The following is a 112,364-nucleotide window of genomic DNA, read 5'->3' on the forward strand; positions in this document are numbered from 1 at the left end:
GCGGCGATCGCGTCGGCCTCGGTGAGGGCGCGCAGCAGCTCGAAGGTCTCCAGGTCCTCGCCCACGGCGGTGAGCAGCTCGCGCAGCGTCGCCGGGTCCGCGAGGTCGCGGCCGGTGGCCAGGCCGATGAGGGTCAGGTGCTCGCGCACCAGGGTCCCGATCACGCGGACATCGGCCTCGGTGAAGCCGAGGTGACGCGCGGCGGCCTCGGCGAGCGGCGCCCCCTCCGAGGAGTGGTCGCGGGCATCGGCCCGCTTGCCGAGGTCATGCAGGAGCGCCGTGACCAGCAGCAGGTCTGGTCGGCTCACGCGGGACAGCATCCGCTGCGCCTCGAGCACGGTCTCGATCTGGTGGCGGTCCACGGTGTAGCGGTGCACGGGCGAGTGCTGGGGACGGTTGCGGACGGCGGACCATCCGGGCACCCAGCGCTCGACGATGCCCTTGACGTCCAGGGCCTCGTAGACATCGGCGAGGTGCTCCCCCGCCAGGGCGTCCACGAGCACGTCGCGCTGCGGGGCGGTGAGCGGAGCGCCGGGCGCCTGGGCCATGCGGGCCAGGGTGGCGTCAGCCAGCGGGAGGCCGGTGGTGGCCGCGTGCCGCACCGCGGCCAGGTCGCGCAGCGGGTCCTGGACGGTGGTGTCCACGGACACCTCGCCCGACTGCACGAGCACCCCGTGGGGGTGACGTTCGAGCGCGGGCCGACGGTCGGTGCCCGCACCGCGGGTGCCCTGGCCGCCGGGGGCCGTGGCGGCCTGGGCCGCGCGGACCGTGCGGTGCAGCTCCCAGGTCACGGCGCGGGCGGCCTCCGCGAGCACCATGTGGTGCTCGTCGGCGGTGGCGTGTCCGGTCAGCGCCGCGACGGCGTCCTGGTCCGCGAGGCGGAGCCGGGTGCCGGAGCCGCCGGTGACGGCCTGGAGCGCGTCCCGCGCGTCGCGCAGGGTGTGGGCGGCGGCGTCGACCACCGCGTGGTCGTGATCCGCCAGCCAGCTCTCCGCGATCGCGCGGATCACGGTGATGTCGCGCAGGCCGCCGCGGTCGGACTTGAGGTTCGGCTCGGAGGAGTGGGCGAGGGAGCCGTAGCGGCGGGTGCGATCCTCGGCGAGCTCCGCGAGCTCGCCGGCCCGACGGCGCGCCTCGCGACGCCACTGGCCGCGCACCCGGGTGGCGGCGTCATGGACGAGACGCTCGTCCCCGGCGATGGTGCGCAGGTCCAGCAGGGAGATCGCGGCGCGCAGGTCGGTCCCGGCGACCTCCTCGCACTCCGCGGGGCTGCGCACGGAGTGGTCCAGCGACGTCCCGGAGTCCCAGATCGGGTACCACAGGGCGGTGGCGAGGGTGGACGCGTGCTCCTCGTCGACCTGCTCCGGGTCCAGCAGGAGCACCAGGTCGAGGTCGCTCGCGGGGCCGAGCGAGCGGCGGCCGAGGGAACCGATCGCGGCGAGCGCCGCACCGCTCGCCGGCGCGCCGGCGCCCTCCCACAGCTCGCGCAGCCAGACCTCGACGAGATCGGACTGGGTGCGACGGCGGGAGGGGCCGGCGGTGGGATCCGCGAAGCCCTCGTGGAGCACCTGGGTGATCCGACGGGAGGAGAGCTCCTCAGAGGGCATCCGCCCCCCGTTCCCCGGTGCGCACGCGCACGACGGTGCCGACCTCGGTGGTCCAGACCTTGCCATCTCCGATGCGGCCGCTCCGGGCGGCGGCGAGGATGAGGTCGATGAGCGCGTCGACATCCTCCTCCTGGGCGAGCACCTCGAGCTTGAGCTTGGGGATGGTGTCGATCGTGTACTCGGCGCCGCGGTAGACCTCGGTGTGTCCGCCCTGGCGACCGTAGCCTGCGACCTCGGTGACGGTGAGCCCGCTGACCCCGTACTCGCGCAGGGAGTCGATGACCGGCTGGAGGGCGTGCGGCTGGATGATCGCGGTGATGAGCTTCATCGGGTCTCTCCTGTGGCAACGGGCTGGATCTGCTCCTCAGCAGGGGCGGGGACAGGCTCCTGGGCGGGGGCAGGGTTGCGCGGCTCGGTCCCGGAGTGGTCCAGGGGGAAGGAGCCGTGCTGGGCGGGGACGCGCTCCCGTCGGGTGGCGAGGGTGCCTCCCAGATCGTATCCGGCCTCGGCGTGGTGGGTGATGTCGATCCCCGCCCGCTCGTCCGCCTCGGGGATCCGCCAGCCCATGGTGTAGGCCAGCACCATCGCGATCGCGGCGGTGAGGACACCCGAGATGAGCATCGCGGCCACGGCGATGAGGGTCTGGACGATCAGCAGGTTCACGCCGCCGCCCAGCAGCAGGCCGCCGTCGGCGGCGAGGAAGCCGATGCCGATGGTGCCGACCAGACCGCCCACGAGGTGCACGCCGACCACGTCGAGCGAGTCGTCCACGCCGAAGCGGTACTTCAGGCCCACGGCGAGGGCGCAGGCGAGACCGGCGGCCAGGCCCAGGACGATGGAGGTGATCGGGGTCAGCGCCGCCGCGGCCGGAGTGATCGCGACCAGACCGGCCACGACGCCGGAGGCCATGCCCAGCGAGGTGATGTGCTTGTCGCGGATCCGCTCCACGAGCGCCCATCCCAGCATCGCACCGGCGGTGGCGACGGTGGTGTTGACCCAGGCGAGGCCCGCGGTGCCGTCGGCCGTGCCGGCGGAGCCGCCGTTGAAGCCGAACCAGCCGAACCACAGCAGCGCCGCGCCGAGCATCACGAGCGGCAGGTTGTGCGGCTTCATCGGCTCCTTGCCGAAGCCCTTGCGGGCGCCGACCACGAGGGCCAGCACGAGTCCGGCGACGCCGGCGTTGATGTGGACCACGGTGCCGCCGGCGAAGTCGACCGGCTCGGCGATGGCGGCGAACGGCCCGTCACCGCTGAGGAGGCCGCCGCCCCAGACCATGTGCGCGATGGGTGCGTAGACCACGAGGACCCACACCGCGGTGAAGACCATCCAGGTGCCGAGCTTGACGCGATCGGCGATCGCGCCGGAGATCAGGGCCGCGGAGATGATCGCGAAGGTCATCTGGAAGCCGGCGGCGACCATGAAGGGCACGCCGCTCTCGGCCAGCAGCGACTGGTCGTCCGAGCCGGCGAGGCCCAGGAACTCCAGGGGGTTGCCGAACAGGCCGCCGACGTCGGAGCCGAAGGCGATCGAGTATCCCGCCACCGTCCAGACGATCGCCACGACGGCGATGGCGCTGAAGGACATCAGCATCATGTTCAGGACGGTGCGGGCGCGCACCATCCCTCCGTAGAAGAGGGACAGCCCGGGTGTCATCAGCAGCACGAGAGCGGCGCTGGTGAGGATCCAGGCGGTCGCCCCCGTGTCGAGGGAGAAGTTCTCCATGTCGGCTCCTGGTGGCGGAGGACCGGTCCGGGCGGCGGGGCCGTCTCTCGGACCGGGCGACCTGGCAGGTCGTCCCGGACATCGTGTGGCCGAGGGGCTCCTTCACCTAGGCCGAGGGGCCCCCGTGACCGTTCCGTGACCCGAAGTGCCGCTCCGTGGGACGTGGAGGGAACGCGTTCTCGGCACTCCTAGCGTCGGTCTCCCGGCGTCACGGCGCCGTCTGGCCACCCCACACTCCCCGCAGAAGGACAACCATGCCCCGCGCTCCGTTCGGATCCCAGGCCGCCGCTCTCCTCGAGGGAGGTCTCGGCCGGCGCCGCCTGCTGTAGGTCAGCGCCGCGTTGGGCGCCTCGGCGGGACTGCTGGGGGCGTGCGCACCGTCCCGGCCCTCCGCCGCCCCTGCCGGTCCGAGCGCCTCGGCCGCGCCGCAGATCCTGCAGCCCGGCAGCGGCAGCCCGAGCGGGGACCACTACCTCGCCTCGGAGCCGGACTCGGTGCTGTGGGGCTACGTCCCGACCGTCCACACGGCGCCCAGCCTGCAGATGGCCTCAGGTCAGACGGTGACCATCGATGCGCTCTCCCACGAGGGGATCCTCGAGGACCAGGGGCGCGATCCACGCGCCTTCTTCGGTGAACACGGGGTGGACGACGCCGAGGTGCTCGAGGACGCCGTCTCGATCGCCGCCGACTACGACCGCACCCCGAGGGACTTCGCGCTGGACGGACCGCACGTGGTGACCGGCCCAGTATTCGTCGAGGGCGCGATGCCGGGGGACGTGCTGAAGATCGAGACGCTCGAGGCGGTCCCCCGGGTCCCCTACGGCGTGGTCTCCAGCCGGCACGGCAAGGGCGCGCTCGCCGTGACCGCCAGCGACGGAGCGCCTGCGGGAATCACCGAGGCACAGGTCATGCCGCCGCCGTCGACCCGGACGGCGCAGGAGAGCGACCCGACGCAGTGGGGGAACGTCTCGACCTTCACCCGCATCGAGGACGGGCACGGGGTGATGGACCATGGCGCCGCGAAGGTGCGGTTCCCGCTGCGTCCCTTCATGGGGATGATGGGCGTGGCCCGCTCCACGGCGAGCGACCCCACCGACCCGACGGCGAACTCGATCCCGCCCACGCTCGGCGGCGGCAACATCGACATCCGCCTGCTGGGCGAGGGGTCGACCTTCTACCTGCCGGTGTCCGCGGAGGGCGCCCTGTTCTACGTGGGCGACCCGCACCACGCCATGGGTGACGGCGAGGTCGCGCTCACCGCGATGGAGGGATCGCTGCGCGGGACCTTCCGGCTGACCGTGTGCAAGAAGGGCGAGGGCGACGCCCCGGCGCTCGCACACCGGTACCCGTTCGCGGAGACGCCCGAGGCGTGGATCCCCATCGGCCTCTCGGATCCCGACGGCAGCGCGAACGGGCAGGGAGGGGACCTGGACGTCGCCATGCGCGTCGCCGTGGTCAACGCGCTGGACTTCCTCGAGCAGGAGCGCGGTATGGACCGGGCGACCGCTTACGCCTATCTCTCGGCCGCCGCGGACTTCACGATCTCCCAGGTGGTGGATCGGACCGTCGGCGTGCACGGGATCATCCCGAAGGCCCACTTCGACTGAGCGCTCCCCCCCCCAACGATGCAGGGAGGCGGCGCACCCTGCAGGGTGCGCCGCCTCCGTGCGTCCGGTCCGGGTGGACCCGGATGCCGCGTTCAGCCCTCGAGCAGGGCGTCGACGAAGCCGTGGGGGTCGAAGGGGGTGAGATCGTCCATCCCCTCGCCCAGGCCCACCATCTTCACCGGGACCCCGAGCTCGCGCTGCACGTTCACGACGATGCCGCCCTTGGCGGTGCCGTCGAGCTTCGTGAGCACCAGGCCGGTGATGCTGACGGCCTCGGAGAAGACCCTCGCCTGCTGCATGCCGTTCTGCCCGGTGGTCGCGTCGATGACCAGGAGGACCTCGGCGACCTGGTCGCCGTGGAGGCCCTTCTCGGCGACACGGCGCACCTTGCCGAGCTCGTCCATCAGGCCCTTCTTGTTCTGCAGGCGCCCGGCGGTGTCGATGATGACCACGTCGACCTCCTGCGCGATGCCCTCCTTGACCGCGTCGAAGGCCACGGCGGCGGGATCGGCGCCGTCGCGGTCCGAGCGCACGGTGTCGACGCCGACGCGCGAACCCCAGGTGGCGAGCTGGTCGGCGGCGGCGGCGCGGAAGGTGTCGGCGGCGCCGAGCACGACGGTGCGGCCGGCGGCGACGAGGACGCGGGCCAGCTTGCCCACCGTGGTGGTCTTGCCGGTGCCGTTGACGCCCACCATGAGGAGCACCGAGGGCACCTCGGTGCCATCGGGCGCCTCCCGCCGCGTCGCGGCGAGCCGGCGGTCGAGGGTCGGGTCGACCAGGGCGACGAGCTCCTCGCGCAGCGCCTCGCGCACGGCGTCGGCGTCGTCGGTGCCGAGCACCTGCAGGCGACGGCGGAGGTTCTCGAGCATCTCGTCGGTGGCGTCGGGGCCGAGGTCCGCCATGAGCAGCGTCTCCTCGATCTCGTCCCAGGTGCTCTCGTCCACGGTGGTGCCGCGGGTGAGCAGGGTGAGGATGCCGCGTCCGAGGGCGCCGGAACGGGAGAGCCTCTCGCGCAGGCGCACCATGCGGTCGGCCGGGGCCTCGGGCGTCTCGATGACGGGGCCGGCGGCCGCGGGAGTCGGGGAGACCTCCGGCTGCGCGTCGGCGGGCTGCGCCTCGGTGGTCTGCGCCTCGACGTCCGGCGATGCGGCGGCCTCGACCTCTCCGGCCGGAGCCTCCGCGTGCTCGACGTCGGCGGGCTGCTCCGTCGGGACGGCCGGCGCGGTGGTGTCAGGAGCATCGGTCGAGGAGTCCTCGACGGTGCCGGTCTCCGGAGCGGCCTCCTGATCGAAGGGGACGTCCTGGGTGGAGGGCGCCTCCTCGGTCCCGGCGGGCGCGCCCGTCGGGGCCGTCTCCGAGGGGGCCTTCGAGGCGGCCGACGCCTTCGGGGCCGGCGCCGAGAGGGTGTCGTCCCAGGTCGGAGCGGCGGGCCGCTCCTTGACCGCGGTCGTGCTGCGGGAGGCTCCGGCGTCACGGTCGCCCGACGTTCCGTCGCGGCCGGCGGAATCGTCCGTCGGGGGCTTGCGCCCTCGGCTGCGGAGGTAGGCCCAGGCGCCGGCGCCGAGCACGAGCACACCACCACCGCTGCCGGCGATCAGTGCGAGGAGGGCATCAGGATCCACGGGTCACCTCCGAGGTCGGGAAAGCCGACGATGCGGCGAGGACGGCCCCAGTCTAGGCAGATGTCCTGAGCGCCCTCCCCCGTGGGTGCGCGGGGGGCGCTCTCAGCGACCGGTGCGGGAGGTGTGCCGTCGGTTCGCGGTCTCCTCGCCGTCCTCCTCGGGCGGCGTCCTCAGCTGAGGGAGCGCGACCACGAGCAGGATCCCCACCGCGAGCAGCACGGCGAAGGCCAGGAAGGCGATGACGACGAGGACTGCGTTCATGGGTCTTATTCTGCACGCCGGGGCGGGCGTGCGGTGAGGCGCGCCGTGCGGCGCGCCTCACCGTTCATGATCGGTCTCAGCCGAGCTCGGGGAACCAGATCGCGATCTCGCGGGCGGAGGACTCCTCCGAGTCGGAGCCGTGGACGAGGTTCTGGATGACGGGGAGGTCCTGCTCGCAGGCCAGATCTCCGCGGATCGTGCCGGGCGCTGCCTCGGTGGGGTTGGTGGCGCCGGCCAGCGAGCGGAAGCCCGGGATGACGTTCACGCCCTCGGCGACGATCGCGACCAGGGGGGCGGCGCCCATGTACTCGACCAGGCCGGGGTAGAACGGCTTGCCCTCGTGCTCGGCGTAGTGCGCGGCGAGCTCCTCGGAGGTCGCGGTGCGCTGGGCGAGGGCGAGGATGTCATAGCCCTTGGCCTCGATGCGGCGGAGGATCTCTCCTCGCAGGCCGCGCTGGACGGCGTCGGGCTTGAGCAGGACGAGTGTGCGCTGTGCGGTCATGGTTCCAGGGTACCCACGGATCCGGGGACGCGAGGCGCAGGGGCGGTTCGGAGCGTCGGGCACGCGCCGCGAGTCCGACGACCGGCCCCGCTCAGTCCGTCGTGGACCCGTCCGCGCTGTCCTCGCGGGCACGGGACGCGAGCACCGACGCGTCCACCGCGTCCTTCTCCTGATCCAGCCGATGCCCCTTGAACGCGCCGTAGGCGTAGAGGGCGGCGAAGCCGAGACCCACCACCCACATCGGCGTGACCTGGAGGCCCAGGAGGATCACCGGCAGCTGCAGGAGCAGACCGAGCCAGTACGGCCAGGCCCCGCGACGCAGCATCCCGGAGCACAGGAGCAGGGCGAGCACGGTGAGCAGTCCCCAGACCCAGGTGAGGACCCGGTCCTCGGGGACGAGCTGGTGCGCGGCCAGCACGGCGAAGAACACCACGAACGCCTCGATGACGAGGATCGTGGCGGAGAACATCCGCTGCGCGCCGTGCGGGCGCGGGGACGGGGTGAGGTCCAGATCCATGCTCAGTCCTCCTCGGGGACGCCGAGCAGGTCGCGCACCTCGGCAGCAAGGGTGACCGAACCGGCGACCACGACGCCGCCGAACTGGTCCCCGCCCTCCTCGGCGAGGTCCACGGCCGCCTGGATCGCGTCGGGCAGGTTCGCCTGCTCGAGCACCCGGTCCTCGTCCTCGAAGATGTCCCGTGCGAGGTCCGCCAGGCGATCGGCGGGGATCGCCCGCGGCGAGCTCGACTGGGAGATGACCACGCTGTCCAGGAGCGGCTCGAGGACCTCGAGGATCTCCTCGGCGTCCTTCTCCTCCAGGATGCCGACCAGGCCGATGGTGCGGGTGAAGCGGAAGTTCTCCCGGACCGTCTCGACCAGGGTCAGGGCACCGGCGGGGTTGTGGGCTGCGTCCAGCAGGACCGTGGGGGCCTGGCGCACCACCTCGGCGCGGCCCGGCGAGGTGACGCTCGACAGCGCGGCGCTCAGCATCTCGCCGTCCAGGGCGGTGCGGCCGTCCCCGAGCAGGGCCTCAGCCGCGGCGACGGCGAGCAGGGCGTTGCGCGCCTGGTGCTCGCCGAGCAGGGAGAGGAAGACCTCCTCGTAACGGCCGGCGATGCCCTGGAACGAGAGCATCTGCCCGCCGACCCCTGGGGTGTGCGAGAGCAGCCCGATCTGCTGGTCCTCGACCGCGGCCTCGGCGCCGAGCTCCGTGATCCGCTCGCGCAGTACGTCGGCGGCGTCCTGGTAGGGCTGGGAGGCGATGATCGCGGTGGCGTCGGCGGTGAGGATGCCGGCCTTCTCCGCCGCGATCTCCGCGATCGTGTCGCCGAGATAGTCCTGGTGATCCAGGGAGATCGGGGTGACCACGGCGACGTCCGGGGAGACCGCGCCGGTCGCGTCCCAGGTGCCGCCCAGACCGGTCTCGACGACGGCCACGTCCACGGGCGCGGAGGCGAAGGCCTGGAAGGCCATCGCGGTGAGGTACTCGAAGTAGGTCAGGCGCACTCCCCCGGCGGCCGACTGCTCGGCGTCGACGATGGCGGCGAACGGCTCGACGTCCGCGTAGGCCTGGAGGAAGCCCTCCTCGTCGATCGGGACGCCGTCGATCGCGATCCGCTCCACCGGCGAGTGCAGGTGCGGGCTCGTGGTGCGACCGGTGCGCAGCCCGGCCTCGCGCAGGATCCGCTCGAGGATGCGGGCGGTGGTGGTCTTGCCGTTGGTCCCGGCGATGCGGATCGACCGATAGGAGTTCTGCGGGTCCCCCATCAGCTCCATGACGCGGGTGATCCGCGAGAGATCCGGCTCGATCCGGTTCTCCGGCGCCCGCTCGAGCAGCGCCGCGTAGACCTCGCGCAGCTCGGATGACATGGCCGGGCGGGATGCGCCCGGGCGGGAAGGACTCGGCACTGCGGCTCCTGGGGATCTGGCGTCGAAGGGGGTTCGCTCCAGTGTACGAGGGCCGGCTGGACCGTTCCTCCCCACTGCGGGCCGGTCCACATGGGGCGGAGTGCCCATCCCGGGGCGACGGCGATCTCCCTAGTCTCCGGGCAGGATCGACGGCGGATCGGGCTGTCGGAGGACGAGGGGGCTGCGATGGTCGAGGTGATCGCGACCGTGCCGCAGGCGGCGCGGTGGGCGCTGTCGCCGGGCGACGGAGGTGCGGCCGGGGGCCGTGCCCGTCGTACGGCGTGGAATCCCGTCTATCGGGTGCTGGTCGGTGACGGTCCCGACGAGGCGGCACTCTCCTCGCGCGCCCGGTCGGCGCAGCCCTCACCCGCGGAGCTGGACCTGCTCCGGCGGCATCTGGCCTCGCCGGCGCTCCTGGTCGCCGCCGTGACGGCCGCAGAGCACACGCACCGGGTGCGGTTCGGCCTGGATCCGGCGGGCGCGAGCACGGAGCGGTCCGATGACACGTCGGAGTCCCGCTGGGGAGAGGTGCCTCTCCACGCGGTGCCGCAGCAGATCCTCGATCTGCTCGAGGAGTCGGGACCGGATCTCCGGCGACCCGGAGTCGAAGGGCATGCCCGGGGCGGCGCGCTGCGGCTGTCCGAGGAGCTGGCCCGCGTCGCCCAGGCGGCGCTGGCTGGCGGACCGTCCATCGAGGCGGCGTTCACACAGATCCCCGACATGGATGAGGCGCTGCGCGACGCGGTGACGACGACCGGTCCGCGTCTCTCGCTCTCCCTCACCCTCCATGACCGGGGCGGCGTCGCCGCCGAGTCGCCCGTGACCTGGTCCCGGCTGTGGGTGCAGGGGCAGCGCGGCCTGTACCGGCTGGACAGCCGGTCAGGATCCGTCCTGACGGTGCGACCGGTGGCGAGCTCGGACGTCCTGGACACGCTGCTGCCGATCCTCGAGCAGGGCGTGCGCTTCTCCGCAGCCTGCTCCGAGGCGGGCGGAGCGCGATGAGCGCCTTCTGGGGCATGGACCCCGAGCAGATGCGCAGCCACGCCCAGCGGCTCCGCACCGCCTCCGGCGAGGTCGAGGCCCTGTCCGCCCGGCTGGGCACGACGGTGGAGGCGGCGACCTGGACGGGCTCCGACGCCGACGCGTTCCGAGAGCGCTGGGCGGTGCTGGCCTCGAGCCGGCTGACCGCATTGTGCGAGGAGCTGCTCGCTCTGAGCGAGGCCAGCGCGCAGGAGGCCGATCAGCAGGATGCCGTCTCCACCCAGAGCGATCCCGTCGGCCCGACCGGCGGCTCCTCGTCGCCTGCCGAACCCTCGCCGACCCGCCGTGGGTATCGCCACGAGAATGATCCCCTGATCCCGGGCCGGCTGGGGAGTCCCGCGGAATCTCTCCTCTCCGGCGTCGCCCAGCGCGTCTCCGACGGCATCGGCTGGGGCGTCGACGCCGGGATCGACCTGCTCGAGGGCGGGCTGGGCCTGTTCGGGGTGAACACCGACGGCATCGCGCAGCTCCACCGGGATGCGGACCACTTCGGCGGCATCCTCGAGGACTGGGCGACCGGCGATCGGGTCCCGACCGTCGCAGAGGTGGGTGCCGCGGGCCTGCTCACCCTCGGCTCCGCCGGCGTCGGCATCCAGGAGGCGATCACCGGAGAGGACACGCCTTTCCTGGACGACCGTCCCGGCGGCATCGTCGAGTCGGTCCGCATGGAGGCGACGAGCGCCCCGCAGGACCTCCAGGATCTGATCGCCCGGAACGATGCGCTGCGGCTTCCCGACGGCGGGGCGCAGGACAGCGGCCAGATCGGGATCCAGGAGATCCGACGCGCCGACGGCGGCGCCCCGGGCTACATCGTGCAGATACCGCCCACCGAGGGGGCCTCCATCACGCACGTCCCGGAGGCATGGGGCGGGCAGGGCAGCTCGCGCGACTGGGCGTCGAACCTCCGCCTGGTCGCCGGTCAGCAGCCTGCCGCGATGGACGATGTGCGCGCCGCGATGCAGGCGGCCGGGATCCCGGCGGGCTCCGACGTGATGATCGTGGGCCACTCGCAGGGCGGGATCGTCGCGAATCACCTCGCCGCGGACCCGGCCTTCAACTCGCCCACGGGCGAGGCGGGCAGCTACAACATCACCCACACGTTCACCGTCGGCTCGCCCGTGCAGACGGTGGTGCCGGCGCAGGGCTCCACCCAGTCCGTGAACGTCCATCATCAGATGGACGCGAGCGCGCAGGGATTCAGCGGAGACCTGATCGCAGGGAGCGATCTGGACGGTCTCCAGATGGACGGCGGGATCCTGGGCGCTCCGAACCGGCACGAAGTCTCGTTGCCGGGGTATCCGGTGCCGTCCCCGAACCCGGTGGAGATCCTCGAGCACAACCACGATTCGACAGGGCGGGACGGCGAGCTCGACCTCGGCTACTCGGGAAGCGTCGATCGTGCCACGGGCACCGATCCGACGCTCTCCGCGCTCCAGCGCGAGCTCAGCGGGACCTATCTCGGCGAGGGCACTCACGTCGCCGAGTCACAGGTCGTGACGGTGGGCCGTGGCGAACCGTGAGCCGGCGGGGACGGCGCCGCAACCGGGCGGCATCCCTCAGCCGATCCCGTACTTCTCGAAGAACGCCCCGGCCGAGACTCTGTCGGCCCTCGGATTCTCCGTGGGCATGTCCGGATCGAGCTCGAGCACGTCGAGCTGCTGCCCGTCACCCAGCCGCGCGACGATGCCGCCGACCTTCAGTCCCGATGCGGCGTCGCCGTCGAGCTCGTCGGCGATCACCGAGATGATCGCCCTCATCGCGTCGTCGAACACGTGGACTCCGACCTCCCGCTCAGTGGTCCCCAGCTCGACGGTGCCCCGAAGTGCTGTCGAGAAGCTGTTGTTCACGAACCGCTCGAGCTCGGCGGATTCGACTCCCTCCACCGCGGCGGCGGCCTCCGCCGCCTCGTCCGAGACGTCCTTGCCGCCGACCAGGCATCCGCTCAGCACCAGCGTCACCGCCCCGGTCAGGCTCCCGAGAGCTCCCCGTCTGCTCACCATCACCGCTCCTCCACCGCTGCTCGGGCGAGCTCCTCCGCCCTGCGATTCCGCCCTGCGATTCCGCTCTCCGACTCCGCCTGAGCATGCCACAGCCTGAGCCCGCGGGGCGGTCGGTCGCTCGGAGCTGTGGACGGACCGCGGGCCGTCCGCTGGACGCCTGCAGACAGCACCGTGGCAGGCAGGGGCGGCGCAGGACCGTAGGCCCGACCACCTGCCCCCGAACGACGACGGCCCCGGACCGTGCAGGTCCGGGGCCGTCGAGGTCAGGAGATCAGGCGCGGGCCACGGACACCGTCACGCTGCCGCCCGAGACCTTCTCCGTCGAGGAGTGCGCGCCCTCGGCCGGAGCCGCGGGCACCGTGAGCTCGACCGCGAGCACCTCGGCGGCGACGAGTTCGCGGTGCGTGCTGACCGCCGAGACCACGGTCTCGTCACCATCGACGGTCAGACGGATGCGGTCCGAGACCTCGAAGCCCGCCTCGCGGCGCGCGGCCTGGATCGCACGGACCACGTCGCGCGCAGTGCCCTCGGCCTCGAGCTCGGGGCTCACCCGGGTGTCCAGCGCGATGAAGTCGCCGCCGCGCAGCACGCCCACGGCATGGCCCTCCATGGCCGAGGAGTCGCCGGCCACGAGGTCGAGCGAGTACTCGCCCTCCTCGAGCGCGATCCCGCCGGAGACGACCTGACCGGCCTCGTCCACGGACCAGTCGCCCGACTTGGAGCCCTTGATGACGACCTGGACCTGCTTGCCCAGCCGCGGGCCGGCGGCGCGGGCGTTGACGCTGAGCCGCTGCTCGACGCCCATGCCCTGGGCCTCCTCGCTCGCGACGTCCAGCAGCCGCACCGCCTTGACGTTGAGCTCGTCGGCGATGATCCCCGAGAACCCCTCCAGGGAGGTCGGGTCGTGGTGGACGACCGCCAGCTCGGCGAGCGGGAGACGGGCGCGCAGCTGCTCCTTCTTGCGCAGGGAGTTGCCGACGCTCGCGATCCCGCGGACGTCGTCCATGCGGGCCACCAGCTCCGGGTCGCGGGGGAACAGGTTCGCGTCGGGCCAGTCGGTGAGGTGCACGGACCGCCCGCCGGTGAGCTGCTTCCAGATCTCCTCGGCGACCATCGGCAGCAGCGGCGCCGCCACCTGGCAGAGGGTCTCCAGGCAGGTGGAGAGCACGTCGATCGCCTGCTCGTCGCCCTCCCAGAAGCGGTCGCGGGAGCGACGCACGTACCAGTTGGTGAGCATGTCCAGGTAGTCCTGGATCAGCTCGGCGGCGTCGGCGATCGCGAGCGCGGTCATCGACTCCTCCACCTCGCGCACGAGGTCGCCGGTGCGGGCCAGCAGGTACCGGTCCATGACGTCGGTGGAGTCGAAGCGGGTCCGGCCGCGGTATCCCGTCGGCTTCCCGCTCGCGTCCTTCTCCCCCGCCGCGTTGGCGTACAGCCCCAGGAAGTACCAGACGTTCCACAGCGGCAGCACCATCTGACGGGTGGCATCGCGGATCTTCGGCTCGTCGACCACGAGATTGCCGCCGCGCAGGATCGGCGAGCTCATGAGGAACCAGCGCATCGCGTCGGCCCCGTACTTGTCGAACATCTCGCGCACATCGGGATAGTTGCCCAGCGACTTGGACATCTTCTGCCCGTCCTCGCCGAGCACGATGCCGTGGCAGATCACCGAGGTGAAGGCCGGGCGGTCGAACAGCGCGGTGGACAGCACGTGCATGACGTAGAACCAGCCGCGGGTCTGCCCGATGTACTCCACGATGAAGTCCGCCGGGTTGTGGGACTCGAACCAGTCGGTGTTCTCGAAGGGGTAATGCACCTGCGCGAACGGCATCGAGCCGGAGTCGAACCAGACGTCGAAGATCTCCTCGACACGGCGCATGGTGGACTGCCCCGTCGGGTCATCGGGGTTCGGGCGGGTGAGCTCGTCGATGTAGGGGCGGTGCAGGTCCACCTCGCCGAGCTCGTTGTGCGGCAGGGTGCCGAAGGCCTCCTCGATCTCGGCGAGAGAGCCGTAGACGTCGATCCGCGGGTGGTTCGGATCGTCGCTCTTCCAGATCGGCAGCGGGGTGCCCCAGTAGCGGTTGCGGGAGATCGCCCAGTCGCGGGCGCCCTCGAGCCACTTGCCGAACTGGCCGTGCTTGACGTTCCCGGGGACCCAGTCGATCTGCTCGTTCAGCTCGAGCATGCGCTCGCGCTGGTCGGCGACCTTCACGTACCAGGAGGAGACCGCCTTGTAGATCAGCGGGTTCCGGCAGCGCCAGCAGTGCGGGTAGGAGTGCACGTAGCTGGCCTCGCGCATCAGGCGTCCGGCCTGCTGGAGGTTGCGGATGATCGGGCGGTTCGCCTCGAACACCTGCACCCCGGCGATCTCGTCCAGCGCGGTGCCGGCGAAGTAGTCCAGGAACTGCGCACCCTCGTCCACGGAGACGATCACGGGGATGCCGTACTCGGCGTTGACCTGCTGGTCGATCTCGCCGTAGGCGGTGGCCTGGTGGACCACGCCGGTGCCGTCATCGGTGGAGACGTAGTCGGCGACGGTGACGATCCAGGCGTTCTCGGTGCCCCACTTGGCGCGGTCCTCGGAGTAGACCGTCCACAGCGGCTCGTAGGCGACGTGCTCGAGCTCGGACCCGGCGAGGACCCGCTCCTCGCTCGCGGCGAGCGCGTCCTCGGCGCTATCATAGCCGAGCTCCTTGGCGTAGGAGCCGAGCAGGGCCTGCGCCATCAGGTAGCGACCCTCTCCCGCGCCGGTGCCATCGGCGGCACCCAGCGGCCCGGCGGGGACCACCGCGTACTCCACCTCCGGGCCGACGGCGAGGGAGAAGTTGGTGGGCAGGGTCCAGGGAGTGGTGGTCCAGGCCAGCGCCTTCACGCCGTCAAGACCCAGCTGCTGGGCCTTCTCCCCGGTGAAGGGGAAGGTGACGGTGACGGTCTGGTCCTGGCGCTCCTTGTAGACGTCGTCGTCCATCCGCAGCTCGTGCGCGGACAGCGGCGTCTGGTCCTTCCAGCAGTAGGGCAGCACGTAGTAGCCCTCATACGCCCGGCCCTTGTCGTACAGGGTCTTGAACGCCCACAGCACCGATTCCATGAAGGTGACGTCGAGGGTCTTGTAGTCGTTCTCGAAGTCGACCCAGCGCGCCTGGCGGGTGACGTAGTCCTCCCACTCCTTGGTGTACTTCAGCACCGAGGCCTGGGCGGCGTTGTTGAACTCCTTCACGCCCATCGCCTCGATCTCGGACTTCTCTGTCATGCCGAGCTCCCGCATCGCCTCGAGCTCGGCGGGCAGGCCGTGGGTGTCCCAGCCGAAGCGGCGATCCACCTTGTTCCCGCACATGGTGCGGAAGCGCGGGACGACGTCCTTGACGAAGCCGGTGAGCAGGTGGCCGTAGTGCGGCAGGCCGTTGGCGAAGGGCGGGCCGTCGTAGAAGACGAACTCCTCGGCGCCCTCGCGCTGCGCGATGGAGGCGCGGAAGGTGTCGTCGCTGCGCCAGAACTCCTGGACCGCGTTCTCGAGCGCGGGCAGGTTCGGCGAGGGGACGAGGGAGTCTCCGGTGACCGGGTAGACCATGAGGAGGGACCTCCGAGGAAGAACGGGGCGGCGAAAGGACGGCATGCTGTCCGAGGACGCTTCCCGACCCGAGGGCCGGTGGCGCGGTACCACCTCGGTTGATGCCGTGCGCCGACGGATGCGACGCAGGGCCTCCCCTTGTTCCTCAGCTGTGACGGGCTGGTCCCGGCGGGTTCTACTGCGCCCGCGCCCGAGGGCGATGGGCGGTTCTTCCCGCGGCTCTCCGGTGATGGCCGGGTCGATGCCGATGGCGAGAAGTGTACGTGCCCGGCCTGCCGAGGTCACGCCCGGCCCGGGCGGAGGAGACACGGCGAACAGCACGGGGCGGCGGGGCGGTCCCAGCGAAACCGTGCCCGATCCTCAGCCCCTGCACAGGGGAAGGCACTGGACTGTCCCCAGCGGCGACGAGGACGCCGCTCCCCCGATCAGGAGGAGACGAGATGGACGACGACATCCCCCCGCGACGCAGTCGCGCGGTGGCCGGAGCCTCCGCGATGGGCGCTGCGGCGCTGCTCGTGCTCAGCTTCGGCCCGTCCGCGCTGGCGCTGTCGCCCTCGACCTCGGTGGCGCACCCGGCCCGGACCTCGATCACCGCGTCCGTCACCCCGGCCGCCGCCCCGGTGACGGATCTCCGCGGATCCGGTGTCCGCTCGGCCGACGACGCGGACGACGCCCGCTGATCGGTCCGCACCCCACGCCGCGGGAAGGCCGGGACGAGGCATGGCTCACCTCGTCGTGAGCGGGATGTCGTGGAACACTGGGACCTTCACGGAACCGACCCGCGCCGCGGGTCGGACGATGCAGAAGGAGCGAGGATGTCGCTGTTCGGAGAGCCCTTCACCGCCAAGTGCCTGAAGTCCGGGATCACGGTCGAGGTCGCCGAGGGCCAATCCCTCCTCCAGGCCCTGCTCGACGCGGACATCCCCATGGACTATTCCTGCGAGGGCGGCGTGTGCGGCACCTGCGTGGTGCCCCTGGTCTCCGGCGAGGTCGAGCACATGGACGAGTTCCTCATGGACGACGAGCAGGCCGACCAGATGATCACGTGCGTCTCGCGCGGCGAGGGCGAGATCGAGATCGACGTCTGATCCCTCACGCGAGGACCCTGCGCGGGATGACCTCCCGCGCAGGGTAGGTGCGGGCCGAGGCCCCGTCAGAGACGCGGGCCGGCGACGACCCAGGTCAGCACCACCAGCACGATCAGCGCGGCGGCGCTGCCGATCGCCACGGGCAGCGCCAGGCTCGGACCCGCCACCAGCAGCAGGAGCATCCCGACGGAGGCGATGGCGAGCAGGAGGGCGAAGAGGGCGGGATGGCCCACGGCCGGCTTCCCGCGGCGAAGCTGCAGAGGTGCCGTCGAGTGATGCGTCGTCGCCATGCTGAGGTCCTCTCCACCCTGCGGTGCAGGAGTGCGTCGATCCGGTGAGCGCGGCCGTCTCCTCCGACGGTGAGCTCCGATGGATCGATCCTCTCCCGGGCGTCGCGGCGACCGCATCCCGCCCAGGGAGGACTTCCCTCTACGCCTTTGGTCGTACCCCGGCCGTTCCGATGCCGTGGCTCAGCGCCGGGCGGGGCCCTGGACGTCGCCCTCCCGCCACGCGTCCTGGCGCGCCAGCTGGGCGAAGGTGCCGTCGCCGTCCACGAGCTCCTCGTAGGTGCCCCGCTCGACCACCCGTCCGTGCTCCATCACGAGGATCTGGTCCGCGTGGCGGATGGTCGAGAGCCGGTGCGCGATCGAGACGGTGGTGCGGCCACGGGCGGCGGCGTCCAGCGCCCCGGACATGGCGCGCTCGGTGGCGACGTCCAGCGCCGAGGTGGCCTCGTCCAGCAGCAGCACCGGCGGGTCGCGGAGGATGGTCCGGGCGAGCGCGAGGCGCTGCTTCTCCCCGCCCGAGAAGCGGTAGCCCCGCTCCCCGACCACGGTCGCGTACCCCTCGGGAAGCGACAGGATGTGTTCGTGGATCTGGGCGATGCGGCAGGCCCGCTCGAGCTCCTCGTCGCTCGCGTCGGGCCGGGCGAAGCGCAGGTTCTCGGCGATGGAGGCGTGCAGGAGATACGTCTCCTGGGTGACCACGCCGATGCTCGCGGCGAGGGAGCTCATGGTGATGTCGCGCAGGTCGTGGCCGTCCAGGGTGATCCGCCCCGCGCTGGGCTCGTAGAGCCGGGCCATGAGGTAGCCGGTGCTGGTCTTGCCCGACCCGGTCGCGCCCACCAGCGCGGTGTGCTTCCCCGCGGGCACCACGAGGTCGATCCCGTGCAGGGCGGGAGCTTCGGCGCCCGGGTACGTGAACACGACGTCCTCGAAGCGGATCTCACCGCGCACGGTGCCGGGATCGAGGTCGAGGGCGTCGGGTGCATCGCTGATGAGGATCGGGGCGTCGAGGTACTCGAAGACCCGCGCGAACAGCGCCAGCGAGCTGTTGACCTGGCTCGCGACCCGCAGCAGCCCGTTGATCTGGGGGAACAGCCCGGACTGCAGGGCGATGAAGGCGACGAGCGTGCCGATCGTGATGCCCTGGCCGGTGGGATCGCGGAAGAGCAGGTGCCCGCCGAGCAGGTAGGTCAGCGCCGGGAACAGCGCCATCAGCGTGGTGAACACGGCCATGTGCCAGCGGCCGGCCATCTCCGAGCGGACCTCGAGGTCGGCGAGCTCGCGGGAGTCCCCGGCGAAGGCTCGGCTGAGGGCCTCGGTACGGCCCATCGTGACCCCGAGCAGGATCCCCGAGACCGACAGCGACTCCTGGATCCCGGCGGAGAGGTCTGCGGCCTTCTCCTGCCGGGAGCGCACGATCGCCCGTCGGCGTCGGCCCACGCGGCGGTTCATCCAGACCGCGAAGGGCAGGGCGATCAGCGAGAAGAGCGTCAGGCGCCAGTCGAGGGCGAACATCGCGACCAGGGCCATCAGCACCCCGGCACCGGCCGAGACGATCTGGGTCATCACGGAGGTGACGACGGCCTGCATCGAGCCGATGTCCGAGAAGATGCGGGACTGGATCTCGCCGGTGCGGGTACGGGTGAAGAACCCCAGCCCCATGCGCTGCAGGTGCGAGAACACCGAGACCCGCAGGTCGTGCATGACGGACTGGCCCACCCGGGTGGAGAGCATCGACTGGGAGACGCCGAGGGCGCTGGCGACGATGGTGACGGCGATGAGCCCGCCGACGGACCAGCCCAGCACGTCGGCGCGCTGCTCGGGCAGCGCGACGTCCACGATCTCGCGGATCAGGAACGGGGAGACGACCCCGGCCGCCGCGGCGAGCACGATCAGCGCCAGGACCGCGATGAGGGTCCCGCGGTAGGGGCGGAAGAGCCCCAGGACCCGGCGGAGGTCCGCCCGCTGACCCGTCGCGGGCTCGGCATCCTCGCGCATCCTTCCGCCGCCCATGCCGCCCATCCCCCCGCCGGGGCCCATCGGTCCGTGGACCATCAGACTCCCTGGTGCCGGGCGACCCGGTGCGCCGCGGCCTGTGCCAGGGGCCGCACGGTCACGAGGTCGAGGTTCACGTGGTGGGGCGCGTTCAGGGCGTAGGAGATGACGTCCGCGCAGTCCTCGGCGGTCAGCGGCTCCTCGACCCCGTCGTAGACGGCGTCGGCCGCATCCTGATCGCCGAGGCGCACCAGGGAGAACTCCTCCGTGCGGACCATCCCCGGGGCGATCTCGATGACCCGCACCTTCTCGCCGTTCAGCTCGAGCCGCAGCGCCGCGGCGAGCATGTGCTCCCCGGACTTCGCCGCGTTGTAGCCGGAGCCGCCGGGGTAGGCCTCCTGCGCGGCCACCGAGGTGACGAACAGCAGGTCGCCGCGGCCGCTGCGACGCAGCGCAGGGAGCAGGGCGCGCGTGACCCGCACGGCGCCGAGCACGTTGATGTCGTACATCCGCTGCCACTTGTCGAGATCCGCCTCGGCGGCCGTCTCCACGCCGAGCGCTCCCCCCGCGACGTGCACGACAGCGTTCACCGACCCGCCGAAGAGCTCCTCGCTGCGCCGGACCAGGCCCTCGACGGAGTCGTCGGAGGTGACGTCGACGGCCAGCACCTCGCAGCCGGTCTCCTCGGCGAGCTCGTGCAGTCGGTCCTCGCGCCGGGCGACGGCGAGCACCTGCCAGCCGTCGGCGACCAGCCGCGCGGCGGTGGCCCGGCCGATGCCGGAGGACGCCCCGGTGACGACGGCGGTCAGGCGGGGAGTGGCGCTGGAGACGTTCGCAGTGGTCATGACCTCAGAGTACGCGGAGGGCGCAGGGCCCGACGGTGCGTCCCGCCGGGCGCGGACTACCACCCGATCTCGAGGCACCCGTGGTGGTCGGTGGGCTCGGTCTGGACCGTCGCGTGGGCGATGCCGTGACGCTCCGCGAGCAGCTCCTGGGCCGCATCGAGCACGGGGTGCGGCTCCGCGCCCGCCTGCACCACGAGGTGCACGGTGGCGACCTCCATGCCGGAGGTGAGGGTCCACAGGTGCAGATCGTGGACTTCGGCCACGCCGGCGAGCGCGCGGAGATCCGCCTCCACCTGCCGGGGGTCGATGTCCGCCGGAGCGGCCTGCCCCAGCACGGTGAGCACCTCGCGGGCCAGCAGCACCGCGCGCACCGCGATGAACGCCCCCACCGCGAGGGCGACCACGGTGTCGATGACGTTCGCGCCGGTGGCGCGGATCAGCACCGCGGCGACGATTACGCCGACCGATCCGAGGGTGTCGCCGAGGACCTCGAGGTAGGCGCCCTTGACGTTGAGGCTCTCCCCCGCGCCGTCGCGCAGCATCAGCAGCACCACGAGATTCACCACGAGCCCGAGGAACCCCACCACGAGCATCGGGCCGGTGTCCACCTCGACCGGGGCGCCGAGCCTGCTGATCCCGCCGAGCGTCACCGCGACGGCGACCACGAGCATGATCAGCACCGCGAGCAGCGCCGCGAAGACCTCGAGGCGGTAGTTGCCGAAGGTGCGCCGGCCGTCGCGGGAGGGCCGGGCGGCGAGCACGGTCGCGGCGAGCGCCGCGCTGAGCGTGACGACGTCCGCCGCCATGTGCCCGGCGTCCGAGAGCAGCGCGAGGGAGCCCGAGAGCAGGCCCACCACGAGCTCGACGACGAAGAACCCTCCGATGAGCACGACGGCGACGGCCAGACGTCGGCGCTGCGCGGCCCCGGCGTGACCGGCGGCCGGAGCAGGACCGTGGGAGTGGCTCATGAGGCGGCCCCCTGCGCACGGTCCCGCTCCGGGTGCTGCATGTCGCTGTGGGCGGTGTGGGTCATCGCGAGCTCGAGCAGCAGGCGCACGTGGGGATCGTCGAGCCGGTAGAACGCCCGGCGGCCCACGCGGCGCACGGCGACGATCCGATGCGCCCGCAGCAGCTTGAGCGCATGGGAGACAGAGGACTCGGAGTGGTCGGTGGCCTGCGCCAGGTCGCTCACGCACAGCTCCGCGTCCCGCAGGGCGATCAGCAGCCCCAGCCTCGAGGGGTCGCCCAGCAGGGAGAACACATCGGCGAGGTCGGCCGTCTCCTCCGGCGCCGGGAGCCTCTCGCGCAGCTCCTCGAGCTCGTCCTCCTGGAGGGGGACGGCGCGGTCCTGCGGGGAGTCGCCGGGCCGGTCGGCGGCCCCGCTCAGACCGACGAGGCAGCCCGGAACGTCGTCTGAAGAGCTGTTCATATGTTCAGTGTTGCATGGATCGCCGGATCGGGATACCGGGCGATGAGGATCGATCTGGTCCTGGGGTCCAGCGCGGCACGGGGGGATCGACGCCGGACGCGCAGTCGCCGCCGCGGCGACGGATCGAGAAGGCCTCCAGGGGCGGCGCCGGCGGGGCGGCTCCAGGAACGCCGACGGCCGGCAGGGTGCGATCCCTGCCGGCCGTCGGCGCCGTGCGGCGCCGCTGCGCCGCGTCCGCGTCCGCGTCTGCGTCTGCGCGGGGTCAGACCCCGTGCACGTGCGGGGCATCATCCAGCGCCGGGGCGTCGACCCCGCGGCCGCGGCCCAGTCGCGCCATGAGCGCGGCGATCGCGCCGTCGCCCGTGACGTTGGTGGCGGTGCCGAAGGAGTCGATCGCGATGTACGCGGCGATCATCAGACCCACCGCCGCCTCGCCGAAGCCGAGCATCGAGGAGAGCACACCCACGGCCGCCATGATCGCGCCGCCGGGCACTCCCGGGGCCGCGATCATCACCACGCCGAGCATGAACACGAAGCCCACCAGCGCGCCGACGTTCAGGTCCATGCCCGTGACGATCATGATCGCCACTGCGAAGGTGGTGATCTTCAGCGTGGAGCCGGCGAGGTGGATCGTGGCGCACAGCGGCACCACGAAGTCCGCGATCGCGGCCGGCACCCCGTTGCGCTTGGTGCACTCGGTGGTCACCGGGATCGTCGCCGCCGAGGAGCTGGTCCCCAGAGCCGTCATGTAGGCGGGCATCATCGTCCACAGCATCTTCAGCGGGTTGCGGCCCATGGCCCAGCCGGCCACGACGTACTGGGCCAGCAGCACCACGACCGTCATGCCGAAGACCAGGACGATGACCGCGAGGAAGGTGCCGATGACCGTCCAGATCTGACCGTTCATGGTCAGCCCGAGGAACATGCCGAAGATGTACAGCGGCAGCAGCGGGATGATGATCGCCTCGATGATGCGCACCACGATCGTGCGCAGCTGGACGAAGGACTCCTGGAGCGCCCCCTTGGTCACGAGCGTCAGCCCGATGCCGAGGCAGAAGGAGAGCACCAGCGCCGTCATCACGTCGACGACCGGCGGGATCTCGATCTCGAAGTACGCGGCGATCGCGGAGTCCTCGGGGTTCTCGAGCGAGCCGATGCTGGAGCCGGCGAGCATCCTCGGCAGCAGGAGCAGGGAGAGGCCGAGCGCGAAGAGCCCGCAGAGGATCGTGGAGACGTAGGCGACGCCGGCGGTGGCGGCGAGCATCCTGCCCGCGCCGCGTCCCAGCTCGGCGATCGCCGGGGTCACCAGGCCCACGATGATCAGCGGGATGAGGAATCCGAGGAACCCGGAGAACAGCCCGTTGAAGGTGGTGAAGACGCGGGCGATCGCCTCGGGCATCACCAGGCCGAGGACGATGCCGAGGATGATCGCGACGACGATGCGCGGCAGGAGTCCGAAGCGGCGACGCCGCGGTGCGGGCTCCGCGGCGCTCATGGACTGCCCCTCGGCGCCGGCGGGGTGGTCGGAGGGGACGTCGGGGCCGCTCGCAGCGGGCTCGACGTCGATGTCGGGGGTGCGGTTCATGGCAGTCCGGTTCAGGGCTGGGGATGGGACCGGGCCAGCGTAGACGGACCGTGCACGGCGCAGGGACGCGCCCGTCGGCCGACGGCTCCGAGGCGTCCTCGCACCAGGACGGAGCCGCTGGTCGAACTGGGGGCGCCCCACCCCTTGTGGCGCCAGCCACAGATCGCTAAGCTCGCGCGAGTGCCTGCTTACGGAAGGATCGCCGCCGCCTCCTTCCGGCAGTACTCCACCTACCGCATGGCCACCGCCGCGGGGGTCTTCACCAACACGATCTTCGGGTTCATCCGCGCCTCGATCATGTTCGCCGCCATCGGCAGCGCCGGGGGCGATCTGAACGGATACACCGTCGCCCAGGCCGCGACCTATGTCTGGCTGGGTCAGGCGCTGCTCGCGCCGATCGAGGCCTTCGGCACCCGCGAGGTGTCCCAGCGCGTGCACCAGGGCGACGTCGCGATCGACCTCCTGCGGCCCACCTCCTTCCTGGGCCTCTACTACGCGCAGAAGCTCGGCCGCTCCACCTTCCTGCTGCTGGGCCGCGGGGTGCCTCCGGTCGCGATCGGGGCGCTGGTGACAGGCCTCGCCCTGCCCTCGGACCCGCTCTCGTACCTGCTGGGCGCGTTCGCGCTGCTGCTGGCGATCACGCTGGCCTTCCTCGCGGACATGCTCGTGAACCTGGCCGCCTTCTGGGTGCTGGAGACCCGCGGCCTCACCGTCGTGTACACCGCGGTGATGAACCTGCTCTCGGGGTTCCTGATCCCGATCGTCTGGTTCCCCGACTGGCTGCTGGGCATCGCGCGCGCCACCCCTTTCCCCTCGATGCTCCAGACGCCGATCGACACCCTCTCGGGGCGAATCCCGCCCGCCGAGGCGCTGCCGCTGGTGGGCGTTCAGCTCGGCTGGATCGCGGTGCTCGCCGCAGCGGCCATGCTGGTGCTGCGCGCCGGCGTGCGGAGCGTGGAGGTGCAGGGTGGCTGACACATCCCACGCCGAGCTCCCCGGGAGCGTGATCGACCCCGCGGACCGGCCCGTCTCCACAGCACGCATGATCGCGACCCTCTACGTCTCACGACTGCGCTCCCAGGCGACCTTCCGCACCAGCTTCGTCGCCGACCTCCTCGGGCAGGTGCTGATCGTCGGCACCGAGTTCCTCGAGCTGTGGGTGATCCTCTCCCAGGTCAGCACGCTGGGCGGGATGACGCTGGTGCAGGTGGCGGTGGTCTACGGGCTCGGGGCGCTCGCCTTCGGGATCGCCGACATGCTGTTCGGCGAGATCGACGGCCTCTCCGCCATGATCAAGTCCGGCAAGCTCGAGACGCTGCTGATCCGGCCGGTGCCGATGCTGCTGCAGATCTCCAGCCTCGACCTGTCGCTGCGGCGCCTGGGACGAATCGTGGTGGGGCTGGCGATGTACGCGACCGCGCTCGGCCTGGCCGGGTTCTCCCCGACTCCCGCCACCCTGGCGCTGGCTGTCCTCGCCCCGCTCGCGGGCGCCGCGCTGTTCGGCGCGCTGTTCACGATGGCCGGCGCGATGCAGTTCTGGCTGGTGGACGGGCGCGAGTTCGCCAACGCCTTCACCTACGGCGGCAACTACGTCGCCACCACGCCCGGAGCGGTGTTCGCCCTGCCGATGCGAGCCTTCTTCACCTTCGTCATCCCGGCGACTCTGATCGCCTATGCCCCCGCCCTCGCGCTGCTGGATCTGCCCGGACCGGCCCTGGTGCCGTCCTGGGCGGGCTGGATGGGACTGCCCGCAGCGGTCCTGGCCTGGCTCGTCGCCGGTCTGCTCTGGCGCGCGGGAGTCCGTCGATACACAGGAGCCGGTGGATGAGCACCCAGCAGAACCAGTCCCCGTCGGCCGCCGTGGAGCTCTCCCGGCTGCGCCGGGACTACATCGTCCGCGCCCCCGTGCCGGGATCGCGCCGACGTCGGCGCCGCACCGTGCGGGCGGTCGACGACATCTCCCTGCGCGTGGAGCGCGGCGAGTCCGTCGGCTTCGTGGGCGCCAACGGCGCCGGCAAGTCCACCACCATCAAGATGATGACCGGGATCCTGAAGCCCACCTCCGGCCAGGTGCGGGTGCTGGGACGCGAGCCGGTGCCCGAGCGGCGTCACCTCGCCCGGGAGATCGGGGTGGTCTTCGGCCAGCGCTCGCAGCTGTGGTGGGACCTGCCGCTGCGGGAGAGCTACCGGATCCTGGGCTCGATGCACCGGCTCACCGAACGTCGGCGGGAGGAGCGCCTCGAGCGTCTCGTGGACGGCCTGGACCTGGGCGACTTCCTGGACCGGCCGGTGCGGCAGCTCTCGCTGGGCCAGCGGATGCGGGGCGAGGTCGCGGCCGCCCTCCTGCACTCCCCCGCGCTGGTGGTCCTCGACGAGCCGACGATCGGCCTCGACATGGTCTCCAAGGAGGGGCTGCGCCGTTTCCTGCGCGAGGACCGGGAGGAGCGGGGCACGACCCTGTTCCTCACCACGCACGACATGGGCGACGTAGAGCGCCTGTGCGAGCGGATCGTGGTGGTCAACTCCGGCACCGTCGCCTACGACGGGGCGCTGGACTCCTTCCGGGAGGCGCTCGGCGCACCGCGGGAGCTGATCGTGGACCTCACCGAACCGGTCGCCGCGCTCGAGCTCCCCGAGGCGGCGGTCACCGCTGCGGTCGAGGCCGACGGGATCCGGCACCGCATCACCTTCTCCGGGAGCCGCCTGACCGTGCCCGCGCTGCTCACGGCCATCGGGACCCAGGCCGAGGTACGGGACCTCTCGCTGGCCGAGCCCGCGATCGAGGACCTGGTGCGCCAGATCTACGCCCGGGGCGGCATGTCCTGAGGAGCGCAGCGGGGGCCCGCTGACCTGCCGGTCGGACACGGCTGGCCGAGCGACCTGCGCTGATGCACACTTGTCGGAGCAGTTCGGGGACCGGGGCCAGGACCTCGGTGCACCTCGCGCACCGCATGGAAGAGGAGGATCATGGCTCGTTCCTACGCCAGCGTCGGGCAGATGCTGACCTACGCCGTGGAGAAGTCGGTGCAGTCGCCGGGGATCGAGAACTGGTCCGATCGCCGGATCCGGGCCGAGTCGATACTGCGGCACATGCTCGAGTTCGTGCTGATGGCCCCGCGCAGCCGCGGGGCATTCCTGCGCTCCGTGGCGCGCACCGAGCGGACCGCGGGGAGCATCACCGCCCGCCCGCGGCTGCGCAGCACCTCCCCCGATCTGCTCGCCGAGCTGCTGCCCACCACCCCGGCCGACGAGGACGGCGCCCGACTCGGCATCGTGCTGAGCACCGAGGGCTCCTTCGACGAGGCCCGTCTGCGCAGCCTGCGCGGCGCGCTCGGGGAGTCCCCTCACCACCTGCTGGTGGCGATCTCCCGGCGGTCGGACTTCCGACCGACCGCGGACGATCTGCCGCCGGGAGTGCTCACCACCAGCTGGTCCCGGCTGAGCCGGCGCATGATGAAGGCCGATCCCGGCCACGCCGACCTGTGGGAGAGCATCGGGGAGATCGGCGAGAACTCCGGTCGACCCGTCGCGCAGTTCCCCGTCGACGCGAGGAAGCTGCTGACCAAGAAGCGGATCGCGCAGGAGTTCCGGGACCATCTGGACGTGCTGCACCAGGCGAGCCGCACGCTCCTGGGCACCAGCCCCCACTTCTCCACCCGGCGCGGCCAGACCGACGCGCACCTGCAGGCGGGCGTCGGCCTGCAGCGCACCGGGATCGAGTTCGGCGAGGTCGCCCAGGGCACCCTCGTGCACTTCCTGCGCACCGGCCAGGAGCCGATCCCGCTCGGGATCGGGCTCCTGGAGACCGACGAGGACCGCTCCGCCGCCGAGGAGCGCCTCGAGGCCCTCGCCCGCCGCACCGCCTGGCGCGCCGAGGGCGGGACACCGCCGTCGGCCCCTGACCTGATCGGCTCCGCCGCCTCGCCGGAACTCGAGGGCGCCCGGCTGGTGCTGTGGGCGATCCTGAACCCGATGCTGCTGCGCGATCGCGGCTTCGACCTCGCCCCGGCACGCCGCCAGCCCGCCCTGACCGCGAGCACGATGAGCCTGCGGCTGCTCCAGCGCGGAGATGACTCCGGGACCATCTACCGGATCTGGGTGGGCGGATCGCGGGACTGGGACCACCTGATCCCTAAGGTCACCCGTGAGGCGAGCGACGAGCGCCCGGAGGAGACCTACGCCGTCGCCCCGAGCAAGAACCAGTCCACTGCGGACTTCGTGTGGGAGGTGCATCGCGCGCTGCGCTCGCTGACCATCGTGTGATCCCACCGGGTCCCCGGGTGCGGGAGGATGGGGGCATGGACGAGCGCAGCGACAGCACGGTGATGCACGGCGAGTACAAGGTCCGCGGCGGCAAGCTGGTCGCCGTGGACGTCACCGCGGTCGAGGGAAGGATCGCCACCGCCCACGTCTTCGGCGACTTCTTCCTCGAGCCCGACGAGGCGCTCGAGGAGATCGACGCCGCCCTGGTGGGCCTGCCGACGGACTCCTCCGCCGACGACCTCGGCGGCGCGATCACCGCGCGGCTGGACGGTCTGCCGGAGCCGGTGCAGATGATCGGCTTCGACGCCGGAGCCGTCGCGATCGCGGTGCGCCGCGCGCTGGGCCACGCCTCGCGCTGGGAGGACCTCACCTTCGAGGTGATCCCGCCGGTGGTGCTGCCCCCGGTCATGCACGTCGCGCTCGACGAGGTGCTGCCGAAGGAGATGCTCGCCGGTCGTCGCGGACCCCACTTCCGGATCTGGGACTGGGACTCCTCGCTCGTGGTGATCGGCTCCTACCAGTCGCTGCGCAACGAGATCGATGCCGAGGGAGCGGCCCGCCACGGGATCGGCGTGGTGCGGCGCATCACCGGCGGCGGGGCGATGTTCATGGAGCGCGGCAACTGCATCACCTACTCGCTCGTGGTGCCCACCTCGCTGGTGGAGGGGCTCAGCTTCGAGCAGGCCTACGCCTACCTCGACGACTGGGTGATGGGGGCGCTCGCCGAGATCGGGGTGCGCGCCCGCTACGTGCCGCTGAACGACATCGCCTCCGACCAGGGCAAGATCGGCGGCGCCGCCCAGCGCCGCTTCGCCGGCGGCGTGCTGCTGCACCACGTGACCATGAGCTACGACATCGATGCCGACAAGATGGGCGAGGTGCTCCGGATCGGCCGCGAGAAGCTCTCCGACAAGGGCACGAAGAGCGCGAACAAGCGCGTGGACCCGATGCGCTCGCAGACGGGCCTGGCCCGCGAGCAGATCATCGACGGCTTCCTGGAGTTCTTCCGCGACCGCTACGACACGGTCGACTCGACCTACACCGACGGCGAGCTCGCCGCGGCACGCGAGCTGGTGGAGACGAAGTTCGGCACCGAGGAGTGGACCGCCCGCGTGCCGTGAGCCGCGGGAGGGGGGCGTCGCGCGCGATCCCCGGGCGGTCCCGGCCCCGGGCAGCCGTCTCCATGTCACGGGATGGCGCATGGCGACGTGAGGTGGCATATATGCCACCTCGCATCGCTCTGCGTCGGCCCAGGACGACGGCGCTCCAGAACGGGGCGGCCTGCGGCAGGGTCCGTCCGCTCACCGGGAGTGGACGACGTCCCGGGGGTCAGGAGGAGAGCAGCCCGCGCGCGGCGTGGTCTCCCCGGTAGATCCCCGTGCGCAGCTCGATCTCGTAGGCCTCGCTCTCGGGCATGCCGAGCGCCCGGGTCGCGGCGATCTCCGGCTCGACGTCATAGGGCACCCGCAGGAACTGGATCCCGAACGGGGCGTCGGTGCCGCCGCCTGATCCCGCCGCATCGGCCGCCCCCTCGAGGATGGCGTACGACGGCGTCGGGTCGTCGAGCTGGTTGCCGACGCTGCCGACGTTCACGAGCGTCCCCTCCACGCCGGAGCGCAGGTACGGATCGTGGATGTCGCCGTAGACGACGACGTCTGCGCGGGGGACGTCCCCGGTGAAGGGCGTGGGTTCGAACATCATCGCGAACTGCTCCGCGCTGTGGTCCCGGTGCACACGGGTGAACTCGTCGATCGGCGAGGCGTGCAGCAGCCGCACCCGTCGGCCCGAGAGCTCCACATCGACGCTGCCGGGGACGCCGAAGAGCCAACGCCGCTCTTCTGCGGTCAGATCCTCGCGCCACCAGGCGTGCGCCGCGCTCCGGATCTCTCCGTCCCCGGCGACGAACACCTCCCAGTTGCCGCGCACGGTCGCCTCGCAGCGCTCCCGGGTCAGCGCCGTGCAGGCAGAGCCGCGAGGCCCCTTGCCCACCACGTCGCCGAGGTTGATCACGCGGGTGATGCCGCGCGCGGCGATGTCGGCGAGCACCGCCTCATAGGCGGTGAGGTTGCCGTGCACGTCGGAGACCACGGCCAGGCGTTCGACAGTCATGGCCCCACCGTACGTGCGGCGCGACGCGCCGGCCACGCCGCCTCACCACGCCACGCCGACGCCCCGCCTCCCGACGCCGCGCCTCCCGACGCCCCGCCATGCCGACTCCCCGCCATGCCGACTCCCCGCCACGCCACGCCGCCTCCCGACGCCCCGCCCCGCCCCGCCCCGCCCCGCCCCGTTTGTCATGGGATGGCCTATAGCGACGAGAGGTGGCATATATGCCATCTCTCGTCGCCATAGACCCTTCCGCGACATCCGTCGGCTGCCGCGCGGTCCGTTCCAGGGCGCGGGCAGGGCCCGCCGGCCCCCGACCGCCCCGTCCCGCGCCCCGTCCGCACGCGAGGGCGCTCACACTGCTGACGCCTGCGTTGCGCACGGACGCAGACCTGGAACAATGGCGAGCATGACCGATACCGCACCGCGCCCCGACTCCGCCCTCCCCGACCGCCCCTCCCTCGAGGGCCTCGAGGCGAAGTGGGACGGCGTATGGAGCGAGCAGGATCTCTACGCCTTCGATCCGGAGACCACCCGCGATCAGGTCTTCAGCGTCGACACCCCGCCGCCCACGGCCTCAGGCTCCCTGCACGTCGGCCACGTGTTCGGCTATTCCCAGGCCGACATGATCGTGCGCTACCAGCGCATGCGCGGCAAGAACGTGTTCTACCCGCTGGGCTGGGACGACAACGGCCTGCCCACCGAGCGCCGCGCCCAGAACTACTACGGCGTGCGCTGCGATCCCACGCTCCCCTACGTCGAGGACTTCACGCCCCCGCAGGAGGGCGGCTCGAACAAGTCCGCGAAGGCCGCGAACCAGCAGCCGATCTCGCGCAAGAACTTCATCGAGCTGTGCGAGCAGCTGACCGCTCTGGACGAGAAGTCCTTCGAGGACGTCTTCCGCGCGCTGGGGCTCTCGGTGGACTGGCAGCACAGCTACCAGACCATCAACTCCGCCTCCCGCGCCACCTCGCAGCGCGCCTTCCTCGAGAACCTGCAGCAGGGCCAGGCCTACCAGTCCGAGGCCCCCACCATGTGGGACGTCACCTACCGCACCGCGGTGGCGCAGGCCGAGCAGGAGGACCGCGAGCGCGAGGGCGCCTACCACCGCCTGGGCTTCACCCGCACGGATGCCGGGGCCGGTGAGGACGCGACCGTCTACATCGAGACCACCCGCCCCGAGCTGCTGCCGGCCTGTGTCGCCCTCGTGGCGCACCCCGACGACGAGCGCTACCAGGGCCTGTTCGGCACCACCGTCACCTCTCCCCTGTTCGGCGTCGAGGTGCCCGTGATGGCGCACCCCCTCGCGCAGCCGGACAAGGGCGCAGGCATCGCGATGATCTGCACCTTCGGCGACTCCAACGACGTCACCTGGTGGCGCGAGCTCTCCCTGCCCACCCGCTCCGTGGTGGGCCGCGACGGCCGCTTCCTGCCCGAGGCGCCGTGGATCTCCACCGCCGAGGGCCAGGCCGCCTATGCCGAGCTCGCGGGCCTGACCGTGTTCAGCGCGCAGAAGCGCGTGGTCGAGATGGCCGCCGAGTCCGGCGACCTCGTGGGCGAGCCGAAGAAGATCACCCACCCGGTGAAGTTCTACGAGAACGGCGACAAGCCGCTCGAGTTCGTGACCTCCCGGCAGTGGTACCTCACCAACGGCGGCCGCGACACCACCGAGGGCGGTCTGCGCGACGACCTGATCGCCCTCGGCTCCGAGCTCACCTGGCACCCGGCCTACATGGAGTCCCGCTATCGCAACTGGGTCGAGGGCCTCGCCGGAGACTGGCTGATCTCGCGCCAGCGCTTCTACGGCGTGCCCTTCCCGGTCTGGTACGGCGTGGGCGCGGACGGCGAGACCGACTACGACACCATCCTCACCCCCGCGATCGAGGACCTGCCGATCGATCCCACGATCGATGTGCCGGCCGGGTTCTCCGAGGAGCAGCGCGGGCAGGCCGGCGGCTTCGTCGCCGACCCCGACATCCTCGACACCTGGGCCACCTCCTCGCTGACCCCGCAGCTCGCGGGCGGCTGGAACGCGGCCGACGGCGGCGACCTGTTCTCGAAGGTGTATCCGATGGACCTGCGCCCCCAGGGCCACGACATCATCCGCACCTGGCTGTTCTCGACGATCGTGCGCTCGCACCTGCAGCAGGACTCCCTGCCGTGGAAGCACGCCTCGATCAACGGCTGGATCCTGGACCCGGACCGCAAGAAGATGTCGAAGTCCAAGGGCAACGTGGTCACGCCCATCGGCCTGCTGGAGCAGCACGGCTCGGACGGCGTGCGCTACTGGGCCGGTCGCGCCCGCCAGGGCGTGGACACCGCCTTCGACGAGGGGCAGATGAAGATCGGTCGCCGCCTGGCGATCAAGATCCTCAACGCCTCGAAGTTCGCGCTCGGCTTCGGCGAGGCGCCGGCGGATCCCGCCGGGCGCCTGGCCGCCGACCCGTCGGTGGTCACCGATCCGCTGGACCGCGCGCTGCTCGCACAGCTGGCCGACGTGGTCGAGCAGGCCACCGTCGCCTTCGAGGACATGGACTACGCCCGCAGCCTCGAGGCCGTCGAGCCGTTCTTCTGGGCCTTCTGCGACGACTACATCGAGCTGGTCAAGGAGCGTGCGCACGGCAACTCCCCCGCCGGCGAGGCCGGTGCTGCCTCGGCCCGGGCCGCGCTCGCGATCGCGCTCGAGGTGCTGCTGCGCCTGTTCGCCCCCGTGGTCGTGTTCGCGACCGAGGAGGTCTGGTCGTGGTGGCGCACCGGCAGCGTGCACACCCAGGAGTGGCCCGAGTCCGCTCCGCTGCGCGAGGCGGCGGCCGGCCAGGACGGCGCGCTCGTGGACTCGGTCGCCCAGGCGGCCATCACGCTGCGCCGGATCAAGTCCGATGCGAAGGTCTCGCAGAAGACCCCGATCCTCGCGGTGACCGTCGAGGCTCCGCAGTCCGTGCTCGCGCACCTCGAGGCCGCCGCGGCGGACCTCACCGCGCTCGGCCGGGTGGAGAAGCTCGAGCTGGTCGTCGGCGAGGGCGAGGAGATCCTCACCCGCGACGTGGAGCTGGGCGAGCCGCCGGTCAAGCAGCCGCGCGCCAAGGGCTGAGCCCACGACATCACGAGGAGGGATCGAGATGGGATCCACCACGGTCCGTGCAGGGTCGAGCTCCGGGCTCATGTGGGCCGGCGCTGCGCTCGTCTTCATCGGCTTCTTCACGGCGCTGTACTCCGTGGCGCTGCTGGTGCGCAGCGAGTTCGTGAGCGCCGCGCTGGTGGTGCTCCTCGGGCTCCTGGTGATCGCCGCCGGGATCGCGCTGTTCGTGCTGGCGCGGCGCGCCTGCGCGCGGGTCGACGACCGCGGGGTCTCCTGGTCCACGATGCTCGGGGCCCGCGGCTTCGTGCCGTGGGAGCAGGTGCACCAGGTGGTCGTCCCGCAGATGCACGAGCAGGGCGACTCCGTGCTGCTGTGGCTCCGGGACGGCACCGTGGTGCCGGTCGACTCCCTGCGCAAGACGCAGAGCGCGGACGACAACACCGGTACGCACGAGTGGTACCAGCGGTCCGGGGCCGCCGTGATCCGCGCCCATCAGCAGTGGCTCGCCCAGCACCCGCAGCAGAGCCGCTGACAGGAACGGCGAGCAGAACAGCAGAGGAGCGGCGACCCGGACGGATCGCCGCTGCTCAGCTGTGTCACCTCACCACGGGGTGATGGAGTCGACCGCGTCTCCGACGGTGCTCTTGGCACTGTTGAAGGCTCCCTGCACGTCGTCGATCGCACTGTCGACGTTGTAGTCGCCGGGGGTGATGGACTCGACGATCGCGTTGGGGCTCACCGACACGGCGCCGCCTCCGCCCAGACCGAGCTCCGCGGCGAACTTTCCTCCGGCGTTGAAGGAGATCTCGTCCGTCGAGATTGTGTATCCACCGCTGGCGTCCGCGCCCGCACCGGCGGTCGCGCTCACCCCACCGGACACCGAGAACCAGCCATGGGGTCCGTTGACCGAGTAGTCCTGCTTGTACTCGGCCCCGGCGAAGGCCCCCGCGCTGAACCCGCTGCTGATCCCGTTGACCTCGCCATCGGCGTTGCGCGTGACGTTCTGGTGAGCCGTGGCGTGGGCATCGGCACCGACCCAGGCGCTCTGGGTCATCCCGGCGGACGCCCCGGACTCATGCGTGAGGGCGGTGGAGTTCTCGGCGTAGAGCCCGCTTCCCGCCCGGGCACCGACGCTGTAGCCGTCGGGGCCGACCGTGCCGCCCGCCTCCACGTACGCCTCCGCGCCGACCTTCCCGGAGGCGTCGATCCCGAAGCCGCCGGGCAGGTTCAGGTGCTCGTCGATCCCCGCCTCGAGACTGCCTCGGGCGCCGAGGGATCCGGTCATGTTGCCGTACTGGTCGGTGCCGCCCTTCATGCCGGCGCTGTAGTCCACGCCGGCGTGGACGTCCACGTAGCCGGCCTCGTTCTCGACCTCGCGACCCGGAAGCAGATCCCTCTGCCAGTTGAAGCCGTCCCCGAGCTGCTCGCCCCCGTACCGGGTGCCGCGGCTGCCGTAGTCATCGCCCCCGTAGAAGCCCTGCGGGCCGCTGGCCCCGCCGCCCGAGAGCCAGTCCCCGAAGCTCGGTCCGCCAGGCATGCCCGGCAGGCCCGGGCCGAACGGGAGACCGGGCAGGCCGGGACCGATCGGCAGGCCAGGGATCGGGAACGGCAGCGGCAGGAGCGGGTTGCCGAAGGGAATCGGACCGTCGAGGAGGTCACGGAGGACACCGAGGATGCCACCCTCGTCGGCCGAGGCGTCGTCCTGCTCCTCGGCGTGCTGGTCGAGCTCCCGGGCGAGGCGCTCCAGGGTGTCGGCAGCGCTCCGTGCCTTCGCCTCGGCGGCGCCGTGCCACTGCTCACGGAAGGACTCGGCATCCGGTCCCTGCCACTCGACCGCGTCGACCGTGGTGGAGAGGGTCGTGATCAGCTCGGCGAGACGCTGTGCGCCACCGGTGCAGACCGAGGACTGCCCCCGCATCTGCTCGGTATCGCCGCCGTAGAAGCCGCTCATCGTGTCTCCCCTGTTCCGTGCCTCGTGTGCTGTACGACCGCTCGCCGCAGCATGACGACGAGCCTAGACTCTGTCGGCGCCCCCGCCCATGGGGACAACTCCCCACCCCCGGATGTCCCTGCCGCGACCGCCCCTCGCCCGCCCGCCCGACGGCGACGCCGGGTCTCAGCGCACGACCTCGCGGTGGCCGGCATCCACCCGTCGGGTCCAGCCACGGGCATCGAGGTGCTCGAGCAGGGGCACGGCGACCCGACGGGTGGTGCCGAGCGCCTGTCGGGCCTGGCTGGTCGTGAACGGCTGCGGGAGCGAGGCGAGCTCCCGCATGGCGCGGGCCGGTGCGGTGGGCAGCAGGATCACCTCTCCGGGCAGCCGGAGCAGCCGTCCCTGCGCGGCGGCGGCGGCGAGCTCCCGCGGGGTCAGTCGGAGCGCGGCGAGGTCGTCCGCCTCCGGGGCCCGGAACGGGGTCCCGCGCAGCGACTCCTCCAGGGCGGCGACGCCGTGCTCGGCCGCGCCCAGGCCACGAGGACCGGACGCATCCACCACTCGGCCGTCGGCGGTGTCGAGTCCGGCGGCCGCCACCACCGCGCCGAGGAGGCCCGTGTCCGGCAGGGAGAGAGCATCCGTGGCGGCCTTGCGCGGCACGCCGGCGGAGAGCGGATGCGCGGCACGGTCCTCGCGCACCAGCTCCAGGAGCCGCTCCGTCCAGCGCTCCATCGTCCCGGAGTCGACGAGCCAGTCCCCATGACGCCGGACCTGCTCCGGCAGCCGATGCGAAAGCGGTACTCCGTTCCTGGCCAGCTCGTGCTCCCGCACCGCACCGCGACGGCTCACCTCGAGCGCGGGATCGCCGCCCTCGGGAAGCGATTCGAGGACCGCACGACGCCGGGCGCCGTCACCGCGCCGGTCCAGCACCGGCGGATCCACGTCGAGCACCTGCACCCCGTTCCGCACGGCATGGCCGCCTCCCCGCAGCACCAGCCGATCCCCGACGGCGAGCGGCAGCGGGCGCTCGAGCGTGAGGCGGGCGTGGTCCGATCCGAACGGCCGAACCCTCGCGGGCACCACCGCCGTCCCGACGTGCACCATGAGCTCGGCGGGAGCCCCTGCGAGCGCCTCGCCCTCCCGACGTCGCACGTCCACGACGTCCGCGAGGGTCCAGGCATCGGGCGTGAGCAGAGCATCGCCGCGACCGATCTCCTCGGTGCTCACCCCGCGCAGGTTCACCGCGGCGCGACTGACCGGTCCGAGCTGTTCGAGCGGCCCCCCGCGGCTCTGCAGCCCGCGCACCACGACCTCGCCCCCACGCTCCGCCCCGCACAGCGCGAGGCGGTCCTCGCGGCGCAGCACGCCCCCGCTGAGCGTGCCGGTGACGACGGTCCCGGCTCCGGAGATCGTGAAGGAGCGGTCCACCCACAGCCGCACGCGCTCCTCCGGGTCGGGACGGCGCGCCGCGGCGACCACGGAGCCGATCACGGTGCGCAGCTCGTCCAGCCCCTGTCCGGTCCTCGCGGAGACGGCCACGGCGGGGGCCGCGGCGAGGCCCGTCCCGGCAAGCTCGGATCGTGCCTGGGCGAGCGTGACGTCGACCCGTCCCGGGGCGAGATCCGCCCGGGTGACGACGATCAGGCCCTGGTCGATGCCCAGCGCCGCGATGGCGTCGCGATGGTCCGAGGACTGCGCCTGCCAGCCCTCGTCGGCCGCGACGACGAAGCAGACGATCGGCGCGGGGCCCAGCCCGGCGAGCATGTTGCCGAGGAACCGCTCATGGCCCGGGACGTCCACGAAGGAGACCTCCGCCCCCGAGGGCAGCTCGGTCCAGGCGAAGCCGAGGTCGATGGTCAGCCCGCGCCGTCGCTCCTCCGCCCACCGGTCCGGCTCGATCCCGGTGAGGGCCCTGACCAGCGTGGACTTGCCATGGTCGACGTGACCGGCGGTCGCGATGACATGGCTCGTCACCCGCGCCCCCTGGCCGCAGCCCGGGCCGCGAGCACGGCCTCGACCACGCGCCCGTCCTCCTCGACGGGCACGCAGCGCAGGTCGAGCAGGCACCGCCCGCCCTGCACGGTGGTCACCACGGCCGGATCCCCGGTGCGCAGCGGGGCGGCGAGCTCGACCTCGAGGGAGATCGCCCAGCCGGGCAGCGGGACCTCGGCCCCTCCCCCGCCGCCGACGCGGCCGTCGTGCGGGACCAGCCGTCCTTCGATCCTGTCGGCCAGCAGCGCAGTGCGCTCGCACAGACGGGCCGGGTCCGTGCGCAGCGCGTCGAGCACCGGCGGCACCGGGCCCTCCAGCGTCGCCTCGAGCGCGGCGAGCGCGAGCTTGTCGGCGCGCACCGCCCGGGCCATCGGGTGGCGGGCGAGCCGGGCGATGACCTCGGCCCTGCCCAGCACGATCCCCGCCTGGGGCCCGCCGAGGAGCTTGTCGCCGCTGATGATGACCAGGTCCGCCCCGTCGCGCAGGGCGGTGGCGACGTCAGGCTCCTCCGGCAGCAGGGGCTCGGGTGCCAGCAGGCCGCTGCCCAGGTCGGCGACCAGCGGGATGTCGGCGTCGCGGCAGGGTCCGGCGAGCTCGCTGATCGGCGCCGCGCTCGTGAAGCCGGTGATGCGGTAGTTGCTGGTGTGCAGGCGCAGCACGCAGCCGGTGCCGGGGTGCAGGGCGTCCGTGTAGTCGGCGAGGTGGGTGCGGTTGGTGGTGCCGACCTCCCGCAGCCGCGCGCCGGTGGAGGTGATGAGGTCGGGCAGGCGGAAGCCGGCTCCGATCTCGATCATCTCGCCGCGGCTGAGCACCACCTCGCCGGTGCCGGCGAGCGCTGTCGTGGCCAGCAGCAGGGCCGCGGCGCCGTTGTTAACCACCAGCGCGTCCTCCGCCTCCGGGCAGGCGGCCAGGATCGCGGCCCGGGCGCCGGCGCCGCGCCGGGAGCGGGCACCGGTGGCGAGGTCGAACTCGACGTCGGTGTAGCCGGCGGCGGCGTCCAGCGCGGCGCGCGCCGCCGCGGACAGCGGCGCCCGTCCGAGGTTCGTGTGGACGATGACGCCGGTCGCGTTGAGGACCGGGCGCAGTGAGGCCGACGGGCGGTCCCCGAGGGCGGCGAGGACCTCGCCCTCGACCAGTTCAGGGGTGATCTCCCCGCTGCGGGCACGGGCCTGCGCCGCGTGCACGATGCCGACCACCACGCGCTGGCTCATCGTCGCCGCGGCCGCGGCGATCCCGGGGTGTGCCAGCAGGTGATCGGTGCGCGGGATCCGACGGCGCGGGTCGGTGCCCTCTCCGCCGGGCTGCGGGCGCTCGGTCACGGGACCTCCTGGGGCCGACGAGGCGACCGCGCCGCGGGGGCGACGGCGCCTGGGGCGATGATGGATTCTTGGCGGAGACGGACGGGAATCGAACCCGCCAGACCGAGATGCTCGGTCTCACCGGTTTTGAAGACCGGGGCGCCCACCAGGACACGTACGCCTCCATCGCCCAAGGTAGCACCGTGGATCCGGGAGCGACTGCGCTGGTCACCCACCGAGGCGACGGCCTAGGCTCGGGTCATGAGCGAGAACCAGATCCGCCCCGTGGCCCAGCCCTCGATCCGTCTGACCACGATGGCGCATGGCGGTGGCTGTGCCTCGAAGATCCCGCCGGGAGAGCTCGAGGACGTGGTCTCAGCGCTCTCCGGCCAGCAGTACGAGCAGGTGATCGTGGGCCTGGAGGACGGTGACGACGCCGCCGCGGTGCGGATCGGCGGGCCCGACGGGAGCACCGCGGTGCTCTCGACCGCGGATTTCTTCACCCCGGTGGTCGACGACGCCTTCGACTGGGGGCGCATCGCAGCCGCCAATGCGCTCTCGGACATCTACGCCATGGGCGGTGACCCGGTGGTGGCGATCAACCTGGTGGGCTGGCCCCGCGGGGTGCTCCCCTACGAGCTGCTGCAGGAGGTCCTCGCGGGCGGCCTGTCAGTCGCGCAGGCGGCGGGCGTGCCGGTGATCGGCGGGCATTCGGTCGACGATCCGGAGCCGAAGTACGGGATGGCGGTCACGGGCACCGCGGATCCGGAGCGCCTGCTGCGCAACGACGCCGCGGAGGCGGGGCTGCCGATCACCCTCACCAAGCCGCTCGGGGTGGGGCTGCTGAACAACCGGATGAAGAGCACCGGAGAGGTCTCCGCCGCGGCGATCGAGACGATGACCGCCCTGAACCGGGATGCCTCGAAGGCTGCGCTCGCCGCCGGCGCACGGGCCGCGACCGACGTGACCGGCTTCGGGCTGCTGGGGCATCTGTTCAAGATGGGGCGCGCCTCCGGGGTGGGCATGGTCGTGGACCGCTCCGCCGTCCCGCTGGTGGACGGCGCGGCCGAGGCTCTCCGGGACGGCTACGTCTCCGGAGGCACCCGGCGGAACCTCGACTGGGTGCGGGAGCACCTCCGCACCGCGGAAGGCGTGACCGAGGAGGATCTGCTGGTCCTGGCGGACGCTCAGACCTCCGGCGGCCTGCTGGTGATCGGCGAGGTCCCCGGCTACCCGATCATCGGGGAGACCGTGGAGGGGTCCGGCATCGAGGTGCGCTGAGCGCGGGCTGGGCACACCGAGCCGCCTCCCGCTGCGGCGGTCAGCCCGACGTGGTGATCGAGTCGTCGGTGATGCCGGCGGCGCGCCGCGCGGCGAGCCGGGCCTTCTGCGGCTCGACGACCCGACGGGGGTCCTCCACGGACTCCAGCCCGGCATAGAGCACGCCGAAGCGGGTCAGGGCGGAGGAGGCCAGCAGTGCCGCACCGCTCGCCGCCGCGACGTACCGGTTGCGGCCGCCGAACACCGCGCCGATGCCTCCGGCGACCGCGAGGCGCTCCGCCCAGGTGAGCAGCTTCCCTGCTCGACCGGTCTCGAGCGGTTCGGCCTCCAGGGGGTGCATGGAGGCCTTCATGCGGTGCATCGAGACCAGGTCCCCTGCCACCCCTGCCGCGGCGAGGATCCGCGCGGGTCGGGTCTCGGCCACCGGGGCGGTGATCAGGGCGGCGCCACCGGAGGCGAGGCTCGCGGAGGAGGCGAAGAGGTAGGCGAGGTGTCTGCGGCCGGCCTCCCAGGTGGGGACCACGGTGTTGCCCAGCAGCGCCCCGGTGTACGAGGCCAGCAGCGGGGCCAGGACCCCCTGGCCGAGCGCCGCGGGCACCTCGGCGGCGCCGAGCAGGCGGCGCAGGGCGCCCAGCGGCAGTCGCTCCCCCGTCAGGCGATCCACCTCGAGCACACCGAGCAGCCCGGAGAAGGTCGCGAAGCCGCTGAGGATCCAGGTGCCCAGGCTCATCGGCGAGGTCACCTTCACGGTCCGCATCATGTTGAGGAAGCGCTCGGGACGGCCGAGATCCTCGATCAGCGCGATGGTTCCGACGCCGACCGCCCCGATCGCCACCAGGCGGGTGCTGCGCCGCAGGGCGGGTCGCCCCGTGCACTGCGCCCCGAGGGCGAGCAGGCCGGAGCCGCCGGCCACGCCGCCCAGGAAGAGGTAGACGGCGATCGGCTCCCGCCACGGCGGCGCCTTGACGATCGGGCGGCCGTAGTAGGAGTCGAACTCACCCGCCCGCTCGATCTCGACGTCCTCGACGAGCGCGCCCTCGCGAGAGCCGTCCCCCATGCCGATCTCGCCGAGGCCACGGCGTCGCCGGGCCCCGCCGCGGCGGCGCCGACGGGGCTGCTGCGGCGGCCGGTCGGCGTCGAACTCGCTGATGCTCATCGGCGCCCGCCCAGGAAGGAGAGCGCGGCCACGGCCACCATGCCCGCCGCGGCGAGGCCCACCCGGGCGTAGCTGCCGGGGAGGCTCGCGGTGGGGACGTGCGGGTCCGGCGGCAGGCCGTACACCTCGGGCTCGTCCAGCAGCAGGAACACCGATCCGATGCCGCCCACCCCGTCCTTGGGGTTCGCACCGTACAGGCGGGCCTCGGTCATGCCGCGGTCGTGGAGATCCGCGACCCGTCCTCGCGCATCCTCGGCGAGCTCGGTGTGCTCCCCGAAGCGGATCGACTGCGTGGGGCAGGTCGCCGAGCAGGCGGGCTGCTCGCCGTCGGCGAGGCGGTCGTGGCACAGGGTGCACTTGCTCGCGGTGCCCATGCGGTCGATCTTCTCGTCGCGGTTCGCGTGCGGCGAGATGGTGCCGTCGTCACGGCGCTCGATGACCCCGAACGGGCAGGCGCTCACACAGGTCCCGCAGCCGTTGCAGACGTCCTGCTGGACCACCACCGAGCCGTGCTCGGAGCGGAAGATCGCCCCGGTGGGGCACACGTCCAGGCAGCCGGCGTTGGTGCAGTGCTTGCACACGTCCGAGGACATCAGCCAGCGGAACTCAGGGGTGTCCGGCGGGGTGCGGTCCGTGCTCGAGAGATCGCCGGCGGGGGTGGCGCCGCGAGCACCTGAGGACTTCGGGCCGATCCCGGGCATGCCCAGGCTGACCAGCTTGCGGCCCGACTCCCGGGCCTCCTCGATGCGGTCCTGCCCCTGCTCGACGAAGGCCACGTGCCGCCAGGTGTTGGCGCCGAGCGCCCCGGTGTTGTCGTAGCTCGAGCCGAGGATCTGCAGGTCGCCGTCGATCGGGTTGCGATTCCACTCCTTGCACGCCACCTCGCAGGCCTTGCAGCCGATGCAGATCGAGGTGTCGGTGAAGAAGCCCTTGCGCTCGTGGTCGTGTCCCCACCCGGCATCCGCGGCGGGACCGGCAGGCCCTGAGAGCAGGCTCATCGATTCCTCATCTCCTTGATCGAGCTCTCCCCCGAGGGTACGGCGGAGGCCTCCTCCGGACCACGGACCTCGTGCGCGATCGAGTCATCGGCAGGGCCCGCCCCGGGGGCGCCGTCCGCGCCATCCACGGCCCGATGCTCCTCCGGGGCCAGACCTGCCCGGCGCCGGAGCTCCTCCACCAGCTCGCCCCGCGCCCGACCCTGGGGCCTGCGCCCCGGGAGGATCGCGCACGAGTTGTTCTTGCTGTTCTGGATCTGCGTGTTGGCGTCGAGGTTCATGCCAATCAGGTCATTGGCGCCGTCTCCCTGGACGATCGCCTCGCTGCCGCGGCCCCAGTGGAAGGGCAGGCCGATCTGGTGCACGGTCCGCTCCCCCACCTGCAGCGGCGTCATCCGCTCGGTGACCAGCACCTTGGCCTCGATCGCGCTGCGCGCCGAGATGATGGTCGCCCAGCCGTAGGGCTCCAGCCCCACCTCCTCGGCCAGCTCCGGCGAGACCTCGCAGTACATCTCCGGCTGCAGCTCCGCGAGATACGGCAAGAAGCGGCTCATCCCGCCGGCGGTGTGGTGCTCGGTGATCCGGTACGTGGTGAAGATGTACGGATACACCTCGCCGCCGCGGGCCGAGGCGCCGGGCGAGCTGAGGTTGTCCTCGCTGCGGAAGGTGACCCGGGTGGGGTTGGACTGCTGCGAGTAGAGCGGGTTGGGGATCGTGGACTCCGGTGACTCGTAGTGCGTCGGCAGCGGCCCGTCCACCAGACCGGTGGGCGCGAACAGCCACCCTCGGCCGTCGGACTGCATGATGAACGCGTCGGTGCCGGAGAGCGCCGCCGCCCCGCCGCGCTCGGGGTCGCCCGGATCATCGGGACGCTTGGTCAGCGGGAAGTCGGGGACGTCGTCGCCGGTCCAGGTCCCGGCCTCCTCGTCCCACCACACCAGCTTCTTGCGCTCGCTCCAGGGCCGTCCCTCGGGATCGGCCGAGGCACGGTTGTAGAGCACCCGGCGGTTCGCGGGCCAGGCCCAGCCCCACTCGGCCGCGATCTCGCCCTGCTCCGGGGTCGCCGGGCGGCGCCGGGCCTGGTTCACCCCGTCGGCGTAGACGCCGGCGTAGATCCAGCACCCGCCGTCGGTCGAGCCGTCGGCCCGCATCTCCGCGAAGGAGGACAGCGGGCGGCCCGCCCGCTCACCGTCGAGGTGTCGGCCGTTGATCTCGGCGAGCACCGCCTCAGCATCCGGCTCCCCGTGCTCGTTGACCGGATAATCCCAGGTCAGCTCCTGGATGGCACGGTCGCGCGGATCGGTGGAGTCCTGGAGCTTCTCGCGGATGCGACGCCCGAGCTCGTACATGAACTCCAGATCGCTGCGGGCGTCACCGGGCGGTTCGACGGCCTGGTCGCGCCACTGCACCATGCGCTGGGTCTGGGTGAAGGAGCCTGCCTTCTCCGTGTGGTTGGCCGCCGGCAGGAAGAACATCTCGGTGCCGACCTCCTCCGGGGAGAGCTCACCGGACTCCACCTCGGGTCCGTCGCGCCAGAAGGTGGCGGACTCGATCATGTAGAAGTCCCTCACCACCATCCACTTCAGCTTCGCCATGGCCTTGCGCTGGAGCCTGCCGTTGGCGGATCCGACGGCAGGGTTCTGGCCGAACAGGAAGTAGCCGTCGACCCCGCCCTCGAGCATCCTCATGGTGGTCTGGTAGGTGCCGTGGGCGCCGGTCAGCTTGGGCAGGTGGTGGTAGCCCCAGTCGTTCTCCGCCGTGGCGTTGTCGCCCCACCAGGCCTTCAGGAGGTTGATGGTGTAGACGTCCGCGTTCGCCCAGAAGCCCTTCTGCTCCTTGGTGCCGATGGCGCGGGTGAACGCGGCGAAGTCGTCCTGGCCCACCTTCGGCATCGGCAGGTAGCCGGGGAGGATGTGGTAGAGCGTGGGGATGTCCGTGGAGCCCTGAATGGTGGCGTGGCCGCGCAGGGCCATGATGCCGCCGCCGGGACGGCCCATGTTGCCCATGAGCAGCTGCAGCACTCCGGCGGTGCGGATCATCTGCGCGCCGCCCTGGTGCTGGGTCCAGCCCAGGGCATAGGCGAAGACGGTGGTCCGCTCGCGGCCCGAGTTCTCGGCGATGGCCGTCGCCAGATGCTCGAAGTCCTCCGGGGAGATGCCGCAGGTGTCCTGGACCATCTGCGGGGTGTAGCGCGCGTAGTGGCGCCGCAGGATCTGGAAGACGGTGCGCGGGTGCTGCAGGGTCTCGTCCCGCTCGGGCAGCCCGCGGGCCACGTCCTCAGGATCACCGGCGTAGGCCCACCGGCTGTTGTCGTAGGTGCTGGACTCCTCGTCGAAGCCGGAGAACAGCCCGTCCAGGTCCTCCGTGTCGGCGTACTCCTCGGAGATGATCGTCGAGGCGTTCGTGAAGGCCCGGACGTACTCCGAGAAGTACAGCTCGTTCTCGAGCACATGCCGGATCACGCCGCCCAGCAGCACGATGTCCGTGCCGGTGCGGATCGGGATGTGTCGATCAGCGTTCGCCGAGGTGCGGGTGAAGCGCGGATCGACATGGATCACGCGGGCACCGCGCTTCTTCGCCTCGATCACCCATTGGAAGGCCACCGGATGGGCTTCGGCCATGTTGGAGCCCTCGATGACGATGAGGTCCGCATTGGCGAAGTCCTGCACTGGCTGCGTGGCACCGCCACGCCCGAACGAGGCTCCCAGACCGGGAACCGTGGCGGAGTGTCAAATACGGGCCTGGTTCTCGATCTGGATCGCGCCCGCCGCCGTGAAGAACTTCTTGATCAGATAGTTCTCCTCGTTGTCGATGGTCGCGCCGCCGAGGCTGGCGATGCCCATCGTGCGCTTGAGGGGACGGCCCTGATCGTCCTCCTCCTCCCAGTACGCGCGCCTCGCCTCGATGAACCGATCCGCGATCATGTCCATCGCGACATCGAGATCGAGGTCCTCCCAGTCGGTCGCGTACGGGCGGCGGTAGCGCACCGTGGTCTGACGGAGATAGGAGTTGGCCAGCTGCTGGCTGGCGGCGCCCTTCGGGCAGAGACGACCGCGGGACACCGGCGAGTCAGGGTTCCCCTCGATCTGGACGACCTTGCCGTCCTGATGGAAGACCTTCTGCCCGCAGCCGACGGCGCAGTACGGGCAGACGCTGTCCGCGACCCCGTCAGCCGTGACGGTGCGCGGGACCGTGCTGCGGGTCGCCGCCGACGTGACGGCCGTGCCCCGCCCGGTCGGATCCGCCCCACGGAGCTGCCGGAGAACCGGCCAGTCGAGGAACGTGAGACGTGACATGCCGGCATGCTATCAGCGCGGACCAGGGCTGACCGGCCTCCGCGCCCCTCGTGTTCCGACGTGGGGCGTGGGGGCGGAGCGGGCCCGCCCGGATCGGGACCGGTCAGAACAGGTCGATGTTCGGGCGCGGCAGAGGCTGCGGCAGAGGCCAGAGATCAGGCAGGGGAAGCGGTGCAGGCAGCGGCTGGGGCAGCGGCCAGTCCTCCGGCGTGGGCCACGGCTCCGGCAGCGGGAGCGGCTCCGGGAGGGGCAGCGGGTCACCCGGGATCGGCAGGTCCGGGAACGCCGGAAGCGTCGGGAACGGCAGGTTCGGGAACCCCGGCAGGGTCGGGATCGGGAGGAAGTCCGGCAGCTTCTCGAGAACGGGGATCCCGGACCCGGATCCGCCGTCCGAGGACGCCTCGTCCTGCTCGTCGGCGTGACGGTTCAGCTCATCGGCGTCGGCCCGCAGAGCGTCGATCGCCGACTCGAGCCGGGTCTGCACCTCGCTGGACCAGCGCTCGCGGAATTCGTCGGCATCAGGGCCCACCCACGCCACGGAGCCGACCAGCGCCACGCACCGGGCGAGCAGTGACTCGACCGTCCCCGCCGCTCCCTGGCACGCCGTCGCCTGCTGGCGCACAGCCTCACTGTCGGCTCCCCAGAACCCGCTCATCAACGTCTCCCCCGTTCGGCATCTTCCTACGCGTCGAACCTATGGGGGTCCGCACGAGGTGTCGACGGGGAGGACTATCCATGCGAGCGGCAGGCATCGGCCGCCCCGCCGCCGGGTGAGCTCAATCCCGGTCGGGGACTCAATCCCGGTCGGGGACTCAATCCCGGTCGGGGACTCAATCCCGGTCGGGGACTCAATCCCGGTCGGGGACCTCGTCGCGGATCCGCTCGTGATGGCGGATCACCTCGGTGACGATGAAACGCAGGAACGCCTCGGCGAAGGTCGGGTCCAGGCCCGCCTCGTCGGCGAGCGAGCGGAGATGGGCGATCTGCTCCTTCTCGCGCGAGGGATCGGCCGGGGGCAGCCCGTGCTCCGCCTTGAGCACGCCCACCCGCTGGGTGTGCGAGAAGCGCTCGGCGAGGAGGTGGACCAGGGCCGCGTCGATGTTGTCGATGCTTCGTCGCTCGTCGAGAAGGATCTGCTTCGCCCTCACGACCTCCGGAGCATCCTCGACCGGCGCGGAGTCGTGCTCAGAGGTCATGCGGAGCGCTCCTGGCGGCCGTGATCGCCCGCGCTGTCCGCGTCCTTGCCCGTGAGCATCATCGGTGCGCGGCCCTCGGTGACCACGCCCTCGGTGATCACCACCTTGACCACGTCATCGCGGGAGGGGACCTCGAACATCACCGGCTGCAGGGCCTCCTCGAGGATCGCGCGCAGCCCTCGGGCGCCGGTCTCACGCTCGATCGCCTTGTCGGCGACGGCCTCCAGCGCGCTGCGCTCGAAGTCGAGCTCCACACCGTCCAGTGCGAACATCTTCTGGAACTGCTTGACCAGCGCGTTGCGCGGCTCGGTGAGGATGGTGATCAGCGCATCGCGATCGAGGTTCGCGACGCTCGTGATCACGGGGAGGCGGCCGATGAACTCCGGGATCAGGCCGAACTTCAGCAGGTCCTCCGGCAGCAGCTTCCCGTAGAGCTGCTCCTGCGCGAGCGGGGAGTGCAGCTCCGAGCCGAAGCCGATGCCGCGCTTGCCGATCCGGTGACCGATGATCTCCTCGATCCCGGCGAACGCCCCGGCGACGATGAACAGCACGTTCGTCGTGTCGATCTGGATGAACTCCTGGTGCGGGTGCTTCCGCCCGCCCTGGGGCGGCACCGCGGCGACCGTTCCCTCGAGGATCTTCAGCAGAGCCTGCTGGACGCCCTCTCCCGAGACGTCGCGGGTGATCGAGGGGTTCTCGGCCTTGCGGCCGATCTTGTCGACCTCGTCGATGTAGATGATGCCCCGCTCGGCCTTCTTGACGTCGTAGTCCGCGGCCTGCAGCAGCTTGAGGAGGATGTTCTCGACGTCCTCGCCCACGTAACCGGCCTCGGTCAGAGCCGTCGCATCCGCCATGGCGAAGGGGACGTCGAGCATTCGCGCGAGGGTCTGGGCGAGGTAGGTCTTCCCGCAGCCCGTGGGGCCCACGAGCATGACATTGGACTTCGCGACCTCGATGTCGTCCTCCGAGGAGCCGGCCTCCTCGGCGAGGACCGCAGCGGCGCTGCGCGCCGGGCCGACGGCCTGAGCGGCGTCCTGGGCACGGACGCGCTTGTAGTGGTTGTAGACGGCGACGGCGAGCGCACGCTTGGCGGGCTCCTGCCCGACCACGTACTCCTCGAGGAACTCGAAGATCTCCTTCGGGGCCGGCAGGGGTGCCTGCTCCTGCGCCACGGGCTGCGCGGCCTGGATCTCCTCGGCGATGATCTCGTTGCACAGCTCGATGCACTCTTCGCAGATGTACACGCCGGGCCCGGAGATCAGCCGTTCGACCTGCTTCTGCGACTTCCCGCAGAAGGAGCATTTGAACACGTCGGATCCATCGCTCGTTCGCGCCATGTCCGTGTCCTCTCGTCAGGCCGTCAGCATGCACCAGCAGTCTCCGCGGGGAGGTCCCCCGGCCCTGCAGGCGCCCTCCACGGTATCGCGAAGGGCTGTCCGATCACGGGAGGCGCCGCCCGGAGTTGCCGCCTTCCCGCCGGGGCCGTCGCCCCGGTGCGGATGCCCGCGCCCCCGAGGGAGGAGGCGCGGGCGGTGCCGCCCGAGCCGGGTCCGCGGACCCGGCTCAGCGGCGTCGGATCACTTCGCGATCTGCGCCGCGGGAGCCTTGCGGGACTCCAGCACCTGATCGACCAGTCCGTACTCGAGGGCGGACTTCGCGGTGAGGATCTTGTCGCGCTCGATGTCCTTGGTGATCTGGCCCTTGTCCCGACCGGTGTGGAACGCCAGGGTGTCCTCGAGCCACTCGCGCATGCGCATGATCTCGTTGGCCTGGATCTCGAGGTCCGAGGCCTGGCCGCCGCCGCCCTCGCCCCCCATGGCGGGCTGGTGGATGAGGATGCGCGCGTTGGGCAGCGCGAGGCGCTTCCCGGGCGAGCCGGCGGCGAGCAGCACTGCGGCGGCGGAGGCCGCCTGGCCCAGGCACACGGTGGTGACCTCGGGCTTGATGTACTGCATCGTGTCGTAGATGGCGGTCAGCGCGGTGAACGAGCCGCCGGGGCTGTTGATGTACAGCGTGATGTCGCGGTCCGGGTCCTGGGACTCCAGGACCAGGAGCTGGGCCATCACGTCGTCAGCCGAGGCGTCGTCCACCTGGACGCCCAGGAAGATGATGCGGTCCTCGAACAGCTTGGTGTACGGGTCCTGGCGCTTCATGCCGTAGGCGGTGCGCTCCTCGTACTGCGGGAGCACGTAGCGCGAGGTGGGCATCGTGCCGGCCTGAGCGATCGGCAGTGCGCCGAAGGGGCGGGGATCGAAGGTCACGGGGTCTCCTTGCGTGAAGGGTTCGCTGGATGTCTGGGGGCGGTCACTCGGCGGTGCCGCCACCGCCGGTGACGTCGCCGGAGCCGCTGATGATCTTGTCGATGAAGCCGTACTCGAGCGCCTCCTCGGCCGTGAACCAGTTGTCACGGTCGGAGTCGGCGTTGATCTGCTCGACGCTCTTGCCGGTCTGCTCGGCGATCAGCTCGGCGAGCGTGCGCTTCATCGAGAGGATGAGCTCGGCCTGGATCTTGATGTCCGTGGCGGTGCCGCCCAGTCCGCCCAGCGGCTGGTGCATCAGCACGCGGGTGTGCGGGGTGGCGTAGCGCTTGCCCTTGGTGCCGGAGGAGAGCAGGAACTGACCCATCGAGGCCGCCATGCCCATGCCGATCGTCACCACGTCGGGCTTGATGAACTGCATGGTGTCGTAGATGGCCATGCCTGCGGTGATCGAGCCGCCGGGGCTGTTGATGTAGAGGAAGATGTCCTTCTCGGGATCCTCCGCCGCGAGGAGGAGGAGCTTCGAGCAGATGGCGTTGGCGTTCTCGTCGCGCACCTCCGAGCCGAGCCACACGATGCGCTCGCGGAGGAGGCGCTGGTAGACGTTGTCGTCCAGCCCCATCGGGGTGTCGCCGGCCGCATTGCGGGGCGGGGAGGTCTGAGTGCTCTGCGAGGACACGGGGTCTCCTTCATGCCGGAATTCGCTGATGGGTCGACTCTAGGCGCTGGGCGGACCCTGGGCGGGCCCTGTTCGCCGCAGGCGCACTGACCGCCGCCGCGAGGTGCTCGGCCGTCGTGCCCGCCCCTCCGATGCCCTGACCCGTGCATCTCCATCCCGCCCGGATGTGCCGCACCCGTCCCTGCTTCGTCAAGGACGGGCGGATTCTGGTCACGACGGGACGAATTAGGTAAAGACAGCATCAAATCAACGGTCGAGCTCTCCCAAGGCCGCAGACCTGTGCCTCCGCCGCTCATATGTTGTTCCCATCGCCACGACATCGGTGGCCACCGTCCACGACAGCAGTGGTCGCCCATCGCACGAAGCAGATCCCCCCGGCCCCTGGTCGGGCCCGGAAGGAAAACACCGCACATCATGGCTCAGAACAACACTCACCGGATCCCCGGCCGCGCTCAGCTCCCGACCCAGCATGCACAGCGTGCGGCTCGCGGCCTCGGTGGAGCAGCCATCCTCGGCGGCGTCGTCCTCGGCACGGCCTTCACCGGCGGCGCGGCCCAGGCCGCCCCCGCCGCTCCGGTCGCGAGCGCCCCCGTCGCTCAGGCCGCCCCGGCAGCCCCCGTCGCCACCGCCCCGGCAGCGGTGCTCGACTCCACCCAGAAGCTGCGCTGGGGCTCCCGCGGCGGCGCGGTCAAGGATCTGCAGTCCGCTCTGAACGATCGCGGCGCGAACATCTCGGTCGACGGGGTCTTCGGCCCCCGCACCCACTCCGCGGTCAAGAGCTACCAGTCCTCCAAGGGCCTGCAGGTCGACGGCATCGTCGGCTCGAAGACCCGTGGCGCCCTCAACGGCGGCGGAGCCTCCGGCGGGGCCTCGGCTCCCGCCTCCTCGCCCTCCTCGAGCTCCTCCAGCTCGATCGTGAACGCGGCGCGCTCCGCCGTCGGCACCCCTTACTCCTGGGGCGGCTCCTCGCTCAGCGGCATGGACTGCTCCGGCCTGGTGAACTACGCCTACCGCTCCGCCGGCATCAGCATCCCGCGCACCTCGAGCCAGATCGCCAACGCCGGCACCTGGATCTCGCAGTCCTCGGCTCAGCCCGGCGACATCGTGGTCTGGTCCGGCCACGTCGCGATCTACGCCGGCAACGGCCAGATCATCGACGCCTCCGGATCCAAGCGCGTCGTCACCGAGCGCGCCATCTGGGGCAACCCGATCGGCTTCGTGACCTACCGCTGATCCTCGGCCCCTCGAGCGACGGCCCGACACCCTCCCAGGGTGTCGGGCCGTCGCCGTCGTCAGGGTGCCGCTCAGCCGCGCAGCGGACGGTAGACGCGCCCGAGGGCGGCCTCGGCCCCCGGGATCCGCTCGACGAGCTCCCAGCGGACGACCCGCCCTCCCGGCACCGCGAAGGCGCGGGTGCCGTCCCCCAGGAACACCGGCGCAGAGAAGATCTGCAGCTCGTCGATGAGGTCGTGCTCGAGCGCCTGACGACCGATGTCCGCGCTGATGATCTGGATGTCCCGTCCGTCGGCGATCTGCTGGGCACGGCCCACCGCCTCGACGATGTCGACGTCGAGGGCGGTCACCTGCGGATCGTCGGCGAGCTCCAGGGGCCGGTGGGTCAGGATCAGCTCGGTGCCGGACCAGGCCCCGCCGTACGCCTCAGCGGTCAGCTCGTCACGCTCGGCGGCCTGGGCCCGGGCGGCGTCGTAGCCGCGGCGGCCCGAGATGATCACGCCCACCGGCTCCGCGAGCTTCGCCACGACGTCGCCGTCCATGCGCGGCAGCGTCTCCATCCAGGACATGTCATGGTCGGGACCGGTGATGAAGCCGTCCAGGCTGACCGTGAACCCCCAGGTCACCTTGCTCCTTACGGGTGCTTCCGAGCTCATCATGGGATATCTCCTCGCGGCGCTGCGGGGACCTCCGGAAGGCCCGTGGCAGCGAGTCTCCCACCGACGAGGACGGGCCGCCACCCCCGAAGGGATGACGGCCCGTCCTCATGCAGCGCCCCTAGGAGGGGCGGCGGGTCACTCGGTCTCGGTCGCCTCGGCGGCCTCGTCCTTCGACGCCGCGGCCTTCTTGGCCGGAGCCTTCTTGGCGGCGGGCTTCTTGGCCGGAGCCTTCTTCGCAGGCGCCTTCTCCTCGGCGGCCTCGTCAGCCTCATCCTTCGAGGCCGCGGCCTTCTTGGCCGGAGCCTTCTTGGCGGCGGGCTTCTTGGCCGGAGCCTTCTTCGCAGGCGCCTTCTTCTCCGCGGGCTCCTCCTCGGAGGTCTCCCCCTCGGCGTCCTCGTCCTCAGCGCCCTTCAGGCCCAGGTCGAGCACCTCACCGGAGGCGTTCTTCACGACGACCTCCGCGAGGACGACGTCGAGCGCCTTGGAGCGCTGGACCTCGGAGAAGATCTGCTCGAGCTGACCGGACTGCGCGAGCATCTGCAGGAGCTGGTTGGGCTCGATGCCGTACTGCGCGGACAGCTGGGTCATGTAGCTCATGAGGTCGTTCTGGTCGACCTGCACCTCGCGGGTGCCGTTGATCTCGTCGAGCAGGAACTGGGCGCGGACAGCCTTCTCGGTGTCCTCGCGGATCTCCTCGCCGTGGGGATCGCCGGCCTCCTTGCCCTCGTTCTCGAGGTGGGAGGTGATCTCGTCCTCGACGAGCTGCTCCGGGACCGGGATCTCGAGCTCCTCCAGGAGCTTCTCGAGAAGGGCGTTGCGGGCCAGGGCCACGCGGTTGCCCTCGGCGTCGGCGGCGGCCTGCTTCTTCAGGTCGTCCTTGAGCTCGTCGATGGTGTCGAACTCGGAGGCCATCTCGGCGAACTCGTCGTCGGCCTCGGGCAGCTCGCGCACCTTGACGGACTGCGCGGTGACCTTGACCTGGGCGGTCTCGCCCGCACGGTCGCCACCGGCGAGCGCGGACTCGAAGGTGGTGGTCTCCTCGGCGGAGAGCCCCACGAGCGCCTCGTCGAGGCCCTCGAGCATGTTGCCCTCACCGATCTGGTAGGAGACGCCCTCGACGGACTCGATCTCCTCGTCCTCGATGGTCGCGACCATGTCGAGGGAGACGAAGTCGCCGTCCTGGGCGGGGCGGTCGACTCCCACGAGGGTGCCGAAGCGCTCGCGCAGCTCGGTCAGGCGCACCTCGACGGCGTCCTCGTCGACCTCGGGCTCCTCGATCTCGACCTCATAGGTCGAGAACTCGGGCAGCGCGATCTCGGGGCGCACGTCCTGCTCGACGGTGAAGAGGAGGTTGCCCTCCTCGGAGCCGTCCAGGCCGGGGACCTCGACGACCTCGACCTCGGGACGACCGACGGGCTTGATCTCCGCCTCGGCCGCGGCCTTCTGGTAGAAGTCGGGCAGGGAGTCGTTGACGGCCTCCTGCATGATCGCGGGGCGGCCGAAGCGCTGCTCGACGAGCTTGGAGGGGACCTTGCCCTTGCGGAAGCCCGGGATCTGCACCTGGTCGGCGATCTTCGTGATGGCGGCCTCAACGGCCGGCTTGAGCTCGTCGAAGGGCACCTCGACGGTGAGCTTCACCCGGGTGGGGCTGAGCTTCTCGGACTCGGTCTTCACTGGTCAGGTCTCCCTGTGGATGGACATCGGATGGACGTTTCTGGCGGCGCACCGGGGCCCGCACGGCGGCGACCCGGTGCGGAGTCGGGGTGACAGGATTTGAACCTGCGACTTCCCGCTCCCAAAGCGGGTGCTCTACCAAGCTGAGCTACACCCCGGAGGGCAACCCAGGGGATATTACCCGGTCCCCGTGCATGGTGCCCGGATACGAGCGGGAGGCTGTGAGCAGATGCATGTCGGCTGTGCCACTGCGGATGTGCTCCGAGGCCGCTGATCTGGTTCAATGGTGCGGCACGCGGGCGTAGCTCAATGGTAGAGCCTCAGTCTTCCAAACTGATTACGCGGGTTCGATTCCCGTCGCCCGCTCCCGTTGACGAAGCCGCGGCATCCTGGGGATGCCGCGGCTTCGTCGTTCCTCAGGGCGCGTTCGAGAGCCCCGGCGTCGCGGACGGCGCGCGAGTCGCGCCCCGTCCCACCGTGGCCGAATCCCGCTGGTGCCCCAGGCCCGAGCGCGGTTCACTGGAGTCATGGACACGATGACCGATGATGAGCGCTTCGCCGCGATCCGCGCGAGGGACACCCGTTTCGACGGCATGTTCTTCACCTGCGTGCGCTCCACCGGGATCTTCTGCCGCCCCTCCTGCCCCGCGCGGACCCCGCACCGGGCCGGGGTCGAGTTCGTCCCGTCGGCCGCGGCGGCGGTCGCCGCCGGGTACCGGGCGTGCAAACGCTGTGGGCCGACGGCCCCGCCCGGCAGCCCCGACGCGGATCCGGCCGGATCGCTCGCGGGCCGCGCGCTGCGGCTCATCGATGCCGGCGCGCTGGACGAGGACGGCACCGTTCCGGAGCTCGCGCGCCGTCTCGCCGTCTCCGAGCGCACCCTCCACCGAGCCCTGGTGGGGGCGACCGGTGCCGGAGCGCTCGCCCATGCGCGGATCCGTCGGGCCCGTCGGGCGCATGAGCTCGTGGTGGGCTCCGTGCTGCCGCTGGCGACCATCGCCCACGCCTCGGGCTTCGGCAGCGAGCGCCAGTTCCACGACACCTTCTCCCGCCTGTTCGGGCACGCTCCCTCGGTGGTGCGAGAGCGCTCCGCCGCCGGAGGGGCTCGGGCCGACGACGGGGCCGTCGTGCTCACCGCCCAGCTGGCGGTGCGCCATCCCTTCGACGGGGCCGGGCTCGCCGCCTGGTTCGCCCACCGCGCGGTGCCGGGTGTGGAGGAGGTCGAGGGACTGCGATGGACCCGCGCCGTGCACCTCCCCCACGGGCCCGGGGTGCTCGAGGTCGATCTCGGCGCCCCGGATCCGCGCCCGTTGCCCCTCACCCTCCGACTCTCGGACCTCCGGGACCACGCCGCAGCGATCTCGCTGACCCGTCGGCTGCTGGATCTCGACGCCGATCCCGTCGGGATCGACGAAGGGCTCGGCCGGGCGCTGCCGGCGCTCGGCCCGCTGCTCGTGGCTCGGCCCGGGGTGCGCCTGCCCGGCACCTCGACCCTCGCCGAGGCTCTGCTGTGGGCGATCACCGGGCAGCAGATCTCGACCGTCCAGGCCCGCACGATGCTCACCCGCGCCACCGACCTGCTCACCACTCCCCTGCCGCCGGCGCTGCGCACCGGCACCGTGGACCGCCTGCCGGTCGATCCGGCGAGAGCCGCCGACCGCGTGGAGGACTGGTTCCGCGGGCCCCGCGCCCGGGCCCGGACCCTGCACGATGCGGTCGGCGAGATCGCGGGCGCGGGCCTCGACGCGGCGCCGGACATCGACGAGCTGCGGGGCCGGCTGCTGGCGCTGCGCGGCGTGGGCCCCTGGACGGCCGACTACGTCCTGCTGCGCGGAGCACGGGCGATCGACGTGGCTCCCGCCCGCGACGTCGCGCTGCTCGCCGCGGCCCGCGACCTGGGGCTCGCCGAGGACCACGACGAGCTGCAGCAGGCCCTGGCGACCGCCTCGCCCTGGCGCTCCTACGCCGCCCTGCATCTGTGGCAGCACCAGGCGCAGCTGCGCCGCTCCTCGCCGACCTCCGCATCCCCTGCACGACCCGTCCCGGAAGGACAGAATCCATGACCCCCACGACCTCCAGCGCCCAGACTCCGGAGTCCTCGCGCACCACCGGTTCCGGGCCTCGCCACCGTCGCGTCGCCACCCCCCTGGGCGTGTACCTGATCGCCGCCGAGGGCGATGCGCTCGTCGGCGTCTGGCGACTGGACCAGTCCCACTTCCCGCGCCCGGAGCGGCTCGGCTCCGCGGTCACAGGGACGGACCCGCTGCTCGATGCCGCCGAACGGCAGCTGCTGGACTACCTCGACGGCGCTCGCGAGGGCTTCGACCTCCCCCTGGACGCCCGGGGCACGGACTTCCAGCGTGAGGTCTGGGCGCAGCTGCGCACGATCCCGCGCGGTTCGACGACCACCTACGGCGAGATCGCCCGGGCGCTGGACCGCCCGCGGGCGGCGCAGGCCGTCGGCGCCGCCGTCGGCTCGAATCCGCTGTCGATCGTGGTCCCCTGCCATCGGGTGCTGGGCAGCGCGGGGGCGATGACCGGATACGCCGGGGGGATCGAGACCAAACAGGCACTGCTGCTGCTCGAGGGCGCCACGCTCGCGTGACACCATGAGGCCATGACCGTGCCCGATTCGCCGCAGCAGCCGTACCGCTTCCCCGTCGCCGCCCGTTACGCGGGGATGGAGTCCTCCCCGCTGAAGGACATCTTCGCCCTCGCCGCCCTCGACGGCGTGACCTCCTTCGCCGGCGGCATCCCGGACCCGGACCTGTTCGCTCTCGAGGACGTCACCGCGGCGTACGACTGGGTGCTCAGCCACCAGGGCCATCGCGCGCTGCAGTACGGCGTGAGCGAGGGCGAGGTCGAGCTGCGGGAGCAGGCCGCGCGCCGGCTCTCCCGCGATCTGCCGACCGACGCCTCCCAGATCCGGGTCACCTCCGGATCCCAGGAGGGGTTGTTCGTGGTGGCGCAGGCGATGCTCGAGCCCGGTGACGTGGTGCTGGTCGAGTCCCCCACCTACCTCGCGGCGGTCCAGGCGTTCTCCGTCCACGGCGCCCGGATGATCGGGGTCGACACCGACGACGACGGCGTGATCCCCGAGGCCCTCGAGGAGGCGATCCGCATCCACCATCCGCGGATGGTGTACCTGATCCCCACCTTCCAGAACCCGACCGGCCGCACCATGCCCGTCGAGCGCCGGCAGGCGGTGGCCGAGGTGCTGCAGCGCACCGACGTGCCGCTGATCGAGGACGACCCCTATGGCGCCCTGAGCTTCACGGGATCCACCTGGGCCCCGATCGCCGCGCTGCCCGGGATGAGCGAGCGCACGATCCTGCTGAACTCGATGAGCAAGCTGATGAGCCCCGGGGTGCGGATCGGCTGGATGCGCGCCGAGGGCACGATCCTGGACACCCTCGCGGTCGCCAAGGCCGCGATCTCGATGCAGTCCTCGGTGGTGGACCAGCTCACCGTCGCCCGCTACCTCGAGACCGCGGACCTCGACGCCCACGTCGCGCGCGTCAGCGGGGTCTACCGCGAGCGCCGGGACGCGATGGCGGCGGCGATCGCCCCGGTGCTCCCCGACGGCGCGCACGTCACCCATCCCGAGGGTGGGATGTTCCTGTGGGCGGCGCTCGGCGAGGGGTACGACGCGCAGGTCATGCTCGCCGATGCCGTCGCGGCCGGGGTCGCCTACCTCCCGGGCTGGTCCTTCTTCGCCGACCACCCGGACCGGTCGACGATGCGCCTGAGCTTCGTGACCCACTCCCCCGCGGTCATCGACGACGCGATCGGGCGCCTGGGCGAGGTCATCGCCGCTCACCCCCGGAGCTGAACACCTCAGGGCGCGAGCGGGCGCGGCCTGCTCAGCCGGCGGGCTTCTGCCAGAGCAGCGTCGAGCGGAATCCCTGACGCCGGCGCAGCACCGCCCCGGGCAGCAGAGGTCGTGCCCGCTCCCGCAGCTCGCCGAAGGACCAGGCGGGATCCCGCACGGGCATCGCGTGCTCGGCGGGTGCCGTCGGCTGCGCGACCCGGGGGTGCTTCACGACGCCGATCAGCGGGTTGGTCAGCGCGTTGCCGACATCCCAGGCGTGATCGAACGCGGTCTCGGGCGTGGTGAGCGTGGCGACCAGCAGGCGTCCGCCGGGGCGCAGCAGGTCCCGGGCGTCGCGCAGCGCCGTCTCGAGCGGCATGTGGTGCAGCGAGGCGACCATCGTGATGGCGTCGTAGGAGCCGCCCGCCGCCGTGCTCCTGCGCTCGGCGGCGTGCTCCTCGAGCGTCCGCCGGTGGATCCGCACTCCGGGCAGCTCCTGGCAGCGCCGAGCCGCGGTGTCCACCATGCCCTGGTCGGGGTCGATGCCGTCCACCTCCCGGGCACGGGTCGACAGGGCGAGCAGGAGGTCGCCCGCCCCGCAGCCCACGTCCAGGACCCGCTGGCAGCCCTTCGGCAGGGAGCGCAGGATCCAGGGGTGGAAGTGGACGTTGTGATTCCACGGATGACGGTCGTTGAGGGTGCGCAGCATGCGACCCGCCCGGCGGATCACCGGGTTCGGTGTGGTGCGGATGTTCATGGAAGGTCTCTCCTCGGTCTCGTCCCAGCCCGTCAGCGCTCTCAGCCCGTCGTCGCTCAGTCCGTCAGGGCTCTCAGCCGCTTCCTCGCGAGCAGGGCCAGCAGCGCGATCAGCATCGCCGCCCCGCACACCATCATCCACGGTCCGGACGGGACGAGGAGGAGAAGCGCCGCGGCGACCGCCAGCGCGAGCACCACCGCGTCCGCGTGCCAGCCGAGCTGGAGCACGACGGAGAGGTCGCCCTGGGGCGTGGGCATCGGGGTGCTGAGCGCGAGCGGGATCGTGCCCTTCGCGGCCTCCCAGGCCCGAGCGACCACGAGCACTGCGGCGAGCAGCACCGGAAGCAGCACCGCGGCGACGCCGAGCCGGTCGGCCGCGGCGCCCAGGAGGCCCAGCGATCCGCTCCCGAGCCCGGCGAGCACGCCGAGCAGCAGCAGCGGCGCGGTGAGGTGCAGGAGCACCTGCGCCCCGGCGCTCTGCCCGAACAGCCGCGGGGCGCCCAGGGTGTGCACGCCGTGACGGATCCCGTCCACGAACGCACCGCCGGCGGCCCGCAGGACGAGCGCGCCGACCAGCAGCATCGTCCAGGCCGTCGGGCCCGAGAGCAGCGTCGCCCCGCCCACGGCCGCTCCGCCGAGCAGGGCGCCGAGCACCGCGACCGCCGAGCGCTCCGGGGTGCGCAGCCAGGCCACCGCATCCCGTCGCGCATAGAGGACCACGAGCCCTCCCCCGCCGATCGCCGGCAGCCTCCGGCCTGCGAGCGGCAGCTCCCGGAAGGTGCCGGCGGCGGTGGTCAGGTCCATGGTCGTCGCCGCCTGGGCGGCGGCATCCCACCGCGCCGCCTGCTGGGCCAGCACGGCGCCCCGCAGCCGGTCCAGCAGCGGGATCGACAGGCCGACGGCGAGGATCCCCGCACCGAGCAGACCGAGGGTCCAGGCCCCTCCGTGCTGCGAGCGCCCCGGGTAGACGGCCGCCACCCCCAGGTGCAGCGGCGCCGCGACGGCCCCCACGGCGCCGACGACGAGGACGAGCGCGACGAGGCGGCGGGCGCCGGCGAGCAGGAGCTGCCCGCCGAGCCAGGCGACGCCGAGCAGCATCCCCGCGCCGAGGCAGGCGAGGGCGAACAGCGCGACCTCGGCGAGGCTCGCGCCCGCCCCTGCCCTCAGCGTGGACCCGACCAGCACCGCGGGCACCGTGAGGCTCAGCACCGGGATCAGCAGCGCGCGGAGGAAGGGACGCCACAGCACGGCTCGCCGGCGGATCCCGCTCGCCCCGAGGGTGGCGGTGAAGAACGGAGGCAGCAGCGCCGGCCCCCGAACAGCGCCGAGCAGCAGCAGGCCCGCCCCGCCGAGCAGGACGATCACCGTGGAGATCGACGGAGCTCCCTCCCGGAGCAGGAACGGCATCACGTCCGGCCGGGCGAGGAGCTCGCCGGCCCCGTGCAGGGCCGGGGCACCGACGATCCCGACGCTGAGCACCACCACGTACACGAGGTAGAGGACATCGGTCCGGGTACGGGCCTCCGAGCGTTGGGACCACACCTCCCGCACCGGCTCGAGGGAGGTGCTCATGCCTGCTCCTCGAGGTGGAGGCGCACGTCGGCGAGCTCGTCCACGAGGTGCGGGCTGTGACTGGCGAGCACCACAGCGGTCCCGGCCCGGGTGCGGGCTCGGACCGCCCCGATCACCAGGTCGAGCCGTTCAGGGTCCAGGCGCTGCTCGGGCTCGTCGAGCAGGAGCACGCGGCTGGGACGGGCGAGGGTCAGGGCGAGAGCGACGAGCTGCGACTGCCCGCTGGAGAGCTCGTGCGGGAAGCGTCCCCCGAGATGCGTGATCCCGAGCTCGTCGAGCAGAGCTCGCCCGTCCTCCTTCGCCCGTCGGGCGCCGGTCCCCCAGGTCGCCCCGATGAACTGGAGGTGCTCGAGCACCGTGAGGTCGCGCGCGGTCTGGGGCGGGCCGATCAGGGCCGCGAGATCGGTGCGGAACGCGCGATCCCGATCATCGGGTCGGCGGCCGCCGATCCGGATGGTGCCCGCCGTGGGCTCGAGGAGCCCTGCGAGGACCTTCAGCAGCGTGGTCTTCCCGCTCCCGTTCGCCCCGGTGAGGACGAGCACCTCGCCCTCGCTCGCGCTCCCCGTCGCCTCGAGCAGCAGCACGCTGTCGTCACGCACGACGCCGACGCCCGAGAAGCTGACGAGCGGTGCGGGGAGGACGTCGTGCGACGGGGTGCGGGCCATGACCCCATCGAAGCGCATCGGCGGGCCGTCCGCCTCCGACGTCCGTCTGCGCTGGGAGGACGGAGCAGGCGAGGAGGCGAGGTGTGACCCACCAGGAAACGTCAACCTCTGGAATTGTTGTCAGATCCGTGAGATGATGTCGGGGCGCCGTCGTAGGTGCCGTCACCCTGTTCCTGCAGGTCGAGCGGCACTCGAGCTGCTCTGAGACCACTGCGATCCCGGGTCCTGCCCGGATCCGCATCGCGCCGTCCGCAGCCGCTTCGACCCCACCAGGGCCGCGGTACCGCCGGTGCGCAGATCCACCGAGGAGGATTCCCTTGCCCGTCGCCACTGCATCCGCCGACACCCCCGCCCCGAAGATCGATGACGTGCTCACCCACCCCGTCCACGGGCCGGTGCGCATCGTCTCCCAGTGCACGCGCACCGTGCGCGGCGTCGAGAAGCAGTACGTGGACCTGGTGGTCATCGGTGACGAGATGCGGATCTCCGTGCCCGCGGACGGCAAGGACGTCGTGGGCCTGCGCCCCCTGCTCGCCGAGGCCGAGATCGTCGAGATGATCGCCCAGCTCTCCGAGCCGATCCCCGCGCCCGAGAAGAAGGCCTCCTGGGCCCACCGCATCAAGTCCCTGCAGATGCAGCTGCAGACGGGCCGCCTCACCGATCGCGTCGAGGTCATCCGCTCGATCGTGCGCGACTCCGGCGGCACCCCGTCCAGCCTCGCCGAGCGCAACCTGCTCAAGCAGGCCATCGACCCGCTGGCTTCGGAGATCGCGATCGCCCGCTCCGTCTCCCGCGCGGATGCCCAGGAGCTCCTGCAGAGCACTGCCGAGAACGCCCTCGAGGTCGCGGCCGCCTGATCCGTCGCCGCGCGCACCCGCCCCTGCGACAGGCGGACCGGATGCGCCGATCGACGACCACTGCGCTGCCCCGCCTCATCCCTTCCGGGTGCCCCCGGAGGGGATGAGGCGGGGCAGCACTCGCAGGAGCCACAGTCCCCCGGCGAAGCAGACGGCGCCGGTGGCCGCACCGGCCACGGCGACCGGGGCGAACAGCGTGACGCCGGTGACGATCATCGGCGCCGCCAGCCGGCCGGCACCGAGCATGGTGTTCCACCAGGCGAGGTACCGGGTGCGGCCGTGCACCGGGGAGACGTCGATGCCGAGGGTCATCACGATCCCCGCTCCCAGACCGTTCCCCACCCCGATCAGCAGGCTGGGGATCAGCAGAGCGATCACCCCGAGCGCCGCCCCCTCGTCCGCGAGCACGGTGCCCAGCAGCCCCAGCAGCAGGAACCCCGCCCCCATCACCAGGGCGCAGGGGACGGCCACCGCCGCGCGCCCGTAGCGGTCCATGAGCGTCCCCGCCGGGATCACCAGCAGGATCTCCAGTGCCGCGCTGATCCCGAAGACCACCGAGATCCACACCGGGTCCAGGCCCATGGCGTCGCCGAGCAGCGGCACGATGACGGGGCGGTTCACGCGGGCGATCATCACCGGTGCGAGGCCCAGCCCCACCGAGACCATGCGACCCAGGACCGCCCGGTCCAGCCGGTGCCGGGCCGGGCTCGCGTCGCGGCGCGGCACCCGAGGGGCGGCCGCCCCGCCGGCCTCCCCCGGCGGCAGGAACACGGCGATCATCACCGTCGCCGCGGCGGAGCTCGTGGCCAGGAGGACGAACACCCAGGCCATCGATCCCAGCGCCATCACCAGCGCACCCAGCAGGGGCCCGATCACCTCGCCGATGCGGATCGTGCCGCCGAAGAGGGTCATCCCCCGTGCTCGCATCGCGGGCGGCAGGGCGGTGCCGAGGTAGCTCTGACGCCCCAGGTTCCACACCTGCATGCTGACCGCCATCACCAGCAGCAGCACGATCAGCATGAGCCGGTGATGCCAGGAGGCCTCGCCGCCGACCACCGGACCGATGACGACGAAGGCCACGATGTTCGAGAGCACCAGCAGACCGCCGGTGAGAATGAGCGCCGGACGGGCGCCGATGCCCGCGATCAGCCGACCGGCCGGGATCGGGCCCAGGAAGGACATCAGCCCGAAGATGGTGGTCAGCGCCGCCGCCTGCGGGACGGTGAAGCCCAGGTCCCGCGCGATCAGCGGGATCACGGGCATCAGCGCCGAGATCCCTGCGAACTCCATCAGCGTCGGTGCGTAGACGGAGGGGATCAGGCCCTTGATCACCTGCCCGGGTGTGCGCGGGTCCCGGGAGGGGCTGCGCGGTGCGGGGGTGGTCACCGGGCGATTCTGCCAGCAGATCGTGAGCCGGGGCAAAGAGTTCCGGGGGCCGGACGCCCGGACAGGGCTCCGGCCGTGACCAGCTCCTCAGGCCGGGAGGTGTCGGCGCAGGGTCTCGGCCTCGCCCTGCCGGGCGGCGGCCTCCTCGACCCCGGCGGCGATGGCCTCCGCGGCCCAGCGCACCGACCAGGCGCGCAGGTACTGCTCGCCCTGCGCACCGTGCCGCCATCGGGGCGTGGGAGAGGGGACCGGGGCGAGGCAGGTGGCCTGCCAGCCGTCGGTGTGCGCCGCGAGCGCGAGCAGGGCGATCTCCCAGCCGAGGGCGAGGACCCCCGGTCCGGTGCGCGCGAACTCCTCCGCCTCGAGCTCGACGGCATGGCGCAGCATCAGCTGGGTGGTCCCGTCGTCCTCCGGATCGAGCTGGATCAGGAGCGGATCCTCTCCGGCGCCCTGGTCCCAGGTCAGGCTGATCCGATGCGGCTCCTGCACCTGCAGGATCCGGCCGAGGGCGCCGTCGGGCGCCTCGAACCGCCCACCCTCGATCAGCTCTCCGCTGACGGGGCCGAACCAGCGCTCGAGCTCTCCTGGCCTGGTGAGCAGCGGCCACAGCTGGGCCGGTGCGCAGGCGATGTTGGTGGTCAGGGTGAGGACGGCCCGCACTCGGCGGGGCACGTCGGGCGCGGTCGCGTCGGCGGGAACCTGCTCGTCGATCTCGAGAGCACGTCGCACCGCGTCCACCACGGGCAGCGACTCCGTGACAGTCATCTTCTCCTCGGAAGGGTCTCATCCGCTCCGCACCGGCGCGAGGCGCGGATGCGGACCCCCGAAGGGTAGCCCACTGCGGCCGCCGTGGTCACGGCCTCCGACGCATCCGGACCCTCACCGCCGTAGCATGGCGCTCGTGACTGCTCAGAGCTCCTTCCGACCGGCCTCGTTCACCGCCCATCTCTTCGATCTCGATGGGGTCATCACCCCCACGGCAGAGGTGCACATGCGGGCCTGGGCCCGCATGTTCGAGGGCTTCCTCGCCTCTCGGGGCGTCACCGAGCCCTACACCGATGCCGACTACTTCGCCCACGTGGACGGCCGTCCCCGCTACGAGGGCGTGCGAGCGCTCCTCGCCTCCCGCGGCATCACCCCACCCGAGGGCGAGGACACGGACCCCGGGGACCAGCCCCCGGGCGAGGAGACCGTGCGCGGTCTCGGCAACCGCAAGAACGACCTTGTCCTGGCACTGCTCCGGGCCGACGGGGTCTCCCCGTACCCCGGCACCGTCGCCTTCCTCGACGCGCTCCCGGCCGACGCCCGCCTGGCGATCGTCTCCTCCTCCCGCAACGCCGAGGAGGTCCTGCGCGGAGCCGGCCTGCTGGACCGCTTCGAGCACATCGTCGACGGCAACGTCGCCGCCCGCGACGGCCTGCCCGGCAAGCCTGCGCCCGATACCTTCCTCCACGCCGCGCGCCTGCTGGGCGTCGAGCCCGCGCAGTCGGTGGTCTACGAGGACGCCGTCTCGGGCGTTCAGGCCGGTGCCGCCGGAGACTTCGGGGCGGTGATCGGCGTGGACCGCGGCGCCGGTGCCGCGGAGCTCTCCGCCGCCGGGGCCAATCTCGTCGTCGCCGACCTGGAGGAGATCGCATGAGCCGCCGCCGCACCGTCGCCGCCGATCCGGTGGACCGCACCCATCTGCCCCAGGACGAGTGGCGTCTGGTCGAGTCCCGCCCGGGCGGCGACCTGGGTCTGATGGAGACCCTCTTCACGACCGCCAACGGCTACCTCGGGATGCGGGGCACACCCTCCGAGGGGCGTGACGCCGAGAGCCACGGCACCTTCCTCAACGGCTTCCACGAGACCTGGACGATCAACCACGCCGAGTCCGCCTTCGGCTTCGCGCGCACCGGCCAGACCATGATCTCGGTGCCGGACTCCTCCGTGATGAAGCTGTACGTGGACGATGAGCCGCTGCTGCTCTCGATCGCGGACCTCGAGGAGTACGAGCGCTGGATCGACTTCCGTGAGGGCGTGCTGCGCCGCGAGCTGATCTGGCGCACCCCGGCCGGAAAGCGGGTGCGGGTGAGCTCATCCCGGATGGTCTCCTTCCCCCAGCGCCACCTCGCCCTGATGTCGCTGCGTGTGGAGATGCTCGAGGGTTCCGCGCCGATCGCGATCTCCTCCCAGATCATCAACCGCGAGGACTTCCGCGACGACTTCGGCAAGGGGGTCGACGGCGGCCCGGTCACCGACAAGGACGATCCGCGCCGCACCACGGCCTTCAGCCATCGGGTGCTCGAGCCGCTGCAGGACTGGCACAGCGAGCGCCGCATGCTGCTGGGCTACCGGGTGGCCAACTCGGGGATGACCCTGGCCGTCGGCGCGGACCACGAGGTCACCTCCGATGCCGAGGTGGAGGTGCTCGTGGACACGGTGCCCGACCGCGGGCGGCAGGTGACCCGCGCGCACCTCGAGGAGGGATCGTCGCTGACGGTCGACAAGGCGGTCTCGTACCACTCCTCCCGCTCGGTCCCGCATCGGGAGCTGTTCGACCGCTGCCGCCGCACCCTGGACCGCGTGCGCGGCGACGGCTTCGAGGCCCAGTACCGCGAGCAGCGGGAGTACCTCGGAGACTTCTGGCGCAGCTCCGACGTCGAGCTCCCGGGCCAGCCGGCCGCCCAGCAGGCCACCCGCTGGAACCTCTTCCAGCTCGCCCAGGCGACCGCCCGCAGCGACCAGTGGGGCATCCCCGCCAAGGGCGTGACGGGCTCCGGCTACGAGGGGCACTACTTCTGGGACAGCGAGGTCTACGTCGTCCCGTTCCTGACCTTCACCCAGCCGCGCTGGGCGCGCAATGCGCTCCGCTTCCGCACGACGATGCTGCCCAAGGCCCGCGAGCGGGCCCGTGAGCTCAATCAGCGCGGGGCGCTGTTCCCCTGGCGCACCATCAACGGCGACGAGGCCTCGGCGTACTACGCCGCCGGGACCGCGCAGTACCACATCGATGCCGACGTGGCCTATGCGTTCAGCCAGTACGTGGACGTCACCGGCGACCTCGACTTCCAGCATCGGGACGGGGTGCAGGTGCTGGTCGAGACCGCGCGGATGTGGGCCGATCTCGGCTTCTGGCGGCTGCGGTCCGATGGCACCTCGAGCTTCCACATCAACGGCGTGACCGGCCCGGACGAGTACACCACCGTGGTGAACAACAACATGTTCACCAACGTCATGGCGCGGTACAACCTGCGCCGCGCCGCCCGTGCCGTGCGCGAGCTGCGGGCGGCCGACGCCGATGCCTTCGAGGCGCTGCGGGTCGAGCTCGAGCTGGACGAGCTGGAGCTCGAGCAGTGGGACGCCTGCGCAGAGGGCATGCATGTGGCCAAGGACGAGGCGCTCGGGATCCATCTCCAGGAGGACCGCTTCCTGGAACGGGAGATCTGGGACCTCTCGGGCACGCCCGAGGAGGCCTTCCCGCTGCTGCTGAACTTCCATCCGCTGGTGATCTACCGCTTCCAGGTGCTCAAGCAGGCCGACGTCGTGCTCGCCCTGTTCCTGCGCGGCAGCGAGTTCACCCCCGAGGAGAAGCGCGCGGACTTCGAGTACTACGACCCGATCACCACCGGGGACTCCTCGCTCTCGGCGGTGGTGCAGTCGATCATGGCGGCCGAGGTCGGGCACCAGAAGGCGGCGCAGGACTACTTCCGGGCCGGTCTCTTCGTGGATCTCGCGAACCTCCACCACAACACCTCCGACGGGGTGCACATCGCCTCGGCCGGCGGGGTCTGGAACGCGCTGGTGCACGGCTTCGGCGGGATGCGGCACGACGAGGGACGGATCTCCTTCGACCCCCGCCTGCCCGCGGACTGGCCGGAGCTCGCCTTCCCGCTGACGGTGCGCGGATCCCGGTTCCGGGTGCGCCTGGTGCGCGAGGAGATCTCCTTCACCCTCGAGACCGGCGACGAGATCGAGGTCACCGTGCGCGGGGAGCAGGTCACGGTGACCGCGCAGGGCGTCTCGGTCCCCCTCGCGGATCAGGGCCCGCTGCTGGACGACTCGGTGCTGGCCAGGCCCGTCGGGCTCGGCGACGAGCGGGCCGACGGCTCGATCATGACCTCCTTCGTCCCCACGGATCCCGAGGACCCCTGGGAGTACCCGGTCGCCAGCGACCCCGACGACATCATCGAGCAGAGCTGACGGGCGCGGCGGCGCGACGGAGCCCCTCCGGCCTGGTGGAATAGGCTCCACGAGCGCCCTTCCCGGGCGTCCCGCCCCCGAGCCCGGAGCAGCAGAACGGTGACATCCCCCAGCCCGCGTCGGTCGACGCCGATGGTCGAGATCCCCCGACCCCGGCTGAGCGTCCTGCACGTCCTGAACCGGGTGCGGATGCGGCTGCTGGACATCCAGGTCTGGGACGTGGCCGGGACGATGACCTTCTACCTGTTGCTCTCGTTGTTCCCGGGCGCCGTCGCCGCCGTCTCCGTGATGTCGCTGATCGGCGTGGAGGCGACCACCCTCCAGGCGCTGTCCGGGATGATCACCGAGATCTTCCCGACCCTGGACCCCCGGCCCTACATCACGGCGATCGAGGCGGTCTCGACCACCCAGGGCGGCCTGCTCGGACTGCTGCTGGGCACCGCAGGCTCGCTGCTGTCCGCCTCGAACGGGGTCGCGGCCTTCCACCGTGCCCTGCACCGGGTGTTCGACACCCGCGAGGGCAGGCCGTTCCTCCTGTTCCGCACCATCGTGTTCGGGGAGACGGTGCTGATCGTCTCGGTGGCCCTGCTGTCGATCGGCATGATCATCATGGGCGGCGAGGCCTCGCAGCGGATCGGCGAGTTCATCGGCATCCCCCGGTTCGCCTTCGCGACCTGGAACCTCGTGAAGTGGCCGATCCTGCTGGTCATCCTGATCATCGGCGTCTCGCTGGCCTACTACTCGTTCCCCAACGTGCGGCTGCCCCGCTACCGGCTGATGACCCTGGGGTCCACGCTGAGCGTGCTGATGCTGTTCGGCCTCTCCCTGGTGGCCGGTCGCCTGATGGTCTATGCGACGCGCTTCGCCGAGATCCTCACCGCGCTGAACGGGCTCATCGCCATCCTCATCCTGCTGTGGCTCGCCAACATCGTGGTGATCACCGGCGCCGCGCTGGATGCGGAGTTCCTGCGAGCGCGACAGATCGCGAGCGGCCTGGACGCCTGGCACCACATCGTGCTGGACCCGCATGCCTCGCACACCCTGGACTTCCTGGCGGCCGACGCCGCCGAGTCCGAGGAGCTCGGCCGGCTGGTCGCCGACGCCGCCCGCACCGGCGCCCCGCTGAGGCGCCCCCGCGGACTCCTGATCGTCGACGCCCTGAACCCCCTCGCGGTCAATCCGCCCGCCCGCCACCGCGTCACGAGCGGACCGATCGGCCCCGACCGGACCCCCACAGACCAGCCACCCACCGACCCGACCCACCCCGAGGACCCCTCCGGTCCGCCGAGCGCAGGAGAGCCCACCGCATGACCGTCCGCCAGATCACCGTCGTCGGCCACCGCGCCCTCTCCCAGCGCACCCGCCGGGTCCGCGAGGTCACCGACGAGCTCCGCACCCTGGTCGCGGACATGTTCGAGACCAACGACGCCGCCAACGGCGCGGGGCTCGCCGCCCCGCAGGTCGGCTCCCGCTGGCGCCTGTTCGTGTACTCCTGCGAGGACGCGAGCGGCACCCTGCGCCGCGGTGTGGTGCTGAACCCGGTCCTGGAGCGCTTCGGCGGGCTCACCCTGGACGAGGAGACCCTCGAGGGCTGCCTGTCCGTGCCCGGGGAGGGCTTCCCCACCGCCCGGCATCGTGGTGCGCGCGTCACCGGCACCGACCTCGACGGGGCGGAGGTCGTGGTCGAGGACGAGGGCGGCGTGCTCGCCCGGGCGCTGCAGCACGAGGTCGACCACCTCGACGGCTCGCTCTACCTCGACCGTCTCTCCCCGGCCCTGCGCCGTGAGGCTCTCGACGCGGTGCGGGATCGCGGCTGGCGCGCCCACGGGATCCTGGCCTGGGATCCGCGCGAGCTCGACGCGGCCGACGTCTGAGCGGTCACACCGCCGGGGCGCGTCCAGCGGCGCCGAGGGCGGGATCGCTATCCTGACGACATGGAACGACCCTGCCTCTCCCGCCGCCATGCCCTCCTGATCCCCGCCACCGCGGCCGGTCTCGGCGGGCTCGCGGCCTGCGCCCCCGAGGACCAGGGCTTCGGCACCGCGGAGCCGCTGCGCGGCCAGGACGACACGATCCCGCTCTCGGAGATCCCCGAGCAGGCGAGCACGCTGGTGAACTTCGGCGGCCAGGAGCCCTTCGTGCTGCTCGTCCGGGGCACCGGCGAGGACGTCGTGGGCTACTCCGGCTATTGCACCCACAACGGCTGCGCCCTGCGCCAGGAGGAGGCCGAGCTCGACTGCCCGTGCCACGGCTCGCGCTTCGACGCCGCGACCGGGGACGTGCTGGCGGGTCCCGCCACCCGGCAGCTGCCCACGGTCGAGGTCGCCGTCGAGGGCGACGTCGTGCGCCGGGTGCGGTGACCGACCGATGAGCACGCACCGCGACGTCGTCTCCTTCGTGCGCCGGGGCGAACGGCTCTCCCAGGGCAGGCAGAACGCCTGGGACCGCCTCTCCCCCACCTATGTCATCGATCCGCCGCGCGGCCATCGCGACACCCTGCCCGCGGACGGCACCCGGCTGGACCTCGAGGAGGTCTTCGGCCGCCGTGCCGAGCTCGTCGTCGAGGTGGGCAGCGGGACCGGCGACAACATCGTCGCCGCGGCCCTGGACCATCCCGAGCGGGATCACCTGGGCGTCGAGGTGTACCTCCCGGGACTCGCCCAGACCCTCAGCAGGGTGGAGCGCTCCGGGAGCCCGAGCAACCTGCGGATGCTGCCGCTGGATGCGCAGCGAGCCCTGCCCGCGCTGCTGCCCGAGGGGTCCATCGACCAGCTGTGGGTGTACTTCGCCGATCCGTGGCCCAAGCAGCGCCACCACAAGCGCCGGCTGATCAATCCGCCGTTCCTGGACGCGGTGCTCCCCCTGCTCGCCGACGGGGCGGTCTTCCGCCTGGCCACCGACTGGGCGCAGTACGCCCATCACATGAGGTCGCAGCTGGATGTGCGGCCCGAGCTCGAGCTGCTGCATCCCGAGGGTCCGCGGCCGGAGGGGACCTCCTCCGACGCGATCCCGCCGAACATCGAGAGCACCGGGTGGGCACCACGATTCGAGGGTCGTGTGAAGACCGGCTTCGAGAACAAGGGTCGCGCCGCCGGACGCCTAATATGGGATCTTGCGTACACCCGTGCGGCTCGGCCGTCGGGACCGGACGGCACCTCGGACGTCGAGGCGCCGACGGCGCAGTGACCGCCCGGGCCCACGCCCCCGGGCGGCACCGTCAGAGAGGCACCTGAATGAGCGATCGAGCCGACGTCGAACTCCCCGGCGACTGGGAGGACGACGACCAGCCCGAGCCCGGTCGGCGTCGAGGACGTCGCGGCGCGCTCATCGCCCTGGGGGTCGTCGTCGCCCTGGTGCTGGGCGTCGGCCTGGTCATCGGGAACTATCTCCACGGGCTCCAGAGCTCGTACGAGAAGCGCACCGTCGTGCAGATCACCCGCGGGGCCTCCGACGGCGAGCGGCCCGACCAGATCGACGGCTCCGGCCGCAACTACCTGCTGCTGGGCTCCGACAAGCGCTCCGAGGAGGATGCCGCCTCGGAGGGCGTCAGCGGCCAGCGCTCGGACGTGATGATGCTGGTGCACGTCTCCGACGACGGCAAGAGCGCCTACATCATGTCGTTCCCGCGCGACCTGTACGTCGACGTCCCCGGACACGGCAAGGACCGCATCAACTCCGCCCTCGCCTACGGCGGCGTGGGGCTCGCGGTCACCACGGTCGAGAACTACGTCGGGGTCCCCATCGACCACGTCAGCCTGATCGACTTCGAGGGCATCCAGGGCCTGGTCGACACGCTCGGCGGGATCGACGTCGAGATCCCGGTCAGCTTCGAGGCCGGGGGCCACCAGTACACCAAGGGTGTCCAGACGCTCAACGGCGAGGAGGCGCTGACCTTCGTGCGCCAGCGCAAGCAGTTCGCCGACGGCGACTTCCAGCGCAACCGGAACCAGCAGGCGGTGCTCAAGGGCATCGCGACCAAGCTGATCAGCGCCGACACCCTCAGCGACCCGAGGAAGCTGGCGAGCACCGTCGACTCGATCTCGCCGTTCCTGACCACCGACGACGGTCTGAGCGCACAGGCGATGGTGGAGCTGGGGCTGTCGATGCGCTCGATCCGCAGCAGCGATCTGTACTTCCTCTCGGTCCCCCACGGCGGCCCGACCACCACTAGCGGCGGCGCGAGCGTGGTCGCGACGGACGAAGGCAAGATGGACACCCTCCGGGACGCGCTGCGCACGGACGACATGGGAACCTATTACGCTCAGAACGCAGGGACCTACTGATCCATCCCGAACCCTGCACCGGCACCCGCGCCGATGCACCAGACGCCTGGAGGTACAAGTGGCCAATCCGCTCGTGAGCATCGTCGTCCCCATCGCCGGGATCGTCGCCGCGGCCGTCGGCAACAAGGCCGCCGCGGCCGGCTGGGGCGCCGTCTTCGGCGAGGACGCCCCCACCATGAAGTCGCAGAAGGCCGCGAAGAAGGACGTCGCCAAGCGCCGCAAGCAGGCGAAGAAGGACGGCCTGTCCGCGTCCGAGATCGCCGCGATCAAGGACCCCTCAGACGACCAGCCGGTCTGGAAGATGATGCTGTGGGCCCTGGTCTCCGGCGTCATCCTGCAGGGGCTGCGCGTCGCGGCCAAGCGCGGGGCGCAGAAGGGGACCGAGCGCCTGACCACGCGCCGTCCCCGGCCCAACCGCGGCTGAACCGACCGGTCCACCGATGCCAGAGGGCGCCCCGCAGATCTGCGGGGCGCCCTCTGACATGTGCGGGTGCGGAGGCTCAGATCTCCTGGACGTCCACGCCCTCGCTGAGCGTGTCCAGCGAGTCGCCGGTGACCAGGAAGCCGACGCGGCGCACGAGCGAGACCGCGTGGTCGCCGAGGCGCTCGTAGAAGCGGATCAGCAGCGTCAGATCGATGATCTGGGCGTTGGTGTACGACTGCTCGCTGCTGCTGGAGATCTCGCGGGAGATCTCGAGCATCAGGTCGTCGAGCTCCTCGTCCTGCTTCTCGACCTGGGCCGCGAGCGCCAGATCCCGGTTCTCGATGACCTGGGAGGCGGCCTGCAGCGCCGAGAGGCCGAGCTCGCACATCCGCGCGATCTGGGCCCGGTGCTGCTCGGGAACGGCGATCTCGGGGTGAGCACGGCGGGCGATCAGCGCGACGTGCGCGGCCAGGTCGCCCATGCGCTCGAGCGAGGAGCTCATGCGCAGGGTGGCGACCAGCAGCCGCAGATCCGTGGCGACCGGCGACTGCCGCGCCAGCAGCTCGACGGCCTTGGCGTCGAGCTCGACCTGTCGGGCATCCAGGTGCGGATCGGCGGTGACCACGCGCTCGGCCAGCGCGAGGTCTCCCTCGAGCAGCGAAGCGGTCGCGCTCTCGAGCGCCGTCCCGACCATCTCGGCCATGTCGAGCAGGTCGTCGACGATGTGTCGCAGGTCGCTCTGGTACGCCTCGCGCATGTGGGGTCTCCTCAATCCGGTGGTGCTCTGCACCATCATCCTCTCAGGGCGGCATGAACGGGAGGCGGCGGATCGTGAACTCCAGGCGACCCGCACGTGAACTCATGGCCTGATCGGCCGCGCCGTCCGGACGACGGGGCTCGATGCGGCTCGCGGGGCCTAGGCTGTACAGGTGCCCCTGTCTGCTCTTCTCGTGCTCGCCGGCGCGATCGGTCTGGTGATCGGCGTCGCCGCGACGCTGACGCTCGCCCGCACGGATCGGCGCCGCCCGGCGGACCCGGCACCCTTCAGCCCCGCGATCCCGGAGGCCGCGACGGAGGTCCTGGCGATCCTCTCCTCCGCCTACGTGGTGCTCGATGCCGCCGGGGACGTGCTGCGCGCCTCCCCGCTCGCCTACTCCTACGGGATCGTCCGCGCCTCCGAGGGCGACTACCCGCGGCTGGCGAGCAGCGAGCTGATGGAGCTGGCCACCGACGTGGGGCGCAACGGCGGCTTCCGTGACGAGCGGCTGACCCTGAAGCGCTCGAGCCAGGGAGATTCCGATGCGGTGATCGACGTGCGGATCGGCGCGCTCGGCGAGCACGGCACGCTCCTCCTGGCCGACGACCTCACCCGCGCCGTGCGCGTCGAGGAGACCCGCCGCGACTTCGTGGCCAACGTGTCCCACGAGCTGAAGACGCCTGTGGGGGCGATCACTCTGCTGGCGGAGACCATGGAGGACGCCGCCGAGGATCCGGATGCCGTGCGCCGCTTCGCCGGGCGCATGCAGAGCGAGACCCATCGGCTCTCCCACCTCGTCCAGGAGATCATCGAGCTCTCCCGGGTCCAGGGCACCTCCGCGCTGCCCGATGCGGAGCCGGTCGAGATCGACGACGTGGTCTCGGAGGCGGTCTCCCTGAACCGCAACTACGCGCTCGGGGCAAAGATCGAGGTCGCCCTCGGCGGCGCCGACGGTCTGCAGGTGTTCGGCTCCGCCCCGATGCTCACCACCGCGCTGTCCAACCTGATCTCCAACGCCATCGCCTACTCCGATCCGCGCACCCGCGTCGGGGTGTCCGTCCGGCGCGACGGCGGCATGGTCGAGATCTCCGTGAAGGACCAGGGCATCGGCATCTCCAAGGAGAACCTGGAGCGGGTGTTCGAGCGGTTCTACCGGGTGGACCGGGCACGCTCGCGATCCACCGGGGGCTCCGGTCTGGGCCTGGCGATCGTCAAGCACATCGCGAACGACCACGGCGGCGAGGTCACCGCCTGGTCGCTGCCCGGACAGGGCTCGACCTTCACGCTCCGGCTGCCCGAGATGGGCCGCACCGAGACCATCACCGCAGGGGAACGACGGGCCGCGCCCGTCGAGGACGCGCCGGCCGAGGACGCCGCGCGCACCCCCGCACCAGCACCCACCATGGCGACCGGTCACCGGTCGGGGAAGGCACACACATGACGCGCATCCTGATCGTGGAGGACGAGGAATCCTTCTCCGACCCGCTGTCCTACAGCCTGCGGAAGGAGGGATACGAGGTCGCGGTGGCGGACAACGGCACCGACGGCCTGCGGATCTTCTCCACCCACGGCGCGGACCTGGTGCTGCTGGACCTCATGCTCCCCGGGATGAGCGGCACCGAGGTGTGCCGGGAGATCCGCCGCACCTCGAGCGTCCCGGTCATCATGCTCACCGCCAAGGACGACGAGTTCGACAAGGTGCTGGGGCTCGAGCTCGGGGCCGACGACTACGTCACCAAGCCCTACTCCTCTCGGGAGCTGCTGGCCCGGATCAAGGCCGTGCTGCGCCGCGGACAGGACTCCGCCGAGCAGGAGGACGACTCCGTCCTGAGCGCCGGCGGCATCATGATGGACGTGGAGCGGCACGTGGTCGAGGTGCGCGGCGAGGAGGTCGCGCTACCCCTGAAGGAGTTCGAGCTGCTCGAGATGCTGCTGCGCAACGTGGACCGGGTGCTCACCCGCGGCCAGCTCATCGACCGGGTCTGGGGCGCGAACTACGTCGGCGACACCAAGACCCTCGACGTCCACGTCAAGCGCCTGCGGGCGAAGATCGAGGACGACCCGCGGAACCCGGTGCACCTGGTCACGGTGCGCGGCCTGGGGTACAAGTTCGAGTCCGAGGCCTGATACCCGATGAGGGCCTGATCCCCGGCAGACAGAACGCCCCGCAGCTCACGCTGCGGGGCGTTCTGCGCGGATCGTCCGGGCCGGGTCAGCCGGCGGCGGGCTCCGGGGTCTCGTAGTACTCCAGGGAGCTGTCGATCACGGGCAGGGAGATCGAGGTGGACTCGCCTCCGGCGGTGACCTCGAGGTCCAGGATCGTGCCGGGGACGGCGTCGATCGCGCCGATCGGGACCACCTCGCGGCCCTCGCCCGTCCCGAGGCCGACGGTGCCCTGCGCCGGGACCTGCACGTCGGCGGAGAAGATGGAGCTGCCCCCGTCCAGACCCTCGACGCTCACGGTGAGCTCCTCGGCCGAGTAGTTCGCGACCGTCGCGGAGAGCACGGGGGTGCCGTCCTCGCCGACGACCAGGACCGCGTTGCGCACTCCGGCGAGCAGAGCGCCGTTCTGCTCGATGTTCGCGTTGGTGCCATCGGCCGCCTGGTAGAAGTCCTTGGTCTGCACCGGGGACATGTACGTGCAGCCGGTGGCCGCGAGCGCCAGGCCCAGGGCTGCGGCTGAGAGCACGGAACGGCGGGAACGGCGCACGGGGGACTCCTGTTCGATGCCGCTGAGCGGCGGGGACGTTCTGGGACAGCTCTGACAGGGTACCCCACCGAGGGGCCTCCAGGACGGCCCGCGGGCCCGCCGTGAGCAGGACGACCCCCCACATCCGAGAGGGGGTCGCGCACACCTCGTCGCAGCCCTCGGAACCTCGCCGGATCGCGGCCCGGAACAGGGTCTCGAAGTGCCTCACCGGACGGTGAGCAACCAGGTCGGCGCGGATTTTACCACGACCCCCCGATGCTAGACTGATCCGCGGAAAGGGGACCCACCACATGAACTTTGCCGTCGGCGAGACCGTCGTCTACCCGCACCACGGTGCCGCGCTCATCGAAGAGGTCAAGACCCGCACCATCAAGGGCGAGGACCGCACCTACCTCAAGCTGAAGGTCGCCCAGGGTGATCTGACCATCGAGGTCCCTGCGGAGAACGTCGACCTCGTCGGCGTGAGGGACGTCGTGGACAAGGAGGGCCTCGAGGAGGTCTTCGAGGTGCTGCGTCAGCCCTACACCGAGGAGCCCACCAACTGGTCGCGCCGGTACAAGGCGAACGTCGAGAAGCTCGCTTCCGGCGACGTCAAGAAGGTCGCCGAGGTCGTGCGTGATCTGTGGCGCCGGGACCAGGACCGCGGCCTCTCCGCCGGGGAGAAGCGGATGCTCGCCAAGGCCCGCCAGATCCTCGTCTCCGAGCTCGCCCTCGCGGAGAAGACCGACGAGGCCAGCGCCGAGTCGATCCTCGACGAGGTCCTCGCCTCCTGATCGCGTCCTCCCCCGTGTCGTCCGCTCCGCCCTCGGCCGCCGTGCAGCCGGTCGTCCTCGCGCTGGCACCTCCCGCCCCGGGCCTGTCCCGGGGCGCCTCGGTGCCGAGCCTGGAACGACTCGGGGGATCTCTCCTCATCGATCGCCTGCTGAGCACGCTGCACGGCGCCGGTCTGCCGGCTCCGCTCGTGCTCGCCGGGACGTCGGCCCATCCGGCGCTGCGCAGGACCCTGCCGCGGAGCCTGCAGGTGCTGGAAGCGCCCGGCGGTCGCCGGGAGGCCCTGCGGACCGCCCTCGAGCACTCCGGTGCCGAGCTCCTGCTGCTGCATGATGCGGAGCGGGCCCTCACCCCGGGCGAGGTGGTCCGCGAGGTGCTCGGTGCGCTGCACGAGGAGGACGACGCGGTGGTGCCGGTCGTCACGATGACGGACTCCGTCAAGGAGGTCCGCGCGGACGGCCTGCGCAACATCGACCGCACCACCCTGTCCGGGCTGCAGAGCCCGCGGCTGGTGCGACGGTCGCTGCTCGAGGAGGTGCTGGCGACCGAGGGCTCGGGCGAGGACCCGGTGGACATTGGCGCATTCGACGAGATCCGATCGGCGCTCGAGCGCGGCGCGCAGGTGCGCACGGTGCACGGGTCCCACGCCGGCTTCGCGGTGCAGGATCGGCTCAGCCTCTGGCAGGCGCAGATCTCCCTGGGACTGGCGCGGGACACCTCCCACCGCCACGGCCTGGCTCGTCGCAGCTGAGTCGACGCCGAGCTGTCAGCGGCCGCGCCGGCTCCGCCACACCGTGCGGAACTCCTCGGCCATCCGACCGGGCTTGGACAGCGTGCTCTTGGGCAGGCTGCTCGCCAGCTCCCCCGGATCCCGGCGCAGGCGACGCATGAGGCGCCGCGGCTTGCTCGAGATGCGCTGACGCAGATCGGGCAGATACGCCTCCGAGACGTCGAGCCTCGTCACGGCCCCGCACCCCGTGCACTGGATCTGGGAGACGAAGCGTCCCGCATAGACCACCACGTGCTCGGCCTCCTGGTCGCAGGCCGTGCACCGCAGGAAGCTCTCCTCGACGTTCATCGGCTCCTCCTCACCCTGACCTCAAACCTAGCGCGCTGACCACGTCCTGGGCCAGGAGCAGATCCTGCGCGTAGGTGATCTTGAAGTTGGTCTCCTCGCCACGCACCCAGGAGACGGGGATGTCCGTGTACTCCTCCGCGCAGGACGCGGTGTCGGTGCCCACGAAGCCGTCCCGCGCCGCCGCCTCGTAGGCGTCGAGGATGGTCGCGGCGTGGAAGCCCTGCGGGGTCTGGACCCGCACCAGGGCGCCCTGACGCGGTCCGGGGGCGGGGGCGAGGTGATCACCGGATCCTGCGGTGGCGATGTCCGGGGCGGGGATCCCGGGGACCGCTCCCCCGGTCTCCCGCGCCGCGTGCAGCACGGCGGAGACCAGCCCGTGCGAGACGAGCGGCCGGGCGGCGTCGTGGATGAGGACGGTGTCGATGGCGCCGCTGTCGATGCGGTCGGCGAGGTGGCGCAGAGCGAGCAGCTCCGACTCCTGCCGGGTCTCCCCGCCGGTGATGATCTCCAGGGGGGAGTCCGTCTCACGGGCATCCACGAAGCGGGCGTGCTCGAGGTCGTCGGGCCGCACCACGAAGACCAGGATCCCCACGCCCTCCACGGCGGCGAGGGTGTTGAGCCCCCAGGCGGCGATGCTGTGACCGGCCAGCGGCAGGAAGGCCTTGTTGATCCCGGCCCCGACCCGGGTGCCGGAACCTCCCGCGAGCACCACGCCGGCGGCCCGGCCATGCAGGCGGGCGGCGCGGGGGCGGCGGGGCTGGGTCACGCGGGCAATCGTAGACGGCCGCGGACATCTCGTGGATCGTCCAGCGAGGACGTGACAGAATCGACCGTTCCCGGTGGCTCTCCGTCGGCCCGTCGCGCGTGCCCGGAGCACCGGCCCTCCAGCCCACCATTGTCCAGTCAGCCCACCACAGCCCAGGAGTTCGAATGCTCACCATCGCCATCGTGTGCGGCGCAGGGATCGCCACCTCCGCACTGATCGCGGAGCAGGTGCGGGACCACATCGCCTCCCGCGGCCGCGAGGCGCACGTCGTCCAGGCCACCGTGATGGACCTCCTCTCCGCCGACTTCCGTGCCGACCTGGTCGTCAGCACCGTGGACCTCCCCGACGCGCTGGGCATCCCCCGGGTGTCCGGGATGCCGCTGCTGCTGGGCACCAACCCCCAGGTCACCTACGACGACATCGACCGCCTGCTGGCACGGATCGACGAGGCGGGCTCCGGGTCCGGGGCGGCGCAGCGATGACCGCCGCGGCCCCGACCCCGCTGCCCCGCGTGGGCATCGGGGTCGACGTGCATGCCTTCGCCCCGGCCGAGTCCGGGCGGGAGCTGTGGGTGGCCGGGCTGCTGTGGGAGGGCGAGCCCGGGCTGGCCGGCCATTCGGATGCCGATGTCGCCGCGCACGCCGCCTGCGACGCCCTCTTCTCCGCGGCGGGGATCGGTGACCTCGGCTCGCACTTCGGGGTCGACCGGCCGGAGTGGTCGGGCGCCTCCGGGGTGCGCCTGCTCGGCGAGGCCGCGCGAAGGGTGCGCGGGGCCGGCTTCGAGATCGGGAACATCGCGGTGCAGGTGATCGGGAACCGGCCGCGCCTGTCGCGGCGTCGGGAGGAGGCCTGCGCCGTGCTCAGCGAGGCGGCCGGCGCACCGGTCACGGTCTCGGGCAGCACCACCGATGCGCTGGGGCTCACCGGCCGTGGTGAAGGCGTGGCCGCCATGGCGACGGCAGTGGTCGTCGCCCTCGCCGGAGCCGCGGAGAAGGCGTCCGCATGACCGCATCCCGGGAGTCCACGGACCTGCCGGTGCACGCACCCGACGTCGAGGCGGCCGCCGAGCGGCTCGCCCCCGTGCTGCGGCGCACCCCGCTGCAGCTCAGCGCCCGGCTCAGCGAGCGCGCCGGGGTGCCGGTGTGGCTCAAGCGCGAGGACCTGCAGTCCGTGCGCTCGTACAAGCTCCGCGGCGCGCACCTGTTCCTCGCCACCCTCGACCAGGCCGCCCGCGAGGCCGGGGTCGTCGCGGCGAGCGCGGGCAACCACGCCCAGGGCGTCGCCCAGGCCTGCCGAGCCCTCGGCATCCGAGGGCGCATCTACGTGCCCGGCACCACGCCCCGCCAGAAGCGCGAGCGGATCACCGCGATCGGTGGCGAGCTGGTCGAGCTGGTGCTGATCGGGGACACCTTCGACGACGCGGCGGAGGCCGCGGCCGATGATGCCGAGCGCACCGGCGCCACCCAGGTCCCTCCTTTCGACCACCCCACCATCATGGCCGGCCAGGGGACGGTCGCGCTCGAGGCGGCGGACCAGCTGCGCACCGAGCACGGCCGCGAGCTGGGCACGATGGTGCTTCCCGTCGGCGGTGGCGGCCTGCTGGGCGGCTGCGGCGCCTGGCTCCGCGAGCGCAGCCCGTCGACCCGGATCGTCGGCGTCGAACCCGCCGGGGCGGTCTCCATGGCCGCCGCCGTGCGCGCGGGCCGCCCGGTCACGCTGAACGACATGGACCGCTTCGTCGACGGCGCCGCCGTGCGACGGGTCGGTGCCGGGCCGCTGCGGATGGTGCAGGCCATCACCCCCGAGCTGATCTCCGTGGAGGAGGGAGCGATCTGCACCGAGATGCTCTCCCTCTACCAGGTGGAGGGGATCATCGCCGAGCCCGCCGGGGCGCTGGCCGCGACCGCCGTCGCGACGGGCGCGATCGAGCACCTCGGACGGGCCGGACTCGGCGCCGCCGATCCCGAGGAGGAGACCGGTGACATCGTGGTGGTCGTCTCCGGCGGCAACAACGACGTCTCCCGCTACCACGAGATCATCGAGCGCTCCCTCGTGCACGAGGGCCTCAAGCACTACTTCCTGGTGACCTTCCCGCAGGAGCCGGGCGCTCTGCGCCGCTTCCTGGACCGGGTGCTGGGTCCGGACGACGACATCGTGCTGTTCGACTACATCAAGCGCAACAACCGCGAGGAGGGCCCGGCCCTGGTCGGTCTCGAGATCGGGGACCGCGACGACCTCGAGCCGCTGATGGCGAGGATGGCCGCCTCGAACATGGAGATCGAACGGGTCGATCCGCAGGACCCGATCTACCGCTACCTCACCTGAGGGTCCGCCCCCGCCGGTGCCCGGACCGCACCACCGAGGGCCCGTCCCCGCACGCCGACGAGCGGCGACGGGGGCGGGCCCTCGGAGCAGGTGAGGCGCTCAGGACTCGGGGTAGGCCTCGACGTCGGGCTCGATCGCGCTCTCGCGCGCCTCGACGGCGGAGCGGACGATGTCGTCCAGCCCGTGCTCGGACTTCCAGCCCAGGGTCGCGGCGATGCGGTCGCCGGAGCAGATCAGGCGCGCCGGGTCGCCCGGGCGGGCCTCCCCGATCTCCGGGGTGATCTCGATGCCCTTGGCGCGGGCGATCGAGTCGATCACCTCGAGCACGCTGGACCCCTCGCCGGTGCCGACGTTGAAGGTGCGGTGCGGGCGCTCCTCGCCGCGGAGGTAGTCCAGGGCGGCGATGTGGGCGTGTGCGAGGTCGAGCACGTGCACGTAGTCACGGATGCAGGTGCCGTCGGGGGTGTCGTAGCCGTCGCCGAACACCACGGGGGCGAGGCCCTTCTCGAGGCGGTCCAGCACGATCGGCACCAGGTTCATCACCGCGGTGTCCGCCAGCTCGGGCCAGCCGGCCCCGGCGACGTTGAAGTAGCGCAGGGCGACGGTGCGCATGTCGTGGGCCCGCTCGGCGTCGGCGAGCATCCACTCCCCCACGTACTTGGTCGCGCCGTAGGGGTTGATCGGCTGCGGGGCGAGGTCCTCGGTGACGAGGTCGACGTCCGGCACGCCGTAGACCGCCGCGGAGGAGGAGAACACCACGTCGCGCACCTCGGCGCTCGCGCAGGCGGCCAGGACGTTGGCGAGCCCGGCGATGTTGTCGTGCCAGTACATCTCGGGGTTCGCGACCGACTCTCCCACCTGCTTGTGGGCGGCGAAGTGGATCACCGAGTCCGCTCCCGAGGCCCGCATCAGGACGGCGAGCTTCTCCTTGGCGTCGGGGAGGGTGACGTCGAGCTCGATCAGCTCGGCACCCTCGGTGCGTCGACGCAGACCGGTCGAGAGGTTGTCGACCACGACCACCTCCTGCCCCTGCTCGAGGAGGAGTCGCACCACGTGCGATCCGATGTATCCAGCGCCACCGATCACGAGAGTCGTCATGGGGCGATCGTACCCGTCACGAGGGCACCCCCGTCCCGGTGACCGCCGTCGCGACCAACGGGGACGAGGAGGTGGGGCGGGGTCAGCTCCAGGAGCTGGCGACGGGACGGCCCTCGTTGTACCCGGCCGCTCCCTGCAGGCCGATCACGGCCCGGTCCCGGAACTCGGCCGTGTCCGAGGCTCCTGCGTAGGTGTACGAGGAGCGCACGCCGGCGGTGATCTCGTCGAGCAGGTCCTCCACCCCGCCCTTGCCCTCGGAGAGGTACATGCGGGAGGTGGAGATGCCCTCCTCGAACAGTCCCTTGCGGGCGCGGGCGAAGGCGTCCTCATGCGCGGTGCGATGGGAGACGGCACGCTTGGAGGCCATGCCGAAGGACTCCTTGAACCGGCGGCCGTTCTCGTCGGTGCGCATCTGCCCGGGCGATTCGTAGGTGCCGGCGAACCAGGAGCCGATCATCACGTTCGAGGCGCCGGCGGCGAGCGCGAGCGCGACGTCCCGTGGATGGCGGACCCCGCCGTCGGCCCAGACCTGCCCTCCGAGACGCCGGGCCTCGGTCGCGCACTCGAGCACGGCGGAGAACTGGGGTCGGCCCACGCCGGTCATCATCCGCGTGGTGCACATGGCGCCCGGTCCCACGCCGACCTTGACGATGTCCGCCCCGGCCTCGATCAGCTCGCGGGTGCCCTCGGCGGTGACGATGTTGCCCGCGACCAGGCGCACCGCGGTGCCCTCACGCGGTCCGAGCACCTCTCGCGCGGTGCGCAGCGCCTCGATCATCTTGTCCTGGTGGCCGTGGGCGGTGTCGAGCACGATGACGTCGGCGCCGACCTCGACGAGCTCGCGCACCCGGGTGGCGACATCGGCGTTGACGCCGACGGCGACCGCGATCCGCAGCCGGCCCTCGGCGTCGGTCGCCGGACGGTAGATGGTCGAGCGCAGCACGCCGGTGGCGGTGAGGACGCCGCGCAGCACGCCGTCCTCGTCGACCACGACGGCGGCGTCGTGGTGGGTCGCCGCGATGCGGGCGTGCAGCCGGGCGGGCTCGGCCTCCAGTTCGGCGGGGCCCAGCACGGGGACGTCCTCGCTGAGCACGTCACCCACCTCCGAGAAGGTGTCGCGCCCGGCGATCTCCTCGGCGGAGACGGTGCCCAGCGGGCGGCGCTCCTCGTCGACCACCACGACGATGCCGTGAGGGCGCTTGGGGAGCAGATCCGCGGCCTGGCCGAGAGTGCCGGAGACGGTGAGGGTGAGCGGGTGGTCCACCAGGAGGTCCCGGGACTTGACCGAGCGGACGATCGAGTCGATCCGCTCCGGGGAGAGGTCCTGGGGCAGCACGGCGAGGCCGCCGCGGCGCGCCATCACCTCTGCCATGCGACGCCCTGTGACCGCCGTCATATTGGCGGCGACCAGCGGGATCGTGGTTCCCGTGCCGTCGTCGCTGCTGAGGTCGACATCGAAACGGGAGGTGACGGCCGAGCGGCCGGGGAGGAAGAAGCAGTCGTCGTACGTGAGGTCGGTCGACGGGGTATGGATCAGGCGCATGCCTCCAGGATACGGAGTCGCCTCCGAGGTACCTCCACGACCCCCTCACAGCCGGATGCACGAGGTTCCGGGATCGAGAATCTAGGATGTAGCGCATGACGGACCCCTCTTCGGACCCCCGACGCAGGCGCCGCCGCTCCGGCAGACATCAGCAGCCGGCGCGTCGCCCGCAGTCGCCGCCGCTGCCTCCTGAGGAGGCGCGGCGGAACCGCGATGCCGCCTTCGGCTCCCCGAACCCGAAGCGCACGTGGCTCGGCGCCGAGTCGGCGGAGGAGCCGACGCCGGCCAGCGTGTCCACGCCCTCGACCGGTCCGACCAACCCGGATGCTCCGGCGTCCGGTCGGCCGGCGACGCCCCGCCCCGACCCCGCCTCCGCGGCGGGATCAGCGGCCCGCCCGGATCACGAGGCGCCGACGCAGCGCCTGACCCCGGTCGAGGACGCCCCCGAGCCGTCCGACCAGGGCCGCCGCTCCCCGAGCGATCCCGCAGCGGATGCCGAGCCGCCGGCGCGGCCCGTCGTGCGCAGACCCCGCGGACGACGCGCGGCGTTCCCCCTCGAGCAGCTCCCGGAGGAGGCCGCGGCCCGCACCACCGAGGAACAGGCTGACGAGCAGGACACGGCCGGGACCGCCGGCACCTGCGGCGCTCCGTCCGCCGGCCCTGCTGACCGGCCGGCCACGGCCGATGCCCCCGATCCCGCGGCCGAGCCGCTCGATCGACCGGGTCGTCGTCGCGCGGCGGCGATCGCCGAGCCCGCCGCCGAGCAGGACGCGTGGTCCGCCGCGTCTCCCGCCGCAGCACCTCCCGCCGCAGACCCCGCCGCCTCGGATGCCCCCGCCGCGGGCGCGGGCGACTCGGATCCCGACGGCGCTCCCCTCACGTCGGGCGCCGCCGCCGGTGCCGCCGCGGGAGCGACCTGGTCGGTCGGCGACGACGCCGCTGCCGCAGCGGCCGAGCACCCCGCCGAACCCCTCGCTCCCCCGGCCGATGCGCAGGCCGCCCGTGACACGGCGGCGACCGCCGGCGGGTCGGCGGTCGCCGCGTCGAGCACCGGCACGACCGATGCCGGGGCTGCCGGTGCCGGAGCTGCCGGTGCCGGAGCTGCCGGCGACGGAGAGACCGGCGCCGACCGGACGTCCTCCGCGTCGGCCCCCGACGGCTCGCTGCCGAAGGTCGCGTTCTGGACGGTCCTGACGTCCCTGGTCCCGGGCTCCGGGCTCGTCGCGACCCGCATGCGCCGCGCGGGGCTGGTCATGCTGTCCCTGCTCGTGCTCGTGCTCGCGGTGGCGGGAGCCTTCCTGCTGTTCGGCGAGCCTCTGCGCACCGGGGCGCTGCTCGCCTCCCGGCGCGGGGTCCTCATCGGCGCGATGATCACGGTGGCCGTGGTCGGCGTGGTGTGGGCGCTGCAGATCGTGCTCGCGAACCTCGCCCACTCCACCCGCCAGAAGCTCGCCGGGACGAAGCGCTACGTGGCGCTCGCCCTCGCGGCCGTGATGGTGGTCTGCGTGGCCGTGCCCTTCGGCCGCGGCGTGCAGTCCCTGTGGGCGCTGCAGGGCCTCATGGGGTCCACGAGCGTGTTCGGCGGCGGCGAGAGCGGCGACCATCCCTTCGTCCCGGGCAAGGACCCGTGGGCCAATGCCGGTCGGGTGAACATCATGCTGCTGGGCCAGGACGCCGGTGTGGACCGCACCGGCACCCGACCGGACACGATCATGGTCGCCTCGATCGACACCACGACCGGCAAGACGGCGCTGTTCTCGATCCCCCGCAACCTCGAGAAGGTGCGCTTCCCCGAGGGCACGGCCGCGGCGAAGGAGTTCCCGGACGGCTTCGACTACTTCGGGAAGAACCAGGACCTCATCAACGCCGTGTGGACCTGGGCGGAGGACCGCAAGGACCTCTTCCCCGGCGATCCCGAGCCGGGTCTGACGGCGACCCGCTGGGCCGTCGAGGAGACTCTCGGCCTGGACACCGACTACTACGCGATGGTGAACCTGCAGGGCTTCGAGGATCTCGTCAACGCCCTGGGCGGCGTGGATCTGGTCGTCGAGCGGCGCATCCCGATCGGAGGCGGCGCCGCCGACATCGAGGGCTGGATCGAGCCGGGCGAGCAGAAGCTCGACGGCTTCCACGCCCTGTGGTACTCCCGCTCGCGCGAGGGCTCCAACGACTTCAACCGCATGTGCCGCCAGCAGCGCATGGTGCGCGCTGTCGCGGAGGAGGCGGATCCCGCCACCCTCGCCATGTCGATCCCCGGCCTGGTCAGCGCCACCGAGGAGAACATCGTCACCGACATCCCGATCTCCAACATCGACGCCTTCGTCGAGCTGGCGCTGCGGATCAAGGAGGGCGGCTTCTCCTCCTACCCGATCACCCAGGACGTCACCTTCTCCGGGAACCCTGACTACCCCCTCCTGAAGACCTGGGTCCAGGAGTCGATCCAGGACTCGATGACGCGGGGAGAGCCGACCTCCGTGCTCGGTGACACCGAGCCGGGCTCCACCGCTCCGGCGGAGACCGGGAAGGCTCCCGAGGAGGAGGACGAGGACCCGTCGGCCGAGGCGACCACCACCGAGGAGGCGACCCCGAGCGACGCGCCGACCAGCGAGGAGAGCACCGACGCCGGGACGCCGAGCTCGGGCGAGGAGAGCACTCCGGCGCCGCCGGTCGACAAGGACCCGCTGAAGTCCTGCCTCCCGGGTGCCGAGGCCGAGGGCTGAGCCGGACGGCTCCCCTCCCGCACGACGCAGCGGCCCCGGCCACCTTCGGGTGGTCGGGGCCGCTGTCGTGAGGAGGCGGGCTGCTAGTCCACGAGCTGGAGCAGGGCGTTCTCGATCAGCTCCGGCATCGCCGGGTGGATCCAGTACTGGGTCGCGGCGATGTCGCGGGCGGTCTGCCCGGTGCTCATCGCCTGGATGAGCAGCTGGATGAGTGTGGTCGCCTCCGGGCCGATCAGGTGGGCGCCGAGGATCTCGGTGGTCTCCGCGTCGACGATGATCTTCGCGAACCCGGTCGTGTCCTCCATCGCCCAGCCGTAGGCGATCGAGGCGTACTCCTGGACCGCCACCTTCACCGCACGGCCCTGCGCCCGGGCGGCGGCCTCGTCGATCCCCACCCAGGCGACCTGCGGATGGGTGAAGACACCGCTGGGGATCGGCATCGTGTCGCTGCGACGCAGCTGCTCGGGGTGGAGGATGTTGTGCCGCATGATCCGCTGCTCGTGATTGGCGACGTGCTTGAGCTGGTGCGGGCTGGAGAGGTCGCCGAAGGCCCACAGACCCTCGAGCACCTCCCCGCCGCCGAGCACGCGCTGGTGCGCGTCGACCTCGACGCGCCCGTCGGGCGCGGTGTCGATCCCGGCCGCGGCGACGTCCAGGAGATCGGAGCTGGGGCGACGGCCGACGGCGACCAGCAGCTCCTCGGCCCGGATCAGCACCTCGGCGCCGTCGCGCTCGCCCCGCAGCTCGACGCCCTCGACAGTGCGACGCACCGCGGTGGTGGACAGGTCCGTCTCCAGCCGCAGCCGGTCTCCGAGGATCTCGGTGAGCCGGGAGGAGACGTCGGCGTCGGCGGCACGCAGCACCCGGGAGGAGCGGGCGATCAGGGTGACCTCGACGCCGAGGGAGGCGAAGACGTGCGCCATCTCCACCGCCACGACCCCGGAGCCGAGGATCGCCAGCGACGCCGGCAGCCGGTCGACCCGCATGATGGTGTCGGAGGTGTGGGGCTCCGCCTCGGCGAGGCCGTCGATCTCCGGGAGCACCGGCCGGGATCCGGCGCCGAGCACGATGGTGTCCGCCGTGATCGTCTGCTCGGTGCCGTCGTTCCCCGTCACGTGCAGGGTCTTCGGCCCGGTGAAGCGGGCGGTGCCGCGCAGCAGGGTGAGGTTCGCGTTGTCCTCGTGGTCACGGCGGTACTCCTCGCCGCCGGTGGAGATCGCATCGATGCGGCCGAAGATGCGGTCGCGGATCGCGGGCCAGTCCACATGGTCCAGCTGCTCGGCGAGGCCGAAGCGGCCGGCCTCCGCGGGGGTGCGGGCGAGGTCCGCGGTGTGCACGAACATCTTGGTGGGGATGCAGCCGAGGTTGATGCAGGTCCCGCCGAAGACCCGATCGGGGCCTACGCCCCGGTCGATCTGGACGATGCTGCGGCCGGCGAGCTCGGGCCCGGGGAAGGAGTTCGCGGAGCCGGAGCCGATGAGGGCGATGTCGAAATGCGTCGTGTCGGTCACCGCCCCAGGCTAGTCCGACTCCGCACCGGCGGTGCGAGAATGACGGGGGCGTGGGATGCACCGCGCCGTCCCCCTGTGCCCGAGGAGCCCCGCCGATGTCCTCCCCCGCCCACCCCGCCGATTCCCACGACGTGATCCGGGTGCGCGGCGCTCGCGAGAACAACCTCCGCGACATCTCCCTGGACCTGCCCAAACGGCGCCTGACCGTGTTCACCGGGGTCTCGGGATCCGGCAAGAGCTCGCTCGTGTTCAGCACCATCGCGGCGGAGTCGCAGCGCATGATCAACGAGACCTACAGCTCCTTCCTGCAGGGCTTCATGCCCTCGCTGGCCCGCCCGGACGTGGACGAGCTGCAGGGGCTGACCACCGCGATCATCGTGGACCAGGAGCGGATGGGAGCGAACGTGCGCTCCACCGTCGGAACGGTCACCGATGCCAGCGCCCACCTGCGCACCCTGTTCTCCAAGCTCGCCGAGCCGCACGTCGGCGGCCCCGGCGCCTACTCCTTCAACGTCCCCTCGGTCACGGCCGCCGGGGCGATGACCGTGCAGCGAGGCGCGAAGACGATCGCCGAGAAGGCCACCTACTCGCGGGTGGGCGGCATGTGCCCGCGCTGCGAGGGCATGGGCGAGATCTCCGACGTGGACCTCGCCGAGCTCTACGACGAGGAGCTGTCCCTCGACGAGGGTCCCTTCACGATTCCCAACTACGCCGCCGGCGGCTGGTACGTGAAGATCTTCTCCCGCTCGGGCTTCTTCCCCTCCGACAAGCCCATCAGGTCGTTCACCAAGCGTCAGCTCCACGACTTCCTGTACAAGGAGCCGACGAAGATCTCGATCGACGGCATGAACATGACCTATGAGGGTCTGATCCCGAAGATCCAGAAGTCGATCCTCAGCAAGGACCGCGATGCGATGCAGCCCCATGTGCGGGCCTTCGTGGACCGGGCGGTGAAGTTCGTGGTGTGTCCGGAGTGCGAGGGGACCCGGCTGGCGGAGCACGCGCGCACCTCGCGGATCGACGGCCTCTCGATCGCCGACGCCACCTCCCTGCAGATCACGGAGCTGGCCGAGTGGGTCGAGTCGCTGCGCTCCTCGCACACCGGGCCGACGGTCGCCCCGCTGCTGGCGAACCTCTCCGACCTGCTGGGCTCCTTCGTGCGGATCGGTCTGGGCTACCTCGCCCTGGACCGCCCCTCCGGCACCCTCTCCGGCGGCGAGTCGCAGCGCACGCGGATGATCCGTCACCTGGGCTCCGCGCTCACGGACGTCACCTACGTCTTCGACGAGCCGACCATCGGCCTGCACCCCCACGACATCGCGACCATGAACTCGCTGCTGCTGGACCTCCGGGACAAGGGCAACACCGTGCTGGTGGTCGAGCACAAGCCGGAGACGATCGCGATCGCGGACCACGTCGTCGACCTCGGGCCGCGGGCCGGCGCCCTCGGCGGCACCGTGCAGTACCAGGGCGATCTGGCGGGGCTGCGGGCCTCGGCCACCCTCACCGGGGTGCATCTGGACCGCCGCGCGTCCCTCAAGGAGTCGGTGCGCGAGCCGCGCGGGGCGATCGAGATCCGCGGCGCCCACCACCACAACCTGCAGGACGTGGACGTGGACATCCCGCTGGGGGTGCTCACCGTCATCACGGGGGTGGCCGGGTCGGGCAAGAGCTCCCTGGTCCACGGCTCGCTGCCGAAGGACGCCGGGGCCGTCGTGGTGGACCAGACCGCGATCCGCGGCTCCCGCCGCTCCAACCCCGCCACCTACACCGGGCTGCTCGAGCCGATCCGCAAGGCCTTCGCGAAGGCCAACGGCGTCAAGCCCGCCCTGTTCTCCAACAACTCCGAGGGCGCCTGCCCCGTCTGCAAGGGCGCGGGGGTCATCTACACCGAGCTCGGGTTCATGGAGACCGTGGAGACCCTCTGCGAGGAGTGCGAGGGCCGCCGGTTCCGCGCCGACGTGCTCGAGCACACCTTCGGCGGCAGGGACATCGCCGAGGTGCTCGCCCTCTCCGTCGCCGAGGCGCGGGAGCTGTTCTCCGCGGAGGAGACGAAGGTGCCCGCAGCGGCGAGGATGCTCGGCCATCTGGACGAGGTGGGGCTCGGCTATCTCACCATCGGCCAGCCGCTGACCACCCTCTCGGGCGGCGAGCGCCAGCGCCTCAAGCTCGCCACCCACCTGGGCGAGAAGGGCGGGATCTACGTCCTCGACGAGCCCACCACCGGCCTGCACCTGGCCGATGTGGACCAGCTGCTGGGTCTGCTGGACCGGCTGGTGGACTCCGGGAGGTCCGTGATCGTCATCGAGCACCACCAGGCGGTCATGGCGCACGCCGACCACCTCATCGACCTCGGTCCCGGCGCCGGGGCCGACGGCGGTCGGATCGTGTTCGAGGGCTCCCCCGCCGAGCTGGTCGCGGACGCCTCGACCCTCACCGGGAAGCACTTGCGGGAGTACGTCGGGGCATGAGGCGCTCGGGCTCCTGCCCGGCGCCCCGCTCCGGGACCGACACCGAGACCGGGAGCGGGCCCGGCGCGACGTACCCTGGCTGACGTGCCCCGCCCCGCCCCTGCCGCCCTCCTCCCCTGGCTCGACGTCCTGCTGTGCCCGCACTGCCGGGAGCGCGTCGAGCTCTCGGAGCGCACTCTGCGCTGCCCGCAGGGCCACAGCTTCGACCTCGCCCGGGCCGGCTATGTCTCGCTGCTCACCGGGACCAGCCCCACCAGCGGGGACGATGACGACATGGCCCGCGCACGGGACGCCTTCCTCGCCACCGGCGCCTACGCACCGCTCCAGCAGCTGATCGCCGAGCTCGCGGGCCAGGTCCTCCCCGCCGCGGATCCCGGCGACTCCTCCCGGGTGCTCGACATCGGCTGCGGCACCGGCTACTACCTCGGCGGCGTGCTCGACCGGGTCCCCTCGGCGCAGGGACTCGGGGTGGACACCGCCCCGCGCGCCCTGCGCTTCGCCGCCCGCGCCCATGAGCGGGCCGCCGCGGCCGGCTGGGACGTCTTCTCCCCGTTCCCCCTCGCCGACGGCGCCGTGGACCTCGTGATGGACGTGTTCGCGCCGCGGAACCCCGCGGAGTTCGCCCGCGTGCTGAACCCTGCGGGGCACCTGCTCGTGGTGCGCCCCGCGACGGACCATCTGGCCGAGCTGCGCGAGAGCGTGCCCGGGATGGTGCAGCTGGATCCACGCAAGGAGGAGCGCCTGCACGACGTCCTCTACCCGCTGTTCACCACCGCGGACACCCAGGACCTCCGGCTCTCGCTCGAGCTGGACGAGGCGATGGTGCGGGACCTCGTGGCGATGACCCCCAGCGCCCGGCACGTGGACCTCTCCACCCTCGCCGGATCCGGGGACGGATCGCGGGCGGTCACCGTCTCGGTGCGCGCGAGCCTGCACCGTCGCCGCTGACCGGAGGGCGTCATGCCCTGAACCCGTCCAGGGGACTCGCCTAGGCTGGTGGTCCCGCCCCTGCCTGGTCCTCCCCGGCTCCATCCCTCTGCTCACAAGGAGCGTCCGTGGCCGACAGCCGCTGTGTGTTCATCGATTACGACGGGACCCTCGCCCTCCAGGGCGTCGTCCCCCCGGCCCACGCCGAGGCCGTGCGCCGGGCCCGGGCGAGGGGCCACGTGATCCTGCTGTGCACCGGACGCTGCGCCTCGATCATCGCCCCTGAGGTGATGGCGCTCTTCGACGGCGTGGTGGCCTCCGCCGGCGGCTGGATCCGGCTGGGCGAGGAGCTGCTCGAGGATCAGCGCTTCCCCGATCAGCTCGGCCGCCGCGCCGTCGAGGTGCTGCAGAGCCACGACGTGCCCTTCGTGCTGGAGACCCCCGACGCCCTGGTGTGCACCGCCCGCTCCGCCGACGAGCTGCGCAGCCGGGTCGATCCCTCGTCGCCGGCACCGGCGGAGGGCTCGCTGGGACGCGGCATCCAGGACCTCGTCGAGGCGATCTCGGTGCCCGAGGATCCCGCCGAATGCTCCTTCGCGAAGATCTCCGTGTGGGGCTCGCCGGTGCGGGTCGAGGACCTCGCCGAGGAGATCGGCCCCGAGGTGGGGGCCCTGCCCAACTCCATCCAGGACGAGGTGAGCTCCGGGGAGCTGCATCTGCGGGCGATCGACAAGGCCGACGGGGTGCGCCGGGTGGCCGAGCACCTCGGCATCGACCTCTCCGCGACGGTGGGCATCGGCGACGGGATGAACGATCTGGGGATGCTGCGCGCGGCCGGCACGGCCATCGCGATCGAGGGTGCACCGGAGGCGGTCCTCGAGGCCGCGGAGGGCGTCACCGTCCCCGGTCCGCTCGAGCACGGCATCGTGGTCGCCTTCGAGCGCCTCGGGATGCTCTGAGGCCGTCGGCCCCGTTCAGCGCCGGTGCAGGCCCATCAGCACCACGCCGACCGCCGTCACCAGGGCCCCGGCGCCCACCAGGACCACTGCCTGGGGCGTCATCGCCGCCGTGAAGCGGAGCTCGAACTCCTGGACGATCGGCCCCAGGAACACCGCTCGGTCCACCGCATCGGGCACGACGCTCCCGATGCGGGCGGCGAGCCACCACAGCCCGGCGCCGGCGAGGATGCCGCCGATCCCGGCGATCGCCAGAAGGGTGCGGCGATGGGCGCCCACCAGCAGCGCGAGGACCAGCAGCACGAGGGCCGCGGGACCGGCCCAGTGCGCCCAGGGGGTGACCGCCGTCGCGCCCGTCAGCAGGGGCACGTCCGGCACCTTCGCCACCGTGACGGTGGCATCGTCCGGGCGCGGGATGGCGACGGGCAGGTGCTCCTCGACGGGGGTGAGGATCCGGTCGATCACCGGAGCCAGGTCGACGTCCAGCTCGGAGGCGCCGGGGGTGAACAGCGCATCGTGCAGCTCCCCCATCGTCGCCACCCAGACGGTCCCGTAGGTGTCCGTCCCGGTGAGCTTCGCGGCCTGCTCCTCCGCGAGCGGGGTCAGCTGCTCCTGGATCCACTCCGGGACCTGGTCGTCCCCCACGATCGTCTCGACGGCGCTGTCGCTCAGCGAGCGCTGGAACGCCGCGTCGTCGGCCAGGGGCGCCGTGACGGCGAGGAAGCCGTCCCGGACGACCACGTTCTCGTGCAGCCAGGTGCCCGGCAGCCAGAGGGCGCCGAGCACGGTGGCGCCCAGGAGGAGGGCGAGAGCGAGGAGATCACGGACGGTATGCACGCGCCCACGGTACCGGGACGACCCCGGGAGGAGCTCGGACGGGGGCCGGTCCGGTCGGTCAGGTCACGCCCGTCGGCAGGACGGCCGGGTCGGTTGTTCGCGCTGCCGGGAATGGGAGCGGCCCCGCACCACGGAACGTGGTGCGGGGCCGAAGGAGCGCGGAGTGTCAGCCGACGCGGACGAAGGTCCAGCTGCCGGAGTAGATGTTGCGCTCGGTGGTGTCGACGCGGGGGTTGCCGGCGTCGACGAACTTGCCGTTGCCCGCGTAGATGCCGATGTGGCCGGGCTTCCAGACCAGGTCGCCGGGCTGCGCCTCGGAGCGGGAGACGACGGTGCCGGAGGCGGCCTGGGCGTCGGCGCCGCGGGGCAGGGAGACGCCGTGCTGGGCGTAGACCCACTGCACGAAGCCGGAGCAGTCCCAGCCGGAGGTGGAGGTGCCGCCGAAGACGTACGGGGTGCCGATGCCGGAGCGAGCGGTGGCGAGGACCGAACCGCCCTTGGCGGCCGACGGCGCCGGGGAGGACTTCTCCTCGGACTTCTGCTCCTGCGACTGATCGGAGGAGGAGTTCGAAGAGGAGCTGGAGCTCGAGGACGAGCTGGAGGAGGACGAGGAGTCCTCGTCGTCCTCACGGCTGGAGCGCTCCTCGGAGCGGGAGGAGCCCTCGTCCTGACGGGTCTCGGTCTCGTTCTCGGTGCTGTCCTCGGACTGCTGGTCCTGCTCGGCCTGCGCGTTCTCCTCGGCCTCCTGCTCTGCGGCGAGCTCGGCGGCCTCGCGCTCAGCGGCCTCGGCGGCGGCGATCTCCTCCTCCGTCGGGCCGACCTCGACGGAGATCTCGCCGGCGACGGGGGCCAGAGCGGGCCCGGCCTTCTCGGAGACGGCGGCCTTGGCGGCGGGGATGCCCACGGCCGGAGCGGCGACGGGGGCGATCAGCGCGGGGGCTGCGTCAGCCTGCGGGGCGTCGGCCTGGGGCTCGGCCGTCGCGGCGGCGGCGCCGCCGAACAGCATCGCCGCGGCCATGGCGGCTCCGGCACCTGCACGGCCCGCACGGGCGGCAGGGGTCACGGTGCGCGCGGCGCGGCGGTGGGTGTGGTTCGCAGTCTTCGACACGTGTGGCTCCCAGCCCCGGGATCTCGCCCTCGCGCGTGTGGATGTCTCGCCTCCCGATCCGGTGCGCGACGGGGCTCTCCGGGGGGAATGCCGTGGCTCTTGTCGCCGCGGCACGCCCTCGAGACTAGGGGGCGCGAAGCGTCATCGTCAGGATGACTGGAAGGTCCTGGGAAGAGCTTGACGGATCCTTTACCCGGCGTCGAGCGGGCTCACGTGGAGCTGATCGGCGACGACCTCGGTCACCGCCACCTCTCCTCCGCCGGGACCCGTCAGCACGATGCTGCCGCCGACCCGCTCAGCGCTGACCTCGGCCCCTGGAATCATGCCGTGACGTGCGAGGTCACCGAGAAGATCCACATCGCTCTGGACCCGTTCCCCGATCCGCTCCAGCCGGACCCGGAGGGTCTGTCCATCGGCGAGGCTCTCACTCAGCTCACTGCTGCTGTTGGACTCGCCTTTACCCTCCTCTATGGCCTGGGTCTCCTCGATGCCGAGGGCCGCGAGGCCGGGGATCGGGTTGCCGTAGGGATCCACATAGGGCGGAGCGACCTGCTGCGCGATGCGCTTCTCGACCTCGAGGCTCATCACGTGCTCCCAGCGGCAGGCCTCCTCGTGGACGTGGGCGTAGTCCAGCCCGATCACGTCCAGCAGGTGCCGCTCGGCCAGTCGGTGCTTGCGCATCACGTCGGTGGCGACCGCGGAGCCCTCGGAGGTGAGCCGGATCCGCCGCTGGTCGTCGAGATGGAGCAGCCCGTCGCGCTCCATCCGCGCGACCGTCTGGGAGACGGTGGGTCCGGAGTGGCCCAGGCGCTCGGCGATCCGGGCCCGCATCGGCGCGACCCCGGCCTCGTGGAGTTCGAACACCGTCTTCAGGTACATCTCGGTGGTGTCGATGAGATCTCCGGACACAGGGCCCCCTCCTTCGTCTGGCGCACAGCAGGCTTCGACCAGCTTAGTCTGCCCGCCGACACCGCGCGGGCGCGCCGGGACCTTGACGCAGGAGGCCCCGGACCCTGTGACGGGTCCGGGGCCTCCTGGGCGGCAGGAGCGGCCTCAGGGCCGGTCCTGCGGGTGGGTCAGCTCAGACCAGACCCTTGATGATCTCGCGCATCAGGTCGGCAGTCTCGGTGGGGGTCTTGCCCACCTTGACGCCGGCGGCCTCGAGGGCCTCCTTCTTCGCCTGCGCGGTGCCCGCGGAGCCCGAGACGATGGCGCCGGCGTGGCCCATGGTCTTGCCCTCGGGGGCGGTGAAGCCCGCGACGTAGCCGACGACCGGCTTGGTGACGTTGGCCTTGATGTACTCGGCCGCACGCTCCTCGGCGTCGCCGCCGATCTCGCCGATCATCACGATGCCGGCGGTCTCCGGATCGTTCTCGAACGCCTCGAGCGCATCGATGTGCGTGGTGCCGATGACCGGGTCGCCGCCGATGCCGATGGCGGTGGTGAAGCCGATGTCGGCGAGCTCGTACATCATCTGGTAGGTCAGGGTGCCGGACTTGGAGACCAGGCCCAGCTTCCCCGCACCGGTGATGTTCGAGGGGGTGATGCCCGCGTTGGACTTGCCGGGGCTGATCAGGCCCGGGCAGTTCGGCCCGATGATGCGGGTGGTGCCCTTGGCCTGCGAGTAGTTGAAGAACTCGGCGGAATCCGTGACCGGGATGCCCTCGGTGATGATGACGAGGAGCTCGATCTCGGCGTCGATCGCCTCGATCGCGGCGCCCTTGGCGAACTTCGGCGGCACGAAGACCACCGAGACATTCGCGCCGGTGGCCTCCATGGCCTCGGCGACGGTCCCGAAGACCGGGACCTCCGTGCCGCCCTCGAAGGCGACCGACTGGCCGGCCTTGCGCGGGTTCACGCCGCCGACGATGTTCGTGCCCGAGTCGAGCATGCGCTGGGAGTGCTTCATGCCCTCCGAGCCCGTCATGCCCTGGACGATGACCTTGCTGTTCTCATCGAGAAAGATAGACATGTCGGGTGCTGCTCACTTTCCTGCGGCGGCGAGCTCGGCGACCTTGGCCGCGCCGCCGTCCATGGTGTCGGCCTGGGTGACGAGGGGGTGGGCGAAGTCCGCGAGGATCTTCCGCCCCTCCTCCACGTTGTTGCCGTCGAGGCGGACCACGAGCGGCTTGGTGGCGGCGTCGCCCAGCTTCTTCAGGGCGCCGACGATGCCGTTGGCGACCGCGTCGCAGGCGGTGATGCCGCCGAAGACGTTGACGAAGACGGCGGAGACCTGCTCGTCACCGAGGATGACGTCGAGTCCGTTGGCCATCACCTCGGCGGAGGCGCCGCCGCCGATGTCGAGGAAGTTCGCGGGCTTGACCGAGTGCTTCTCTCCGGCGTACGCGACGACGTCGAGGGTGGACATGACCAGGCCCGCGCCGTTGCCGATGATGCCGACCTCGCCGTCGAGCTTGACGTAGTTGAGGTCCAGGGCCTTGGCCTTGGTCTCCAGCGGGTCCTCGGAGGTGACGTCGACGAGCGCGGCGTGGTCCTCGTGGCGGAACTCCGCGTTGTCGTCGAGGGTGATCTTGCCGTCCAGCGCGACGATGTCCCCGGCGCCGGTCTTGACCAGCGGGTTCACCTCCACCAGGGTGGCGTCCTCGTTCTTGTAGACGTCCCAGAGCTTGACCAGCACGGGGGCGACCTTGACACCGGTCTCGGCGTCGAACTTCGCGGCCTCGACGATCTCCTTCGCCTTCGCGTCGTCGATCCCGACGTTGGGGTCGACGGCCACGCGGGCGAGCGCCTCGGGGCGCTCGACGGCGAGCTGCTCGATCTCCATGCCACCCTCGACGGAGCACATGGCGAGGTAGTTGCGGTTGGCCCGATCCAGCAGCAGCGAGAAGTAGTACTCCTCGGCGATGTCGGCGCCCGCCGCGATCATGACGCGGTGCACGGTGTGGCCCTTGATGTCCATGCCGAGGATCTCGGAGGCCTTCTGCTCCGCCTCCTCGGGGGACTTCGCGATCTTGACGCCACCGGCCTTGCCGCGGCCACCGGTCTTCACCTGGGCCTTGACGACGACGACCGGGGTGCCGAGCTTCTCTGCTCCGGCCTTGGCAGCTGCCGGATCTTCCGCGACGACTCCTCCGAGCACGGGCACGCCGTGCTTCTCGAAGAGATCGCGGGCCTGGTACTCATACAGGTCCACGGGGTGCATTTCCTCTCGATGTCGGCAGTGGGCGGCAGGCCGCACTGGCCTCGATGCCACCCCTGGGAACACGGTCAGCGTATCGCTTCCGCCTCGCGCATCGAGCCACGACGGGTGGTGTGCGGGGAGTCTCACTCCCCACGCGCTCCCCCGATGCGCGGGACCCCGCCGCCGACCGCCCGGCGGGCACGGTGCACGCCCAGCCCGGGCGACTACGATGCCGTCATGAGCCGACGCCCCCGCAGCCTCACCCAGCGCGTCCGCGACCACCTCGGATTCAGCGTGGTCGCGATCGGCGTGCTGTTCATCGTGCTGCGTCTGGTCGGAGTGCGCTCCACCTTCGCCGGCTTCGCGCTGTCCGTCGTGATCACGCTGGGACTGAACGTGGGGCTGTCCTACTTCAACGAGCATCGGGCGCGGAACCCGCGCCCGCAGCGCGAGGTGCGCGGTGGCGGCGACATCCGCTTCCGCGAGGAGGATCCCCGCGACGCCGAGGTCCGCAGGAGCGTCGAGGATCGTGCGGAGCGCCCCCGCCGGGAGCCCCGCGGCGAGCACCGCTGAGTCGAGGAGACGTCATGGCCGACTGGAAGACCTACGCGAAGGCGGCGCAGAACACCGCCCGCAAGCAGGCTCCCGGGGCGAAGGACGCCGCCCGTCGGGCCTCCGGCCGAGCCGGCGCCTATGTCCGTGCCGCCGAGCGGGCGATCGACGAGGGCCGCCGACCGGACGATGCGCCGCGCCGCGCCGAGCGGGACCGGGCGGACGATCGTCGCTCGCAGGACCACCGGGACCAGGAGCACCGCCCGGAGCACCACCGCCCGGAGGACCGCCGGGACCAGGAGCACAGGGACCGGGAGCACGGCACCGGCGGCACCCGCCCCACCTCCTCGCGCACGAGCACGGCGCCCCGGCCCGCCCTCGACACCGACAAGCTGTCACGGGACGCCGCGGCCTACTACACCGTGGCCAGCCGCCGCGTGTCCCGGGTGAACATCATCCCGAGGATCATGCGGGCGCTGCGCGACGCCCTGCTGATCGGCCTCTCGCTGTTCATCATCTGGGGCGTGCTGGCCGCCGCCGGCATTCCGATCCCCTTCACCACGGTGCTGATCATCGTCGGGGTGATCGTGGTGGTGAGCTTCGGCGCCGGGCTGTACGCGCAGTGGAAGCGATCTCGCGACGCCGGCTGATGCCCCTCCCGCGGCGCACGGGTACCGTCGGCCCATGACCTCTGCCCCACCGCCCCGCACCGGGCTCCATCACCTCGAGCTGTGGACGGCGGATCTCGCCGTGGCCGCACCGGCCTGGGACTGGCTGATGACGTCCCTGGGCTGGGCCCCGGAGCGCGTCGAGGGCTGGGAGCTGGGCCGCATCTGGCGCCACCGCGATGACTCCTACCTGGTGCTCGAGCAGTCCGACGACGTCCAGGGGGCATCCTCGGAGCGCCGCCGCCCCGGCATGAACCACCTCGCGCTGCGCGTCGCCGACCGGGGCGCTCTGGATGCGATCCGGGCCGAGGCGGCGCGGCACGGCTGGCACGAGCTGTTCGCCGACCGCTACCCGCACGCCGGCGGCGAGGACCACGTGGCGTGGTACGCCGAGGACCCCCACGGCATCGAGGTCGAGCTCGTCGCCGTCGGCTGAGCCGATGCTCAGAGCTTGGTGATCGCGGCGTACCGCAGCACCAGGCGCTTGGTCCCGTGCGGGGCCTTGAACTGCACCTCGATCTGGGTCTTCTCGCCCTGCCCGGCGACCTCGGTGACGGTCCCCATCCCGAAGGAGTCGTGGGTGATCCGGTCCCCCACCGCGAGCTGCGGGAGCTGGTCGGCCGGGGTGGCCTTGCGGCCGGAGCCGAGGCTGGGGCGCTTGATGTCGCTGCGCCCGCCACCGATGCCGCCGCTGAAGGACGGGCCGCGCCCGCCGCCGCTGGAATGGCCGCCCGAGCCTCCACGACCGCCGGAGCCGCCGTATCCGCCCGACCCGCCGGAGTAGCCGCCGCCGAAGCCGGCCCCGCCGAGGGTCGATCCCGCGCGCGCCACGTCGAGCACGCTCTCGGGCACCTCGTCGAGGAAGCGGCTGGCCGGCATGTACTGGGTCTGGCCCCAGAGGGAGCGCATCTGCGCCCGGGTCAGGTAGAGCTTCTCGCGGGCGCGGGTGATGCCCACGTAGGCCAGGCGGCGCTCCTCCTCGAGCTCGTCGGGATCGCTCAGGGTGCGGTTGTGGGGGAAGGTGCCGTCCTCCATGCCGGTGAGGAAGACGACCGGGAACTCGAGCCCCTTGGCCGTGTGCAGCGTCATCAGGGTGACGAACTGATCCTCCTCGCCGGGGATCTGGTCCGCATCGGCCACCAGCGAGACCTTCTCCAGGAAGCGGTCCACGAGGCTCGCCTCGGGATCATCCGGTGCGGTCAGCTCGGCGTCCGGTGCGGTCCCGACCTCCTGCGGAGCCGTGCCCCGGGCACCGGCGCTCCCCTGCTCGGCGCTCCCGGGCTCGGAGCTCTCCGCCTCACCGCTCTCGGCGCTCTCGCCGCTCTCGGCGCTCTCGGCGCTCTCGGCGTCCTCGTACTCGCTGGCGACGGCGTCGGCCTCCTCGACCTGCGCCTCGAACTCGGCGGCGACGCTGACCAGCTCGGCGAGGTTCTCCAGGCGGGACTCGTCCTGCGGGTCGTCGCTGTCCTGCAGCTCGGCGTAGTAGCCCGAGCGCTGCAGGATCGCCTCGATCAGATCCGCGGGACCGGAGCCGTCCTCGGCCAGAGCGCGCAGGTCGTCGAGCATCGCCACGAAGGTGCGCACCGCGTTCAGCGACCGGGTGGCGATGCCGGGTGCCTCCTCGGCGCGGCGCAGGGCCTCGCCGAAGCCGATCCGCTCCCGCTCGGCGAGCATCGCGATGACGGCCTCGGCCCGATCGCCGATGCCCCGCTTGGGGACGTTGAGGATGCGGCGCAGGTTGATCTCGTCGGCCGGGTTGGTCAGCACCTGGAGATAGGCGATCGCGTCCTTGATCTCGCGGCGCTCGTAGAAGCGGGTCCCGCCGACCACGCGGTACGGCAGGCCCACACGGATCAGCTGGTCCTCGAGCGCCCGGGACTGGGCGTTGGCCCGGTAGAAGATCGCGATGTCACCGGCACCGCGGCCGTCGTCCACGAGGGCATCGATCTGCCGCCCGATGTACCGGGCCTCCTCGCGCTCGTCATCGGCGACGTAGAGGGTGATCTGCTCGCCCTCGCCCTGATCGGTCCACAGGTTCTTCTTGCGCCGCCCGGCGTTCTCCTCGATCACGGAGTTCGCGGCGGTGAGGATGTTCTGGGAGGAGCGGTAGTTCTGCTCGAGCACGATCGTGCGGGCCGAGGGGAAGTCCTGCTCGAACTCGACGATGTTGCGGATGGTCGCGCCGCGGAAGGCGTAGATCGACTGGTCCGAGTCGCCCACCACGGTGAGATCGGCGCGCGGGTCGTCCCCCACCAGCTCCCGCACCAGCTGGTACTGGGCGGTGTTGGTGTCCTGGTACTCGTCCACCAGCAGGTGGCGGAAGCGGCGGCGGTAGCCCTCGCGGATCGCCGGGTTCTCCCGCAGCAGCGTCACCGTCAGACCGATGAGGTCGTCGAAGTCCACCGCGTTGGCCTGACGCAGCCGCTCGGTGTAGTTCGTGTAGATCCGGGCGAGGGTGCGCTCGAAGGGGTTCTTCGCGCTCTCCGCCTGGTCGGCGAAGTCGATCGGGTCCACGAGGTCGTTCTTCAGCGTGGAGATCCGTGAGGCCAGGGCGCGCGGAGCATGCTTCTTCGTGTCCAGCTCGAGGTCCTTGGCGATCGTCGTGATCAGCCGCAGGGAATCGGCGCTGTCATAGATGGTGAAGGAGCTCTTCAGCCCGGCGGCGGCCGCGTCCCGGCGCAGGATCCGCACGCAGGCGCTGTGGAAGGTGGAGACCCACATGCTGCGGGCGACCGGACCCACCAGCTCGCCCACGCGTTCGCGCATCTCGGCGGCGGCCTTGTTCGTGAAGGTGATCGCGAGGATCTCGCCGGGCGAGGCCTCGCCCGAGCGCAGCAGATGGGCGATGCGCCGGGTGAGCACGCGGGTCTTGCCCGATCCGGCGCCGGCGACGATGAGCAGCGGGGATCCGCGATGCTCGACGGCCTCCCGCTGCGCCGGGTTCAGGCCATCGGTGAGCTCGGTGAGCCCGGCGGCGACGAATCCGGGCACCGGACCGCCCGGCACCGGACCGCCGGGGCCGGGCCGGTCCGCCGAGCGCTGCGGGCGGTGGTCCGCGGCGGGCGGGGGCAGAAGCTCGTCCTCGGGCGGCGGCGCGTCGTCGTACGGGGGCTCCTCGTCGTACGGGGGCTCCTCGGGGGCCGGCGGCTCCTGCGCGAGCGGGGCCTCCTCATCGGGTTCCGACCCTCCCTGCGGCGCGACAGGATCGCCGTCGCGGGTCTGCGGCGCCACCGACACCCCGTCGAGGCGGCGGAAGGCGTCGGGCAGCGAAAGGTCGTCGAAGAGAGAGCTCATGAGGGTTCCAGGATAGGGCCGGGCCCGACAGCGGGGAGGCTGTCGGGCCCGGTGCGGACGTGAGCAGGTGGATGCGAGCCTGTCATGGCAGGTCGCCTCGACAGAGGCTCAGACGAACACGGCGATGATCACGTTGAGAACGATCGCGGTGGGGATGCCGAACCACACCGCGGAAGTGGTCTCGGGGCCCTTCTTCTTCGCGATGTAGGCGAGGACCAGGGCGACCACGCCGATCAGCAGCTTGACGCCCAGCTTCATGTGGTTCGGGTCGCCGACGATCGAGACCAGGGCGGCGAGCACGAGCCCGGTCACCACGGCACCGGCGACGGCATGGGGCATCCCCGGGTTCGGCTGGCGGGTGCGGGCGGCGGCCACCCAGGTGCCGAGCGCGACGGCCCAGCAGATCAGGTGCAGCACGACGAGGAGGGAGAGCAGGAAGGACATGTCCGCATGCTAGGTCCTCGCCCCTGGATGGAGCCTGCCCGCCGCGTGCGAGAATCGCCGCATGTCAGCGGCCTCCCCCGATCCCTCCGACTCCCCCGACCCCGGGGGCGCAGCGCCCCGTCCGCGGGCGGATCCCGGGCGGGCCGACGGGGGTGGGCATCATCCCGGCGGCCTCGGCCGGCTCGAGGACGAGCTCGCGGAGCTCGACGCGGAGCGCCCGCCGCGCCTGACCCGCGGCCGCGTGATCGCGGGCCTGGTCTCGGCCGCGCTCGTGATCGCACTGCTCGGCTGGGCCCTGCCCTGGGCCACGGGGACGAGCTGGGGCGACATCGCCGGGACGCTGGTGTCGCTGCCCGCCTGGGCGGTGCCCTCGGTGGTGATGCTCGGGGCAGGCGCACTGCTGCTCGAAGCCGTGACGGTGCGCGTGGCCCTGCCCGGATCGCGCTGGTCCGGTGTCCTGCTGGCGCATCCGGCCGCCGGGGCCACCTCGCTCGCCATCCCGGGAGGGGGCATCCTCGGGCTGGGCCTGATGGGGTGGATCCTGCGCCGCTCCGGCCTCGCCCTGCCCGTCATCCTCACCGGGATCATCGCCGCCTCGCTGGCGGAGATGGTGCTCACCTCGGTGCTCATCCCCCTGCTGGGCCTCGGCGCCTACGCGATCTCCCCGATGCTGTCCCCGGTCGGGGTCGCGCTGCCCGGGGCGGTCTGGGCCGCGGTGGTGGCCGTGCTCGGAGCGGTGATCGCCCTGGCCCTGACGCTCGTCCTGCTGCGCCGCGGCGTGCTGTCCGCCCTGCTGGACCAGTTCTCGACGCAGCTCCCGGAGGGCGTCGCCCCCGTGATCCTCGCCCAGCGCGATGTGCTCGTGGAGATGCTGCGTCGGCGGTGGGTGCCGCTGCTCGCACCGACCCTCGGGGCCCGGGTGCTGCAGTGGGTCGCGCTGGTCCTCGCGATCCAGGCGGTCGGCGCCGAGGTGCCGTGGCTGCTGACGGTGGCGATCTTCGCGCTGGGCCGTGTGCTGTCCCTGGTCCCCCTGACTCCCGGCGGCGCCGGGGTCACCGAGACGGTCGGGGCTGCCGCGCTGGTCGCCCTCGGGGTCGTGGCGGCCGATGCCGCCGCCGCGATGCTCCTGCTGATGGTGACGATGCTGCTGGTCCCGCTGCTCGCCGGGGCGCTGACCACGGTCCTCACCCTGACCCTCGCCCCGGACCGCCGCTCGGCGGCCTGACCGGGCCGGCACGGTCCGGTCAGTCGGCCTCGTCGTAGTCGGGGGTGTCGATGCCGAGGGTGTGGGACGGGTGCGCGAGGAAGCCGTCCTCCGCACCGGGCAGCAGCGGGAAGCCGCCGATGCTGGCGCCCTGCGCCGTGCCGACGAAGGCGGCGACGTCCTCCACGTGATGGTGGGCGTCGTCCCCGCGCCCCAGGAATCCCGCGCCGGCGTATCCGCCCAGGCGCCGTCCCGTGCTGCGTTCGGCGGCGGTGGCGGCGGCATCGAGCCGCCGCGCGCTGGACCGCAGACCGCTCGCGATGCGTCCCAGCTCGGGATACTCCTCGAGGGTCCAGCGCTGGTGGATCTCCTCGCCGACCCCGCGGACGCCCGGGTCCTGGGCGGCCGAGAGGTCCACGATGGTGTTCGCCAGCCGCAGCCGCAGAAGCGTGAGCCGGTCGGCGGCATGCCTCATCGAGGCGGCCTGTCCCCGCATCGAACGCGGTTCAGCGATCATCGCTCCGGTCCTTCCCACGGCGATCCGTCGGCGCCTCGCCGAGGTCCTCGGCCCGATCGGACTCCCTCATCGTAGGCGCGGAGGGGAAGGACGTCTCCAGCCAGTCGTCCAGGAGATCGAGCGCCCTGGAGCGCGCGTCGGCGTCGGAGAGGAAGACGTCATGACGGGCGCCGGCGACGGCCTCGACCCGCACCTGCGGTCCCAGGGCGCGGGCCGCCGCGGAGAGGGAGCGCACGTCCAGCACCGTATCCGCCCGGCGCATCTCCTCGGTGAACCGCGGCCGGATCCGCGTGCGGTCGGCATGGAGGACGAGGACGGGGAGCGCGAGCGGTCCGGCGGCGGCGAGCCGTCGCTGACCGTCGAGGACCGCGTTGAAGGTGACCGCCGGGAAGGGGTGGCCGCCCGGGGGCTTCAGAGCGAGGTCGTACTCATAGGCGCCGCCGAAGTCGCGGTGGCTCGCGCGGGCGAGGTGGTCCCGTCCCGCGGGGAAGATCGGTCGGCTCTGCAGGCGCTCGGCGAGCAGGCGCACAGGTGCCTGGGCGAGCATCCGAGTGGTCGAGCCGAGATGCATCTCGAGCCAGGGGGAGTTCAGCACCAGCCCGCTCACGGTGCGGGGATGGCGCTGGGCCCACAGCGCCGCGGTGAGGCCACCGGTGGAATGTGCGAGCAGCACCGGCGGCCGGTGTCGTCCGATGATCCGGAGCGCAGCACCGATCTCGGCGTCGTACCGGCTGAGGTGGTCGACCGCCGTGGCGGTCTGTCCGGGCAGGAGGCTGCGTCCGTGCTTGCGGAGGTCCAGCCCCCAGACGTCGTGCCCGCGTCGGCCCAGATGCGCCATCAGCGCGCCGTCGAGGATGTAATCGGACCAGCCGTGCATGAGCAGCACCGGCGGTCGAGCGGGGTCAGCCGCCGGCGCGACACCGGGAGTCGCCCCGGAGTCTGCAGGGCCGTCGGCCTCGCGGTGGATCAGTGTTGCGACCAGCGGGCCCTCGTCGTCGGCCCCGAGATCGATACGGTGCGTCTCGTACCCCTCCCCGAGGAACGGGTCGGTGCTCACACGTCCTTGGAGCTGTCGCGCAGCAGCTCGACGACCTCGTCCCGGCGGTAGCGTCGATGCCCGCCCAGGGTCCGCATGTAGGTCAGCTTCCCCGCCTGCGCCCAGCGCGTCACCGTCTTGGGGTCGACATGGAACATCTTGGCCACCTCCGCGGGGGTCAACAGCTCCGTCGCGCCCTCATCGTCCGCGGAGCTGTTCTCCGTGGCTCCATCCATAGGAGGTCCGACCTTTCGCTGCTGGTACCCGGGCGCATCCTCGCCGGCTCGGCATGACCTCATGCCGACACGGGTCACAGACTAATCGGTAAGATCCCTGTCCTGGCAAACGAACACCCAGGATTGCGCGAAGATTCCGCAGTTCGGACTTACCGGACAACTGTCGAGGCCTCGCCCTGCGCAGGGGCGCCGCGAAGGGATGTCCGGCACGTCTCACGCCTCGGAGTTCGCCGGACAGCAGGGCGCTCATGTACCCTGAGCGAACGAAACTAATGCCATCTTCCGGGCCGACAAGAACGCCCGGCAGCCGACGCACAGGGGGTCAGATCCATGGGTCGCGGCCGACAGAAAGCCAAGCACACCAAGGTGGCACGGGACCTCAAGTACTACAGCCCGCCGACGGACCTCACGGCACTGCAGCGTGAACTGCAGTCCCAGCGAGGCGAGGTCTCCAGCATCGAGGGAGACGACCGGGCCGAGGACAGCGACGACTGGGCCGACGAGGACGCTCCGTCCGCACGACGTCGCTGAGGACGCCGGCACGCGCCGGCAGCACCGTGACACAGCAGGAGGGCCGACCCGAGGGTCGGCCCTCCTGCTGTGTCCGGCAGGGCTGATCCCCCGCCGGACCTGGCCCGACGGTCAGTCCCAGCCGGGATGCTGGCCGGCCATCAGCACGGCCCCGCCCTCGACGCCCTTGGCGCCGGTGACGACATGCTCCAGGCGGGCGCCCGGCTCGGGCAGGGTCTCCTCGCCGACCACCTCGCCGATCACCCGGGCTCCGAGCCCGCGCTCGGCGAGGACGGCCAGCGCGGCGTCGGCCTTCTCGGCATCGACGACGGCGACCATGCCCATCCCCATGTTCAGCGTGCCCTCGAGGTCCAGCTGGGGCACCGAGCCCCAGTCGGCCATGCGGGAGAACACCGCACCGGGCTCCCACCGCGAGCGGTCGATGCGGGCGGCGAGCCCGCGGGGCATCACCCGGGCGAGGTTCGCGGCGAGACCGCCGCCGGTGACATGGCTCAGGGCGTGGACAGCGCCGGCGGAGCGCTGGTCCCGCAGGGCGGCCAGGAGATCTCCGGTGTAGATCCGCGTCGGCTCGAGGAGCTCCTCCCCCAGCGTGCGCCCGAAGTCCTCGACGTGCGCGTCGAGGGCGAGCCCGGCCGAGGCCAGGACGGCGCGCACCAGCGAGTAGCCGTTGGAGTGCAGGCCGGAGGCGTCCATGCCGATCACCACGTCCCCGGAGCGGACCCGCTCCGGGCCCAGCAGATCCGCGGCCTCGACCACGCCCACCGCGGCGCCGGCCACGTCGTAGTCCTCGGGCGCCATCAGGCCGGGGTGCTCCGCCGTCTCGCCGCCCACGAGGGCGCAGCCGGCCAGCCGACAGCCCTCGGCGATGCCGCGGACGATGTCCGCGATCCGCTCCGGCACCACGGCGCCGCAGGCGATGTAGTCGGTCATGGCCAGGGGCTCGGCACCCACCACGATGATGTCGTCGACCACCATGCCCACCAGGTCGCGGCCGATGGTGTCGTGGATGTCCATCTCGCGGGCGATCGCGATCTTGGTGCCGACGCCGTCGGTCGAGGAGGCCAGCAGCGGGCGCTCGTAGGCCTTCAGCGCGCTGACGTCGACCAGGCCGGCGAAGGCGCCGATCCCACCGAGCACCTGCGGGCCGTGGGTCGCCGCGACGGCCTCCTTCATGAGCTCGACGGCGCGGTCCCCCGCGGCGGTGTCGACTCCGGAGTCGGCGTAGGTGATCCCCGCGGGGCGGGAGTCCTGGGGGCTCTGGTGCGTGGAGTTCATGCGTCCTTCTCGGCGGAGACGGGCTGGGGGTTCTGGATGATGCCCTGGGCGCGGGCGACGGGCTCGGGCAGCGCGACCGGGTACTTCCCGGAGAAGCAGGCGGTGCAGAGGGTCTCCTCGGGCTGCTCGGTGGCCGCGATCATGCCCGCCTCGGTGATGTAGCCGAGGGAGTCGGCGCCGAGCGATCGGGCGATCTCCTCGGTGCCGAGACCGTTGGCGATCAGCTCCGCCCGCGAGGCGAAGTCGATGCCGTAGAAGCAGGGCCAGCGCACCGGCGGCGAGGAGATCCGCACGTGGACCTCGGCGGCTCCGGCCTCCCGGAGCATCCGCACCACCGCGCGCTGGGTGTTCCCGCGCACGATCGAGTCGTCGACGACGACGAGGCGCTTGCCCTCGATGACCTCGCGCAGCGGGTTGAGCTTGAGCCGGATGCCGAGCTGGCGGATGGTCTGCGAGGGCTGGATGAAGGTGCGGCCCACATAGGCGTTCTTCACCATGCCCTGGCCGTAGGGGATGCCGGACTCCTGGGCATAGCCGATCGCCGCCGGGGTGCCGGACTCCGGGGTGGGGATGACGAGGTCCGCCTCGACGGGATGCTCGCGGGCGAGCTGACGCCCCATCTCGGTGCGGGCCTCGTTGACGCTGCGCCCGGCGATGCGGGTGTCGGGCCGAGCGAGGTAGGCGTACTCGAAGACGCAGCCCTTGGGCTCCGGCGGCATGACCTGCTCGGAGCGCAGACCCTGCTCGTCGATGACGATCATCTCGCCGGGGACCACCTCGCGCACGAAGCTCGCGCCGCAGATGTCCAGGGCGGCGGTCTCGGAGGCGACCACCCAGCCGCGCTCGAGACGACCCAGCACGAGCGGGCGGATCCCCTGCGGGTCCCGCGCGGCGTACAGGGTGGTCTCGTCCATCAGGGTGAAGCAGTAGGCGCCGCGCAGCCGGGGCAGCACGTCGCGCAGGGAGTCCTCGAGCGGACCCTCGGAGTTCAGCAGCGCCGTCACCAGGGCGGTGTCGGTCGTGTTGCCGCGGGCGAGCTCGCCGGTGCGCGGCGTGCCGTGCCGCTCCGCGACCAGCTCCTGCAGCTCCTCGGTGTTGATGAGGTTGCCGTTGTGGGCGAGCGCGACGGTGCCCTCGGGGCGGGGCCCGAGGGTGGGCTGTGCGTTGGACCAGACCGATCCGCCGGTGGTCGAGTACCGGGCGTGCCCGATCGCGATGTGCCCCTGGAGCGCTTCGAGGGAGGCCTCGTCGAAGACCTGGGAGACCAGTCCCATGTCCTTGTAGACCATGATCTGCGAGCCGTCGCTGGTCGCGATGCCCGCGGACTCCTGCCCGCGGTGCTGCAGAGCGTAGAGACCGTAGTAGGTCAGTTTCGAGACGTCCTCACCGGGGGCGAAGACGCCGAAGACGCCGCAGGCATCCTGCGGCCCCTTCTCCCCGGGGAGCAGGTCATGGGAGAGTTTTCCGTCGCCGCGTGCCACTGGTCCATAGTGCCACAGGCCCGCCCCCGCGCCGTGCTCCCGTCCACGGCGGGATCAGCGGCGTCAGGGCGCCTCCCTGCGGTGCCGGATCGCATCGATCAGCGCGGCGAGCGCGGCCAGCGGGAGGCCGACGAACACGGCGACCACGAGCATGAAGTTGAGCACGCCGCTGATGTCCGCGAACTCGAACAGCGGGGCGCTGAGCAGGGCCAGGACGGCAGGCACGATGATCGCCAGCGCGACCCAGAACCCCAGGGTGGGGACCCGTCCCCGGCGCACGTAGACCGTGGTGCCCCCGGCCGATGGGTCCTCGTCGGCCGGCGCTGCGGCGTCGGCGCTCGGGGCGGCGTCCGCGCTCTGGGCGGAGTCCGTGCTCTGGGTCTCCTCGGCGCCCGCGGTCCCCTCCGCGTTCTCCGCGCGGGCCGCGCCGTCGGCGCCGTCGGCGCCGTCAGGGCTCTCAGGGCTCTCAGGGCTCTCAGGTCCTTCGGGACCCGCGGTGCTCTCGGTGTTCTCCAGGTCGTTCACAGTGCTCACAGTTCTCCAGCGGCGTCGACCGCCGCGGCGACGGTCGCCGGGTCGGTGCAGGTCTTCGGAGCGCCGTCCTCGACAGGGGCGCCGGGTCGCCGGCGGGCGGACAGGTGGATGTCGGCGGCGCCGGTGCGGCGCACCAGGTCGCCGATGTCGGCGGGGCGCACCCCTCCCCCGGCGCAGATGTCCAGCAGCCCCTCCGCGGCGTCGACCATGGCGGCGAGATCCTCTGCGCCGTCCAGGGCACGGGCCGCTCCCCCGGAGCTGAGCACCCGGTGCACGCCCAGGCCGAGCATCGTGCGCACCGCCTCCTCGCGCTGCGCACGGCCCCCCAGGGCGTCCACCGCACGGTGCACGGTGAGGGTCACGCCGCGCAGCGCGGAGCTGCCGGCCACCAGCGCTCCGTCACGGATCGCCTCGAGGGCGGGGATGTCGAGCTCTCCGGCAGGGGTGAGCGCTCCGATCACCACGCCGGCGGCGCCGGCGGCGACGCTCTCGCCGGCCTGGTCCGCCATCAGATCGATCTCCTCGGGCGAGAAGGTGAACTCCTCCGGCCGGTCCAGGAAGTCGCCGTGCTCGGCGCGGGAGCGGATCAGCACATGCACGTCGAAGTGGGGCTTCGCGTCCCGTGCGGCGACCAGGGCGGCGGCGCGGGCGGTGCACTCCTGGACCAGCTCGGCGGGCGGGGTGAGGCCGCCCCGGGCGAGGTCCACGCACAGCTCGACCCGGTCGGCGCCGGCGAGGGCGGCGACCTCGAGGCCGGCGAGGTCCTCCACGGCGATCTCGACGGCGACGCTCATCGCTGCTCCTGCTCCCGTGCGGACCGCTCGCGGGCGATGCGCACGATGCGGCGCGGTCCGAGCAGCGGCAGGAGCTCGCGCAGGTCGCTGCGCTCCCCGCTGGCGCGCACGCGCCCGTCGGCCGTCGCCGACTCCCAGTCCAGGTCTCCGCAGGCCAGCGCGAGCCAGGTCGCGGCGTCCGTCTCGACCACGGCCGGCGGGGTCCCGCGCGTGTGCCGGGTGCCGGCGATGGCCTGCACGGCGGCATGGGGCGGGACCCTCAGCTCGACGGCGCCGCCGGGGTACTCCTCCGCGAACATCTCCAGGGTGTGGCGCACGGCGGGGGCGAGCACCGAGCGCCCTGCGCTCTCGGGGGCGGTCGCCCACGCGCTCAGCGCGCTGCGGCCCGCTTCGGGATCGGTACGACGGGTCGCCACGTCAGCGGGTCGCCCCCGGCAGCAGGTCGTGGACGGCGATGGTGTCCGCACGGTCCGGGCCCACGCCGATGGCGCTGATCCGGCAGCCTGCGAGCTCCTCGAGGCGCAGCACGTAGTTGCGGGCATTCTCGGGCAGCTCCTCGAAGGTGCGCGCCAGGGAGAGGTCCTCGGTCCAGCCCGGGAGCGTCTCGAAGACGGGCGTGGCGTGGTGGAACTCGGTCTGCGTCATCGGCATGTCGCGGTGGATCACGCCGTCCACGTCGTAACCGGTGCAGATCGGCACCTCGTCGATGCCGGTGAGCACGTCGAGCTTGGTCAGCACGATGTCGGTGAAGCCGTTGATGCGCACCGCGTGGCGGATCATCAGGGCGTCGTACCAGCCGCAGCGGCGGGGACGCCCGGTGTTCACACCCACCTCGCCGCCGACGCGCTGGAGGTACTCGCCCCACTTGTCCTCGAGCTCGGTGGGGAACGGCCCGGCGCCCACGCGGGTGGTGTACGCCTTGACGATCCCGATCACCCGGTCGATGCGGGTGGGGCCGATCCCGGTGCCGGTGCAGGCGCCGCCGGCGGTGGGGTTGGAGCTGGTGACGAACGGGTAGGTGCCGTGGTCGACGTCGAGATAGGTGGCCTGGCCGCCCTCCATGAGCACGACCTCGTCGCGGTCCAGCGCCTCGTTGAGGAGCAGCGTGGTGTCGACCACCATCGGGCGCAGGCGCTCGGCGTAGGCGAGCAGCTCCTCGACGATCTCGTCGACCTCGACCGCGCGACGGTTGTACAGCTTGACCAGCAGCTCGTTCTTCTGGCGCAGGGCGCCCTCGATCTTCTGGCGCAGGATCGACTCGTCGTAGAGGTCCTGGACACGGATGCCGAGGCGCCCGATCTTGTCCATGTACGCCGGGCCGATGCCGCGCCCGGTGGTGCCGATCGCCCGCTTGCCGAGGAACCGCTCGGTGACCTTGTCGAGGGTCTGGTGGTAGGGCGCGACGATGTGGGCGTTGGCGCTGATCCGCAGGCGGGAGGTGTCCACGCCGCGGGCCTCGAGCATGCCGATCTCCTCGAACAGCGCCTCGAGGCTGATCACCACGCCGTTGCCGATGACCGGGGTCACCTGCGGCGAGAGGATGCCGGCGGGAAGGAGCTTGAGCTCGAACTTCTCGCCGTCGACGACCACGGTGTGGCCGGCGTTGTTGCCTCCGTTGGGCTTGACCACGAAGTCGACGCGCTCCCCGAGGAGGTCGGTGGCCTTGCCCTTCCCCTCGTCGCCCCACTGGGCTCCGACGATCACGACGGCGGGCATGGCGACTCCTGAGGAACGGCGGGTGACTTTCCGGACGGGTGGCCGCGTGCGGTGCACAGGGCCGCGTGGATCCTACCAAGCACGGGTGGACGCACCCTGCACGAGGCAGGATCCTGCCGGGCTCAGCCGAGCAGGCTGGGATCGGCCTCGCGCAGGAAGTCGGTGACGCGGTCGGCCTCGGGCTGGTCGCCGAGGCGGCGCGAGGTCTCCCCCAGCATCGCGAGCGCACGGAGGAAGCCGCGGTTCGGGGCATGGGAGGCCGGGATCGGGCCCTGGCCGCGCCAGCCCGCGCGCCGCAGGGCGTCCAGGCCGCGGTGGTAACCGGTGCGGGCGAAGGCGTAGGCGGAGATCTCGTCGCCGTCGCTCAGCGCGTCCTCGGCGAGGGTGGCCCACGCGAGAGGGGAGTCGAGATGGCGGGCGGCGACGTCCCGCGGGTCGCCCTCGACGAGCTCCTCGGCCACCTGGGTGTCCACGAAGTCGTCGGGAAGTCGGGTCTCGGGAATGCCCAGGAGGTTCCCGCTGGTGAGGTTATCGGTACGATCAGCCATGCCAGCATCGTAGGCGGTGTCGCCCGATGACCCCATGATCAGATTGATTCACCCATGTCACAGACGCAGGACGGTTCCGAGCTCCTCACCGGGCCCGGTGCGGGCGGATTGCTCCGCTCGGCCGTCGGCAACTCCGGCGGGGTGCTGCACAGCTGGCAGCTCGACCATGTCGATCACCGCCCCGGGCGCAGCACGAAGGCGCTCTACCGCACCCAGGTGTCCTGGCCCGAGCTGGACGGACCGCAGGCGCCCGCGCGCGAGGAGCTCTTCGGGGCCAGCGCCCACATCGGCGAGCGGGAGAAGAACCTCTACGTCGCCGAGCAGACCCTGGTGATGACCGACGGCGACATCAACGTCCGCGTATGGCGCTATCCCCACGACCCCTGGCTGCCGATGCTGCCGCTGGTCTGCTACCCGGACATCGTCGGCCGCACCCTCCATGACCTGGGCGCCTCCATCGACGGAGACCCGTCGATCCCGATCGCGATCGACGTGGTCTCCTACCGTCCGGGGCGGCGCGCCGTGCTGCGCGCCTCGCAGGGCGACCGGGCGGTCTACCTCAAGGTGATGCAGCCCCACCGCAGCGGCGAGATCGTGGACCGCCACCGCCGGCTGCTGGCCGCCGGGGTCCCCGTGCCCGAGGTGATCGCCCATCACAACGGGCTGGTCGTGCTCGCGGAGCTGCCGGGCCGTCCGCTGGCCCGCGCCGTCATCGACGAGGGTGTGGACGCCTGCCGTGCGGAGGATCTGGTGGCGCTGGTCGACCGGCTCCCGGCCTCGATGTACTCGCTGTCGCTGCGACCGCCGTGGACGGATTCGGTGGAGTTCTACTCCGGCATCGTCAGCTCGTCCGTCCCCTCTCTCGGTCCCCGGCTCGACGCCCTGGTGCGATCGGTCCGCGACGGGCTGACCGCGCTCGAGCAGCGCCTGGACATGCGCCCGCACGACGTGGTGCACGGGGACTTCTACGAGGCGCAGGTGTTCGTCGAGAACGGTCGCGTGGTGGGGCTGCTGGACATCGACACCGTGGGACCCGGCCGTCGGGCCGACGACCTGGCGTGCCTGCTCGCCCATCTCAGCGTCCTGGCCGACTACGGCAACGCCGGCCGCATCGACCGCGCCACGCAGGAGCGGGTCGAGGAGGCCATCCGCACCTGGCACGAGATGTTCGCCGAGCGGGTGGATCCCACCGAGCTCGCCCTGCGCTCCGCAGGCGTGGTGCTGTCCCTGGCCACCGGGCCGCATCGCCAGCAGGAGGCCGCCTGGGAGGCGGCCACGGAGGCGATCGTGCGGGTCGCCGAGGAATGGGTCTCCGAGGCCCGACGGGCGGAGTCCCAGCGGCTCGAGGCCGCGGCCGCGAAGCAGGCCGCCGGGGGCCCGGTCACCGGGCAGCGTCCCCTCGAACAGGGCGACCCGCCGCAGGGGCCGACGGGGGTGCGCCAGGTGCCGCCGCAGGGCGCGCCGTCCCAGGCCCCCGAGGCGCAGCTGGCGGCGGCCGCCCAGCAGCAGCCGATCCGACCGTCCGTCGCCCCGCAGCACGGCGCCCCCGCACCGGCCCAGCAGTCCGCGCCGCCGACGCGCTCGGCCCCGCCGGCACCTCAGCAGGCCGCACCGCCCCAGGCCGCACCCCAGCAGTCGGCCGGGCGGCACTCGGCGCCGCCTCCTCCCGCAGGCTCCGGGCAGGTGCCTCCCCGGACGGCCCCGCCGCAGTCCGCTCCGACGCATTCCGCCCCGCCGCAGTCGGCACCGCAGCAGCCGGCCCCGGGTGCGTACCCGGCGGTCCAACGTCCCTCGGGACCGTCCGCCCTCTCCGCACCGGCGGAGAGGACGGCGCCGCTGCCGCCGTCCGCCCCGTCGGCGCAGCCCACCCAGGCCTCCGAGCAGGGCCGGGACCGCCCGCTGCCCGCACCGGATCGTGGCGATGACGGTGACGACTCCCCCACGCAGGAACGTCGGATCGACACGATCCTCCCCGGCTGAGCCCGGCCGTCGCCGGGGTCCTGCAGCCTCAGGCGGGGCTGTGCCACCATCGGGGCATGCGTGCAGTGCTCCAGAGGGTCGACGGTGCCCAGGTCGAGGTCGATGGCGAGGTGGTCGGCGACATCGAGGGCGAGGGACTGCTGGCCCTGGTGGGCGTGACCCACGAGGACGGCCCGGACCAGGTCGCCACCATCGCCCGCAAGATCTGCGAGCTGCGGATCCTCGACGGCGAGCGCTCGGTGCTCGACGCCGGCGCACAGGTGCTCGTCGTCTCCCAGTTCACGCTCTACGGCGATGCGCGCAAGGGGCGGCGGCCGTCATGGAGCGCCGCCGCCCCCGGCCCCCTCGCCGAGCCCCTGGTGGATCAGCTGGTGGAGGCGATCCGTGAGCGCGGGGTCACGGTCGCGACCGGCCGCTTCGGCGCGATGATGCGGGTGGGGCTGACCAACGACGGCCCCTTCACGATCCTGCTCGAGGCCTGAGTCCGGAGCGTTCAGCCCCGCAGCAGCGCGGAGAGCTCCGGGACGGTCTCGGCGACGGGCAGGCCGGAGGCTCGTTCGAGCTCCCCGCCGTATCCCCAGCCCACGAGCACGGCGGGCAGGCCGTGCGCCGCCGCGCCCTCCGCGTCATGGAGCCGGTCCCCCACCATCACGGCGCCGGCCCGCACACGGTCCCCGAGCCGCAGCAGCACGTCCTCGATCACGGCGGCCTTGTCGCGCCGACCCGCGGCGGCATC

Annotated in this window: 104 protein-coding genes and 3 tRNA genes (2 of these 107 cut by a window edge); 45 read left to right on the forward strand and 62 right to left on the reverse strand. The window is 72.0% G+C overall.

All coding sequences use genetic code 11. From position 1 onward, the window contains the following. The 3 genes in view from CFK41_RS11945 to CFK41_RS11955 are tightly spaced (each overlapping or abutting the next) and all read right to left on the reverse strand, a layout consistent with a single transcriptional unit that may run on beyond the window. A protein-coding gene (locus CFK41_RS11945; protein WP_096799862.1) for a [protein-PII] uridylyltransferase family protein crosses the window boundary here: on the reverse strand, window positions 1-1,607 show its 5' portion. The gene continues 739 nt to the left of window position 1, outside the view; 1,607 of the gene's 2,346 nt are visible here — the first part of the coding sequence; it begins with the start codon at window positions 1,605-1,607; its stop codon lies off the left edge, out of view. Further along, the gene (locus CFK41_RS11950) at window positions 1,597-1,935 is read right to left on the reverse strand and encodes a P-II family nitrogen regulator (RefSeq protein WP_096799863.1); all 339 of its coding nucleotides are present in this window, start codon (window positions 1,933-1,935) and stop codon (window positions 1,597-1,599) included. The genes CFK41_RS11945 and CFK41_RS11950 overlap by 11 nt, the downstream gene beginning before the upstream one ends. After that, the gene (locus CFK41_RS11955) at window positions 1,932-3,329 is read right to left on the reverse strand and encodes an ammonium transporter (RefSeq protein WP_169928811.1); all 1,398 of its coding nucleotides are present in this window, start codon (window positions 3,327-3,329) and stop codon (window positions 1,932-1,934) included. The genes CFK41_RS11950 and CFK41_RS11955 overlap by 4 nt, the downstream gene beginning before the upstream one ends. Before the next feature lie 341 nt (window positions 3,330-3,670). Between CFK41_RS11955 and CFK41_RS11960 the strand changes: the two genes are divergently transcribed. Beyond that, window positions 3,671-4,936, forward strand: a complete 1,266-nt coding sequence (locus CFK41_RS11960) for an acetamidase/formamidase family protein (RefSeq protein ID WP_227873063.1) — start codon at window positions 3,671-3,673, stop codon at window positions 4,934-4,936. 92 nt (window positions 4,937-5,028) lie between these two features. Here CFK41_RS11960 and ftsY read toward each other — a convergent pair whose 3' ends face one another. The 5 genes from ftsY to CFK41_RS11980 form a co-directional block, all read right to left on the reverse strand. Then, window positions 5,029-6,558: a signal recognition particle-docking protein FtsY gene (gene ftsY / locus CFK41_RS11965; protein ID WP_096799864.1), complete on the reverse strand. Its 1,530-nt coding sequence runs from the start codon at window positions 6,556-6,558 to the stop codon at window positions 5,029-5,031. Window positions 6,559-6,660: 102 nt separating this feature from the next. Beyond that, complete coding sequence (locus CFK41_RS17940) at window positions 6,661-6,819, reverse strand: hypothetical protein (RefSeq protein ID WP_169928812.1); 159 nt, start codon at window positions 6,817-6,819, stop codon at window positions 6,661-6,663. A gap of 76 nt (window positions 6,820-6,895) precedes the next feature. After that, window positions 6,896-7,321: a nucleoside-diphosphate kinase gene (ndk, locus tag CFK41_RS11970; protein ID WP_096799865.1), complete on the reverse strand. Its 426-nt coding sequence runs from the start codon at window positions 7,319-7,321 to the stop codon at window positions 6,896-6,898. A gap of 91 nt (window positions 7,322-7,412) precedes the next feature. Continuing rightward, complete coding sequence (locus CFK41_RS11975) at window positions 7,413-7,838, reverse strand: DUF4233 domain-containing protein (RefSeq protein WP_096799866.1); 426 nt, start codon at window positions 7,836-7,838, stop codon at window positions 7,413-7,415. A 2-nt stretch (window positions 7,839-7,840) separates the two neighbouring features. Then, window positions 7,841-9,190: a bifunctional folylpolyglutamate synthase/dihydrofolate synthase gene (locus CFK41_RS11980; RefSeq protein ID WP_151904741.1), complete on the reverse strand. Its 1,350-nt coding sequence runs from the start codon at window positions 9,188-9,190 to the stop codon at window positions 7,841-7,843. A 225-nt stretch (window positions 9,191-9,415) separates the two neighbouring features. Here CFK41_RS11980 and CFK41_RS11985 point away from each other — a divergent pair, with 225 nt between their 5' ends. Further along, window positions 9,416-10,231, forward strand: coding sequence for a hypothetical protein (locus CFK41_RS11985; protein WP_096799868.1), 816 nt, complete (start codon window positions 9,416-9,418; stop codon window positions 10,229-10,231). Beyond that, on the forward strand, window positions 10,228-11,790 hold the full coding sequence (locus CFK41_RS11990) for a WXG100 family type VII secretion target (protein ID WP_096799869.1): 1,563 nt from the start codon (window positions 10,228-10,230) through the stop codon (window positions 11,788-11,790). Before CFK41_RS11985 ends, CFK41_RS11990 begins: the two co-directional genes overlap by 4 nt. 36 nt (window positions 11,791-11,826) lie before the next feature. Here CFK41_RS11990 and CFK41_RS11995 read toward each other — a convergent pair whose 3' ends face one another. After that, on the reverse strand, window positions 11,827-12,270 hold the full coding sequence (locus tag CFK41_RS11995) for a hypothetical protein (protein ID WP_096799870.1): 444 nt from the start codon (window positions 12,268-12,270) through the stop codon (window positions 11,827-11,829). A 271-nt stretch (window positions 12,271-12,541) separates the two neighbouring features. Next, on the reverse strand, window positions 12,542-15,838 hold the full coding sequence (gene ileS, locus CFK41_RS12000) for an isoleucine--tRNA ligase (RefSeq protein WP_096799871.1): 3,297 nt from the start codon (window positions 15,836-15,838) through the stop codon (window positions 12,542-12,544). A gap of 440 nt (window positions 15,839-16,278) precedes the next feature. Here ileS and CFK41_RS17945 point away from each other — a divergent pair, with 440 nt between their 5' ends. Next, window positions 16,279-16,518 (forward strand): hypothetical protein, encoded by a 240-nt coding sequence (locus CFK41_RS17945; RefSeq protein ID WP_096799872.1) that lies wholly within the window; start codon window positions 16,279-16,281, stop codon window positions 16,516-16,518. A gap of 135 nt (window positions 16,519-16,653) precedes the next feature. Continuing rightward, a complete protein-coding gene (locus CFK41_RS12010) occupies window positions 16,654-16,926 on the forward strand; it encodes a 2Fe-2S iron-sulfur cluster-binding protein (protein ID WP_096799873.1) in 273 nt (90 codons plus the stop codon). Window positions 16,927-16,991: 65 nt separating this feature from the next. Here the strand turns inward: CFK41_RS12010 and CFK41_RS12015 are convergent, their stop codons facing one another. From CFK41_RS12015 to CFK41_RS12040, 6 genes are all read right to left on the reverse strand, one after another. Further along, window positions 16,992-17,216: a hypothetical protein gene (locus tag CFK41_RS12015; protein WP_096799874.1), complete on the reverse strand. Its 225-nt coding sequence runs from the start codon at window positions 17,214-17,216 to the stop codon at window positions 16,992-16,994. 180 nt (window positions 17,217-17,396) lie between these two features. Further along, window positions 17,397-19,265 (reverse strand): ABC transporter ATP-binding protein, encoded by a 1,869-nt coding sequence (locus CFK41_RS12020; RefSeq protein ID WP_096799875.1) that lies wholly within the window; start codon window positions 19,263-19,265, stop codon window positions 17,397-17,399. Next, window positions 19,265-20,050 carry an SDR family oxidoreductase gene (locus CFK41_RS12025; RefSeq protein WP_096799876.1) on the reverse strand — a complete coding sequence of 262 codons (786 nt, stop codon included), beginning with the start codon at window positions 20,048-20,050 and terminating at the stop codon, window positions 19,265-19,267. Before CFK41_RS12025 ends, CFK41_RS12020 begins: the two co-directional genes overlap by 1 nt. A gap of 56 nt (window positions 20,051-20,106) precedes the next feature. Then, complete coding sequence (locus tag CFK41_RS12030) at window positions 20,107-21,018, reverse strand: cation diffusion facilitator family transporter (protein WP_096799877.1); 912 nt, start codon at window positions 21,016-21,018, stop codon at window positions 20,107-20,109. Then, entirely contained in the window at window positions 21,015-21,479 is a 465-nt protein-coding gene (locus CFK41_RS12035; RefSeq protein WP_096799878.1) for an ArsR/SmtB family transcription factor, read from the reverse strand. The genes CFK41_RS12030 and CFK41_RS12035 overlap by 4 nt, the downstream gene beginning before the upstream one ends. 262 nt (window positions 21,480-21,741) lie before the next feature. Continuing rightward, complete coding sequence (locus tag CFK41_RS12040) at window positions 21,742-22,974, reverse strand: dicarboxylate/amino acid:cation symporter (RefSeq protein WP_096801065.1); 1,233 nt, start codon at window positions 22,972-22,974, stop codon at window positions 21,742-21,744. 270 nt (window positions 22,975-23,244) lie between these two features. On the opposite strand from CFK41_RS12040, the gene CFK41_RS12045 reads away from it, so the two are divergent. The 5 genes from CFK41_RS12045 to CFK41_RS12065 all read left to right on the forward strand — a co-directional run bounded on the left by CFK41_RS12045 (window position 23,245) and on the right by CFK41_RS12065 (window position 28,448). Next, window positions 23,245-24,039 carry an ABC transporter permease gene (locus tag CFK41_RS12045; protein WP_151904743.1) on the forward strand — a complete coding sequence of 265 codons (795 nt, stop codon included), beginning with the start codon at window positions 23,245-23,247 and terminating at the stop codon, window positions 24,037-24,039. 67 nt (window positions 24,040-24,106) lie between these two features. Beyond that, on the forward strand, window positions 24,107-24,892 hold the full coding sequence (locus CFK41_RS12050) for an ABC transporter permease (RefSeq protein ID WP_096801067.1): 786 nt from the start codon (window positions 24,107-24,109) through the stop codon (window positions 24,890-24,892). After that, entirely contained in the window at window positions 24,889-25,890 is a 1,002-nt protein-coding gene (locus tag CFK41_RS12055) for an ABC transporter ATP-binding protein (RefSeq protein WP_096799879.1), read from the forward strand. The genes CFK41_RS12050 and CFK41_RS12055 overlap by 4 nt, the downstream gene beginning before the upstream one ends. 141 nt (window positions 25,891-26,031) lie before the next feature. Next, window positions 26,032-27,327 (forward strand): hypothetical protein, encoded by a 1,296-nt coding sequence (locus tag CFK41_RS12060; protein WP_096799880.1) that lies wholly within the window; start codon window positions 26,032-26,034, stop codon window positions 27,325-27,327. Between the two features lie 62 nt (window positions 27,328-27,389). After that, a complete protein-coding gene (locus CFK41_RS12065; protein WP_151904854.1) occupies window positions 27,390-28,448 on the forward strand; it encodes a lipoate--protein ligase family protein in 1,059 nt (352 codons plus the stop codon). Window positions 28,449-28,656: 208 nt separating this feature from the next. On the opposite strand, the gene CFK41_RS12070 is transcribed toward CFK41_RS12065, so the two are convergent. Further along, complete coding sequence (locus CFK41_RS12070) at window positions 28,657-29,436, reverse strand: metallophosphoesterase family protein (RefSeq protein WP_096799882.1); 780 nt, start codon at window positions 29,434-29,436, stop codon at window positions 28,657-28,659. Between the two features lie 406 nt (window positions 29,437-29,842). On the opposite strand from CFK41_RS12070, the gene valS reads away from it, so the two are divergent. Both valS and CFK41_RS12080 read left to right on the forward strand, forming a co-directional pair. Then, window positions 29,843-32,524, forward strand: coding sequence for a valine--tRNA ligase (valS, locus tag CFK41_RS12075; RefSeq protein ID WP_096801068.1), 2,682 nt, complete (start codon window positions 29,843-29,845; stop codon window positions 32,522-32,524). 28 nt (window positions 32,525-32,552) lie between these two features. Beyond that, window positions 32,553-33,044 carry a hypothetical protein gene (locus CFK41_RS12080; RefSeq protein ID WP_096799883.1) on the forward strand — a complete coding sequence of 164 codons (492 nt, stop codon included), beginning with the start codon at window positions 32,553-32,555 and terminating at the stop codon, window positions 33,042-33,044. Between the two features lie 69 nt (window positions 33,045-33,113). Here the strand turns inward: CFK41_RS12080 and CFK41_RS12085 are convergent, their stop codons facing one another. The 4 genes from CFK41_RS12085 to CFK41_RS12100 all read right to left on the reverse strand — a co-directional run bounded on the left by CFK41_RS12085 (window position 33,114) and on the right by CFK41_RS12100 (window position 37,920). Then, window positions 33,114-34,463, reverse strand: a complete 1,350-nt coding sequence (locus tag CFK41_RS12085; protein WP_096799884.1) for a WXG100 family type VII secretion target — start codon at window positions 34,461-34,463, stop codon at window positions 33,114-33,116. Between the two features lie 165 nt (window positions 34,464-34,628). Next, window positions 34,629-36,419, reverse strand: coding sequence for a selenocysteine-specific translation elongation factor (gene selB, locus CFK41_RS12090; RefSeq protein WP_096799885.1), 1,791 nt, complete (start codon window positions 36,417-36,419; stop codon window positions 34,629-34,631). Beyond that, the gene (gene selA / locus CFK41_RS12095) at window positions 36,416-37,756 is read right to left on the reverse strand and encodes an L-seryl-tRNA(Sec) selenium transferase (RefSeq protein WP_096799886.1); all 1,341 of its coding nucleotides are present in this window, start codon (window positions 37,754-37,756) and stop codon (window positions 36,416-36,418) included. The genes selB and selA overlap by 4 nt, the downstream gene beginning before the upstream one ends. Window positions 37,757-37,825: 69 nt before the next feature. Next, window positions 37,826-37,920, reverse strand: a tRNA-Sec gene (locus CFK41_RS12100). 76 nt (window positions 37,921-37,996) lie between these two features. On the opposite strand from CFK41_RS12100, the gene selD reads away from it, so the two are divergent. After that, on the forward strand, window positions 37,997-39,016 hold the full coding sequence (gene selD, locus CFK41_RS12105; protein ID WP_096799887.1) for a selenide, water dikinase SelD: 1,020 nt from the start codon (window positions 37,997-37,999) through the stop codon (window positions 39,014-39,016). A gap of 40 nt (window positions 39,017-39,056) precedes the next feature. Here the strand turns inward: selD and nrfD are convergent, their stop codons facing one another. The 8 genes from nrfD to CFK41_RS12150 form a co-directional block, all read right to left on the reverse strand. Continuing rightward, window positions 39,057-40,172 carry an NrfD/PsrC family molybdoenzyme membrane anchor subunit gene (gene nrfD, locus CFK41_RS12110; RefSeq protein ID WP_096799888.1) on the reverse strand — a complete coding sequence of 372 codons (1,116 nt, stop codon included), beginning with the start codon at window positions 40,170-40,172 and terminating at the stop codon, window positions 39,057-39,059. Beyond that, on the reverse strand, window positions 40,169-41,170 hold the full coding sequence (locus CFK41_RS12115) for a 4Fe-4S dicluster domain-containing protein (RefSeq protein WP_096799889.1): 1,002 nt from the start codon (window positions 41,168-41,170) through the stop codon (window positions 40,169-40,171). The genes nrfD and CFK41_RS12115 overlap by 4 nt, the downstream gene beginning before the upstream one ends. After that, window positions 41,167-44,463, reverse strand: a complete 3,297-nt coding sequence (fdnG, locus tag CFK41_RS12120; protein WP_174705970.1) for a formate dehydrogenase-N subunit alpha — start codon at window positions 44,461-44,463, stop codon at window positions 41,167-41,169. Before fdnG ends, CFK41_RS12115 begins: the two co-directional genes overlap by 4 nt. 103 nt (window positions 44,464-44,566) lie before the next feature. After that, window positions 44,567-45,118, reverse strand: a complete 552-nt coding sequence (locus CFK41_RS17950; protein ID WP_169928813.1) for a WXG100 family type VII secretion target — start codon at window positions 45,116-45,118, stop codon at window positions 44,567-44,569. Window positions 45,119-45,311: 193 nt separating this feature from the next. Next, complete coding sequence (locus tag CFK41_RS12135) at window positions 45,312-45,659, reverse strand: chorismate mutase (RefSeq protein WP_096799892.1); 348 nt, start codon at window positions 45,657-45,659, stop codon at window positions 45,312-45,314. Beyond that, a complete protein-coding gene (gene clpX / locus CFK41_RS12140) occupies window positions 45,656-46,996 on the reverse strand; it encodes an ATP-dependent Clp protease ATP-binding subunit ClpX (protein WP_096799893.1) in 1,341 nt (446 codons plus the stop codon). The genes CFK41_RS12135 and clpX overlap by 4 nt, the downstream gene beginning before the upstream one ends. 240 nt (window positions 46,997-47,236) lie before the next feature. Continuing rightward, a complete protein-coding gene (locus CFK41_RS12145; protein ID WP_151904856.1) occupies window positions 47,237-47,866 on the reverse strand; it encodes an ATP-dependent Clp protease proteolytic subunit in 630 nt (209 codons plus the stop codon). A 97-nt stretch (window positions 47,867-47,963) separates the two neighbouring features. Next, the gene (locus CFK41_RS12150; protein ID WP_169928894.1) at window positions 47,964-48,539 is read right to left on the reverse strand and encodes an ATP-dependent Clp protease proteolytic subunit; all 576 of its coding nucleotides are present in this window, start codon (window positions 48,537-48,539) and stop codon (window positions 47,964-47,966) included. 471 nt (window positions 48,540-49,010) lie between these two features. Here CFK41_RS12150 and CFK41_RS12155 point away from each other — a divergent pair, with 471 nt between their 5' ends. Beyond that, the gene (locus CFK41_RS12155; protein WP_096799896.1) at window positions 49,011-49,829 is read left to right on the forward strand and encodes a C40 family peptidase; all 819 of its coding nucleotides are present in this window, start codon (window positions 49,011-49,013) and stop codon (window positions 49,827-49,829) included. A 71-nt stretch (window positions 49,830-49,900) separates the two neighbouring features. Here the strand turns inward: CFK41_RS12155 and CFK41_RS12160 are convergent, their stop codons facing one another. The 3 genes from CFK41_RS12160 to CFK41_RS12170 form a co-directional block, all read right to left on the reverse strand. Beyond that, window positions 49,901-50,455: a dihydrofolate reductase family protein gene (locus CFK41_RS12160; protein ID WP_265415439.1), complete on the reverse strand. Its 555-nt coding sequence runs from the start codon at window positions 50,453-50,455 to the stop codon at window positions 49,901-49,903. 168 nt (window positions 50,456-50,623) lie between these two features. Beyond that, window positions 50,624-52,162: a trigger factor gene (gene tig, locus CFK41_RS12165; protein WP_096799898.1), complete on the reverse strand. Its 1,539-nt coding sequence runs from the start codon at window positions 52,160-52,162 to the stop codon at window positions 50,624-50,626. An 84-nt stretch (window positions 52,163-52,246) separates the two neighbouring features. Then, a tRNA-Pro gene (locus CFK41_RS12170) sits at window positions 52,247-52,320 on the reverse strand. Window positions 52,321-52,457: 137 nt separating this feature from the next. On the opposite strand from CFK41_RS12170, the gene CFK41_RS12175 reads away from it, so the two are divergent. The 4 genes from CFK41_RS12175 to CFK41_RS12190 all read left to right on the forward strand — a co-directional run bounded on the left by CFK41_RS12175 (window position 52,458) and on the right by CFK41_RS12190 (window position 55,994). Continuing rightward, window positions 52,458-52,528, forward strand: a tRNA-Gly gene (locus tag CFK41_RS12175). 161 nt (window positions 52,529-52,689) lie between these two features. Further along, window positions 52,690-54,225 carry an Ada metal-binding domain-containing protein gene (locus tag CFK41_RS12180; RefSeq protein ID WP_096799899.1) on the forward strand — a complete coding sequence of 512 codons (1,536 nt, stop codon included), beginning with the start codon at window positions 52,690-52,692 and terminating at the stop codon, window positions 54,223-54,225. Beyond that, entirely contained in the window at window positions 54,222-54,767 is a 546-nt protein-coding gene (locus CFK41_RS12185; RefSeq protein WP_096799900.1) for a methylated-DNA--[protein]-cysteine S-methyltransferase, read from the forward strand. Before CFK41_RS12180 ends, CFK41_RS12185 begins: the two co-directional genes overlap by 4 nt. Before the next feature lie 12 nt (window positions 54,768-54,779). Then, window positions 54,780-55,994 (forward strand): aminotransferase-like domain-containing protein, encoded by a 1,215-nt coding sequence (locus CFK41_RS12190; RefSeq protein ID WP_096799901.1) that lies wholly within the window; start codon window positions 54,780-54,782, stop codon window positions 55,992-55,994. A gap of 31 nt (window positions 55,995-56,025) precedes the next feature. Here CFK41_RS12190 and CFK41_RS12195 read toward each other — a convergent pair whose 3' ends face one another. From CFK41_RS12195 to CFK41_RS12205, 3 genes are read right to left on the reverse strand one after another with little or no spacing between them, the layout of a single operon-like run. After that, on the reverse strand, window positions 56,026-56,730 hold the full coding sequence (locus tag CFK41_RS12195; RefSeq protein ID WP_096799902.1) for a class I SAM-dependent methyltransferase: 705 nt from the start codon (window positions 56,728-56,730) through the stop codon (window positions 56,026-56,028). 56 nt (window positions 56,731-56,786) lie between these two features. Continuing rightward, window positions 56,787-58,301 carry a hypothetical protein gene (locus CFK41_RS12200; RefSeq protein WP_096799903.1) on the reverse strand — a complete coding sequence of 505 codons (1,515 nt, stop codon included), beginning with the start codon at window positions 58,299-58,301 and terminating at the stop codon, window positions 56,787-56,789. Beyond that, entirely contained in the window at window positions 58,298-58,966 is a 669-nt protein-coding gene (locus tag CFK41_RS12205; RefSeq protein ID WP_227873065.1) for an ABC transporter ATP-binding protein, read from the reverse strand. The genes CFK41_RS12200 and CFK41_RS12205 overlap by 4 nt, the downstream gene beginning before the upstream one ends. A 317-nt stretch (window positions 58,967-59,283) precedes the next feature. On the opposite strand from CFK41_RS12205, the gene CFK41_RS12210 reads away from it, so the two are divergent. After that, window positions 59,284-59,823 (forward strand): CarD family transcriptional regulator, encoded by a 540-nt coding sequence (locus tag CFK41_RS12210; protein ID WP_096799905.1) that lies wholly within the window; start codon window positions 59,284-59,286, stop codon window positions 59,821-59,823. 75 nt (window positions 59,824-59,898) lie between these two features. On the opposite strand, the gene CFK41_RS12215 is transcribed toward CFK41_RS12210, so the two are convergent. Both CFK41_RS12215 and CFK41_RS12220 read right to left on the reverse strand, forming a co-directional pair. Next, the gene (locus CFK41_RS12215; protein ID WP_096799906.1) at window positions 59,899-61,209 is read right to left on the reverse strand and encodes an MFS transporter; all 1,311 of its coding nucleotides are present in this window, start codon (window positions 61,207-61,209) and stop codon (window positions 59,899-59,901) included. Window positions 61,210-61,296: 87 nt separating this feature from the next. Further along, on the reverse strand, window positions 61,297-61,974 hold the full coding sequence (locus CFK41_RS12220; RefSeq protein ID WP_096799907.1) for an SRPBCC domain-containing protein: 678 nt from the start codon (window positions 61,972-61,974) through the stop codon (window positions 61,297-61,299). A gap of 127 nt (window positions 61,975-62,101) precedes the next feature. Here CFK41_RS12220 and CFK41_RS12225 point away from each other — a divergent pair, with 127 nt between their 5' ends. From CFK41_RS12225 to CFK41_RS12260, 8 genes are all read left to right on the forward strand, one after another. Beyond that, complete coding sequence (locus CFK41_RS12225) at window positions 62,102-62,848, forward strand: HAD family hydrolase (RefSeq protein WP_096799908.1); 747 nt, start codon at window positions 62,102-62,104, stop codon at window positions 62,846-62,848. Further along, window positions 62,845-65,391: a glycoside hydrolase family 65 protein gene (locus tag CFK41_RS12230; protein ID WP_096799909.1), complete on the forward strand. Its 2,547-nt coding sequence runs from the start codon at window positions 62,845-62,847 to the stop codon at window positions 65,389-65,391. Before CFK41_RS12225 ends, CFK41_RS12230 begins: the two co-directional genes overlap by 4 nt. Window positions 65,392-65,490: 99 nt before the next feature. Next, on the forward strand, window positions 65,491-66,702 hold the full coding sequence (locus CFK41_RS12235) for a YihY/virulence factor BrkB family protein (RefSeq protein WP_227873066.1): 1,212 nt from the start codon (window positions 65,491-65,493) through the stop codon (window positions 66,700-66,702). Beyond that, window positions 66,699-67,265 carry a peptide deformylase gene (def, locus tag CFK41_RS12240; RefSeq protein WP_096799911.1) on the forward strand — a complete coding sequence of 189 codons (567 nt, stop codon included), beginning with the start codon at window positions 66,699-66,701 and terminating at the stop codon, window positions 67,263-67,265. The genes CFK41_RS12235 and def overlap by 4 nt, the downstream gene beginning before the upstream one ends. A gap of 60 nt (window positions 67,266-67,325) precedes the next feature. Next, complete coding sequence (locus CFK41_RS12245; RefSeq protein WP_096799912.1) at window positions 67,326-67,751, forward strand: QcrA and Rieske domain-containing protein; 426 nt, start codon at window positions 67,326-67,328, stop codon at window positions 67,749-67,751. Window positions 67,752-67,758: 7 nt separating this feature from the next. Then, window positions 67,759-68,577: a tRNA (guanosine(46)-N7)-methyltransferase TrmB gene (gene trmB / locus CFK41_RS12250; RefSeq protein WP_096799913.1), complete on the forward strand. Its 819-nt coding sequence runs from the start codon at window positions 67,759-67,761 to the stop codon at window positions 68,575-68,577. 47 nt (window positions 68,578-68,624) lie between these two features. Further along, window positions 68,625-69,674 carry an LCP family protein gene (locus CFK41_RS12255; RefSeq protein ID WP_096799914.1) on the forward strand — a complete coding sequence of 350 codons (1,050 nt, stop codon included), beginning with the start codon at window positions 68,625-68,627 and terminating at the stop codon, window positions 69,672-69,674. A gap of 58 nt (window positions 69,675-69,732) precedes the next feature. Then, window positions 69,733-70,098 (forward strand): DUF4235 domain-containing protein, encoded by a 366-nt coding sequence (locus CFK41_RS12260; protein ID WP_096799915.1) that lies wholly within the window; start codon window positions 69,733-69,735, stop codon window positions 70,096-70,098. 76 nt (window positions 70,099-70,174) lie between these two features. On the opposite strand, the gene phoU is transcribed toward CFK41_RS12260, so the two are convergent. Further along, a complete protein-coding gene (gene phoU / locus CFK41_RS12265) occupies window positions 70,175-70,855 on the reverse strand; it encodes a phosphate signaling complex protein PhoU (protein ID WP_096799916.1) in 681 nt (226 codons plus the stop codon). Between the two features lie 172 nt (window positions 70,856-71,027). Between phoU and CFK41_RS12270 the strand changes: the two genes are divergently transcribed. Together CFK41_RS12270 and CFK41_RS12275 are read left to right on the forward strand one after the other, a co-directional pair. Continuing rightward, the gene (locus tag CFK41_RS12270) at window positions 71,028-72,296 is read left to right on the forward strand and encodes a sensor histidine kinase (RefSeq protein ID WP_096799917.1); all 1,269 of its coding nucleotides are present in this window, start codon (window positions 71,028-71,030) and stop codon (window positions 72,294-72,296) included. After that, window positions 72,293-72,982, forward strand: a complete 690-nt coding sequence (locus CFK41_RS12275; protein ID WP_096799918.1) for a response regulator transcription factor — start codon at window positions 72,293-72,295, stop codon at window positions 72,980-72,982. Before CFK41_RS12270 ends, CFK41_RS12275 begins: the two co-directional genes overlap by 4 nt. Before the next feature lie 85 nt (window positions 72,983-73,067). On the opposite strand, the gene CFK41_RS12280 is transcribed toward CFK41_RS12275, so the two are convergent. Continuing rightward, window positions 73,068-73,565 carry a hypothetical protein gene (locus tag CFK41_RS12280; protein ID WP_096799919.1) on the reverse strand — a complete coding sequence of 166 codons (498 nt, stop codon included), beginning with the start codon at window positions 73,563-73,565 and terminating at the stop codon, window positions 73,068-73,070. 290 nt (window positions 73,566-73,855) lie between these two features. Here CFK41_RS12280 and CFK41_RS12285 point away from each other — a divergent pair, with 290 nt between their 5' ends. Both CFK41_RS12285 and CFK41_RS12290 read left to right on the forward strand, forming a co-directional pair. Beyond that, a complete protein-coding gene (locus CFK41_RS12285; protein ID WP_089065759.1) occupies window positions 73,856-74,338 on the forward strand; it encodes a CarD family transcriptional regulator in 483 nt (160 codons plus the stop codon). Between the two features lie 14 nt (window positions 74,339-74,352). Then, window positions 74,353-75,087: an IspD/TarI family cytidylyltransferase gene (locus CFK41_RS12290; protein WP_096799920.1), complete on the forward strand. Its 735-nt coding sequence runs from the start codon at window positions 74,353-74,355 to the stop codon at window positions 75,085-75,087. A 15-nt stretch (window positions 75,088-75,102) separates the two neighbouring features. Here the strand turns inward: CFK41_RS12290 and CFK41_RS12295 are convergent, their stop codons facing one another. Both CFK41_RS12295 and CFK41_RS12300 read right to left on the reverse strand, forming a co-directional pair. After that, window positions 75,103-75,414 (reverse strand): hypothetical protein, encoded by a 312-nt coding sequence (locus tag CFK41_RS12295; protein WP_096799921.1) that lies wholly within the window; start codon window positions 75,412-75,414, stop codon window positions 75,103-75,105. A 10-nt stretch (window positions 75,415-75,424) separates the two neighbouring features. Beyond that, a complete protein-coding gene (locus CFK41_RS12300) occupies window positions 75,425-76,180 on the reverse strand; it encodes an IspD/TarI family cytidylyltransferase (protein WP_096799922.1) in 756 nt (251 codons plus the stop codon). 164 nt (window positions 76,181-76,344) lie between these two features. Between CFK41_RS12300 and CFK41_RS12305 the strand changes: the two genes are divergently transcribed. From CFK41_RS12305 to ilvA, 3 genes are read left to right on the forward strand one after another with little or no spacing between them, the layout of a single operon-like run. Next, window positions 76,345-76,662 (forward strand): PTS sugar transporter subunit IIB, encoded by a 318-nt coding sequence (locus CFK41_RS12305; protein WP_096799923.1) that lies wholly within the window; start codon window positions 76,345-76,347, stop codon window positions 76,660-76,662. Next, on the forward strand, window positions 76,659-77,186 hold the full coding sequence (ispF, locus tag CFK41_RS12310; RefSeq protein ID WP_096799924.1) for a 2-C-methyl-D-erythritol 2,4-cyclodiphosphate synthase: 528 nt from the start codon (window positions 76,659-76,661) through the stop codon (window positions 77,184-77,186). The genes CFK41_RS12305 and ispF overlap by 4 nt, the downstream gene beginning before the upstream one ends. After that, window positions 77,183-78,505 (forward strand): threonine ammonia-lyase IlvA, encoded by a 1,323-nt coding sequence (ilvA, locus tag CFK41_RS12315; RefSeq protein ID WP_096799925.1) that lies wholly within the window; start codon window positions 77,183-77,185, stop codon window positions 78,503-78,505. Before ispF ends, ilvA begins: the two co-directional genes overlap by 4 nt. A 99-nt stretch (window positions 78,506-78,604) precedes the next feature. On the opposite strand, the gene galE is transcribed toward ilvA, so the two are convergent. Both galE and CFK41_RS12325 read right to left on the reverse strand, forming a co-directional pair. Next, window positions 78,605-79,603, reverse strand: coding sequence for a UDP-glucose 4-epimerase GalE (gene galE / locus CFK41_RS12320; RefSeq protein ID WP_096799926.1), 999 nt, complete (start codon window positions 79,601-79,603; stop codon window positions 78,605-78,607). An 82-nt stretch (window positions 79,604-79,685) separates the two neighbouring features. Continuing rightward, a complete protein-coding gene (locus CFK41_RS12325) occupies window positions 79,686-81,146 on the reverse strand; it encodes a GuaB1 family IMP dehydrogenase-related protein (RefSeq protein ID WP_096799927.1) in 1,461 nt (486 codons plus the stop codon). Window positions 81,147-81,241: 95 nt separating this feature from the next. Here CFK41_RS12325 and CFK41_RS12330 point away from each other — a divergent pair, with 95 nt between their 5' ends. Continuing rightward, window positions 81,242-83,866: an LCP family glycopolymer transferase gene (locus CFK41_RS12330; RefSeq protein WP_096799928.1), complete on the forward strand. Its 2,625-nt coding sequence runs from the start codon at window positions 81,242-81,244 to the stop codon at window positions 83,864-83,866. 83 nt (window positions 83,867-83,949) lie between these two features. Here the strand turns inward: CFK41_RS12330 and CFK41_RS12335 are convergent, their stop codons facing one another. Further along, a complete protein-coding gene (locus CFK41_RS12335) occupies window positions 83,950-85,377 on the reverse strand; it encodes a mycothione reductase (protein WP_096799929.1) in 1,428 nt (475 codons plus the stop codon). A gap of 95 nt (window positions 85,378-85,472) precedes the next feature. Between CFK41_RS12335 and CFK41_RS12340 the strand changes: the two genes are divergently transcribed. From CFK41_RS12340 to CFK41_RS12350, 3 genes are all read left to right on the forward strand, one after another. After that, window positions 85,473-87,848: an ATP-binding cassette domain-containing protein gene (locus CFK41_RS12340; RefSeq protein WP_096799930.1), complete on the forward strand. Its 2,376-nt coding sequence runs from the start codon at window positions 85,473-85,475 to the stop codon at window positions 87,846-87,848. 84 nt (window positions 87,849-87,932) lie between these two features. Beyond that, entirely contained in the window at window positions 87,933-88,796 is an 864-nt protein-coding gene (locus CFK41_RS12345; RefSeq protein ID WP_096799931.1) for a putative RNA methyltransferase, read from the forward strand. Between the two features lie 107 nt (window positions 88,797-88,903). Beyond that, window positions 88,904-89,734: an HAD family hydrolase gene (locus tag CFK41_RS12350; protein ID WP_096799932.1), complete on the forward strand. Its 831-nt coding sequence runs from the start codon at window positions 88,904-88,906 to the stop codon at window positions 89,732-89,734. 15 nt (window positions 89,735-89,749) lie between these two features. Here the strand turns inward: CFK41_RS12350 and CFK41_RS12355 are convergent, their stop codons facing one another. The 5 genes from CFK41_RS12355 to sucC form a co-directional block, all read right to left on the reverse strand. Continuing rightward, on the reverse strand, window positions 89,750-90,568 hold the full coding sequence (locus CFK41_RS12355; RefSeq protein ID WP_096799933.1) for a hypothetical protein: 819 nt from the start codon (window positions 90,566-90,568) through the stop codon (window positions 89,750-89,752). Window positions 90,569-90,734: 166 nt separating this feature from the next. Continuing rightward, window positions 90,735-91,676, reverse strand: coding sequence for a C40 family peptidase (locus CFK41_RS12360; protein ID WP_096799934.1), 942 nt, complete (start codon window positions 91,674-91,676; stop codon window positions 90,735-90,737). A gap of 189 nt (window positions 91,677-91,865) precedes the next feature. Then, on the reverse strand, window positions 91,866-92,585 hold the full coding sequence (locus CFK41_RS12365; RefSeq protein ID WP_096799935.1) for a metal-dependent transcriptional regulator: 720 nt from the start codon (window positions 92,583-92,585) through the stop codon (window positions 91,866-91,868). Between the two features lie 172 nt (window positions 92,586-92,757). Beyond that, a complete protein-coding gene (gene sucD / locus CFK41_RS12370; protein WP_096799936.1) occupies window positions 92,758-93,648 on the reverse strand; it encodes a succinate--CoA ligase subunit alpha in 891 nt (296 codons plus the stop codon). 12 nt (window positions 93,649-93,660) lie between these two features. Continuing rightward, complete coding sequence (gene sucC / locus CFK41_RS12375; protein ID WP_096801069.1) at window positions 93,661-94,830, reverse strand: ADP-forming succinate--CoA ligase subunit beta; 1,170 nt, start codon at window positions 94,828-94,830, stop codon at window positions 93,661-93,663. A 225-nt stretch (window positions 94,831-95,055) separates the two neighbouring features. Between sucC and CFK41_RS12380 the strand changes: the two genes are divergently transcribed. From CFK41_RS12380 to CFK41_RS12390, 3 genes are read left to right on the forward strand one after another with little or no spacing between them, the layout of a single operon-like run. Continuing rightward, window positions 95,056-95,391: a hypothetical protein gene (locus tag CFK41_RS12380; RefSeq protein WP_096799937.1), complete on the forward strand. Its 336-nt coding sequence runs from the start codon at window positions 95,056-95,058 to the stop codon at window positions 95,389-95,391. A gap of 14 nt (window positions 95,392-95,405) precedes the next feature. Further along, on the forward strand, window positions 95,406-96,020 hold the full coding sequence (locus tag CFK41_RS12385; protein WP_096799938.1) for a hypothetical protein: 615 nt from the start codon (window positions 95,406-95,408) through the stop codon (window positions 96,018-96,020). 34 nt (window positions 96,021-96,054) lie between these two features. After that, entirely contained in the window at window positions 96,055-96,474 is a 420-nt protein-coding gene (locus CFK41_RS12390; RefSeq protein WP_096799939.1) for a VOC family protein, read from the forward strand. 8 nt (window positions 96,475-96,482) lie between these two features. Here the strand turns inward: CFK41_RS12390 and CFK41_RS12395 are convergent, their stop codons facing one another. Beyond that, window positions 96,483-99,332, reverse strand: coding sequence for a UvrD-helicase domain-containing protein (locus CFK41_RS12395; protein WP_096799940.1), 2,850 nt, complete (start codon window positions 99,330-99,332; stop codon window positions 96,483-96,485). A 108-nt stretch (window positions 99,333-99,440) separates the two neighbouring features. Next, a complete protein-coding gene (locus CFK41_RS12400) occupies window positions 99,441-99,776 on the reverse strand; it encodes a hypothetical protein (RefSeq protein ID WP_096799941.1) in 336 nt (111 codons plus the stop codon). Between the two features lie 61 nt (window positions 99,777-99,837). Here CFK41_RS12400 and CFK41_RS12405 point away from each other — a divergent pair, with 61 nt between their 5' ends. Continuing rightward, a complete protein-coding gene (locus CFK41_RS12405; RefSeq protein ID WP_096799942.1) occupies window positions 99,838-101,001 on the forward strand; it encodes a lysylphosphatidylglycerol synthase domain-containing protein in 1,164 nt (387 codons plus the stop codon). Window positions 101,002-101,020: 19 nt separating this feature from the next. On the opposite strand, the gene CFK41_RS12410 is transcribed toward CFK41_RS12405, so the two are convergent. Genes CFK41_RS12410 through CFK41_RS12420 form a run of 3 tightly spaced genes read right to left on the reverse strand, consistent with a single transcriptional unit; the run spans window position 101,021 to window position 102,769 of the window. Next, window positions 101,021-101,497, reverse strand: a complete 477-nt coding sequence (locus CFK41_RS12410; protein WP_096799943.1) for a hypothetical protein — start codon at window positions 101,495-101,497, stop codon at window positions 101,021-101,023. After that, window positions 101,487-102,554, reverse strand: coding sequence for an alpha/beta hydrolase (locus CFK41_RS12415; protein ID WP_096799944.1), 1,068 nt, complete (start codon window positions 102,552-102,554; stop codon window positions 101,487-101,489). Before CFK41_RS12415 ends, CFK41_RS12410 begins: the two co-directional genes overlap by 11 nt. After that, window positions 102,551-102,769 (reverse strand): BldC family transcriptional regulator, encoded by a 219-nt coding sequence (locus tag CFK41_RS12420; protein ID WP_096799945.1) that lies wholly within the window; start codon window positions 102,767-102,769, stop codon window positions 102,551-102,553. The genes CFK41_RS12415 and CFK41_RS12420 overlap by 4 nt, the downstream gene beginning before the upstream one ends. Window positions 102,770-103,099: 330 nt before the next feature. Here CFK41_RS12420 and CFK41_RS12425 point away from each other — a divergent pair, with 330 nt between their 5' ends. Continuing rightward, window positions 103,100-103,300: a DUF3073 domain-containing protein gene (locus tag CFK41_RS12425; RefSeq protein WP_096799946.1), complete on the forward strand. Its 201-nt coding sequence runs from the start codon at window positions 103,100-103,102 to the stop codon at window positions 103,298-103,300. A gap of 111 nt (window positions 103,301-103,411) precedes the next feature. Here the strand turns inward: CFK41_RS12425 and purM are convergent, their stop codons facing one another. The 7 genes from purM to CFK41_RS12460 all read right to left on the reverse strand — a co-directional run bounded on the left by purM (window position 103,412) and on the right by CFK41_RS12460 (window position 109,648). Next, window positions 103,412-104,575, reverse strand: a complete 1,164-nt coding sequence (gene purM / locus CFK41_RS12430; RefSeq protein WP_096799947.1) for a phosphoribosylformylglycinamidine cyclo-ligase — start codon at window positions 104,573-104,575, stop codon at window positions 103,412-103,414. Beyond that, complete coding sequence (purF, locus tag CFK41_RS12435) at window positions 104,572-106,056, reverse strand: amidophosphoribosyltransferase (RefSeq protein ID WP_096799948.1); 1,485 nt, start codon at window positions 106,054-106,056, stop codon at window positions 104,572-104,574. Before purF ends, purM begins: the two co-directional genes overlap by 4 nt. A 63-nt stretch (window positions 106,057-106,119) precedes the next feature. Further along, a complete protein-coding gene (locus CFK41_RS18070; RefSeq protein ID WP_174705971.1) occupies window positions 106,120-106,590 on the reverse strand; it encodes a hypothetical protein in 471 nt (156 codons plus the stop codon). Next, on the reverse strand, window positions 106,587-107,384 hold the full coding sequence (locus CFK41_RS12445) for a copper homeostasis protein CutC (protein ID WP_096799949.1): 798 nt from the start codon (window positions 107,382-107,384) through the stop codon (window positions 106,587-106,589). Before CFK41_RS12445 ends, CFK41_RS18070 begins: the two co-directional genes overlap by 4 nt. After that, window positions 107,381-107,800 (reverse strand): sterol carrier family protein, encoded by a 420-nt coding sequence (locus CFK41_RS12450; RefSeq protein ID WP_096799950.1) that lies wholly within the window; start codon window positions 107,798-107,800, stop codon window positions 107,381-107,383. Before CFK41_RS12450 ends, CFK41_RS12445 begins: the two co-directional genes overlap by 4 nt. Window position 107,801: 1 nt before the next feature. Beyond that, window positions 107,802-109,100, reverse strand: a complete 1,299-nt coding sequence (locus CFK41_RS12455) for an adenylosuccinate synthase (protein ID WP_096799951.1) — start codon at window positions 109,098-109,100, stop codon at window positions 107,802-107,804. Window positions 109,101-109,222: 122 nt separating this feature from the next. Next, entirely contained in the window at window positions 109,223-109,648 is a 426-nt protein-coding gene (locus tag CFK41_RS12460; protein ID WP_096799952.1) for a DUF3151 domain-containing protein, read from the reverse strand. Window positions 109,649-109,702: 54 nt separating this feature from the next. Between CFK41_RS12460 and CFK41_RS12465 the strand changes: the two genes are divergently transcribed. Both CFK41_RS12465 and dtd read left to right on the forward strand, forming a co-directional pair. Continuing rightward, window positions 109,703-111,628, forward strand: coding sequence for a phosphotransferase (locus CFK41_RS12465; protein WP_096799953.1), 1,926 nt, complete (start codon window positions 109,703-109,705; stop codon window positions 111,626-111,628). A 56-nt stretch (window positions 111,629-111,684) separates the two neighbouring features. After that, window positions 111,685-112,110 (forward strand): D-aminoacyl-tRNA deacylase, encoded by a 426-nt coding sequence (gene dtd / locus CFK41_RS12470; RefSeq protein ID WP_096799954.1) that lies wholly within the window; start codon window positions 111,685-111,687, stop codon window positions 112,108-112,110. Window positions 112,111-112,121: 11 nt separating this feature from the next. Here the strand turns inward: dtd and CFK41_RS12475 are convergent, their stop codons facing one another. Further along, window positions 112,122-112,364, reverse strand: partial view of an HAD hydrolase-like protein gene (locus tag CFK41_RS12475; protein WP_096799955.1) — the final stretch only. 453 nt of this gene lie beyond the right edge of the window; the window shows 243 of its 696 coding nt (coding positions 454-696); its start codon lies beyond the right edge, outside the window; its stop codon occupies window positions 112,122-112,124.

The organism is Brachybacterium ginsengisoli (genome assembly GCF_002407065.1).
GTDB lineage: Bacteria > Actinomycetota > Actinomycetes > Actinomycetales > Dermabacteraceae > Brachybacterium > Brachybacterium ginsengisoli.

Bases quoted from the DNA above. Each gene is read 5' to 3' on its own strand.
- CFK41_RS11950 (WP_096799863.1), bottom strand. From the start codon at position 1,935: ATGAAGCTCATCACCGCGATCATCCAGCCGCACGCCCTCCAGCCGGTC.
- CFK41_RS11955 (WP_169928811.1), bottom strand. From the start codon at position 3,329: ATGGAGAACTTCTCCCTCGACACGGGGGCGACCGCCTGGATCCTCACC.
- CFK41_RS17940 (WP_169928812.1), bottom strand. From the start codon at position 6,819: ATGAACGCAGTCCTCGTCGTCATCGCCTTCCTGGCCTTCGCCGTGCTG.
- ndk (WP_096799865.1), bottom strand. From the start codon at position 7,321: ATGACCGCACAGCGCACACTCGTCCTGCTCAAGCCCGACGCCGTCCAG.
- CFK41_RS11975 (WP_096799866.1), bottom strand. From the start codon at position 7,838: ATGGATCTGGACCTCACCCCGTCCCCGCGCCCGCACGGCGCGCAGCGG.
- CFK41_RS11980 (WP_151904741.1), bottom strand. From the start codon at position 9,190: ATGTCATCCGAGCTGCGCGAGGTCTACGCGGCGCTGCTCGAGCGGGCG.
- CFK41_RS11985 (WP_096799868.1), top strand. From the start codon at position 9,416: ATGGTCGAGGTGATCGCGACCGTGCCGCAGGCGGCGCGGTGGGCGCTG.
- CFK41_RS11990 (WP_096799869.1), top strand. From the start codon at position 10,228: ATGAGCGCCTTCTGGGGCATGGACCCCGAGCAGATGCGCAGCCACGCC.
- CFK41_RS11995 (WP_096799870.1), bottom strand. From the start codon at position 12,270: ATGGTGAGCAGACGGGGAGCTCTCGGGAGCCTGACCGGGGCGGTGACG.
- ileS (WP_096799871.1), bottom strand. From the start codon at position 15,838: ATGGTCTACCCGGTCACCGGAGACTCCCTCGTCCCCTCGCCGAACCTG.
- CFK41_RS17945 (WP_096799872.1), top strand. From the start codon at position 16,279: ATGGACGACGACATCCCCCCGCGACGCAGTCGCGCGGTGGCCGGAGCC.
- CFK41_RS12010 (WP_096799873.1), top strand. From the start codon at position 16,654: ATGTCGCTGTTCGGAGAGCCCTTCACCGCCAAGTGCCTGAAGTCCGGG.
- CFK41_RS12015 (WP_096799874.1), bottom strand. From the start codon at position 17,216: ATGGCGACGACGCATCACTCGACGGCACCTCTGCAGCTTCGCCGCGGG.
- CFK41_RS12020 (WP_096799875.1), bottom strand. From the start codon at position 19,265: ATGGTCCACGGACCGATGGGCCCCGGCGGGGGGATGGGCGGCATGGGC.
- CFK41_RS12025 (WP_096799876.1), bottom strand. From the start codon at position 20,050: ATGACCACTGCGAACGTCTCCAGCGCCACTCCCCGCCTGACCGCCGTC.
- CFK41_RS12030 (WP_096799877.1), bottom strand. From the start codon at position 21,018: ATGAGCCACTCCCACGGTCCTGCTCCGGCCGCCGGTCACGCCGGGGCC.
- CFK41_RS12035 (WP_096799878.1), bottom strand. From the start codon at position 21,479: ATGAACAGCTCTTCAGACGACGTTCCGGGCTGCCTCGTCGGTCTGAGC.
- CFK41_RS12040 (WP_096801065.1), bottom strand. From the start codon at position 22,974: ATGAGCGCCGCGGAGCCCGCACCGCGGCGTCGCCGCTTCGGACTCCTG.
- CFK41_RS12050 (WP_096801067.1), top strand. From the start codon at position 24,107: ATGATCGCGACCCTCTACGTCTCACGACTGCGCTCCCAGGCGACCTTC.
- CFK41_RS12055 (WP_096799879.1), top strand. From the start codon at position 24,889: ATGAGCACCCAGCAGAACCAGTCCCCGTCGGCCGCCGTGGAGCTCTCC.
- CFK41_RS12060 (WP_096799880.1), top strand. From the start codon at position 26,032: ATGGCTCGTTCCTACGCCAGCGTCGGGCAGATGCTGACCTACGCCGTG.
- CFK41_RS12065 (WP_151904854.1), top strand. From the start codon at position 27,390: ATGCACGGCGAGTACAAGGTCCGCGGCGGCAAGCTGGTCGCCGTGGAC.
- CFK41_RS12070 (WP_096799882.1), bottom strand. From the start codon at position 29,436: ATGACTGTCGAACGCCTGGCCGTGGTCTCCGACGTGCACGGCAACCTC.
- valS (WP_096801068.1), top strand. From the start codon at position 29,843: ATGACCGATACCGCACCGCGCCCCGACTCCGCCCTCCCCGACCGCCCC.
- CFK41_RS12080 (WP_096799883.1), top strand. From the start codon at position 32,553: ATGGGATCCACCACGGTCCGTGCAGGGTCGAGCTCCGGGCTCATGTGG.
- CFK41_RS12085 (WP_096799884.1), bottom strand. From the start codon at position 34,463: ATGAGCGGCTTCTACGGCGGCGATACCGAGCAGATGCGGGGGCAGTCC.
- selD (WP_096799887.1), top strand. From the start codon at position 37,997: ATGAGCGAGAACCAGATCCGCCCCGTGGCCCAGCCCTCGATCCGTCTG.
- nrfD (WP_096799888.1), bottom strand. From the start codon at position 40,172: ATGAGCATCAGCGAGTTCGACGCCGACCGGCCGCCGCAGCAGCCCCGT.
- CFK41_RS12115 (WP_096799889.1), bottom strand. From the start codon at position 41,170: ATGAGCCTGCTCTCAGGGCCTGCCGGTCCCGCCGCGGATGCCGGGTGG.
- CFK41_RS17950 (WP_169928813.1), bottom strand. From the start codon at position 45,118: ATGAGCGGGTTCTGGGGAGCCGACAGTGAGGCTGTGCGCCAGCAGGCG.
- CFK41_RS12135 (WP_096799892.1), bottom strand. From the start codon at position 45,659: ATGACCTCTGAGCACGACTCCGCGCCGGTCGAGGATGCTCCGGAGGTC.
- clpX (WP_096799893.1), bottom strand. From the start codon at position 46,996: ATGGCGCGAACGAGCGATGGATCCGACGTGTTCAAATGCTCCTTCTGC.
- CFK41_RS12145 (WP_151904856.1), bottom strand. From the start codon at position 47,866: ATGCCCACCTCGCGCTACGTGCTCCCGCAGTACGAGGAGCGCACCGCC.
- CFK41_RS12150 (WP_169928894.1), bottom strand. From the start codon at position 48,539: ATGGGGCTGGACGACAACGTCTACCAGCGCCTCCTCCGCGAGCGCATC.
- CFK41_RS12155 (WP_096799896.1), top strand. From the start codon at position 49,011: ATGGCTCAGAACAACACTCACCGGATCCCCGGCCGCGCTCAGCTCCCG.
- CFK41_RS12180 (WP_096799899.1), top strand. From the start codon at position 52,690: ATGGACACGATGACCGATGATGAGCGCTTCGCCGCGATCCGCGCGAGG.
- CFK41_RS12185 (WP_096799900.1), top strand. From the start codon at position 54,222: ATGACCCCCACGACCTCCAGCGCCCAGACTCCGGAGTCCTCGCGCACC.
- CFK41_RS12190 (WP_096799901.1), top strand. From the start codon at position 54,780: ATGACCGTGCCCGATTCGCCGCAGCAGCCGTACCGCTTCCCCGTCGCC.
- CFK41_RS12195 (WP_096799902.1), bottom strand. From the start codon at position 56,730: ATGAACATCCGCACCACACCGAACCCGGTGATCCGCCGGGCGGGTCGC.
- CFK41_RS12200 (WP_096799903.1), bottom strand. From the start codon at position 58,301: ATGAGCACCTCCCTCGAGCCGGTGCGGGAGGTGTGGTCCCAACGCTCG.
- CFK41_RS12205 (WP_227873065.1), bottom strand. From the start codon at position 58,966: ATGGCCCGCACCCCGTCGCACGACGTCCTCCCCGCACCGCTCGTCAGC.
- CFK41_RS12220 (WP_096799907.1), bottom strand. From the start codon at position 61,974: ATGACTGTCACGGAGTCGCTGCCCGTGGTGGACGCGGTGCGACGTGCT.
- CFK41_RS12225 (WP_096799908.1), top strand. From the start codon at position 62,102: ATGGCGCTCGTGACTGCTCAGAGCTCCTTCCGACCGGCCTCGTTCACC.
- CFK41_RS12230 (WP_096799909.1), top strand. From the start codon at position 62,845: ATGAGCCGCCGCCGCACCGTCGCCGCCGATCCGGTGGACCGCACCCAT.
- def (WP_096799911.1), top strand. From the start codon at position 66,699: ATGACCGTCCGCCAGATCACCGTCGTCGGCCACCGCGCCCTCTCCCAG.
- CFK41_RS12245 (WP_096799912.1), top strand. From the start codon at position 67,326: ATGGAACGACCCTGCCTCTCCCGCCGCCATGCCCTCCTGATCCCCGCC.
- trmB (WP_096799913.1), top strand. From the start codon at position 67,759: ATGAGCACGCACCGCGACGTCGTCTCCTTCGTGCGCCGGGGCGAACGG.
- CFK41_RS12255 (WP_096799914.1), top strand. From the start codon at position 68,625: ATGAGCGATCGAGCCGACGTCGAACTCCCCGGCGACTGGGAGGACGAC.
- phoU (WP_096799916.1), bottom strand. From the start codon at position 70,855: ATGCGCGAGGCGTACCAGAGCGACCTGCGACACATCGTCGACGACCTG.
- CFK41_RS12275 (WP_096799918.1), top strand. From the start codon at position 72,293: ATGACGCGCATCCTGATCGTGGAGGACGAGGAATCCTTCTCCGACCCG.
- CFK41_RS12285 (WP_089065759.1), top strand. From the start codon at position 73,856: ATGAACTTTGCCGTCGGCGAGACCGTCGTCTACCCGCACCACGGTGCC.
- CFK41_RS12295 (WP_096799921.1), bottom strand. From the start codon at position 75,414: ATGAACGTCGAGGAGAGCTTCCTGCGGTGCACGGCCTGCGACCAGGAG.
- CFK41_RS12305 (WP_096799923.1), top strand. From the start codon at position 76,345: ATGCTCACCATCGCCATCGTGTGCGGCGCAGGGATCGCCACCTCCGCA.
- ispF (WP_096799924.1), top strand. From the start codon at position 76,659: ATGACCGCCGCGGCCCCGACCCCGCTGCCCCGCGTGGGCATCGGGGTC.
- ilvA (WP_096799925.1), top strand. From the start codon at position 77,183: ATGACCGCATCCCGGGAGTCCACGGACCTGCCGGTGCACGCACCCGAC.
- galE (WP_096799926.1), bottom strand. From the start codon at position 79,603: ATGACGACTCTCGTGATCGGTGGCGCTGGATACATCGGATCGCACGTG.
- CFK41_RS12325 (WP_096799927.1), bottom strand. From the start codon at position 81,146: ATGCGCCTGATCCATACCCCGTCGACCGACCTCACGTACGACGACTGC.
- CFK41_RS12330 (WP_096799928.1), top strand. From the start codon at position 81,242: ATGACGGACCCCTCTTCGGACCCCCGACGCAGGCGCCGCCGCTCCGGC.
- CFK41_RS12340 (WP_096799930.1), top strand. From the start codon at position 85,473: ATGTCCTCCCCCGCCCACCCCGCCGATTCCCACGACGTGATCCGGGTG.
- sucD (WP_096799936.1), bottom strand. From the start codon at position 93,648: ATGTCTATCTTTCTCGATGAGAACAGCAAGGTCATCGTCCAGGGCATG.
- CFK41_RS12380 (WP_096799937.1), top strand. From the start codon at position 95,056: ATGAGCCGACGCCCCCGCAGCCTCACCCAGCGCGTCCGCGACCACCTC.
- CFK41_RS12385 (WP_096799938.1), top strand. From the start codon at position 95,406: ATGGCCGACTGGAAGACCTACGCGAAGGCGGCGCAGAACACCGCCCGC.
- CFK41_RS12390 (WP_096799939.1), top strand. From the start codon at position 96,055: ATGACCTCTGCCCCACCGCCCCGCACCGGGCTCCATCACCTCGAGCTG.
- CFK41_RS12395 (WP_096799940.1), bottom strand. From the start codon at position 99,332: ATGAGCTCTCTCTTCGACGACCTTTCGCTGCCCGACGCCTTCCGCCGC.
- CFK41_RS12400 (WP_096799941.1), bottom strand. From the start codon at position 99,776: ATGTCCTTCCTGCTCTCCCTCCTCGTCGTGCTGCACCTGATCTGCTGG.
- CFK41_RS12405 (WP_096799942.1), top strand. From the start codon at position 99,838: ATGTCAGCGGCCTCCCCCGATCCCTCCGACTCCCCCGACCCCGGGGGC.
- CFK41_RS12410 (WP_096799943.1), bottom strand. From the start codon at position 101,497: ATGATCGCTGAACCGCGTTCGATGCGGGGACAGGCCGCCTCGATGAGG.
- CFK41_RS12420 (WP_096799945.1), bottom strand. From the start codon at position 102,769: ATGGATGGAGCCACGGAGAACAGCTCCGCGGACGATGAGGGCGCGACG.
- CFK41_RS12425 (WP_096799946.1), top strand. From the start codon at position 103,100: ATGGGTCGCGGCCGACAGAAAGCCAAGCACACCAAGGTGGCACGGGAC.
- purM (WP_096799947.1), bottom strand. From the start codon at position 104,575: ATGAACTCCACGCACCAGAGCCCCCAGGACTCCCGCCCCGCGGGGATC.
- CFK41_RS12445 (WP_096799949.1), bottom strand. From the start codon at position 107,384: ATGAGCGTCGCCGTCGAGATCGCCGTGGAGGACCTCGCCGGCCTCGAG.
- CFK41_RS12455 (WP_096799951.1), bottom strand. From the start codon at position 109,100: ATGCCCGCCGTCGTGATCGTCGGAGCCCAGTGGGGCGACGAGGGGAAG.
- CFK41_RS12460 (WP_096799952.1), bottom strand. From the start codon at position 109,648: ATGGCTGATCGTACCGATAACCTCACCAGCGGGAACCTCCTGGGCATT.
- CFK41_RS12465 (WP_096799953.1), top strand. From the start codon at position 109,703: ATGTCACAGACGCAGGACGGTTCCGAGCTCCTCACCGGGCCCGGTGCG.
- dtd (WP_096799954.1), top strand. From the start codon at position 111,685: ATGCGTGCAGTGCTCCAGAGGGTCGACGGTGCCCAGGTCGAGGTCGAT.